We start from the raw sequence: 90,553 nt of genomic DNA on the forward strand, positions 1-90,553 counted from the left end.
GCATAGGGTTTCATGTCGGGGTGCCAAAGCACTTCCTTGTCTTCATGCCATACACTTTTCAGTGCATCGACAAAGCCAGACGCCTGGACGATCCTGGTGCCCACTGCAAAGCCGGCAATCACGCCCGCGTTGATGGCCAATGATTCCAGCTGCGCCAGTGCCTGCCGGGTATCACCTTCTTCCCAGGCCTCGAACCCGGTGAAAACAGAGCTCATCAGGTCGTATGCAAAAACGCCTAGCATGACCGTGTTCAACCCCGGCACGAAGAACGCGGCGACATTCAGCACGTTCATCCCCAGGTCGAACCAGTACTTCAGACGCTCATTGCGGGCGTTGGCGTCGACTTCGGCGGTAGGGACTGCAATGGTTTTTGCGTCGGCCTTCATGCGCGCAAGGTGTGCGTTGTATAGGTTCGTCCAAGGGTCGGTTCGGATTGGCGAGAGCGTGAAAGGGATCACTGGCATGATGCGGGGTTTGCGTATGCCCGCTTCATCCTCTTCGAACAGCGCAATTTCCAGCTTAACGGCAAGTTCTTTTTGCCTGTCCTTGTAGGCGAAATGCACCAAGGCGCGGCGAAACTCGCTTTGCAATAGCCGGCTGCGCAGGTGCTTGCCCGCTTCCTGACGAGAAGCGAACTCCCTTACCGGGTGCTCGCTGTCGCCAGGGACATACACAATGCAGGGGTTAGTGCGGTAAGGGTTGTCTGGCCCGATGAACAGTACTTCGTGGACGGGGACATCGAAGAGGTTGAAGTTCCAGCAATGCAACGCCTCGTTGTCATAGGTGGGGTGAGGGCTGCCGTCGCACAGCTGCGCAAGCGCATCGAGCCCGGCCTCGCTCAGCAGGCCTTTGAGCCTGGCGATCAATGCCTGGACCCTCAAGGCCTCACGGTTCGCTGCAATCGACAGGCGCTGGATTTCAGCGCGATTGGCGCCTTCATGGGTTGCAAGCAGATGGTCTTGATAACGTTTGCCAAGGTCCAGCGCCCGACAATGCCTGACGAAGTCCGCCATCGTCAGGCCTGCCAGGGGCGTGTCGCTGCCAGCGGCGTTGGTGAGCCTGCTGTAAGGACCGACTTCGTCCAGCCCCTCGAAGTTGTGCAGGGCAGCCTCCAGCAAACTGCGTGTTTGCGGCTGGCCTACGGGGCGGGTGGCCAGCACATCCGCTTCCACGTCCGGGACCAAAGGCGTTTCCACATCGGGAACGCCAACCCAGATGTTGGCCTCTGACTCAAAGGGCTGGAAGACATACTGCGCTCTGTCTACGGGTACATTCAGCTTCAACCGCTCGGTCAACAGTGGGCCGCAGAACGCGATGATGTCCTTGAACTCGCCTAGCGCCTGTTTGACTTGCGCCAGCCGTTTGTTACGGGTTTGCAATGCGTTGTGCAACTGCTCACGCGTTGGCTCATCGGCAGTGGCATACCACGCGTAAGGGCTGCCATCTTCATCGAGATATTCCTTGTACAGGCTCTGCACCACCTTGCGCGTATGCGTCGGATGGAGCGCCTTGCTCCATTTCGGTAATGAGCGTGTTATCTGGTTTTGATGCAACGGTGTCGGGGTTGTCATGGTCACCATCTCTTTTGTGGGGGGAGATAGTCCACGCTGATCAAGGCGCCGGGGTGCGGTAGATAGTTGTTGGCCGCGGTCGGTCCTGCGTATGCGCGGGTCGGTGGGGGGCTGGCAGCGAGGGAGCATCTGCGAGAGGGTGAGGCAGGTCATGGTGCAGGCTTCAGCCAAGGAGAATTGCAATGCGTTCGCTGTGCAGTCCGAAAGATCACCTGCTAGACCTCGATGGCGTTGAAATAGCGGTTCGCACCTGGGGGGCAGAAGACGGTATTCCCATATTGGCCTTGCATGGCTGGCTGGATAACGCTGCCTCGTTCGAGCGCCTGGCACCGATGCTGGACGGCTGCTTCGTGGTGGCCCCCGACCTGATCGGCCATGGCCGTTCTGGCCATCGTCGCCACGACAGCGGCTATTACCTGTGGGAGCATGCCGAAGACATGCTGGCGGTAACCGACAGCCTGGGCCTGGCGCAATTTCATGTGCTGGCCCATGGGATGGGCACCGGTATAGCATCGCTGCTGGCGGCCATGACCAGTGGCATTGCCAGCATGACCTTCCTCGACGGCATGGGGGCACCGTTCACGGTGGCCGAGGATGACCGGGTGCAGCACCTGGCGCGGGCCTACCGGCTCAAGCGCATGGTACAGCGCAGCCAGTTGCCGGGTTTTGCCGAGCCGGATGTTGGTCGCTTCGACGACCTGGACAACGCCCTGGCGCAACGCCGCGAGCGGCTGGACACCGAACTGTCGGAAGGTGCCGCTCGGCTGCTGGCGCTGCGCGACCTGCTACAGCTGGACGATGGCTATTGCTGGCGCCACGACCCGCGACTGGTATTGCCCGAACCCATGCCACTGACCGAGCGCGAAGCCTGCGACCTGCTCAGCCAGATCCGCTGCCCGTTGTACCTGCTGTTCGGCCGCCAGGGGGCCTTCACCGGCGAGGCCTTTACCCGGCGTCAGGCCGCCTTGCCCAGCCAGGCGAAAGTCTCCTGGCACCCAGGTGGGCACCACTTCCACCTGGATGCGCCGGACCGGGCGCTGGTCGACCAGTTGCTGCGTATCCTGACGCGCCATGAAGGGGGCGTACTGCAACGCTTGGTGAACGAGTAGCTGATTCTGGTCACGCCGGGTGAACCTGGGCTATGGTGGCGAACGTATTCACAAACACGCCACAGGGAGCCCGGCATGCGGCCTTTCACCATCAAGCACATCGACCACCTGGTGTTGCGGGTCAGCGACCTGCCGCGCAGTGTTGCCTTTTACACCGAACTGCTTGGCTGCACCGTCAGCCGCGTGCGCGAAGACCTGGGCATGGTGCACCTGGCCACGGGCACGGCGATGATCGACCTGGTAACCCTGGATGGCCCGCTGGGGCAGCCAGGCGGAGCTGCACCGGGCGTGGAAGGGCGCAACCTGCACCATTTCTGCCTGCGCATCGAGCCGTTCGACGAGGCCGCGTTGACGGCCTATCTGGAAGCCGCCGGGGTAAAGGTGGAGCCTGCCGAGAAGCGTTATGGTGCCGAAGGGGAGGGGCTTTCGCTGTACTGCTACGACCCGGATGGTAATCAGGTCGAGTTGAAGGGGCCGGTAGTGCCTGGCGGGTGAAACCGCCCCCGCCAAAATCGTCAGCCAACCCGCTATCGCCCGGCACCCCGGTGCTGCGTGTCGTACAGGCCGCCCTCTCGTGCAGGGCCCGGCGGGTGGATATCCAGCCAATCCCGATTATGCTTCATGAACCTTGCTGCGATCCGAGGCGGCCCGCCTCGTCGTGCTTCGCGCAACCAAAGCAAGCGCCAGGGCCTGGGTGCGACGGTGAAGTGAGTGTGAGGTGCTCCGGCCTGCATGACAACATGACGGAGGCAACCCATGGCGGTTCTCGACAGCACATCCACGGGCAGCGCGCCCCAACGCGGTATCACCAAGGAGGAGCGCAAGGTCATCTTCGCCTCGTCCCTGGGCACGGTATTCGAGTGGTACGACTTCTACCTGTACGGCTCACTCGCCGCGATTATCGCCAGGCACTTCTTCGCTGGCGTCAATGAAACCACCTCGTTCATCTTTGCCTTGCTGGCCTTTGCCGCCGGCTTTGCCGTCCGACCGTTCGGCGCCATCGTGTTCGGTCGCCTGGGCGACATGATCGGGCGCAAGTACACCTTCCTCATCACCATTGTCATCATGGGCCTGTCCACCGCAGTGGTGGGGCTGCTACCGGGCTACGCCACGATCGGTGTGGCCGCGCCGATCATCCTGATCACCCTGCGCTTGCTGCAGGGGCTGGCGCTGGGCGGTGAGTACGGCGGCGCGGCCACCTACGTGGCCGAGCATGCGCCCAAGGGCCGCCGCGGCTTTTTCACTGCCTGGATCCAGACGACTGCCACCCTGGGGCTGTTCCTGTCGCTGCTGGTGATCATGGCCTGTCGCACGGCCATGGGGACGGAAGCGTTCGAGGCCTGGGGCTGGCGGATACCGTTCCTGCTGTCGATTCTGCTGCTGGCGATTTCGGTGTACATCCGCCTGCAGCTGAACGAGTCGCCGGTGTTCATGAAGATGAAGGCCGAGGGCAAGGCATCCAAGGCGCCCCTGACCGAATCGTTCGCCCGCTGGGACAACCTCAAGGTGGTGATCATGTCGCTGCTCGGCGGCACCGCCGGCCAGGCCGTGGTGTGGTACACCGGGCAGTTCTACGCGTTGTTCTTCCTGTTGCAGACGCTCAAGATCGAGGCGCAGACCGCCAACCTGCTGATTGCCGGTTCACTGTTGATCGGCACACCATTCTTCATTTTCTTCGGCAGCCTGTCCGACCGGATTGGCCGCAAGAAAATCATCATGGCCGGCTGCATCATCGCCGCGCTGACCTACTTCCCGATCTTCAAGGCACTGACCGAGTACGGCAACCCGGATGTATTCGTTGCCCAGGAGCAGAACCCGGTTGTGGTGGTGGCCGACCCGGGCCAATGTGCATTCCAGTTCGACCCGGTGGGCAAGGCCAAATTCACCAGCTCCTGCGACATTGCCAAGAGCCTGCTGGCCAAGCGCGCCATCCCCTATACCAATGAAGCGGCGGAGCCCGGCAGCGTGGCACAGATCCGCATTGGCGAACGGGTATTGCCGAGCTTTGATGGCAGCAGCCTGGCGGCGGCCGACTTCAAGGTGCAAAGCGAAGCGTTTACCGCAACCCTGAGTGGTGCATTGAAAGAGGCGGGCTACCCGGAAAAGGCCGACCCGGCGAAGATCCACTACCCGATGGTGCTGTTGCTGCTGACCATTCTGGTGATCTACGTGACCATGGTCTACGGGCCGATTGCCGCTTGGCTGGTGGAGCTGTTCCCGGCGCGCATCCGCTACACCTCGATGTCGCTGCCTTACCACATCGGGAATGGCTGGTTCGGCGGCTTCCTGCCGACCGTGGCGTTTGCCATGGTGGCAGCGACCGGGGATATCTATTACGGCTTGTGGTACCCGATCGTGATTGCCGTGATGACAGCGGTGCTGGGGATCTTCTTCCTGCCGGAGACCAAGGATCGGGATATCACTCACACCTGAAGGTCGAGTTTGCCTGTGCCGGCCCCTTCGCGGGTGAACCCGCTCCTACAGGTACTGCTGTAGGAACGGGTTCACCCGCGAAAGGATCAACACAGGCCTCGAAAGCTTTGTAGGAGCGGGTTCACCCGCGAAGAGGCCGGCACAGGCGATCAATCAGTCGAAGTAGCCACGAAGCCCGAATGCATACCCGGTATCCACAGCTGTCGCCTCACCCCGGCTCCAGCGCTTCTTCAGCACGAACTCGAATGCCGGCTCGTACAACCCGTCGCGCACCAGTGCCCCCGCCAGCACCTCCACGTCGTACCAGCCATTGTCCAGTTCGATGATCGGCCGCCCTGGCACCTGGTAACGCGCCATCAGGTCACCCAGGGTCTTGGGCGTGAAGTGCTGCAGGATGCGCCAGGTGTACAGCATCAGCGCACCGTGCTCGACCCGCAGTACATAGCCATTGCGCCGGTGCTTCAGGCGGCTGCCGGCCTCGCGCAGGGCCGGGGTGTGGTTATCGAGGGTGAACAGGATGCGGTAGGGCAGGTTGTCGACACCGGCCAGCGGCAGCACGATGCCTTCGCGCACCGCCTGGTCGCCGCTGTCACCGTGGGTGAACGCACCGGCCAGGTCGTCGGGCAGTTGATGGTCTTGCTTGAAGCGCTCGAGCAACTGGATATCGCCGAGCAGAAAGTAGTCGACCAGGTCGTTGAGCACTTCGCTGAATTCGTGGCGCATCTTTTTTCCTTGTGGGTGCGCATTGGGGTAAGGGCAACCGGCTAGTGCTTCTGGGCAATCTGGATCAAGTTGCCGCACGTGTCATCGAACACCGCCACGGTAACCGGCCCCATAGGGGTGGGTGGCCGGATGAACTGCACACCGGCTGCACATAGCCGGGTGTATTCGGCCTGGATATCGCGCACGCCGAACGAGGTGGCGGGAATGCCATCCTGCTTGAGCGCGGCCTTGTACACCTTGGCCGCCGGGTGCGCGTCAGGTTCCAGCAGCAGTTCGACGCCATTGGGGTCGTTGGGCGAAGTCAGGGTCAACCAGCGGTGCCGGCCCATGGGGATGTCGTGCCTGGGCTCGAAACCGAGTACGTAGTGGTAGAAAGCCAGGGCCTTGGCCTGGTCGTCGACGAGGATGCTGGTGACCACGATCTTCATAAGCACACACCGTTTACCTGGGGCCGATGACTATCAGTAAAGACGTTCGGGCGTTTTTGACCAGTGGTTGCAGTGCCACGGGGGCCCGTTACAGGTGCAAGCGTGGTGCGGCGCCGGTTTGCGCAGGCCTGTGAGACGAGGTACTGGCAGACCCTACAAAAAACCTGTTCAATGCATAGGTAAATCCTTCAGCGCTCAGCCCCCGCAGAGCGGCAGCCAAGGGTAAAGTGTGGGCCGTGATCCCAGCCTGCCAAGACCCGCGTCAGAGAGGTACCCTGTGGCTGCCTATACCTTGCGACAACTGAAGTACTTCGTCACCACCGTGGAAGCGGGCAGTGTGGCCGAAGCGTCACGCCAGCTGTACATCGCCCAGCCGTCCATCTCCACGGCCATCAAGAGCCTGGAGGAAAGTTTCGGTGTGCAGCTGTTCATTCGCCACCACGCCCAGGGCGTGTCATTGACGCCCAGTGGCAAACGCTTCTACGCCAAGACCAAGTCGCTGCTGCAGATGGCCCATGAGTTCGAACAGAACGCCCTGGCCGACAACGATACCGTCGCCGGGCAAATCGACATTGGCTGTTTCGAAACCGTGGCGCCACTGTACCTGCCGCGCCTGATCGCCGGTTTTCGTCAGCGCTACCCGGGTGTGGACATTCGCCTGCGCGACGGTGAACAGCAGGACCTGATCCAGGGCCTGACCGCCGGAACATTCGACCTGGCATTTCTCTATGACCACGACCTGGATGGCACCATCGAGGCCGAGCCACTGATGCCGCCGCAGAAGCCCTATGTGTTGCTACCCGAGAACCACCGCTTTGCCGGCCAGGCCCAGGTCTCGCTGCGCGACCTGTGCCCGGAGCCGATGATCCTGCTGGACGTGGCCCCTAGCCGCACCTACTTCGTCAGCTTGTTCAACGAGATGGGCCTGGCACCGAACATTGTCTTCAGTTCGCCGTCGATCGAGATGGTGCGCGGCATGGTCGGTCAGGGTTTCGGTTTTTCGTTGCTGGTAACCCGTCCGCACTCGGAATTCACCTATGACGGCCAACGCCTGGCAATGCTCGACATTGCCGAGCCGGTGGCGCTGTCGGGGCTGGCGGCGGCGTGGTTGAAGCGAGTCCAGCTGACCAAGCCGGCGCAGTTGTTCGTGGAGTTTTGCCGGGAAGAGCTGGCGAAGTTCTGAACTGAGCACGCCATGCTGCCTCGGCAGGAGGCGCATGGCGTGGCATTGCTCAGGGGCTGACCTGATAGCCGCGCCCCTGCAGGCAACCGCTGTAGGCACTGGCATGGGCCTGGTTTTTTGCCTCGTCCTGGCCGCGCCGATCCTGGCGCCGGTCCTGACGCTGGCGCATGCCACCGACCGCGGCCCCGGCGGCGGCCACTTCGCCGGCACGGTTCTGCCGGTATTGCTGCTTGGCATCGTCACCCACCCGGTCGTACAACGCGTCATGCTGGTTGCCGCGCACCTGCGCGCCTACAGCACCGGCGGCGGCACCCGCAGCTGCACCGCGAACCCGGCCACCGACATGGGGGGCGCTGGACGTCGCCGTGCCGTTTGCGGCATTGGTGGCGACGGTATTGCAATCGTTGATATCCAGTTGCATCTGCTGGCTGCTCTGGCCCTTGAGCGGCACCACCGACTGCGCCTGGGCGGCCGATGCTGCGCACAGCAGCATCAACAGGTAACTCCACGTGAACGTACGCATGGCACACCTCCACCGGGCGGAAAGCCCGCCTCACAGGATAGTTCGCCTTTGAGGTCGTGATGGAAGTTTTGCCCAGATGGTCTACACCGGATATCAGACGCCGTTCCGATTGGCCTCTTGGCCTGATCCAAGGCTACCTGCGGGCAAACCATGAGCCAGACGCAAGATCTGATCATCTGTGAGTATTGCGACACGGTGTACCACCGCGCACCGCTGCTCAAACATCAACGAGCCCTTTGCCCGCGCTGTGGCGGCGTGCTGTACCGGCACAGGTCACTGACCATCGAGCAGCGGCTGGCATTGAGTGTGACTGGCGGCGTCCTGCTGGTGTTCGCCAACTATTACCCGGTGATGACCATCGGCATGCAGGGGCTGACCCACTCGGCCACATTGTGGGACGCCGTGCAGATCCTCAGTCACGGCAGTATCACCTTCATCGCTCTGGTCATGGCGCTGTCGATCATTTTTGCGCCGCTGCTGCAAATTGCCCTGTTGTGCTGGGTGTTGGGTTTTGCCCTTGCCGGCCAGCGTGCCCCCGGCTTTGCCCTGTGCATGCGTGGCCTGGAAAGCCTGCGGCCCTGGAGCATGCTGGAGGTGTGTCTGCTGGGGGCGATGGTGGCGGTGATCAAGCTGGCGGGGCTGCTCGATGTGATCCCCGGTATCGGCCTGCTGGCCCTGGCCGCATTGAGCATGTTGATCATCCACATTGCCGGCAAGGACATCCGCGACTTGTGGGAACAGGTATGACTGCCCCGGTCAAGGCGCACGACCTTGGCTTGTGTCTGTGCCATGGCTGTGGCCAGGCATGCGACACGCGCAGTGGCGCGCACACCTGCAACCGTTGCGGCGCCGTCATTCACCGGCGCAAGGCCAATGCCATCAGCCGTGGCTGGGCGTTTCTGCTGGCAGCCCTGGTTTTCTACATCCCCGCCAACCTGCTGCCGGTGATGCACACCGAAATGCTCGGCAGTGGTACAGAAAGCACCATTGGCGGTGGCGTGCTGGAGTTCTGGGAAGCCGGGGCCTGGGACATCGCGCTGATCATTTTCATTGCCAGCGTGGGTGTGCCCGCCATCAAGTTCTTTTCCCTTGGCCTGCTGCTGTTCACTGCCCAGCGTGGTTCTTCCTGGGCCTGCCGGCAGCGTTCGCAGTTGTACCGCTTCGTCGAGCTGATCGGCTACTGGTCCATGCTCGATGTGATGGTAGTGGCGCTGGTGGCTGCGCTGGTGCAACTGCGCGGGCTGGGCACCATCGAGCCGCGTGTGGGCATTCTGTTCTTTGGCATGGTGGTAGTGCTGACCATGTTCTCTGCGATGAGCTTTGATCCACGCCTGATCTGGGATAGCCATGCCAACGAGGGGAGGCCGCATTGATGGGGCAACAGACTGACAAGCGCGAGGGCCCTGGGCAGGTTGAAGTGCGCACCCGACGTTGGAGTGTGTCGCTGGTATGGATCGTGCCGATCCTGGCGATCCTCATCGGCGCTTCGCTGGTGGTGCGCAACTGGATGCAGCAAGGGCCGGTGATTACCATTTCTTTCCACAGCGGGGAGGGATTGGTGGCGCACAAGACCCAGGTAAAATACCGCAGCGTGGTGATTGGCGAAGTGACCACGGTGGACTTGGCCGACGACAAGAAGAGCGTGGTGGCCAAGGTTCAGCTCTCCAACGATGCCCGTTCATTCGCTACCCGGGGAGCGCGCTTCTGGGTGGTGCGACCGCGCATCGGCGTGGGCGGGGTTTCCGGGGTGGACACGCTGCTTTCGGGCAGTTTCATCGGGGCTGATTCCGGCGAGTCGAAGGTGCCGGAAAAGTCCTTTGTCGGGCTGGAGCTGCCACCGCCGATCACCTATGACGAAAAGGGCAAGCGCTTTGTTCTTGTCGCCAGCGACCTCGGCTCGCTGGATATCGGCTCTTCGATCTACTACCGCAAGATCCCGGTGGGTGAGGTGGTGTCCTTTGCCCTCCAGGACGATGGCAAGGGGGTAGAGATTGGCGTGTTCGTGCAGGCGCCCTACGACACGTTCGTCACTGCTGACACGCGCTTCTGGAATGCCAGTGGCATCGACATGCAGATCGGTGCCAATGGCCTGAAGGTCGATACCGAATCGCTGTCGTCGATTCTGGTGGGCGGGCTGGCCTTCGGCTCGCCCGATTTCGCCGCGCAAGCCGAGCCTGCTGCCGACCAGGCCCGCTTCCAGCTATTCGCCGACCGCGACATGGCGCTGTCGCCTCCGCATGGCCAGGCGCAGTACCTGCAGTTGCGCTTCGACCAGGCCATGCGCGGCCTGTCGGTGGGCGCGCCAGTGGAGTTCAAGGGTGTGGAGTTTGGCCGGGTCACCTCGATCCAGCTCGATTACGATGCTACGCGGCAGAGCTTCCCGGTAGTGGTCGATGCGGTGATATACCCGCAGCGGCTAGGGCCGGTGCACCGCAAGATGCTGGCGGTGTTCAAGCACACCGAGGGCGATATGCAAGGGGCGCGGAAACTGATTGGCACCTTTGTCGAACATGGGCTGCGGGCCCAGGCGCGTAGCGGCAACCTGATCACCGGGCAGATGTTCATTTCGCTGGACTTTTACCCCGATGCCCCCAAGGTGGCCTTCGACATGGCTGCCGACCCCATCATGATCCCGACGCTGCCCGGCAGCCTTGAGCAGTTGCAGGAACAGCTGCAGCGGGTGATGGAGCGCATTGCCAAGCTGCCGCTGGAAAGCATCGCCGGTAACCTGGACGGTAGCTTGCGTGAGCTGCGCGCCAGCCTCAGGCAGTTCAATGGCCAGACGCTGCCGGAGGTGAAAGTGGCGCTGGACGAGGTACACAAGACCCTGCGTACGGCCAACTCGGCCATTTCCGAAGATTCGCCGCAGCGCGAGCGAATGGGTGAAACGCTGGACGAGCTGGAGCGCATGTCGCGTTCGCTACGTGACCTTGCCGATTACCTGGGCCGCCACCCCGAGTCGCTGATTCGTGGCCGGCCGAAAGCGGCCGGGTCCGCAGACCTTGAACCCTGAGGAGACAGCCGATGCAACGACTGCGCAATGCATGTGTGGCCAGCCTGCTGGTGTGGCTCGGGGGCTGCAGCAGTACGCCGAACAACTACCACACGTTGGTACCGAGCGACCCGGTACGTGACAGCGGCCAACGCATCCAGGTGGTCAGGGTGGCTGTGCCGCCCCAGGTCGACCGCCCACAGTTGGTGGTGCGGCAAGGGCAGAGCGGCCTGGCCATTCTGGAGACGGAGTGGTGGGGCGCCAACCTGGTGGATGAATTCCGCAGCGCCCTGCAGGACCTGTTGGGCGGCCCGGCGGGCGGTGGCAAGGCGTCGCTGCGGGTGGATGTGCAGCGCTTCGACACGGTACCAGGGCGCTATGCCTCGCTGGAGGCGGTGTGGCGCCTGAAGCAGCAAGGGCAGACCGAGCTGACCTGCCGTACGTCTGTGCAGACTGCCGCGGACAACAGCATCACCAGCCTGGTGAATGCACACCAGGCCAACCTGCGCAAGTTGGCCGAGGCGGTGCAGGGGAGTGCCCTGCAGGGTAGCTGCCGGGCATGAACCGGCCTTATTACTGCCGGGTGCTGGCTGTTTCCTGTGCCCCGTCGGCCTTGTCCTGCGGCAGCTGATCGAACTCGCGCAAGCCATCCTTGCGGTACGGGTCGCCGATCCAGCGTGGTGCTGCCACGAACTGTGGGCTCACCAGGCTCTTGGCCGGTTCATAGCGGTCGTAGCTCAATCCGGCCAGGTCTGACAGGGTATGGATCAGATGCGAACTGCTGTAGGGGCGGTTGGCCATTGCCTGCAAGTCACGCGGGTGTTCGGCCTGCCAGCTAGGCGAGGTCCACAGCAGGAACGGGATGGTGTACATCGGCCGGGTCGGTGCGCCTTCATTGCGCCCCAGGCGGTCGTGGTCACCGGAGCTGTACACGTCTTCACCATGATCGGACAGGTACATCAGGAACCCGTTGGGGTTGCCTGCCGCATAACGCTTGATCAGGGTCGACACCACATAGTCGTTGTAGCGCACCGCGTTGTCATAGAAGTTGTAGGTTTCTACCTGGTCCGCCGTCAGCTTGGCTGGCACACCTTGCTTGTCGTTGAAGTGCGCATAGTCGTCCGGGTAGCGGTAGCGGTAGTCCATGTGCGTGCCCAGCAGGTGCACGATGATGAACTTGTTGGGCGCAGGGTCCTGCAGGGCTTTCTCGAACGGCGCCAGCACCACGTCATCGTACTGGCGGGCATTCTGGTTGCGCTGGTTGTTCAGGTACACCGGCGCGTCTGTTTGCTGCGAGAAGGTGGTGAGCATGGTGTTGCGCTTGGTCAAGGTCTGCTGGTTGGTGATCCAGAAGGTCTTGTAGCCTGCCTGTTTCAGCAGGTTGATCAGCGACGGGTCGCTGAGGAAACGGTCCGGGTTCTGCTCGTCGCCGAACGTGAGGATCTGCTGCATCACTTCGATGGTGTACGGGCGCGGCGATACCACGTCGCGGAACACGGTCAGGCCCTTGTCGCTGGCGGCCAGCGCGTCGAGGTTGGGCGTGGTGTCGCGGTCATAGCCATACAGGTGCATGTGCTCGCGGGTGGTCGACTCGCCGAGCACCAATACCAGGGTGCGCGGCGCTGTACCACTGCTGTCTCGCAGGTTTTGCAGCGGTGGCAGTGCGGCATTCTGGGCCAGCAGTTTCTGCATGTTGTCCAGTTGCTGGCGGTACTGTCGGTAGCCGACCAGCAACTGCCAAGGGACGGCCGGCTCCATTCGTTGCTGCACTTTTTCGAGCGCATCGGCGAAGTTGCGCTCCTGGGTGACCATCTGCTTGTAGAACGGCATGACCAGGTTGGCTACCAGCAATAGCACGACCACCGGCAGGCGGCTGCGCAGCGGCAGGCTGACCGGGCGCACGCGCCGCCACAGCATTACCGCGACCAGCGTGTACAGCACCAGTGCCAGGCCCAGCCCCACGCTGAAGTATTGGCTGAAGTACTCACCAGCCTCGGCGGTGTTGGACTCGAACATCACAAAGATGACGCTTTGTGAAAATTCCTGGCGATAGATGCCGAAGTAGCTCAGGCCCACCAGCGATGCAGCCCACAGCACCAGACCAATGATTGCCGCGGTGGCGCGGGTGAAGCGCGGCAGCAGCAGGACGGGCGCCAGCCATAGGCTGCTGAGGAATAACGCATCGCGAAAACCGGCGAAGCCGGTCGTCCCGCTGAACAGCAGCAGCGCCTGGGTTACACCGGAGAAATACCAGAAGAACAGCAAGAGCCAGCCGAGCCCGGCCCAGTCCACGCGCTTGTGCGCGGCGGGGGATGTAGTGTTTGACACGTAAGCCTCGTCGTACCTTGGCGGCCAGCGGTTGTGCGCGTGACCGGAAAGGGCGTGACGCTAATCTGCGGACTGTGAAAAATACGTCAACGCGTTGAATCCTGTGACCTGCGTGGCCGTAGCAGGCATAAGCTGGGCTGTTCACTGCGTTTTCCCAGGCTGCCGGGGTATGATGGCGGCAGCGAAACGTCCTGAAAGGCCCCGTAGACTATGAACCGTCGTAAGAAGATCAAGCAGCTATTGCAGGCGCATGCCAAAAAGGCCAGTGCCAAACTGGCGCCACGCAAGCCCAAGTACATCTGCAAGGCGGACCGCTTGAAGATGGAGGCAGAGGCGGCGGGCGACGCTCCGCAGCTGGCCGACTGACACTGCCCCTAAAACCGATTGCTTGGGCTTCAACGGCGGTAGTAATGATGCGCGTCATGATGACGCTGGCGCATGGCGCGCTCATGGCGGCGCTCCCAATCACGGCGCCGTTCCCAGTCGCGCCGCCGCTCCCAGTCCCGACGGGCTTGTTCACGCCGCCACTGTTCGCGGCGCCAATCGCTTCGATGGTCGTGCCAGCGATCGTCATCATGCGCCAGGAGGGTGGCCGGCTGGTCAACGGCCACGCTGGCCACGCTCGACCAAGGGTTGCCGGCTGGCTTTAACGGTGACTGGACAGCCGGGGAAACCGGTTCGGCGGCTTTCATTTGCGTTGCCGATGCCGTGCCCACCGCTGCGAGCGAGAACAGGCCGAGCAGCACCAACCTTGCGACATGTATTTTCATGAGCGTAGCCAACCTCTGATAACGAATGAGCCATCTGGCCAGCAGGTGTGGGGCGAACCTTGTCTCGCGTTCCGCTACCTTTCTGCGCCTCACACATAGACAGGGAATCAAGAAAAAGTTCGCTACAGCAACAACTTGAAGAAATTTGCCGGGGTGGTTGGCGCTGTGCAGTAGCCGCCGTGAGTGCCCCACTGGTCAGTCATAGGCCTGCAAACACCTCACGCAAATGCCGCCGGTAACTGTCGAACGCAGCAATCGCCCCTTTCACCACCTCTGCTTCTTCCTGATCCCCCAGCACCAGGCTGTCCAGCCTGGCAACAAATGCGCGCCAATGCAGCGCTCGGCCATCCGGGTGAGGGGCCAGGTGGCGGGCGCCCTTGTCACCCTCCAGCCCAAGACGTTGCGTGTGCTTGTAGAGAAACGCCGCCCCCAGGTTCGAACCTTCACTGCAATACAGCCATCCCAAGGCCTGGGCCGAGCTGACACGGACCGGTTGGGTGGGCGTTGGCAGCGGCAGGCCGAGGTCGCGCAGGTCGGCCTCGACTGCCGCGAACCGTGACAGCGCCGCCAGCCCCGGCAGTTGCTGGTTGAGCTGTTCATCCTGATACAACGCCAACAGGCTGCCATGAAAGCGGTGCTGCACCTGCAGGAAGCGCCCATAACGCTCGCGGCTCTCGAAAGGCCGCGCTGCCATCACCAGTTGATCGACGCTGTCATGATCCCTGCTGCTGGCCGCTTTCAGGCGTTTGCAGCGGCTGGGTTCGGTGAAGGGGAAAGTTACAGCGGTCATCGGCGTATCCGTGGCAATAGAGCAAGGTCCCCATGATGCTTGCCCTCCTTGGCAGGCAGCAAGCGTCACACGCTCGACTTGAGCGAGTTCGCAATGATGGAGTGCAAGGTCGATGCTCATTTATCATGGCGGCTGCCTTTACCATTGCCAAGGATACCTGCCATGAGCGCCCTTCAGTTCCGCACCCCCGTTCCCGCCGATGCCGAGCGTTGCTACGCCATCGAAATTGGCGCCTATGAAGGGGATGAGGCGGCCACGCTGGAGAAAATCCGCACGCGTATCACGCAGTACCCACAAGGCTTCCTGGTGCTGGAAAGCGACGGCGAGATCGTGGGTTTCATCAACAGTGGCTGCGCCCACGAGGTCGTGATGTCCGACGAGGCTTTCAAAGAGCTGGTCGGCCATGACCCGGCGGCCGCGAACGTGGTGATCATGTCGGTGGTTGTAGACCCGGCCCACCAGGGCAAAGGCTACGCCAAAGTGTTGATGAACGAATTCATCGGGCGCATGCACGCGGCGGGCAAGCAGACCATTCACCTGATGTGCAAGGAGCAGCATGTAGCCCTGTACCAGAAACTGGGCTACCGATACGTGAAACCGTCGCCGTCGGACCACGGCGGCATGGCCTGGCATGAGATGGTCATGGACCTTTGAGTGGACATGACATCGTAGTGTGCGCTACCCGCAGCTTGCCTAGGTGGCAGCGCAGCCCAAAGGGCTGCGCATGCCCTTCATTCACCCGGCGATGCCGAGCTGATGCCAGGCCTCAAGTGCCACTGACCAGCTGATGGGCCAGCTGGTTGTGGCGTTCCAGTACGCGCGGCAGGTCGACGGTGGCCAGCTGGCCGTCTTTCACCACGACGCTGCCGTTGATCACGCTGGTATGCACCTGGGTCGGGGTGCAGAACACCAGTGCCGCCAATGGGTCGTGGTGGCCGCCGGCATACGCCACATGGCCCAGGTCGAAGGCGACGAAATCGGCGACCATGCCCGGGGCCAGGGCGCCAATATCATTGCGGTTAAGCACTTTCGCGCCACCCAGGGTGGCAATCTCCAGTGCTTCGCGTGCGGTCATCGCGTCAGGGCCAAAGCCCACCCGTTGCAGCAGCAGGGCCTGACGCACTTCACCGATCATGCTGGCGCCGTCGTTGGAGGCAGAGCCATCGACCCCCAGGCCCACCGGTACGCCGTGGTCGCGCATCTTGCGTACCGGGGCGATGCCTGAGGCCAGCCGCATGTTCGAGCATGGGCAGTGGGCGACGCCGGTGCCGGTGCGGGCGAACAGCTCGATGCCGTGCTGGTCGAGCTGCACGCAGTGGGCATGCCATACATCATGGCCGACCCAGCCAAGGTCTTCGGCGTACTCGGCAGGGGTCATGCCGAACTTCTCGCGGCTGTAGGCGATGTCGTTGACGTTCTCGGCCAGGTGGGTGTGCAGCGACACCCCATACTGGCGCGCCAGCACGGCAGCTTCGCGCATCAGGTCGCGGCTGACCGAGAATGGCGAGCATGGCGCGACCACGATACGGCGCATCGAGCCGTGGCTGGCATCGTGGTAGTCCTCGATCAGGCGTTGCGATTCCTTGAGGATGTCGGCTTCCTTTTCCACCACCGAGTCAGGTGGCAGGCCGCCTTGGCTCTGGCCCACGCTCATGCTGCCGCGCGCGGCGTGGAAGCGCATGCCGATCTCGGCCGCCGCGTGGATGCTGTCGTCGAGCTTGCAGCCGTTGGGGTAGATATACAGGTGGTCGCTGGAGGTGGTGCAGCCGGACAGGATCAGCTCGGCCATGGCGGTCTGGGTCGACACCGCGATCATCTCGGGGGTCAGGCGCGCCCAGATCGGGTACAGGTTGGTCAACCAGTTGAACAGCTCGCCGTCCTGAGCGGCCGGTACCACGCGGGTGAGGCTCTGGTACATGTGGTGGTGGGTATTGACCAGGCCTGGGATGACCACCTTGCCGGCCATGTCCAGAACCACGTCGGCGTGCTGCGGGAGGGTTTCGCTGGGGCCAACTTGCTTGATCAGGTTGCCTTCGATGAACAGACCGCCGTTCTTGATTTCGCGGCGTTCGCCGTCCATGGTGACCAGCAGTGCGGCGTTTTTGACGAGGAGCGTTTTTGCAGGGTTTGTAGATGACATGGTGCAAGCCTGCGCAATACGCATCGGCGATTACCGATGTCATAGGCGCTCGGTATTGTAAGCAAGCTTTTTACTGATTGTATACAGCTCGAAGTGCCCGTGCCGGCCTCTTGGCGGCTAGAGCCGCGAAGAGGCCGGCACGGGTTGCAGCCATGAAAGATCACACCGCCTCGCGGCTGCTCACACCCTCCAGCAACCGGGCAATCCCCAGCGGGTTAGCGTTTTTCAACGCATCCGGCAGCAGTGCGTCAGGGTAGTTCTGGAAGCACACCGGGCGCAGGAAGCGGTCGATGGCCAAGGTGCCGACCGAAGTGCCGCGGGCGTCGGAGGTGGCCGGGTAGGGGCCGCCATGCACCATGGCATCGGAAACCTCCACGCCGGTCGGGTAGCCATTGAGCAGCAAGCGCCCGGCCTTGCGTTCCAGCAACGGCACCAGTGAGGCAAAGGTGCGCAGGTCGTCAGGTTCGGCAATCAGGGTGGCAGTCAGCTGACCTTGCAGGTGACGCAATGCTTCGGCCAATTGCTGGGCATCGGCCACTTCAACCACCACGGTGCAAGGGCCGAACACTTCTTCCTGCAACAGCGGGTCGCCATTGAGCAGCAGGCTCACGTCGGCCTTGAACAACTGCGGCTGAGCCTGGTTACCCGTTTGCGGTTGGCCGGCCAGATGCTGGATACCCGGGTGCGCCAGCAAGTGCTGCACAGCGTTCTGGTAGCTGCGCAGGGTGCCCGCGTTGAGCATGGTCTGCGGGCCTTGGTCGGCCATGCGTGCCACCAGCGTTTGCAGGAAATGCTCGAAGTGCGGCGAGCGGATACCCACCACCAGGCCCGGGTTGGTGCAGAACTGCCCGCAGCCCAGCACCACCGAGGCGGCCAGCTCGGTCGCCACCTGTTCACCGCGAGCCTGCAGAGCCTGCGGCAGCACGATCACCGGGTTGATACTGCTCATTTCGGCGAACACGGGGATCGGCTGCGGGCGCGCTGCGGCCATGTCGCACAGGGCGCGGCCACCGCGCAGCGAGCCGGTAAAGCCGACCGCCTGAATGGCCGGGTGCTTGACCAGTGCTTCGCCCACACCGGCACCGTAGATCATGTTGAAAACACCTGCCGGCATACCGCTGCCGGTCACTGCTCGGTCGATGGCCGCGGCCACATGGGCCGCAGTGAGCATGTGCCCGCTGTGTGCCTTGAACACCACCGGGCAGCCGGCGGCCAGCGCCGAAGCGGTGTCACCGCCAGCGGTGGAGAAGGCCAGTGGGAAGTTGCTGGCGCCGAACACGGCCACCGGGCCCACGCCGATGCGGTACTGGCGCAGGTCCGGGCGCGGCAGCGGGGTGCGCTGGGGCAGGGCGCGGTCGATGCGTGCAGCGTAGAAGTCGCCACGCCGTACCACCTCGGCAAACAGGCGCAGCTGGTTGCTGGTGCGGCTGCGTTCGCCGCGGATGCGTGCTTCAGGCAGTGCGGTTTCGCGCATCACGTCCTGGATGAAGTCATCACCCAACGCGTCCAGTTCGCTGGCGATAGCGTCGAGAAAAGCGGCGCGCTGGTCCGGGCGGGTGCTGCGGTAGCTCGGGTAGGCCACCTCGGCGGCCTGGGCGGCGGCCTCGACTTCATCGCCAGTCGCCTGGTGGAAGGCGTAGGGCAGTGTTTCACCGGTGTGGGCGTCGAGGCTGTGCAGCAGCACGTCACCGTGGCCACTGAGCTGGCCGGCGATGTGGTTCAGGCGGTGTTCGATGGACATTTCGTTTCCCGTTGGCAATGACAATCGTTGGTCAGGACTGTAGGGGGGCGAATGGGGGGCTGAATAATGATTAATACGGATCGGGTGATAACGAGCAGTTATCACCCGGGTTCTCGCGATGCCCTGCAGGAGCGGTCACGCAAGGCGTCGGGCTCACTCGGCCATCTGCAACTCTGGCAGCTTCACGCGCAACGCCCGGGTCAGCCCCAGTAGCACCAACAGGCCCAGGCCCATCCAGCACAGGCCGATGGTGAACGACAGGCTGGTCAGGCTGCTCCACAGCCACAGCGTGCTGAGAAAGCCCAGGCCGGGAATGGCGCCGTACAGCAGGCAGTTGCGGCAACTGCGCAGTTTCTGGTCAACCAGGTAGTGCTTGACCACTGCAAGGTTCACCGCCGAGAAGGCGAACAGTGCGCCAAAGCTGATCATGTTCGCCACGGTATCCAGGGTGATCACCAGGGCGATCAGCGACAGTAGGCTGACCACCAGGATGGCAGTGGCTGGCACGCGCTTTTTCGTCACCAGCTGGCCGAATGCCCGCGGCAATGCGCCGTCGCGGCCCATGGCGAACAGTACGCGCGACACGCTGGCCTGGGACACCATGGCCGAGGCGAAGCAGCCGGCCACGTAGGTAGCGGTGAAGGCGGTTACCAGCAGCTCGCCGCCCACCCGGCGCATCACGTCAACCGACGCCGAATCCGGATCGGCGAAGCTGCCCCAATCGGGGAACACCATCTGTGCGCAATAAGACACCACCAGAAATAGCAGGCCGCCGATCAACGACACCGCCAGAATCGCCACGGGAATGCGGTAGGTCGGGTTACTGGTTTCCTCAGCCATGGTCGACACCGCATCGAAGCCGAGGAACGACAGACACAGCACGGCGGCGCCGGTCATGATCAACGGCACGCTGAAGCCATCGTGGTGCAAGGGGGCCAGCAGCGACACCGGCTCCGCCTGTCCGCTGAGCTTGAGAATGGACAAAGCGACGAAGACGATGATGAACACCAGTTGCACCACCACCAGGATCCAGTTGACCCGGGTGATCGACTCGATGCCGATCAGGTTGAGGAAGGTGACCAGAGCAATGGAACCCGCTACCCACACCCAGGCATGGATGGTCGGGAAGTATTCCGACATGTAGATGCCGATCAGCAGATAGCTGAGCAGCGGCAGAAAGATGTAGTCGAGCAGCAGTGTCCAACCGGTGATGAAGCCGATATGGCTGCCGAAGGCCTTGCGCGTGTAGGTGTAGACCGAGCCGGAGTAGGGGTGGGCCTGGACCATGCGGCCGTAACTGTAGGCGGTCAGCAGCATGGCGGCGAGCGTGAGCAGGTAGGCGGTGGGCAGGTGCCCTTTGGTCATCTGGGTGACCAGCCCGTAGGTGGTGAATACGGCCAGGGGCACCATGTAGGCCAGGCCAAACAGCACCAGGGCGGTCATGCTCATGGACTTGCGGAAGCGGCCGGTGCTGGTGCCGGGTTGCGAGGGTGCATGCGGGGCGGGGCTATGGGCTGTACTTGTTGTTGTATGCATTGCTAACTCCTGAAAAGGGATGCAGGACACCGCGGCAGGCGAGCAGGCTCGCGACCGTCAGGTGTTGTGCAAGGAGGTCGAGCGGAAAGCTCGCAGCGCTGGGGCGGGTTGATGCTCCCACACCCTGCAGGCACCCGGAATCACCCTTTGGGGTGAGCGGACACAGCCCTTGCCCGGCTCACCCCAAAGGGTGATTCCGGTGCCTGCAGCGCCGTGGGAGTATCTGCTCAACGACGCACCGCACTGGCGGCGGTGCCACTGAGAAAACGGCAGGCTTACAGTGACCAATCAATTGCTTTCAGAACAATGGTTCGAGCACCAGGCCAAGGTCACCGAGGCGATCGGCCGGCCGGGCTTTGCCGCCAGCCTGTTTGCTGCACTGGGTGTGATCCGGCCGATCCAGGCGACCACGGTGTACCTGTACCCGCACGATGGCATGCCCTGTGCGCTGTTCGAGCAGGATGACAAGGCGCCCTGGCAGCCCGAGGGCAATGTCAGCCGCTACCTGTCGGGCTTCTACCTGCTCGACCCGTTCTACGGTGCTTGTGTGGAACAGGTCGAATCCGGTTGTTACGGCCTGTTCGAAGTGGCACCCGACCACTTCGAGGTCAGCGAGTACTACCAATCGTTCTACCGCCACTCGCACCTGGAGGATGAACTCAACTACATCCTGCAGGTGGCGCCCGGGCAAAGCCTGGCGGTGTCGCTGGCCTTCACCGACAAGCTGGATGGGCAAAGCCGCACGCGGTTCGGGCTCATCACGCCTTGGGTACTGGCGGTACTCGGCAAGCATTTTGCCGGGCTGGACAGCCGCGCAGGGCGCTTCGAGAACATCCTCGAGCAACGTATCCATGCCGCGCTGAACAATTTCGGCAGCTCGCTGCTGACCGAGCGTGAATGCCGTATCGCCCAGCTGATCCTGCGTGGCCACTCGACCAAGTCGCTGGCCGAGCGGTTGGGAGTGTCGGAGGACACCATCAAGTCGCACCGCAAGAACGTCTACGCCAAGCTCGACATCGGCACCCAGTCCGAACTGTTCTCCCTGTTCATCGATGCACTGGCCAATGCCCAGGGCGTGCTGGGCAAGGACCCGCTGGAAAGCTACATGGGCAAGCTGCGCTGAACGCCAGCTGCCCTGCAACCCCACCGCAAAGGAAAACCAACAATGAACGCGCCTTTCGCCCCGCAACGCCAGACCCGTGACTACCAGGCAGCCGATGCCGCCCACCACATTCATGCCTTCCTCGACCAGAAGGCGCTGAACGCCGAAGGGCCGCGGGTGATCGTCGGTGGCGAACGCCTGCACCTGTGGGACAGCGAGGGCAAGCGTTACCTGGATGGCATGTCCGGCCTGTGGTGCACCCAGCTCGGTTATGGCCGTCGTGACCTGACGGCCGCCGCGGCCACGCAGATGGATCAGCTGGCCTACTACAACATGTTTTTCCACACCACCCACCCGGCGGTGATCGAACTGTCCGAGTTGCTGTTCAGCCTGCTGCCGGGGCACTACAGCCACGCGATCTACACCAACTCCGGCTCCGAGGCCAACGAGGTACTGATCCGCACCGTGCGCCGCTACTGGCAGGTGGTTGGCCAGCCAGGCAAGAAAATCATGATCGGCCGCTGGAACGGCTACCACGGCTCGACCCTGGCGGCCACGGCGCTGGGTGGGATGAAGTTCATGCACGACATGGGCGGGTTGATTCCGGATGTGGCACACATCGACGAACCCTACTGGTACGCCGAGGGCGGTGAACTGACTCCGGCCGAGTTCGGCCGCCGCTGCGCCCTGCAGCTGGAGGAAAAAATCCTCGAACTGGGTGCCGAGAACGTTGCCGGCTTCATTGCCGAACCCTTCCAGGGGGCCGGCGGCATGATCTTCCCGCCGGAAAGCTACTGGCCGGAAATCCAGCGTATCTGCCGCCAGTACGACGTGCTGCTGTGCGCCGATGAGGTGATCGGTGGCTTTGGCCGCACCGGCGAATGGTTCGCCCATGAATACTTCGGCTTCGAGCCCGACACCTTGTCGATTGCCAAGGGCCTGACCAGCGGCTATGTGCCCATGGGCGGCCTGGTGCTGAGCAAGCGCATTGCCGAGGCGTTGGTGGAGCGCGGCGGGGTATTTGCCCACGGCCTGACCTATTCCGGCCACCCGGTGGCGGCGGCAGTGGCCATCGCCAACCTGAAGGCGCTGCGTGACGAAGGCATCGTGCGCCAGGTGAAGGACGACACGGGGCCGTACCTGCAGCGCATCCTGCGGGAAGTGTTTGCCGACCACCCATTGATCGGCCAGGTGCAAGGGGCCGGGCTGGTGGCGGCGCTGCAGTTCGCCGAGCACAAGCCGACGCGCAAGCGCTTTGCCAACGAGAACGACCTGGCCTGGCAGTGCCGCACCTTTGGTTTCGAGGAAGGGGTGATCATTCGCTCGACCCTGGGCCGGATGATCATGGCCCCGGCCTTGATCGCCAACCACAGCGAGCTGGATGAGCTGGTGGAGAAGACCCGGATAGCCGTAGACCGCACGGCGCGGCTGGTCGGCAAGCTGTAAGCCGCTGACAAGGGCAACGCGCTTCCCTGTGGGAGCGGGCACGCCCGCGAACACCGGCGAAGCCGGTGCCATCCACCGTGTCGCCTGATTCGCGGGCATGCCCGCTCCCACAGAGGGAGTGCGGCGTGCTTGCGGACTGTGTGGTACCTGTTACTTGCGCAAGAAGGACCGCCACGACGGTCGTTTGGAGTACAAATGTACACTCTCGAATTCTGGCAACAACGCGCCTCGGACCTCTACCTTCCGGCCCATGCACTGATCGACGGCAAACCCGTCAACGCACAGGATGGCGCCACCTTTGCAGCCATCAACCCCGCCACCAACAACGTATTGGCACAGGTTGCCGCCTGCGGCCATGCCGAGGTCGACCTGGCTGTCGCCAGCGCCCGTCGAGCCTTCGAGCAAGGCCCCTGGCCGCGCATGGCGCCGGGCGAGCGCAAGAAAGTGCTGCTGCGGCTGGCCGAGCTGATCATGGCCCATCGTGAAGAACTGGCATTGCTGGACTCGCTGAACATGGGCAAACCGGTGATGGATGCCTACAACATCGACGTGCCGGGTTCTGCCCATGTGTTCGCCTGGTACGGCGAGGCGCTGGACAAGCTGTATGACCAGGTGGCGCCCACTGCTGCCAATGCGCTGGCCACCATCACCCGCGAAGCCCTCGGCGTGGTCGCTGCCGTGGTGCCATGGAACTTCCCGCTCGACATGGCCGCCTGGAAGCTCGCCCCGGCGCTGGCTGCCGGTAACAGCGTGGTACTCAAGCCCGCCGAGCAATCACCGTTTTCGGCCCTGCGCCTGGCCCAGCTGGCGCTGGAAGCCGGTGTGCCGGAAGGCGTGCTGAACGTGGTGCCGGGCCTGGGCGAGCAGGCCGGGCAGGCGCTGGGCCTGCACCCGGATGTGGACTGCCTGGTATTCACCGGCTCCACCCAGGTGGGCAAGTACTTCATGCAGTACTCGGCGCAGTCCAACCTCAAGCAGGTGTGGCTGGAGTGCGGCGGCAAGAGCCCAAACCTGGTGTTCGACAACTGCCAGGACCTGGACCTGGCTGCGGAAAAGGCCGCCTTCGGCATTTTCTTCAACCAGGGCGAGGTGTGTTCGGCCAACTCGCGGCTGTACGTGCAGCGTGCCATCCACGATGAGTTCATCGAGCGCCTGCAGGCCAAGGCTCGCCAGTGGCTGCCCGGTAACCCGCTGGATCCGGCGAGCCGCGCCGGGGCCATTGTCGATGCCGGGCAGACCGGCCGCATCGAGGCCGCCATTGTGCGTGCCGGGCAAGAGGGCGCGCGATTGGTGTGTGGCGGCCGACGCCTGACCATAGAAGGTTCGGACAACTACATCGAGCCGACCATTTTTGCCGGTGTCGAGGGCCGCATGAGCCTGGCGCGCGAGGAGGTGTTCGGCCCGGTACTGGCGGTCAGCGCCTTCGACGCGGAAGAAGAAGCCGTGCGCCTGGCCAACGACAGCATCTATGGCCTGGCAGCCTCGGTGTGGAGCGACGACTTCAACCAGGTGCACCGGGTAGCGCGGGCGTTGAAAGCCGGTACCGTATCGGTGAACACAGTCGATGCGCTGGATGTGACGGTGCCGTTCGGTGGGGGCAAGCAGTCGGGGTTTGGCCGCGATCTGTCACTGCATTCGTTCGACAAGTATTCGCAACTCAAGACCACCTGGTACCAGTTGCGCGGCTGATGTATTGATCATTGACCGCGTCGTCTGCTTCGCGGGCATGCCCGCGAAGAGGCCGTATCTGGCGCCGCGGCGGGACCCGGTTAGAAGTCCACGCTAGCCGAAAGCTGATAGGTCCGCGGCGCCCCCAACCCCAGGGTCTGGGTCAGTGGCACACCCCAGTAGTCCTTGTCCCCCAGGTTGGCGATGTTCGCTCGCAAGGTGACCGGCTTGTTGGCGACCTGGGTCACAAAGCGGGCGCCAACGTCGAAGATCGTGTAACCCGGAATCGACAGGCTGTTCTCGGCATTGATGTATTGCTTGGACTGTGAGGTCACGTTGCCGGTCAGGGTCAGCCCATCCAGGCCGGGGATGTCCCACTCCATGCCCAGCTTGCCCTGCACCTTGGGGTAGGCCGTGGCGGTCTTGCCATCGTTGGCACCGCCTGCGGTCTTGGTCAGCTTGGGGTCGACATAAGCCACGCCCCCCATCAGGCGCACGTCGGGCAGAGGGGCACCGAAGAAGCTCCATTCCACGCCCCGATTACGCTGCTCGCCACCGAACGAAAAGATGTTGGTGACCGGGTCGGTATAGCTGCCCGGGCGCTTGATTTCATACAGCGCCAAGGTGTGGCTGAAGGTGCCCAGGTCGAGCTTGAGGCCGATTTCCTTCTGTTTTGATTTGTACGGCGCGAACACGTCGCCATAGTTGGCAGCGGTGATCGGTGCGGCCGCGCCTTTGCTCAGGCCTTCGATGTAGTTGGCGTACAGCGACAGCTCATCGGTCAGCTTGAACAGGATGGCCCCGGCAGGGGTGGTGGCGTGGGTGTCATAGCCTGGTTTGTTGCGGGCACCGGTATTGGTGTTGTAAGTGTCGGTGACCACTTCCTGGCGACGTACGCCGAGGGTCAGTTGCACCCGGCCATCCAGCACCGACAGGGTGTCGGCGATGCCATAACTTTTCAGGTCGTTTTCCGTGTGGGCAATCAGTGGCCAGGCCTCCGATACCTTCGGGCCCCAGACAGGGTTGTAGATATTGGTCGTCCAGTTCGAGCCGGCGGCGCGGCGGCCGAAGTCCTTTTGCGTGTCGCTGTACTGGGTGGCGTTGACCGACCATTGGTGGTTGATGCCGAAGGTGTCGAAATGGCCACGCAGCCCCACCTCGGCAGAAGTCTTGTGGATCTCCATCTGCAACTGGCCCATCGCGGTGGTGAAATCACCGGCGCTGTTGTTCACCGTTGCTGTGAGTGCGCCGCTGTAGCGATAGTCCGTCTTGCTGGTGCCGACCGCGCCATAGGCCAGCAACTGGTCGTTCAGCTCGTACTCACCACGCAGGATGACGCCCTTGTCCTTGGTTTCCACATAAGCCCAGTCGGGGTTGAGCAGTGTGTCGTTTTTTGGCGGTTTGGGGACTGGTACCCCAGCGGCCAGGCCCATGCCGCGGTTCTGGCCGCTGATGTGGTCGTCGGTATCGAACAGGTCGAGCGACAGCTTGCCACGTTCGCCACGCCAGTCCAGGGCCAGAGAAGACAGCACATTGCGCTGGCGTTGATCGTCGATGGCAGTGTCGCCGTCGCGGTACATGCCGTTGAAGCGCACGCCAAACTGGTTGCCCTCACCGAAGCGCCGGCCAACGTCGACATGGCCGCCAAGCTGGGCATCGGAAGCGTAGGTGGCGGTCAGCCGGGTCAGCGGCGTGTCGCCAGCGCGCTTGGGAATCAGGTTGACAATACCGCCCACCGAACCGCCGGGCGGCATGCCGTTAAGCAGCGCCGACGGGCCTTTGAGTACTTCGATGCGTTCGTACATTTCGGGTGAGGCGCGGTAGTAGGGGGCCATGCCGAACAGGCCATCGATAGTCATGTCACTGACGCTGGTCTGGAAGCCGCGGATCGAGTAGTTCTCGCTGTAGGTGCCGGTCAGGCCGTTGCTGAACACTGACGGGTCGGTGGCGGCGATAACGTCGGTGATGTCCCGGGCCTGCAGATCCTGAATGTAGGTGTCGGTGTAGCTGACGGTGCTGAACGGCGTTTCCATGAAGTCTTTGTTGCCCAGCAGGCCCACCCGCCCGCCGGTGGCCACCTGGCCGCCGGCATACACCGGTGGCAGTGGATCGGCAGCGCTGGCTTGGGCGTCGATCAGGGTGGCGGGCAATTCCGGGGGGGCGGGTTTTTCTTCAGCGGCCTCGTGGGGGTTGGCTGCGTCGGCGTGTGCGGCGATTGGCGCCAGTGTGCAGCTACCAAGGGCCAGGCCAATGAATACGGCATGTGCCAGCGGGGTGCGCGGCAGCGCAGGCAATGCCAGGGCAGGGGACGAGAGTGTGTGCAAGGTACGGATGGACACGCGATGGCTCCAGAGGGACAGATGGCGGGTTGTGTTTTTGCATTTAAAAAGCGAAGAAGTAAGGCAAATGAGAATCACGTGCTAACGCAGTGGCAGGCATTTGCAAAAAGGAAGTGCCTAGTCCTGATAGCCCCTGATCACGTCATCCGCGATCAAAGCCAGTGAGGTCGGGCTGGCGGCCGTGACGTACCAGGCCTGCGGGTCGACGAACACCACGCGGCCGTGCTTCCAGGCGTTGGTCTGGCGCAGCAGGGGGTTGTCCAAGGTGTCTGCTGTCATCATTGGGCGGTGCTCCATGACGGCGGTGCGATCCACCACATAGAGGATGTCGGGGTTGGCCTGCTGGATGAACTCACTGGAAATCGGCTGGCCATGCAGGCCGGTATCCAGGGTAGTGGTGGCCGGCTTGACGCCCAGGTCATTGAAGATGAAGCCGTAGCGCGACTGCACGCCGAAGGCGCTGAAGGCGCCGTTGTTGTGCAGCACCACCAGGGCCCGCTCCGGGCGGTCGCGGGTGACGCTGCGCGCCTGGGCCAGCTTGGCCTCCAGGGCGTCAGCCTTGCGCTGGGCCAAGCCTTGCTTGCCGAACACCTGCCCAAGGCTGAGCAGGTGCTGCCTGACCATGGCGACATGCCCGGTTTCGCTGTCGCGATAGTCCACATCGAAGTGCAGGGTCGGCGCCATTTCGCTCAGTTCGTCATAGTGGTTGGCCTGCAGCGAGGTGATCAGGATCAGGTCAGGCCGCGCCGCATGCACCCGCTCCAGGTTGGGCTGCACGATCGAGCCGACATCTGCCGTTTGCCCGGCATCCTTATAGCGTGCAAGAAAGTCCGGCACGAAGTCCTTGGGCATGCCCGCCACGGGTACGCCCAACTGGTCGAGGAAGTCCACTTCGTTCATGTCCAGAGCCACCGTGCGCTGTGGCAGTTGACTGATCACTGTGGTGCCCAGCTTGTGCTGTACGGTTAACGGCGTGTAGTCGCCATGGCGCGTGGTGTTCGCCGGTGCCGCTGTGGCTGCCGTGGGCTCGTTGCAGCCGTGCAGGGCGAGGGTGGCGGCTAGCAGTAGCGCCAATGGCCAGCCGTTGGCGGGGTGGTTGCGGTTCATTGCTGTTCTCCGGGTGGGTTGAAGTAGTTGCACAGGCGGCCGCGCGCGCTGTGGGTGATGTCGAAATCCAGCCCGTACAGCGCGTGCAGCTGTCGCTCGGTCACAACCTGCTCGACGCTGCCGCTGCAATGCACACGGCCACCCTGCATGGCGACGATGCAGTCGGAGTAGGCGGCTGCAAAGTTGATGTCGTGCACCACCAAAATCACCGTGCGGCCGAACTCGTCGCACAGCCGACGCAGGGCGCGCATGATCTGCACGGCGTGGCGCATGTCGAGGTTGTTCAACGGCTCGTCCAGCAGCAGATAGTCGGTCTGTTGGGCGATGGTCATGGCCAGAAAGGCCATTTGCCGCTGGCCGCCGCTGAGTTCATCTAGGTAGGCCTGGCGCAGCGGCTCCAGGGACAGAAAGGCAATGGCCTGGTCGATGGCCCGACGGTCTGCAGCGGTGAGCGCACCACGGCTGTAGGGGAAGCGGCCGAACGCGACCAGTTCGTCGACGGTCAGGCGCAGGTTGAAGTCGACCGACTGGCGCAGGGTGGCCACGCGCCGGGCATAGTCGCCGATGGCGATGCTGTCGATGCTTTGCCCGTCCAGGCGTATGTCACCGCTGGCAGGCGCCAGCAGCCGGGCCAGCATCATCAGCAAGGTGGACTTGCCGGCGCCATTGGGGCCGATCAGCGAGGTCAGCTGCCCGCGTGGGAAGCTGGCGCTTACCCCGCTCAACACCTCTTTGCTGCCATAGGTTTTGTGCAGGTCGTGGACAGTAATCATGCGGCTCCCCGGTTGCGCACCATCAGGGCGAGGAAGTAGGTGCCACACACCAGGTTCACGAGGATGCCGACGGTGGTCCTGTAGTTGAACACATGCTCGACCAGCAACTGGGCGGCAATGAACACGGCAATGGCCACGGCGCTGCCGAGGGCCAGGGTGACCCGGTGGCGGAAGGTACCGGCCATCGCATAGGTGATGTTGGCGACGAACACGCCCATGAATGCCGTGGGCCCCAACAGGCTGGTCGACACCGCGACCAACGCTGCGATCAGCGCCAGCAGCAGGCGCACGTTGCGCCGGTAGTCCACGCCCAGTGAAATGGCCTGGTCGCGTCCGAGTGCCAGCACGTCCAGCACCGGTACGGCCCGGGCCAGCAGCACACACACGCCCGCCACCAGCACGGCCGAATACAGCAGCAACTGCGGCGATGCCCGGTTGAACGAAGCCTGGGTGTAGCCCAGCAGCATCGAGAACTCGCCGGGGCTGACTTTCAGCTGGACGAACTGGGTGAACGTGGCCATGACCATGGTCAGCACCAGGCCGACCAGCAGCAGGAAGTACACGTTGTTTTTGCCGTCACGAAACAGCCAGCGGTGCAGGGCCCAGGAGTAGCCGAGCATCAGTAGCATCGAGAGCAGGAAATTGCCGTCACTGCCGAGCAGGATCAGCCCCTGCACGCCCATGCCCAGCACCAGCAGCGCCTGCAGCAGCAGGTACACGGCTTCGTAGCCCATGATCGCCGGGGTGAGGATGCGATTGCCGGAAAGGGTCTGGAAGGCGATGGCGGAGCAGGCCACGCACACGCCACCGATCACCATGGCCGCCAGGCGCACAAGGCGCTTGGGGATGAGGTAGGCGAAATCCGCCCCAGCGTTGACGAACACGAACAGCGTGGCCAGAGCGACCACGGCCAGCCACAAGCAGTGTCGGCCTTTCATCGCTGCCTCCAGATGATCAGCCCGAGGAAGATCAGCCCGCCCAGGCCGCCTGCAGTCAGGCCGATGGGCACTTCGAACGGGTAGATCAGCAACCGCCCGAGCAGGTCGCAGACCAGCAGCAAGGCCGCACCGCCCAGCGCCACCAGTGGCAGGGTGCGGCGCAGGTTGTCGCCATGGCGCAGGGCGACCAGGTTGGACACCACCAGGCCGACGAAGGGGATGGCGCCGACGATGATCACGCTGGCCGACACCGTCACTGCTACCAGCAGCAGGCCCACCGTCACGTTGGCGGTGTAGTTCAGGCCCAGGCTGGTGGCCATGCCTTCGCCCATGCCCAGCACGGTGAAGCGCTGTGCGTACAGGTAGGTGAGCAACACGATCGGTACAATCAGGTAGAGAATTTCGTAGCGGCCCTGCACCACCTTGGAAAAATCACCCAGTAACCAGCCCTGCATGCTTTGCAGCAGGTTGAAGCGGTAGGCGTAGAACTCGGCCAGCGCACTCAGCACGCCGCCGTACATCAGACCGATGACCGGCACCAGCACCGCGTTGCGGGCGCGTATGCGGCGGATGAGGGCGACAAACAGCAGGCTGGCGGCAAAGCACACGGCCAGTGCGAACAGCATGCGCAGCAGTGCCCCGGCCGCGGGCGCCAGGCCCAGCGACAGCAGGATGCCCAGGCGCGCGGCATCGAGCCCGCCGGTGGTGCCGGGTTCAACGAAACGGTTGCGCACGATCTGCTGCAGGATCACACCGCATACCGCCAGCCCGACACCCACCAGTATCAAGGCGGCCAGCCGTGGCAGGCGGCTTGCGGTCAGGGTCAGCCAGGCGTCGCCTTGCAGGGTAAGCAACTGAGACCAGGCCAGCTCACGAACGCCGACAGCCAGTGAGGCCGCGCACAACACCAGGAACAGGATGAGGCATGCAACACGCATCAGTCGTGTTCCACCCTCGGTGCCCCGATGCGCCAGCCGTTGGCGGCGTGGCGCTGTTCGAGCATGCGTGCATAGTGCCCGCCATTGGCGCGCAGTGTGGCCGGTGTGCCTTGTTCGACAACCTGCCCGGCGTCCAGCACCACGATATGGTCGGCCATGGCCACGGTGCTGAGCTGGTGTGCGATGACCACCAAGGTGCAACGCCCATGCAGGCTGTGCAGCGTCTGGGCAATCACGGCCTGGTTCTCGGCATCAAGGGCGGCGGTGGCTTCGTCCACCAGCAGTACTGGTGCTTGCCTGATCAGCGCACGGGCAATGGTCACACGCTGGCGTTCGCCACCGGAAAGCTGCGCACCACCTTCGCCCACGGACGTATCGAGGCCCCCGCGCAGCCGTTCGAGGGTGTGTCCCAAGCCGGCCATGTGCGCCGCTTGCAGTACCTCGGCGTCGCTGGCATCGGGTTTGCCGATACGGATGTTGTCGGCGATGCTGCCCTGGAACAGCCAGGTGTCCTGCAGTACTTGGCTGACTGTGTCGGTCAGGCTGGCGCGGGCCATTTGCCGCACGTCGACGCCGCCAATGCGCACACTGCCTTCGGTGGTATCGAAGAACCGTGCAATCAGGCGCATCAGTGATGTCTTGCCTGAGCCCGAGGCGCCGATGACGGCGGTCATGCTGCCTGCCGGGATGTGCAGGTTCACGTTTTGCAGCACGTCGGGCCCGGTGGGATTGTAGCGCAAGCTCACCCCTTGCAGGTTGATTGCGCCGCCCACCGGCCGGTGGGGCGAGGCGGGTTCTGGCAACGGCTTGGCTGCCAGGATCCGTTCGATTTCCTGCAGCTGGCCATGGGCCCCGCGCAGGATCTCGACATGGCTGGCCACGTCCTGCAGCGGGTCGATGAAGCGGCACACCAGCACCAGTGCCACGATCACCGCAACTGCGTCCTGCGCTTGGCCACCCGCCTGATCGCCGAACCACAGGCCGGCGGCCACCAACAGCGCGGCAAATGTTGCCTGCACGGCCCAACTGTTGAGCAGTGCTGACAGCGAAGCACGAATGATCAGGCCCATGCCGCTGCTGCGCTGGCGCTCCAGGCTTTGCGCCAGCAACCGTGTGCCCCCACCCTCCCCATTGAAGGCCCGCAGCACCGACTGTGCCTGGGCGAACTCCACCATACGCTGGCTGGCGGCGGCGAAGTGCTGGTGAAAGGCGTGATCGGCCCGGCGCCCCAGGCGTGCGCTGAACAGCAGCACTGCAGCCAGCGCCGGCAGCGCTAGCAGGGCGACAAGCCCCAGCGGCGGGTGCAGGATGAACAGCGCAACCAACAGCACCAGCGGCGTGACGCTGCTACTGATCAAGGGCGTGAGCACATGGGCCGGCAGTTGGGCCACAGCCATCGTGCCCTGGGTGATCACATGCCCGAGCCGCGCGGTGTTGTCAGGGGTGAACCAACCCAGTGGCAGCTGTGCTACCTGGGCGCCAATGTGCTGGCGGCCGCCTTGCAGCACCGCTACCGCCAAGCTTATGCCGGCCTTTTCCACCTGGCGTCGCCAGGCCCAGCACAGCGTCAAGCCGGCGGCCAGCACGACCAACCAGGCACTGGCAGCGTGTATTTCGCTGTTCAGTAGGTGCAGCATGAGCGGCGCCAGGGTACTGATGGTCAGGCCACTGAATACCCCGTACAGCACGGTCATCAGCAGGTAACGGCGCCAGGCCGGGGCGCATTCGCCCAGCAGTCGAACGAAGGTTTTCAGCATGCTGGCAGCGCCTTTTTCACGGTGTCCTGATAACCACCCTGCGCCCACAGCCGTGCATAAAGGCCTTGGCGGTTGAGCAATTCGCTGTGGCGCCCTTGTTCACACAGGGCGCCTTGGTCCAGCACCAGGATCTGGTCGGCATGCATCACCGTGTCCAGCCGGTGGGCGATGACCAGTAGGGTGCGACCCCGGGCGAAACGCGACAGGGCATCCTGGATCGCCGCCTCGCTCTCGGCGTCGGCGGCTGCGGTGGCCTCGTCCAGTACCAGCACGGGCGGGTCGAGCAGCACGGCGCGAGCAATGCTCAGGCGCTGCTGTTCGCCCCCGGACAATTGCGCGTCTTCGCCCACCACCGAGTCATAGCCACGCGGCAGTTGCAGGATGCGTGTGTGAATGTTGGCCAGGCGCGCAGCCGCTTCGACTTGTTCGCGGGTTGCAGCCGGTTTGCCCAGGGCGATGTTGTCGGCCACGCTTGCATGGATCAGCCGCACCTCCTGCAGCACGAAACCTATGCGTCGGTACAGTTCGCGGCTCTCGATCTGCCGCAGGTCGACGCCACCCAGGGTGATGCACCCGGCGTCTGGGTCGAAAAACCGTAGCAGCAGGCGCGCCAGGGTCGACTTGCCGGCGCCAGAGGGGCCGACGATGGCGGTCGTGGTGCCGGGGGCCAAGGTGAAGCTGACGTCATCGAGCACGTTGTTGCCGGGGGCGTAGGCATGGCTCAGTTGCTCCACGCGCAGTTCGCTGCCGTTGGGCAGGCTGCCAACCGCAGGGGCCGGCAGCACCGGGGTGTCCAGCAGGGCCTGCACCCGCTGGGCCGCCCCCACCGCGTTGTTGAGGTCGTGGGTAATGTAGTGCAACAACTGTAGCGGCGCGCACAACCCAGGTGTGACCAAGGCAAAGGGCAGTATCTGTAGCGGCTCTATCCAGCCCAGGGCCACGAACGCCATGCCTGCCAGCAGCACCACACCCACTACGGTCACCGGCGCGATCAAGGCATTGGCCCGTGCCATCGCCGCAACCAGTGGGCGGGTGAAACCGATGAAGGTGTTGGCAAAGGCATCGACCGCTGCACGGTAGCGGTCCTGCGCGTTGCCGCGCCCGCCGAATGCTTTGACCAGCGGCATGCCATTGACGAACTCGACCACCGCGTTGTCGATGCGCGCCATGCCCGCAACCACATCACCCATATGCGCTGCGCTGGCCTTGATGGCACGGTGCAGAAACAGGAAGAACGCCGGGAAGGGCAGCAGCACGACCACGGCAAGGCGCCAGTCCATGGCGAACAGGTAGGCCACGGAAATCAGCACGGCGCCCACGGTGCGGCCCAGTGTGGTGAAAAAGTGCGCGGTCAGGCTGTGCAGTGTGCCGATGTCGTCCTGCATGGCCCGTTTCACTTCGCTTGATGCCCGCTCGCTGAACCAGCCGAGCGGCACTTGCATCAGGCGCTGGCCGATCGCCACGCGCAGGTGATGGGTGATGTGGTTGTCGGCCTGGTGCGCCAGCATTTCGGCTGCGGTGATCAGGGTCATGCCAGTGAACAGGCTGGCGATGCTGGCTGCGATGGCCCGGCCAATGGCGCCCGATGTGGCGGTTTCGCTCAACGCCAGGTGTGCGATGTGCGCAATGCCTGCCAGAGGTACCAAAGCCAGCATCGAACCCGCCGCAGCCAGCACCGCCGCCAGCGCCAGCCGCCCGCGAATGGGGGAAAGCACACGGCTGAGCGGGCTGCGGGCTTTGTTTGTTGAAGGGGCGGCATCGTCAAGGGGCGTTGATGAATCGGACATGAAGCGGGCCTGGAAAGCTGCAAATTAATTAGTTGCATGACTATAAACTAATTTGCGAAAACCCGACAAGGCAGCTACAAGACTGTCTTCACAAAGCCTGGAGGAACCGATGCAACCACCACAACGCACCCCCGGACGCGGTCGCCCTCGCACCATCACCCGTGAACGGATTGCCGACGTGAGCATCGCCATCGGCTTGCCCAACCTCACGTTCGTTGGCGTGGCCGCTGCGTTGGGCGTAAGCCACATGGCGCTGTACAAGCATGTGCCGAACATCGAAGCACTCAAGTGCCTGGTGGCCGAGGAGATCTTTCAGCGCTGGCAGATCCCTAGGGCAGACGGAATTTGTGTAGAAGGGTTGCAGTCCTACCTGACGCGCTTTGCCACGTCGGTACAGGCATTCGTCAAGGCCCACCCGGGTCTGACGCCCTATGTGATCCGCAGGCTGGCAGCGACAGAAGCGATGATCGACAAGATCAATGACCACCAGGCGCACATCGCCCAGGCCTACGGCCTGAGCCTGGAACAGGCGCGCTGGTTGTTGTCGACGGTGGCGTTCCATGGCTTTGCCGTGGCCGATACGGTGTACACGGTGTCGGGGCGCGAGCCGCTGCTGGAGGCCGACCGGGCTGGCGAAGAATCGGAGATGGAAGTGGAATTGCTTGAGGGCATGCAGGCGCTGATTGTCGGGGCGTTGGTCATGCTGGAGCAGCGGGTTTGAGCCTCATGTAACGGCTGTGCGCCTTTTACTGCCCAGGTTAACTTTTTTGCCATCCCGGCAGAAAGCCCACGTACGCTCTACACTGCTGCCAAGATGGACCAGGGCAGCTTGCCACCATTTGGCCCGTCACGCTGCCTGCGAATGGCCCTGGCCTGCATGATCGTTCTGGCTGCTCCTTCAAACTGCCACACATGGAGTACCTGGAATGGGCTGCGTGTCGAATGGCCGTGTTGCCGGTAAAGCCGGGCGTGGCATCTCGCTGCAATGGCTGGTGGCGCTGGCCGTCGTGCTGGGCATGCTGCTGCTCGGCGCCGCCCTGGCCTGGCAGGGTTACCGCGGAATTCGCCAAACCCTCGTGGCCGCCGCTGGCGATGCCGCCCAGCAGGTTGCCAAGACGATCGACGAGCGGGCCAGGCGCCTGATCGAGCCGGCGCAAAGCAGCATTCGCCTGCTGGCTCACAACACGACGGTGCACACCCAGGCACAGCGCCTGGATCGGCTGCCACAGCTGGTGGAAATGCTGGACGCCAACCGCATGCTCAGCGCCGCCTATCTGGGTTACCCCAGCGGCGAGTTCCTGTTGGTGCGTCGCCTGCGTGACCCACAGCTGATGCAGCGTTTCGCCGCTCCACCGGGCACGGCTTTTCTGGTGCAGAGCGTCAGCCATGGCGACGGCGCCAAGGTGCAGGGCGAGTGGCGCTTTTATGATCGGGCGCTGAACTTGTTGCAGGCCCAGGCCAAACCTGACTATCGCTACGATCCACGCCTGCGCCCCTGGTTCGCTGAAGCCACGGTACAACCCTCTACTGTGCTGACGCGCCCCTATGTGTTCTTCACCACCCGCGAGGTCGGCTTGACCATGGCCCAACGTAGCGTCGACGGTGGCGCCGTGATCGGCCTGGATGTCTCGGTCAACGACCTGGCCAGCGAGACTCAGGACCTGCGCATGACCCCGGGTACCGAGATCGTGGTGGTCGATGACCAGGGCAACGTTGTCGCCTATCCGGACCCGCAGCGGGCAATCGTGCACGAAGGGCAAGGCGTGCGCCTGTCGCGTGTCGCCGAGCTGGGCGCTCCCAGCCTGGCGCGGCTATACGCTGACCTGCCGAAGGGCAACCAGCCTCAGCCTTATCAGGTGGACGGCCAGACCTGGTATGGCATTCGTGTGCAGCTGACCACCCTGGCCGGGCACGACTTGCACGTGCTGATTGCCGTACCAGGCCACGAGCTGATGGTGGGGGCACGCAAAGTCTTGTTCGAGCAGTTGCTCTGGACCGTGGCACTGATGGCCGTGTTGCTGGTGCTCGGCGGTGTGCTCGGCCGGCGCATTGGCCGCCCGCTGCGGCTGTTGCGCGAGCAGGTTCAAGGTTTGGCCAGTTTTGATTTCAGCCGTGAAGTGGGCGTGCACTCGCGGGTTTCCGAGGTGCGCGAGTTGAGCCGCGTGCTGAGCCGCATGTCCGGTACTATTCGCCACTTTCAGGCGATTACCCTTGCGCTCAGCCGCGAGCGAGACCTGGAGCGCATGCTCGATGGCGTGCTGAGCCATCTGGTAGAAGCTGCCGGGGGCGACGCCGGCGGGGTTTACCTGTACGACGCTGAACAGGCTTTGCTGCGCCTGGCCGCCTCGTGCCGCGGTGAACACTACCCAAGCGAGCTGGCAGTGGATGAAAGCGCCCGGCAGCACTTGGCTGCAACAGTGACCCAGGCCCTCGGCCTGCACGAACGCAGTCTGGCCGTGGTGCTGAATGACCGTAGCCAGGCACTGTTGGGCATCCTGGTCCTGCAAATGGGCGAAGAGCAGGCGCAGGAGCGGGTGGGCGAGGCATTTCGGCGCTTTGTCGAGGAGCTGTCCGGTGTGGCTGCAGTGGCCATCGAAACCCGCCAGTTGGTCGAAGCCCAGCAACGCCTGCTGGACGCCATGATCAAGCTGCTGGCAGACGCCATCGATGCCAAGAGCCCCTATACCGGTGGCCACTGCGAGCGGGTGCCTCAGCTGGCGCAGATGCTGCTGGATCAGGCAGTGGCAGCCGACAGCGGTCCGTTCGCCAGCTTCAGCATGACCGAGGCAGAGCGGTACGAGTTCCGTGTGGCAGCGTGGCTGCACGATTGTGGCAAGGTCACCAGCCCCGAGTACGTGGTGGACAAGGCGACCAAGCTGGAGACCCTGTACAACCGCATCCACGAAGTACGCATGCGTTTCGAAGTGCTGTGGCGCGATGCGGAGCTGGCTTATTGGCAAGGCCTGGCCAGCGGCGTCGACCAGCAGGTACTGAAAGCCGCACTGCAGCGAAGCCAGGCCGAGCTGCAGGACGACTTCGCTTTCGTCGCCCAGGCCAACATCGGCGGCGAGTTCATGCAGGACACCGATATCCAGCGCTTGCAGGTGATCGGCAAGCGACGCTGGCTGCGCCATTTCGATAACCGCCTGGGCATCTCCCGTGACGAGGCGGAACGCTTTGTCGGCGTGCCGCAGCCTGAACTACCGACAGAGGAGCCATTGCTGGCCGACCGCCCCGAGCACTGCGTGCCCTGGGGCACCCGCACGCCGCCGGTGGTGAAGGACGACCCGCGTAACATCTGGGGGTTCGACATGCATCTGCCAGGCCACGCCAGCAACTACGGCGAGCTGTACAACCTGTCGATCCGCCGTGGCACGCTGACTGACGAAGAACGCTTCAAGATCAACGAACACATCGTGCAGACCATCATCATGCTCAGTGCACTGCCGCTCCCGCGTCAGCTCAAGCGGGTACCCGACATCGCCGGCAACCACCACGAAAAGATGAACGGCAGCGGCTATCCGCGCCGTCTGGACGGGCAGGACCTGGGCATTGCCGAGCGAGTGATGGCGATTGCCGACATCTTCGAAGCACTGACGGCAGCAGACCGGCCATACAAACCCCCGAAGACGCTGTCCGAATCGGTGAAGATCCTGGTGGCCATGGCCCGCGAGGGGCACGTCGACGGGCAACTGCTACAGCTGTTCCTCAGCAGCGGGGTATACCGCCAATATGCCGAGCGCTTCCTGCGCACCGAGCAGATCGACGAGGTGGATGTGACCTACTGGCTGGCGCAAATTCAGGAGCGCAGCGCAGCGAGACCTGTGAACTGAGGGGTGACAGCACTGAAAAATCAGACCGCGTGGCGCTCGATTCAAGCGCCACGGCCTTTCCCGGCGTCCTCCTGCAGAGCGCCGACCACCCGGGTATTGGGGGTCAGCTCACTCATACCCCTGCACCCCGGCAATGTGCCGCCCGGCGACATAGCCAAAGGTCAGCGCCGGCCCCAGGTTGATGCCGCCCGACGGGTACCAGCCACCAAACACGCTGGCCATGTCGGTACCTACTGCATACAGGCCTGCAATCGGTTGCCCCGCCTCATCCAGTACACGGGCATTGCCGTCGGTGCGCAACCCGGCAAAGGTGCCAAAACAGCCGGGCTTTACTTTCACCGCATAGAACGGCCCGTGCTCGATGGGCGCCACGCAAGGGTTAGGGCCCTTGTGCTGTGGGTCACCCTGCTTGCGGTTGAACGGCGTGGAACCGCGGCCAAACGCCGGGTCCTGGCCGTTACGGGCATGGGTATTGAAGTCAGTGACCGTGGCGCGCAGCCCGGACGGGTCAATGCCGCAGGCCTGGGCGAGCTGCTCGAGCGTAGCGCCGCGTTTCAGGTAGCCGTTGCGCACATGCGGCCCTACCGGCAGCGGTGCCGGGCGGGCATGCCCCAGGCCATAGCAGCGCAAGAAGCGATGATCGCAAACCAGCCACGAGCACACCTCCTGGCCCTGCGGCACTGCAGCGACCATGGCCGACACATAGTCGTAATAGCCATGCGCTTCGTTGACGAAACGCTTGCCGTTGGCCAGCACGCCGATAACGCCCGGTTTGCCGCGCTCGATAATGTGCGGGAAGTGGCCGACGCTGCCGTCGCGATACGGCACCTGTGAAACCGGTGCCCAGGCCACTGGCGACTTCAGGTCGGTGGCAACCACGCCGCCGGCGGACTCGCCCAGCCGCAGGCCATCGCCAGAACACCCCTTGGGCGGCAGCGCCAGGTTGTCGTGGCCGCTGGCATCGCGCGGGAACAGTTGCTGGCGCCGGGCGTTGTCATTGGGGAAACCGCCTGCCGCCAGCACCACGGCCTTGGCGCGGATCAGCTGCTCGCCCTGTGGCGTCGCGACCCACGCCCCGCGCACCTGGCCACCCTCGATCAGCAGGCGTTTGGCCGGCGCCGACGCTTGCAGGTGCACACCCAGGTCCTGTGCCGATTTGGCCAGGCGCGCCACCAGTGCCACACCGTTGACCAGGTGCATGGCCCGACCATGGCGGGCCAGGTGGTACAGGTGGCGGCCAAAGCGCTTGCACACGTGCAGCAGGGCTTTGGGCGAGCGGGTCATGTTGAGGAAGGCGGCAAGGTCGGCACCGGCCATGATCGGCATGCCCATGAACGAGGTTTCGCGCATGGTCTTGCGCAAGCGTGGCAGCAGGGCGCCAACCTCGCGGGCATCGTAGGGCGCGGCGATCACCTGGTGGCCGCCAAGGGCTGCGCCTGGCGTATCGCCATGCATGTCCGGGATGCCGTTGCCGTCGGCAAACTGCAACGCCGTGTACTTCTCGAAAAACGCCACCATATGCGGGCACGCCTCAAGGAAGGCATCGACGCGCTCGGCATTGTAGTTTGTCCCCAGCTCATGGCGCAGATAAGTCCGCGGCTGTTCGATGTCTTCCTCGATGCCGGCCCTGCGCGCCAGCGGGTTGCGTGGCACCCAGGCCCAGCCGCCGGACCAGGCGGTGGCACCGCCAAACACCGGTTCTTTCTCCGCCACGATCACCTTCTGCCCATGCCAGGCAGCCGTGACGGCCGCCGCCAGCCCGGCGGCGCCAGAACCTATGACCAGTACATCGCATTCGGTTTCGAGAGGAGCGGAAGGCATTGCGGGTTTCCTGTGCTTTTATTAGAACAATGTTCCACATTCTTATCAGCAGCGGGTGGTCCTGCAAGGTCAGGTTGGTCATGTCAGGCAAGAACTGGGCGATCATCGGACATTCGGGGTGGCCCGAGCTGCGCTGGCTAGCGACGATGTGGAATCATCTTCTAGAATTCGCAAAAAAATCAGGGACCTGTGACATGGCTGGTAGTCAGATCGAACGCGCCTTCAGTCTTGTAGAAAGCCTTACCGGTGAACCCCAAGGGCTGCCGTTACAAACCCTGGCCGAGCGCCTGGACATTCCCAAAAGCGCTGCCCACCGCATGCTCACGGAGCTGGTGCGGCTGGGCTACGTGCGCCAGAACCGGGAAAACAGCCGCTATCAGCTGTCGGCCAAGTTGGTAGCGCTGAGCTTTCGTTACCTGGCCAGCAGCGGTGCCGACATCATCCAGCCGATTCTTGACCGCCTGGCCCAGGACAGCGGTGAACTGGTGCGCCTTGGGGTAATCGACGGTGCCCGGCAAACCTGGATCGCCAAGTCTCAGGGGGCCCGCTCCGGGCTGCGCTACGACCCGGATATGGGGCGCGACGCGCCGCTGTTCTATACCGCCTCCGGGCACGCCTGGCTGGCCAGCCTGGACGATGAGCAGGCGCTGCAGATGGTGTTGCGCCAAGGTATTGCCGACCCCGACCAGTTCGGCCCGAACGCGCCACGTTCCACCGACGAGCTGCTCGCCTACCTGCACCGCGCCCGCGAGCGTGGTTATGCCTGGGTCGAGGAAACCTCCGCCATCGGCACCTCAGCCCTGGCCGCAGTGGTGCGCCGCCCGCAAAGTGTCGAGGTGATTGGCGTGCTGAGCATCGCCGGGCCCAGCGCGCGGCTGGCACAGAGCCGCCTCGCAGCGCTGGCACCGCTATTGTTGTCGGCGGCAGAAGAGCTGTCGGCGGCCAGTCCCGCCAGCGAGCTGTTTGCCTGAGGGAATATTCCGGTCGATTACCGCACAGTCTGTTGCGCCCGTTCTTCTGAAAAGCTGAACTTGGTTCTAAATTGTCGAGTATGAATTTTGGAACCCGGTTTCAGAATTTCATAACAACAATGACAAGAGGACAGGCTGTTGAACGCACCCCTTCGTATTGCCTTGATTGGCGCCGGCATCATGGGCCGGCAGCATTACCAGCACTTGCGCAATGTGCCGCAAGCCCAACTGTGTGCGGTAGCCGACCCCGGCCCGCAGGCCGAGGCCTTCGCTGCCGAGTGCGGTGTGCCATGCTTTGCCGACCACCGGCAAATGCTGGAGCAGGTGCGCCCCGAGGCAGTGATCGTCGCCAACCCCAACACCCTGCATGTCGCCACCGCCCTGGATTGTGTCGAGGCCGGGGTGCCAGTGCTGGTGGAAAAACCGGTGGGCGTGAACCTGGATGAAGTGCGTGCACTGGTGGAAGCCTCACGCCGCCGAGGTGTACCGGTGCTTGTAGGGCACCATCGCCGACACAATCCGCTGATCGCCAAGGCGCACCAGGTGATCAACGAAGGCAAACTGGGCCGTCTGATCAATGTCACCGCGCTGTGGCAACTGCAAAAGCCCGACAGCTATTTCGAAACGCCCTGGCGCCGCGAGCCAGGGGCCGGTTTCTTGCTGACCAACCTGATCCACGACCTTGACCTGTTGCGTTACCTGTGCGGCGAGGTGGTGCAGGTGCAGGCCTTCACCCGCAACGATGTACGCGGTTTTGCCAACGAAGACAGCGCCGCGGTGCTGCTGCAGTTTGCCAACGGTGCCCTGGGCAGCCTGACCGGGTCTGACGCGGTGGCTGCACCGTGGAGCTGGGAGCTGGACGCTGGCGAAAGCCCCGTGTACCCGCGCCAGGATGGCCAGCCGTGCTATCTGCTGGCCGGTACCCAAGGTGCACTGAGCATTCCCCAGCTCAAGCGCTGGCATTACGCCGAGGCAGGCTCGGGCTGGCATACGCCCCTGTTGCAAAGTTCGGAAAGCATCCCTGCCGGCGAGGCATTGACCCTGCAATTGCAGCATTTTGTGCGTGTTGCCCGGGGTGAACAGGCGCCGCTGATCGACGCTGCCGACGGGGGGCGCACACTGGCGCTGATCGAAGCGATACGACAGGCAGCCCAAAGCGGTCGGGCTTGCGCGCCCGCGCACATTGGCTGATACAACCTTACTATTGCTGGTGATGATAAATGACTGATCGAATTTTTTCCCTCGCGGCCCTGACGGTGCTCGAGCTGTCTCCACCGGACATGGTCGAGGTCGCCGCCCGAGCGGGTTACAGCCATGTCGGCCTACGGCTGGTGCCAGCCACCGAACAGGAGCGGCATTTCCCGTTGGTTGCCGATGCCGAACTGCGTCGGCAAACCCAGGCGCGCCTGCGCGACACGGGCATCAAGGTGCTCGACCTGGAGATCCTGCGTCTTGAACCGGCAACCTGTGTGGCCGATTTCGAAGCGATCCTGGCGGTGGGCGCCGAGCTGGGTGGCACTGAATTGCTGGTAGCGGGCAACGACCCCGACGAAGCGCGCCTGACCGAACGCTTTGCCGCATTGTGCGAGCTGGCGGCGCGCTACAGCATTCACCCTCACCTGGAGTTCATGCCCTGGACCGACGTACGTGACCTGCGCCAGGCCATGCGGGTGGTGGCCAACGCCGACCGCGCCAATGGCTGCGTACTGGTGGATGCCTTCCACTTCAACCGCTCCGGCTCTTCGCTGGACGACCTGGCGCAACTGAAGCCGAAGCGCATGCGCTATGCCCAACTGTGTGACGTTGCTGGCCCGGTACCGGCCGACATGGACGAGATCCTGCGCCAGGCGCGTAACGAGCGACGCTTCCCGGGTGATGGCGATGCCGATCTGGTTGGCCTGTTACGCGCCTTGCCGCCGAGCGTGCCGCTGAGCCTGGAAATCCCCACGCGGCAATTGCTGGAGCAAGGCGTCAGTGGCGAACAGCGCGCGCGCATGGCGCTGGAGAAAGCCCAGGCGGTATTGGCCGCGGTCTGATCGAGCGAACGTGGCGCATGGCACCGGTTACGCCACGTTCGCGAGTGAACCCACACCGAACGCTGCATTGTCGTTGTCCGCTTCTCAAGAAACTCCAAGCCAAAAAAAGGGCCCGCAAGGGCCCCGTAGAGGTAAGTGGCTAGCGCTCTCAGGCGCTCTCGACCTTGCGCGGTGCCATGAAATACATCCACACCAGCGCCAGGAAGTACATGGCCGGGATCATGGTAAACAGCACGGCATAGTTGTTGTTGGTAGCGGTCAGCACGCTGCCGACAATCTGCGTCATGAACATCCCGCCAATTGCCGCACACATGCTGCCGAAGCCGAATACGGTGCTCACCAGATGCTTGGGTGTGTAGTCCATCACCAGGCTCCAGATATTCGCCGTCCACGCCTGGTGCGCGCCTACCGCGATCGAGATGGCCGCCACCGCGACCCACAGTCCACTGGCGTTGGCAGCAAAGATGACGCTGAGCATGGTGCAGGCAAAGATCAGCATGGACACCAAGCGCGCTGTCGTGGCACGCACGCCACGGCCGATCAGCCACGACGACAGAATGCCTCCCCCGATACTGCCGAAGTCTGCCGTCAGCCAGATGATGATCAACGGGATGCCCATCTGGGTCACGTTGATGCCCAGGCTGTATTGCTGGTTCAGGAACGGCGGCAGCCAGTACAGGTAGAACCAGAACACCGGCGCGGTAATCGCATAGGCCACTGCAAAAGCCCAGGTGCCACGCAGGCGCAGGATGCGGCTGAACGGCACGCGGGTCGGCTCGGGCTCGTCATCCTGCTGGATGTACTGCACCTCGCTCTGACGCACGCGGGGGTGGTCTTCCGGGTTGTAGTATTTCAGCACCCAAAACACGACCCACACCAGGCCCAGGCTGCCCATGGCGATGAACGCAGCCTGCCAGCCCCATACAGCCAGGATCAGCGGCAACAGCGCGGGGGTGACCATGGCGCCAACATTGGTACCGGCGTTGAACAACCCCGTTGCAATCGCCCGCTCACCCGCCGGGAACCACAGGCGCACGGTCTTGACGCAGGCCGGGTAGTTGGCGGCCTCGGTCAGGCCGAGGATGAAGCGGCAGACCATGAAACCTGCAGCCGAGGTGGCCAGGCCGTGGGCACCCGTGGCCAGGCTCCACAGCAGTACAGCGAAGAAGAAGGCCCGTTTGACTCCGACCTTGTCGATCAGCCGGCCTTGCAGCAGAAAGCCGATGGCATAGCCGACCTGGAACCAGAAATTGATGTTGGCGTAGTCCATCGCCGTCCAGCTCATTTCCTTGGCCAGCACGGGCTGCATGATGCCAAGGGCGGCGCGGTCGATGTAGTTCAGGGTGGTGGCGAAGAACACCAGGGCGAGCATGCCCCAACGGGTCTTGCCGACGCCGAAGGCGCCGCGGAGCTTGTCGCCGATCGAGCCCTGGGACATCCGGGGCGCGGCGGGGGGGATCTTGGAGTGGTTCATAGACTGCTCGTTTCTTGAAATTGTATTCAGCTGCGGTGCTACGGGTGCGTGACCGTTTCCCAGGCAGGGGGGCACGCAAGGCCGGTGCATGGTGAGCAGTGAAGACGGCAGCGTCAATTCAAGAGACGGGCTACTGTTCGGTTATCGAACGGTTGCGTTGGCCGGCGGGCGCGGCAGGTATTCACGTCACTGAAGGGTAGAAGGCTTTGGCCTTGGTTGCCTGATGGGCGCAACACCGACGTCAATGATCTGCACAGCCCGCGCTCAACGCTCTACCGGCCAGATACCCGAAGGTCATCCCTGGCCCGAGGGTAATGCCGCCGCTCGGGTAGTACCCACCCATCACGCTGTGCATGTCGTTACCCACTGCAAACAACCCGGGTATCGGCTGCCCTGCGTGGTCCAGTACGCGGGCCGAGGCGTCTGTGTCCAGGCCGGCGAAGGTGCCAAGGCTGCCTGGCAGCAGTTTCACCGCATGGAACGGCCCCTTCAGCAACGGCCGAAGCGACGGGTTAGGTGCCTGCTGCGGGTCGCCTTGGGCCCGGTTGTAGGCCGACGCGCCACGCAGAAAGGTAGGGTCTTCACCTTGTGCCGCGTGATGGTTGAAGCCCTCCACCGTGCGCTGCAACTGCTCGGCGTCGATCCCGCAGCGCTGTGCCAGTTGCGCCAGGGTAGCGCCGCTGTGCAAATAGCCACTGCGCTGATAGAAGCGGGTAGGGAAGGGAAAGGGCTTGGCCCAACCGATGCCATAGCGCCGTTGCGCAGCATGGTCGCAGATCAGCCAGGCCTCCGGCTGCTCAGCCTGCGGCGTGGCGGCGAACAGCGCGTTCATGAAGTCGTGGTAGCAATCGGCTTCGTTGACGAAGCGCCGACCATCGCGGCGCACGGCGATGAAACCGGGCTTGGCACGGTCGATCAGGTGTGGGAAATGGCCGAAATGGCCATTGCGGCGCGGTACCTGCGATACCGGCGCCCAGGCGCCCCCGTGGGCGCCTGCCGCAGACACCCGCCCACCCGCCTGTTCGCCCAGGCGCAAACCATCACCGCTATTCTCCCTGGGCGCAGCGGAGTAATGCTGGTCACCGTCCGGCGCGTGCGGCATCAGTTGCGAGATACGCTGGCGATCATGTGGGAAGCCACCGCAGGCCAGCACCACACCACGCCGTGCGTAGATCGCTTGGCCATCGGCAAACAGCGCGCCGTTGACCCGTTCTTCGCACAACAACAGACGGCTGGCCGCTTTCTCGGTCAGCAATGTCACGCCACGATCAAGGGCGCTGCGCAGCAGGCGCGCCACCAGCGCGTTGCCATTGACCAGATGCAAGCCGCGACGGTGCAGCAGCAAGTCTCGGCCATGGCGCAACAGGCGCTTGCCAACATGCAGCGCTGCCTTGGGCGAGCGTGTGGCGTTGAAGAAGGCAGCCATGTCGGCGCCCCCGGCAATGCCCATGCCGGCCAGGCTGACGATGTCCAGCGGTGGGCGTAACTTGTGCAACCAAGGCCCTAGCCGTCGCCCGTCGTAAGGTAATGCACACAGCGAGCGACCGCCGCGTGCACTGCCATCGCCTTCACGCATGTCGGGCATACGGCTACCGCACTGGAACTGCACGGCTGTGTGCTGCTCGAAGAACGCCACCATTTCCGGACCATGGCGCAGGAAGGCGCGTTGACGCGGGTCCAGCTCGCGGGTGTGGGTTTGCGCACGCAGATAGCGCTCCGGGGCATCGTCGGCTTCGACGATGCCTTCGGCGATGGCCAGCGGGTTGCGCGGTATCCACAACCACCCCCCCGACCAGGCGCTGGTGCCGCCCAGCTGGCTGGCTTTTTCCGCGACGACCACTGTCAGGCCATGATGCGCGGCGGTTACGGCGGCAGCCAGGCCAGAGGCGCCGGAGCCGATGACGAGTACGTCACATTCAAGGGGGGGCATGGAAGGGGTCCGCTCGGATGTTGGAAGAAGTGGCGTGTGGCTTACTGCAGCGGCGAGAAACCGGTCGGGCGCAGCAGCCGCGATTGCAGGCGCAGTACCGCGCCCAGCTCGCGGTTGCGTCGCGAGAATTCCGCCCAGCGCGAGTCTGCCGCCATGGCTGCGCGGCGTGCCATGCGGTCGTCGAGGCTGGCATAGCCCCAGATGTGCACCACTTGGTTGACGTCGCCGAACTCGCTGGTGAAAAAGCCCACCAGGTTGCCCAGGTGTTCGCTCTGCACCTCGAGTGCGTGGCTTTGGTACAGGGCCAGCCAGTCGGCCATTTTCAATGGGTCGAGGGTGTAGGTTCTCAGTTCGTAGTACATGCCGGGTTCTCCGTAGGGGTAGCCGGCGCCTGCAGGCGCGCGGTGACGTGGTTGGCAGCAAGCCAGCCGAAGGTGAGGGCAGGGCCCAGGGTGATGCCGGGGCCGGGGTAGGTGCCCTTCATCAGTGAGTTCATGTCGTTGCCGACCGCATACAGCCCGGGAATCGGCAAGCCGTTGCGGTTCAGCACGTTGGCATCGGCGTTGGTCACCAGGCCACGGGCTGAACCGAGGTCGCCGGTGTGAATGCGGATGGCGTAGAACGGCCCCTTGGTAAGGGGTGCCAAGCATGGGTTGGGCGTATGTTGTGGGTCGCCCATGTAGCAGTTGTAACTGTTGCCGCCTTTGCCAAAGGCGTGGTCGATGCCATTGCCGGCATCGCTGTTGAACTGTGAAAGTGTTTGCGCAAACACCTGTGGATCGACGCCGATGGCCAGGGCCAGTGCCTGCGATGTGGTGGCCCGGTACAGGTAGCCTGCGTCGATCAACGCCTGGTTGTTGACGGGCTTGGGCCGCGCCAGGCCAAGCCCGTAGCGGTTCATTGCCTCGGCATCGCAGACCAGCCAGCAGCTGGCAATGCCTTTGGCGAACATGGTGTGCACGAAGTGGTGGTAGGAGTCGGACTCGTTGACGAAGCGCCGCCCGGTTTGGTCTACCGCAATCACGCCCGGCTTGGCGCGGTCTGTGACCAGGTGCGGGAAGCGCTCACGTTCACCATCGGCATGACGTAGTTCGGAAACCGGTGCCCAGAAGAAGTTGGCCGCCAGGCCCTCGCCCTCGGCTGCTGCCACGGCCTGGGCAAGGCGCAGGGCGGCTCCGTCGTTGGCCGGTGGTGACAGGGTCAGGTGCGGCGCCTTTTGAGCCGGGCGGTAGTCGGCGGCCATTGCGCCTGCTGCGAATCCGCCCATGGCGCACACCACGCCACCACGGGCCATTACCCGCTCACGTCGGCCCTCGCGCTGTACGACCACGCCCGTGATCACGCCGCGCTCGGCGATCAGCTCCACGGCTTCGCTGCGCAACCACAACTGCGTGCCGTGGGCGAAGGCGCTGGTGGCCAGGCGGGCGATCAATGCGTTGCCGGTGGTAAGCCGGGTGCCGCGTGGGTGCTGCAGGCGGTCGCGCGCGTAACGCGCCATCAACTTCAGGCAATGCCACAGCGACCTGGGTGAGCGGCGAATGCTGAGGAAATGCTGGATATCCACCCGGTTGACCATCATGCCGCCGAACAGCAGCATGCCGGGCGGTGGCATCTGCAGGTCCTTGAAGCGTGTGCCCAGGCGCTTGCCGTCGTACTCGACCATTTCTAGCGCCCGGCCGAACTGAGTGGCACCGGGTGCATCCGGGTAATAGTCGGGCGAGAGTGGGCGCAGGGCATAACGCAGTTCGGTGTTCTGCTCCAGCCAGCGCAGCGCCTGGTGGCCATGCTCGATGAAGGCGTCGCCCAAGGCGGGGTCGTAGCCGTCGCCGATGACCTGCTTGAGGTAGGTGCGCATTGCCTCGGGGGAATCCTTGGCGCCGGCGTCACGGGCTTGGTCGGTGCCGTACAGCCACACCGCGCCGCCAGAAATCGCCGAGGTGCCGCCAAAGCGTTCGGCTTTTTCCACCACCAGCACCTTCAGCCCACGGCGGGCCGCGGTGGCGGCAGCGGCAAAACCACCGGCACCGCTGCCCAGCACAACCAGGTCGAAGCTGTTGTGTGTGTGCTCCAGAGTCGTCATGGCTTCAGATCTCCAACGGTGTGACGCCCATGAAGGCGCCAAGGTGGCCCAGTTGGGCGAAGGCCATTTCCGGGCCAGTCTGGATCCTGCAACCTACTTGCCGCGCGCGGTTCAGCAGCGGGGTGATCTCGGGTGAGGTGACCACGTCGGCGACCAGGGTGTCTGGCTGCAGGGTAGCCAGCAGGGCGGCGGACAACGGCAGCTCTGCGCGGGTGCCCATGCCGACTGGGGACGCGTTGGCCACCAGGTCGAAGTCTTCCAGCCCACTGAACTGTGTGCTGACCGTAAGCCCGGGGAAGCCGTTGCCGAGCAGTTCGCATACCGCACCCATGCGTGCGGTGCTGGGGTCGCAGAGGGTTATGCTGGCGATCCCTGCCTCAGCCAGTGCATAGGCAATGGCACTGCCAACACCGCCGCAACCGATCACCAGTGCCCGTTTGCCCGCCGGCTCGAAGCCATGCTTGTGCGCAGCGCCGAGGAAGCCGGCGCCGTCCACATTGTCGCCCAGCAGGCGTCCGTCGCGCTCGCGACGTATCACATTGATCGAGCCCAGGGCAGCCGCGCGCTCGCTCAGGCCGTCCACGCGGTTGGCCAGCGCCTGCTTGTAAGGCACGGTGACCACGCAACCGCGCAGGTTCTGCCAGCCACGCAGGGTATCCGCAAAGCTGTCCAGCGCCGCCTCGTGCAGGTCGATGGGCAGCATGGCGAGGTTGCAGTTGTTGTGGTTGAACCAGGTGTTGAAGTTTTGCGGGGACTTCACCTGGGCGATGGGCGAACCGACGATGGCGACCAGTTCAGTGGAACCTCGAATCATGCTGACCTCCTTATTGGCGTTGTTATGGCGCCAAGGGTGAGGCAGAGGGGCGTGGGCAACAATGCGCCAAGCGGCCACTTAATGCGATAATCGCAGTCATGATCCGGTTATCGCAGTAATCGGCTGTTTTTGTTCCTCTGGTAGCGAGTCGAATGCATGAACACACCCGCCATCCATCCCCGTGACCTGATCGCGGGCTTGCAGAAAGGCCTGGCGCTGATGCAACTGTTCAGCGCCGAGCAGCCGCGCCTGAGTGTGCCGCAGGCGGCCAGGTTGTCTGGCCTTACGTCCAGTGCGGTGCGGCGGTTTCTGCTGACCTTGGTGCATGAGGGCTTTGCCGAAACTGACAGCCGTGAGTACTGGCTGACCCCCAAGGCCTTGCGTATCGGCCAGGCTTATGTGGACTCAGCGCAACTGCCGCGCATGCTGCGGCCGATTGTTGAACAGGTGGCGCGGCAGACCCAGGAGCACGTATCGGTGGGTACCCGCGATGGCGATGAGATCATCCATCTGGTGCGTAGCCGGTATAGCCATGTGGCGTCTTTGTCGATCAGGCCGGGCTCGCGGGTACCGATGTATTGCACGGCCAGCGGGCGAATCTGGCTGGCCTGGCTGGATGAGGGGGAGCGGGACGAATACTTTGCCCGTCACCCGCTGCGGGCGTTGACGCCTTACACACTGACAGACCGGGCGCAGCTGGACGCTGAGCTACAGCGCGTGAAGGGGCAGGGGTTCTGTATCGTTGATCAGGAATATGAAATCGGTATGCGGGTGCTGGGGGTGCCATTGCTGGGGCGGGCCGGCCAGTTGAAAGCCACGCTGACCATCACTACTCATGCATCGCGGTTGAGTATTGATGAGATACGGTTGCGGTATTTACCGACCCTGTATGAGGCGCAGGCGTTGCTTCGGCCAGTGCTGGATTGACGCAGACATGGCGCAGTTTGCGGGCTGGCGCCCTGGATGCGAGAACGGGTCACCCGGAAAGGTGGCTTTGCTCGCCTTTTGGGCCGCTGGACGGCCCAAACCTGTTGACTGACAGGCTTCAGCATCCGGCTCGGTGGCCGGTAGTGGATTTCAATCAATGAGCCAACCCTGGTCCCCCTCGATCAAGGTCCCTCCATGACTGGTAGTGTCACCCTCCCTTGCTGCGGGGTGGCCCTCGATGATCGTGCAGGCAGCGCCGGTTTCGATAACGGCGCCACAACTGATGCGATCGCCCACACGAGCGACGGCCTTGCCATCCACGAATGTTGCATTTGCGCCGGTTTCCACGGTGCCTTCGCCATGGAGCGGGCAGCTATGACGATGGCCTACCAGTACGATGGGTTTCATTTGCGCTTCCTTTTGCCGGGTTGAATGGGGGCTTCCTCAAATGCTTCGGGAGGCGGTGGCGCTGCTCGGACGTTGAACAGGCGGCAGATGCCGTACCAGCAGAGGGCGACGGAGAGGTTGTAGGGAAACAGCACGGCCCAGAACGGCAATTGCCAGTTCTTTTTACCCTGCATTTCACCGGGCTCGCCGGTTCGCCAAGGTGCATAGTGGCGCCAGGCTTCTGCCGGGGTCAGGCAGATGGCGTGCAGTGGCTTGTGCCACCAGTTGGGTTCACCGGGCGGAGGGAGTTTGTCCGGGCCGTGATCCATGAAGTGGCGGAGGTATTCCCATACCTCGGCGACATGCTTGACGCCGGGTTCGGTGGGTTCGTTACTGTCGACCCAGAGGCAGTCTTTTTGGTGCAGGCTGCCGTCTTCGCGGCGGGGGGCGAAGGCGAGGGCATAGCTGGTGCTGAACGATGAGCCGCCGTATTCGGTGCGTTTGAAGATGCCACCTCCGGTGTTACTCCATTCAAACACAAATACCTTGCTCAAACGTCGGTAGTAGATCTTTTGGGTTGATCGGTTGAGGCAAATGGTTGATAGGCCCTTTATAAAGAGAATTCGATAAACTAGGAAGGGAGTGAACACGAAGGGGGTTATTAGAAATAAAAACATCAATAAAATGTCTTCGTTGTAGAGTCTCGAGATGCTGGGGGATAGATAAGGGTAAGTGCTTATCAATAGTGTGATCGTCATTGCGCAGTACAGTTTTCCCATAAATACGGAATCTGTTACCCATGGGTTTCTCAGGCACAAGGTATTCTCGGATAGTTTTGCTAATTGTCCTCCAATTGCAGGTGCGTGCCCTGAGTATGACGTTGAATTGAATATCCAGATGGTTGCCATAATTAGTGATCCAGACGGAAAAGTGACAGCGTCTCAGTGTCTTCGTCCAACCCTTGATTGGCGCGGTAAGTTAGATGCAGTAAGACAGGATTTTGGTTGGCTAGCGTGTTCTCGAAATGCAGAACCAGGCCAGCACCTACGATGTGGCCGGTCGGGGCAATTGGGAATACGTTTATTCCTTTGTCGTCACGGAGGGTGCTCAAGCTTCCTGACCATTCGCTTACCCCAAGCACAAAGCCAGGCAGCAGTACTGTGAATTCAGCGGTTGGTTGGGAAGTGATTACTTTGTTATGTGTGATCGCTGTCCAATCTGGCGGCGACCAGTGGTTATTCTGATGCCATCGGGTGTCGACGTTAGTTATGCCGAGTGATAAGGCCTGCTCGGCGAATAGTAGCTTGGGTCCATAATGTTCATTGTGCCAAGCCTTAATTTCTGTTTGCAGCGAGGTGAAAGCAGGCAGTTTTTTGTGAAAGTCCAAGTTGATGTCGGCGTGCGACTCTCCATCATTGATGCGATTGCCGAATATGCTACGTGCTGCCCACAGTTCTATTGGGCTGTGAAGGCGTTCATGTGCCTTGGCGTGTAGGTAGAGGCCTCCTGCTATGATGGCTACGCCTACGAGGACAAGGGCAGCGGCGGCCCATCCGGCAAAGGGTACCAGCGTTGTAGCGCCCGCAATGGCAAGTCCTGCTTCAAGAGTGACAGCAGAGCCAATGGCCATGGTTAATCCACCAGCAATTGTGTATCTGCCAGCCGTAGAATTGCCGTTATCGAATTGGCGCAATCCCTTAGATAGGTCAGAAAATAGGCTAAATGCAATTGCCGGGTATCCGGCTAAACGCGCAAACAGATTGCTACCCAAGAACTTGATGATCCCATTGCCAAAGGCCATGCCTGTCCGCCAAGGTATGGTTGGCATGGGGCGGCATGGCCAAGACCTCATGTGCCAATGAGAGGACAAAGTGCTCGTGCATGCCTGCTTGCAGCCGATCAAGTTCAAGCTGCTGGAGGGTCAAAGGCAGTTCTGATTTTGAGCGGGCAGCAATCGGCTTGTTTTCGTGTGTTTTCCATTCATGAGCCGGCCCCCAGTTGACTCGCCATGCCAACCGAGACACCGGGCCAAGCCAGGCCTTGCGATGGTCGTCGTCCAGCGCATTCAGCCAGGCTGCAAGATGGTCCGGTGTGACATGGTGAGTGGCAACGCTGTGGTCAGGGAGCACGACCTGCACCAGGCTGGTGAAGTGGTCTGCCAGCGCTGCCAGGCCAACCTCGGCATCCAGCGCGATGGCTCCACCGATAGGCATCCAGGTCGTGATTGCATGGGCAAGCAGCTCGTGAGCGTCTGCAACGTCCACCAGCAAAGGCCCAAACTCATGACGGTCATCCAGGGCGCTGTTCTTCCATAACCATGCCTTTTGAGTATTTCGGCTGACAGCGTTTATAAGGTCGAGTACCGATGGGGCATAAGCAGGAACCAGTTCACCTTCCTGCGGGATGGGCCGATAGGCCCAGTTCTCGATTGCACTGGTCATGAGCAGCAGAAAGCGGCAGTTGTGAGCGAAGTCTTCGCTGCGCGGAGGAGGTGATGACAAGGTGGTCATTGGACTTGCCCTCGGATACAGCGGCAATCGGGTAGGGGACAGGAGCCATCAGGGCGGCGCCCACACAGGCGCTCCAGCGGCTTGCCAGTGTTCGGTGCACTGCTGAGGGAAAAGGGGCTTGTCGTTCCATTTGCCGACTTGAGCATCTGGCCGGTGATGCGAATCGTCGGGCTGTCCAGTGTGATGCCTGTTTCGTCGATTCGAATGGAGCCACCAGGGCCTTGGATGACCACGGCTTCCGATGCTCGAAGTTCATAACGGCGAGTACGTCTGCGGATATCCCCACGGGCTTCCAGCTCGGCATGCCCTTCGACCCGTTGCTCGAAGTTGCCACCGATACGGGTGTGGTGATTGGCGGCGATCTGATCGTGACGGTGATTGCCGATGTTTTCGACACGGTCCTTGGCGATCCTGATCGTGTGGTTTCTACCGATGTCGAGCGCGGCATCCTGCCCAATGGTGATGCGCTCGTCATTGCCAACCGTTTCCGTACGGTCGTGGCCGATCAGGATCGATTCGTCGTTATCGACCTGCTCTTTGCGGTCATTGCCGACCTGCGTAGTCTCATCATGCTTGACCACATTGTTCTGGTCCCTCTGGGCATGAATGAACACTTCCTCCTGGCCCAGTTCGTCCTCGAAGCGCAGCTCGTTGAAGCCATCGCCCTTGTGGGTCTGGCTCTTGATGGTCATGCGGGTCTTGTGACGGGGAAGGTCGTACGGTGGCAGCTGGTTGCCGCAGTAAGTACGGCCGGTGATCATCGGCTGATCGGGGTCGCCGTTGACGTAATGGATGATCACGTCCTGGCCGATCCGGGGGATGGCCATCGAGCCCCAGCTTCCACCCGCCCAGCCTTGAGACACCCGCAGCCAGCACGAACTGAACTCGTTGTTCTGGCTTTCGCGGTCCCAGGGGAAACTGACTTTTACCCGGCCCCATTCATCGCAGTAGATTTCCTCGCCAGGCGGGCCGACGACGGTGGCCATGTGCGGCCCGTCAACGCGTGGTTTGGGCAACGGAGCTGGGCGCCACTCGGTTCTGCTTGGCACCAGTACCGCCTTTTGCTCGTAACGTGTGCCCTGGTCGGCCCCGGCAGCTTCTTCCTGCAGGCTGGTGGGCTGGCTGCCTTCGTGGTGGACCGTGCTGACCCGCCAATGCACATTCAGGTCTTCGCGCGGGTGGTCGGTCAGGGTGAAACTGAGCCCCGGTTGCAGGCGCACGTCATCGCCCTGGACCTCGGCAAGGCGGTTGACCCCGCCTTGCTGCAGCGTATTGAAAAGAGCCTGACGGCTTGCCCCTTCTGGATTCGTGGCAGCTTTCTGGCTGCGACCGTCGCCACACAGCTGGCGATGTGCGAGGTGGCCGAAGCCATCCGTTGTGCCACCGCCCGGTTTGTACAGCGCATGCCCTCGCTGCAGCAGCTGTGCTTCAGCGACGGCATGGTATTTGTCGACGACCAGTGCCTGGCCTGGCTCAAGGGCACCCAAGGGCCGTCTGGCCAAGGTGCAACCCCCCAGGAGTTCAGCGGCCTGCGCGAGGAGCTTGTCAGCCAGCTGGAAACCGGTGGCATAGAGCCGCTGCTCCTTCGGCTGCAAGGGCTGCAAGCCGGCGTTCGTGCTCCCCGTGAGCGCTGCCACACCACCGTGATTGCAGCTGATCTGCTGGCCGCGCGGGGTGTGTCCTGGCTGGCCCAGGACCTGTGCGCCAACGTTGCCCGAACCATGCAGCAAACCACCGCCAGTGCGTGGGAGCCCGAGGTGTTTGAGCGGCTTCAGCAGTACGCGGCATCCCCAGTGTTGGCAGTTCAAGACAAGGATCAGGAGCCTCGATGAATCAAATATGGACGCAACTCAAACGTTGGGGCTGGCCGTGGGTAACGCGCATTGGCCTGGCGCTGCCGCTGCTGCTCGGGCTTGGCGCCTTGCTGATGCTGGTCGCCATCTGGTGGCTTGGCCCGCAATGGACGTGGCGTGAGCAGCAGCCGCTGGCAAGTGTGGCTCATCGCAGCGTGGCAAGCCTGGTGCTGGTGCTGGTGCCGCTTCTGTGCTGGCTTGGGGTGCTGCGCACGCGCTTTCGCCGCCTGCAAGCGGAGCGCCGCCAGGCACTGGCCGCCGAACAGGATGTCGCGCTACCATTCGTGCAGGCGCAAGAGCGGGCCTTGAGCCAGGGGCTTGAGCGGTACCTCGACAATGCCGGTGGGCGACGCGCGTTGTACCGGCTGCCCTGGTACCTGGTGTTGGGCGACGAACAGTCCGGTAAAAGCAGCTTCATCGACCGCACCGATCAGCGCTTTACCCTGACGCGTATCGACCAGGCCCAGGCACGGGGCCGACAGACTCAAGCAATGGCCTACCCGGTAGGCTGGTGGGTCAGCGACGATGCCGTGATCATCGACCCGCCCGGTGTTTTCATCAGTCAAAAACCACCGGTGGGCTCGGCGGCCAACGCCCCCTCCGAAGCCTCCGCGCCGCCCGGCATCCAGGCCCGGTTATGGGAGCACCTGTTGGGCTGGCTGCAGCGTAAGCGAAGCCAGCGGGCGCTCAATGGAGTGTTGCTGGTGGTCGACCTGCCGGCGTTGCTGCATGGCAGGCCCGAGCAGCGCGTCGCGCTGGCCCATGGGTTGCGCACACGCCTGTACGAAGTGAGCAGTCAGTTGGGGGCGCGCCTGCCGCTGTACGTGGTACTGACCAAATTCGATCTGCTGGACGGCTTCGACCAGTTCTACAGCCAGCTTCCGGCCGCCAAGCGTAAAAGCCTGTTGGGGTTCACCTTCAAGCTGGATGCGGTTGACGCGTTCGACGCCTGGCTGGATGAGTATGACGAGCACTACGGGCGGCTTCTCACCCAATTGCAGGAGCAGGTCATCGACCGGCTGGATGTACTGGGCAAGACAGCGCCGTGCGGGCGCCTGTTCTCACTGCATGCACAGTTGATCGGGTTGCGCCCCATACTGCAGGCATTCCTGCGCGAAACCTTGGCGAGTGACCGGTTCACCACGCCACCCTTGGTACGTGGTGTGTACTGGTCGTCAGTGGTACAGCAAGGCGACATGCGCAATGCCTTTGTCCGAGAAGCGGCTCAGCCCTACACGACGAAGCTGCCCCTGCGTGAAGGTAAGGCACAGGGGAAGGCGTTGGTCTATTTCATCCAGCAAGCATTCAGGCGGGTTATCTATCAGGAAGCCGGGCTGGCGGGTGACAATGTTCGGGTTGCGCGCAGCAAGCGCCACTTGCTGTGGGTGGGCTCTGGTGTAGGCATCCTGGCGTTCAGTATCGCCGTTGCCAGCTGGCAGCGTTACGCCGACATCAATGGCGCCAAGGCTGCCAGTGTGCTCGCCAAAAGCCAGGAGTACAGCGGTCACGAAGTCGATATGCGTCTTGATCCGACCGGGCGCAACCTGCTGGCGCCACTGGACCAGATTCGCGATGCGGTCGCGGTGTTTGGCGACTATAGTGCGGCCTGGCCGGTGGTTGCCGATTTTGGCTTGTATCAAGGGCGCAACATTGGTCCCTTGGTTGATGAGGCGTACCTCAGCTTGTTGTCTAAACGTTTCTTGCCGGCCTTGGCCAGTGGTGTGATCGATGCCATGAACGCAGCACCACCTGGCAGCGAGCAACAAATGGCCGCGCTCAGGGTTTACCGGATGATCGAGGACCGCAACAGCCGCCGGCCCGAATGGGTCGAGGACTGGATGGCCCGTCAGTGGCAACGGGCCTTTCCTGGCCAGGGGCAGTTGCAGCGTGACCTCATGCAGCACCTGAAATACGCCTTGGCCTATGCCGATACCGATTTGCCGCAGTACCGCCAGCGGGTCAGCGAAGTGCAGCAGGCGCTGCGCAAATTGCCGTTGCCACAGCGGGTCTATGCAGGGCTGAAACAACAATCGTACCAGCAGTTGCACGCCGGGCTGGACCTGCGCCACCAGGTAGGGCCTGCGTTCGATGTGGTGTACCAGCCGTCTTCCGGGGCCAGGCAAGGGGATGAGGATGTACGGCTGGCCGCCATGCTCACCGCCAAAGGCTTCAGGGAATACTTCGAGCCGCACAGCCAACGCTTCGCTGAAATGGCGATGGTTGATCAATGGGCATTGGGGGAGCGCAGTCAACTCGACTATTCGGACGTCGACCGCGATGCGCTGACCGAGCGGCTGTATAACCTCTACAGCGCCGATTACATTGACAGCTGGCGGCGCGCCCTGACCGCTTTTACGGTGGCTGACTTCCGTGATCTGGACCATGGTGTCGCGATCCTGGAGCAGTTGACCGGCCCCGCAGCACCATTGCAACGGCTGCTGGATACGGTCAGGGATAACACCTCGCTTGCGCCTCCAGCAGCTGTTGAAGCATCGGGTGAGCTGAGTACGCTGCGCGTAGCAACCGGAAAACCCGAGCAACAGCAAGCGTTGGCCATCCAGCGGGCGTTTGCAGGCCTTGGCGCCATGCTGCAGGCGACAGGAGAAAAGCCGAGCTACTACGATGAAACCCTTGGCGCTGTTGCGGCCGTGCTGGACTACGCCAAGGCCGTACAGGACAGCCCGGACCGCGGCAAGGCTGCTTTGCAGGCCGTGCATCAGCGCTTTGCGATGACAGGGCAGGACCCGATAGGCACCCTCCAACGTATTGCCACAGGTTTACCGGAGCCTATCAGCCACCAGGTCAGAAAGCTCGCCGACCAGACTGCCCAGGTGCTGAACGTTGAAGCACTGCGCGAACTGGAGCGACGTTGGGATGCTGACGTGTACAGTTTTTTCCAGCAACGCCTGGCAGGCCGCTACCCCTTTGTGGTGAAGGCACCCGATGCTTCTTTGGATGACTTCGAGGCGTTCTTCGGGCCGAAAGGGCGCCTGCAGCAGTTTAATGATCGGTATCTCAAGGTTTTCCTGAAGGACAACCTTGAGGCCTTGCAGTCCGCTCAGCACGGGCAATCCCTGATTCGTGCCGACGTGATCGAGCAGCTCGAGCTGGCGGAGCGCATCCGCGAAACCTTCTTCGATCAGCGTGGCAAGCTAAGTGTGCAGTTCAGCATCGAGCCCTTGGGGCTCAGTGCAAACCAGCGTACCAGCCTGCTGGACCTGGATGGCCAGTTGATTGCCTACACCCATGGGCCAAGCCATATCACGGGTATTGTCTGGCCCAATACCTTGGGGCAGCAGGTCCGCAGCAATCTCACCTTGCTAAGGCAAAATGGCAACAGCAGCAGCCTGGAGTACCGTGGCCCGTGGTCGATGTTCCGCTTGCTCAGCCGCGGTGCGCTCAATGGCCGGACGGCGACCAGCGTGGACCTGAGCTTCAGGACCGGAGATGGCGTGATGCGCTATCGGCTTAACGCTGAAAAAGCCTTCAATCCCATTACCCAGCAACCTTTCAAAGGCTTCCGCTTGCCCCGAGGCTTGTTGCAACAGCCAGCCAGTGTGGTGCAGGCGGTGCTACCGGATGGGCAGCGACTATGAACCTCGTCAGGGGCGCAGTGCATTGACTGTGCAGGCTTTCGAAGCCTGGGTATGCGCTGGCTGCCCCCGGCCTCTGCTTACTCCACAGCCTCGGCCACGCCCTGATCCTCACCCAGGAACCCGCCACTCTGATGCTGCCACAACCGTGCATAGGTACCCTTTTTCGCCAACAGTTCGGCATGGGTGCCTTGCTCGATGATGCGCCCTTCATCCATCACGATCAGCCGGTCCATGGCGGCGATCGTCGACAACCGGTGGGCGATGGCAATAACGGTCTTGCCTTGCATCATTTCATCCAGGCTCTCCTGAATGGCCACCTCCACCTCCGAGTCCAGCGCGCTGGTGGCTTCGTCAAGCAGCAGGATCGGTGCGTTCTTCAGCATCACCCGGGCAATTGCAATGCGCTGGCGTTGGCCGCCAGACAGCTTGATGCCGCGTTCACCCACCAGGGTGTCGTAACCGCTGTTGCCCTGGCGGTCGCTGAGCTGGCTGATGAAACCATCGGCCTGGGCACTGGCCGCAGCGGCACGGATCTGTGCTTCGGTAGCATCGGGGCGGCCATAGGCAATATTGTCGCGAATCGAACGGTGCAACAGCGAGGTGTCCTGAGTGACCATGCCGATGGCGCTGCGCAGGCTATCCTGCGTGACCTTGGCGACGTTCTGCCCGTCGATGCGTATTTCCCCCTTGTCCACGTCGTAGAAGCGCAGCAGCAGGTTGATCAAGGTGGACTTGCCGGCGCCGGAGCGGCCGACCAGGCCGACTTTTTCGCCCGGACGAATGTGCAGCGTCAGCTCATTGAGCACCTGGCGCTCGCCGTTGTAGTTGAAGCTGACCTTGTCGAAACTCACCGCGCCACCCGTGGTTACCAGCTCTGCAGCACCCGGCACATCCTGCACCTTGGGGCCGCGGGTGAGGGTGGCCATACCGTCCTGCACGGTGCCGATGTTTTCGAACAGCGAGGTAATTTCCCACATGATCCAGTGCGACATACCGTTGACGCGCAAGGCCATGGCGGTGATTGCCGCCACGGCCCCGGTGCCGACCTGGCCCTGGTGCCACAGCCACAGTGCGTAGCCACCGGCACCAAAGATCAAGCCCACCACCAACGCCTGGTTGACGATTTCGAACTGGCTCACCAGGCGCATCTGGCGAAAACCGGTCTGCTTGAAATCTTCCATGGCTGCGCGCGCAAAGTGCGCTTCGCGGTTGGAGTGCGAAAACAGTTTTACCGTGGTGATGTTGGTGTAAGCGTCAGAAACCCGCCCGGTCATCGACGACCGGGCATTGGCCTGCTCCTGCCCGACCTTGCCCAGCCGGGGGACGAAATACAGCATGGCCAAGCCGAACAGCACGACCCAGGCAATGAAGGGCAGCATCAGTTTCAGGGCAAAGCCGCCGGCCAGCGCAATGATCGCGATGAAATACACGCCAATCCCAGGCAGGATTTCAATGAGTGTAAACAGCACATCTCGTACTGCCAGCGCCGTCTGCATCACCTTGGTAGTGACCCGGCCAGAAAACTCGTCAGAAAAGAACGACAAGCTCTGGCGCAACATCAGGCGGTGAAAATCCCAACGCAGCCGCAGCGGCAGGTTGATCGCCAGCACCTGGTGCTGAACCATGGTGCGCAGCGCCACCAGCCCGATGCTGACCACCAGGACGATGCCGATCCCCCACAGCACACGGCTTTCCTCGGGGCCAACAATACCGCCTGCCTGCCAGGACGCGAGCAGGTCGACCACCTGGCCGAGGAACGCGAACAGCCAGGCTTCGTATATCGACACCCCGGCACTGAGCAGTGCCAGCGCCAGAATGTAGCCACGGGCGCCGCGGGTACAAGCCCACATGAAGCGCAACAGGCCAACGGGCGGCGGTGGTACCTCGTCGGGTGGGAAGGGGTCGAGCCGACGTTCAAAAATACGCAGCATGCTTGTCTCCGAAAAAACGGTTTTTTGCTTAACCGGTAACCATACAGCACATCACAGCATTCGCCTGTAGGTAGAAGCCGCCGAAGCAGGTCCGTGTGGCTGGCGCCTGAAACCCACTGCATTGCTATAGCGGTGAAGCAAGGCCTGATTTGAAGCGTGCGACTGCGGGCTTGCCTGTGGCGACTTTTCCCGCCATTATCCAGCCATACCTACGCAACGGGCTTGCCAGCATGTCCACATCCAACCACGCCATTTCCGCTTCGGGCTTCATCGCTCAGGCAGACGCGTGCGTTGCCGTTGCCAAGAAATCCAAGAAACAGCCGCTCATCTGACCGAGGCGCGCTGTCTCGTCAGGTGGGCTGACGAGACAGAAGGCGCCAGGTATCCCTGCCACCACTTCCACTCTTCGCCCTGCTGACGCTGACTTTCGGTCAACATCAGGAGTTTTTGCATGTCGAATTTCCGTGGTATCTGGATCGCCCTCGTCACGCCAATGCGTGCCAATGAAATCGACTTCCCAGGCCTGGAAAAGCTGGTGAAGAAGCTGCTCGAAGACGGTGTGGCCGGTTTTGTGGTGTGCGGTACCACGGGTGAGGCAGCGGCGTTGTCCAAGGCCGAGCAACTGGCAGTGCTGGATGCCGTGCTGGCCTGGGTGGAGCCTGGCAGGGTGGTGATGGGCCTGTCAGGTTACAACCTGCGTGAGTTGCTGGCCTTCCAGGCTGAAATCCAGCAACGTGACATTGGCGGACTGCTGGTTCCCGCACCTTGCTACATCCGCCCTTCGCAGGCTGGCATCGAAGCCTTCTTCGCCACCGTGGCCGATGCCGCCAGCGTGCCAGTGATCGTCTACGACATTCCCTACCGCACAGGCGTACGCATCGAACGTGAAACCCTGCGCCGTATCGTGCGCCATCCACGCATTGCAGCGGTGAAAGACTGTGGCGGTGACAGCGAGACGACCATGGCCCTGATCGAGGACGGCCACGCCCAGGTGCTGGCCGGTGAAGACCTGCAGATCTTCAACAACCTGTGCCTGGGTGGGGCAGGGGCCATTTCAGCCTCCGCACATGTGCGCGCCGACCTGTACGTACGCATGGTGCGGCAGGTTGACAGCGGTGATTGGGCTGCCGCGCGTGGTACGTTCTACCAGTTGCTGCCCTGGATCAAAGTGGCCTTTGCCGAGCCCAACCCGGCCGTGGTCAAGGCGGCATTGCAGCTGCAAAGCCTGATTGCAGACGAGCTGCGCGAGCCCATGCAGACGTGCACGAATACCACCCGAGACAAACTGCAAAGCGTGCTGTGTTCACTCGGCGCCTGAAGCGGCAACGGTTGATGGCGGGTTGACAAGCCGCCACACCCGGCATATACCGTTGGTTGTCAGGAGCCGCGCATCAATGGCGATGTCGCGGCCTCCACACCGAACCCCAAAGAGCAAATGAGCTCTCTCCGCATGCGGAGAGGGCTTTTTTTCGTCCCTGAAAAATAACAACAAGAGGTGGTCAACATGCGTCATGGTGATATATCCAGCAGCAATGACACCGTCGGCGTCGCCGTGGTCAACTATAAGATGCCGCGCCTGCATACCCGCGATGAAGTGCTCGAAAACGCCAGAAAAATCGCCGACATCATTGTCGGCATGAAGCAGGGGCTGCCGGGCATGGATCTGGTGATTTTTCCGGAGTACAGCCTGCAGGGCATCATGTATGACCCGGCCGAAATGATGGAAACCGCCGTGGCCATACCCGGGGTGGAAACCGAAGTGTTCGCCCAGGCCTGCCGCAAGGCCAATGTCTGGGGCGTGTTTTCGCTGACCGGCGAGCGCCATGAAGAGCACCCGCGCAAATCCCCCTATAACACCCTGGTGCTGATCGACAACAACGGCGAGATCGTGCAGAAGTACCGCAAGATCATCCCCTGGTGTCCGATCGAGGGCTGGTACCCGGGCGACCAGACCTACGTTGCCGATGGCCCCAAGGGCCTGAAGATCAGCATGATCATCTGCGATGACGGCAACTACCCGGAAATCTGGCGCGATTGCGCCATGAAAGGCGCCGAGCTGATCGTGCGCTGCCAGGGTTACATGTACCCGGCCAAGGACCAGCAGGTGCTCATGGCCAAGGCCATGGCGTGGGCTAACAACTGCTATGTTGCAGTGGCCAACGCCGCGGGCTTCGATGGTGTGTATTCCTACTTCGGTCACTCGGCGATCATCGGTTTCGATGGCCGTACACTCGGCGAGTGCGGTGAAGAGGAGATGGGTATCCAGTACGCTCAGCTGTCGATCTCGCAAATTCGCGATGCGCGGCAGAACGACCAGTCGCAAAACCACCTGTACAAGATCCTGCACCGTGGCTACAGCGGTATGCATTTGTCTGGCGACGGCGACCGCGGCATTGCCGAATGCCCATTCGAGTTCTATCGCACCTGGGTGCTGGATGCCGAGAAGGCCCGCGAGAACGTCGAGGCCCTGACCCGGCGCACCTCGGGGGTGGCGCAGTGCCCGGTCGGCAGTCTTCCCTACGATGCCAAGGAAAAGGAAGCCCGCTGACGGGGTTGCCCAGCGTGCCTGCGGGCACGCTGTTTCACAAAGTGAGGGGAAGACCATGCCGTTCTTGAACGACCTGCTGGAGCAGACGCGTCGCGATGCGTCCTCCAGTGCTGCACTGAGTGCCGAAAACTGCCACACCCGGGCAATCGTCGAGACCCACCTGCGCAGCGAAGACACCCTGCAGTCGCGTTTCCGCTTCGATGTCGCTGCCGTCATGCAGGTAGTACGCAACGAAGTGCTGGGCCAGGACGAAGCCTTGCAGGCCATCGAAGATGTGCTCACGGTGGTACGTGCGGATATTCTCGACCCGCGCCGCCCGCTGTTCACGGCATTGTTCCTCGGCCCGACCGGGGTCGGCAAGACCGAGGTCGTGCGTGCCCTGGCCCGCGCCCTGCACGGTGATGCCGATGCCTTCTGCCGGGTCGACATGAACACGCTGGCCCAGGAGCACTACGCCGCTGCTCTGACCGGCGCGCCACCGGGCTATGCTGGCGCCAAGGAGGGCCGCACGCTGTTTGACCAGGTGCTGCTGGACGGGAGCCAGGGGCGTCCTGGGATCGTTCTGTTCGATGAGCTGGAAAAGGCCAGCAAGGAGGTGTCCCAGGCGCTGCTCAATGTGTTCGACAATGGCCTGCTGCGCTTGGCCTCCGGAGAAAAGAGCTTCAATTTCCGTAACACGCTGGTGTTCATGACCAGCAACCTGGCGGCAGACGAAATACGCCAACACCGGCTGGGCCCGCTGGCGCCGCTGCGGCGTCTGCTTGGTCTGCAGGCAGGGCGCCGCGAGCGTTTGCTGGGGCTGGTGCGGCGGCGCCTGGTGAAGCGTTTTTCTGCCGAATTTGTCAACCGCATCGACAGCACTGTGGTGTTCAATGCCATCGAACAGGAGGTGAGCGAGCGCATCATTGAACTGGAGGTGTCGCGCCTGAACCGGCGTCTTGCCAAGCATCACTGCTGCCTGCAGCTGGATGCGGCGGTGGTTGGCAAGCTGGCCAGCGAAGGCCATGACCTGGAGTTTGGCGCGCGTGCGCTCAAACGCTTTATCCGCCATGAGCTGGAAGTGCCACTGGCCGAGTACCTGCTCGGTAACCGCATCCCATGCCGGGCAGAAGTGACGTGCATGACGGTGGCCGGCCACCTCGAGCACGGGCGCATCCGTTTTTCGTTGCCGACATGACGGTTGTCACAGGACGGTGTGATGAGTAGACAAGACAGGCAATTGAAGGTGGGCTTGCTGTTCGCCGAAACCGGCGTTACCGCAGCCATTGAACGCTCGCAGCGCTGTGGCGCGCTGCTGGCGGTAGAACAGGTTAACCGCGAGGGGGGAGTGCTCGGCCAGCCGGTTCTGACCTTGGTCGGCGACCCCGGAGGCGACCCGGACCGTTATCGCAACCTGTGTGACGACTATGTGCGCAACCACGGCGTACGCCTGATGCTCGGCTGCTACATGTCCCACACCCGCAAAGCCGTGATGCCCGTCATCGAGCGCGCCGATGGCTTGCTGTTCTATCCCACGCCCTACGAGGGCTTCGAGTACTCGCCCAATATCATCTACGGCGGGCCGGCACCCAACCAGAACAGCGCGCCGCTGGCGGCATACCTGACACGTCATTACGGCGCCAGGGTCGCCTTCGTCGGTTCCGACTATATCTACCCGCGCGAAAGCAACCATGTCATGCGCCACCTGTACAAGCAGCATGGCGGCGAAGTGGTGGAAGAAGCCTACATGCCCCTGTACCCCTCGGCCGATGACCTGGCCCTGGTGGTCGAGCGGGTGGTGCGTTCTGCCCCCGACGTGGTGTTTTCGACCGTGGTCGGTACGGGGACGGCAAGCTTCTACCAAGCAATGGCGCAGCGCTATGGCAATGGCCCTCGGCCGCCGATCGCCAGCTTGACTACCAGCGAGGCAGAAATTGCCGAAATGGGGGCCGAGGTGGCTCACGGCAACATTGTCGTGGCACCGTACTTCACCAGCGTCGAGTCACCGCAAAGCAACGCATTCGTGAGTCAGTGCCGTGCGTTCTTTCCGGCCGATGTGCGCATCACTGCCTGGGCCGAGGCGGCGTATTGCCAGATGCGCATGCTGTGCCAGGCGGTGAATGCCACCGGCAGCCTGGAGGTGGAGGTAATCCGCAATCACCTGTACCACACGAGCATGGATAGCCCCCAGGGCAGGGTGCAGGTGGAGCAGCAGAACAACCACTCGCACCTGTTTTCACGTATCGGCGAGATCGATGCAAGCGGGCAGATCTGCATCAAATGGCAGTCGCCTACCACCATCCGCCCTGACCCCTATGTGGTGGTTCACAACCTGGACGACTGGACTGCGAGCATGATGGGAGGCGGCCCCTCATGAGTACGTCGAATATCCTGAACACGCTGCGTGAACTGCACGTGGGCATTGTTTGTCCGCCCAGTGAAATCACTGATGCCCTGGTGTTGCAACTGATGCGCATCGGTTGCTCGGTGAAGCAGTGCTGGCCACCGCCCAAGGCGTTCGACACCCACACTGACCTGGTGTTTTGCGGTGTGTTCGAAGGCCGCCACCATGCCGAGCTGGGCAGGCTGCTGGCGCAGGGCGGCGTACGCCTGACCGCCATCGCCTTGGTGGAGTACGAGAGCCCGACCATTCTTTCGCAAATCCTGGAGCTGGGGTGTCACGGCGTGATGGTGCTGCCTCTGGACAACCACAAGGTACTTCCGGCGTTGGTGTGCGCCAGAAGCAACAGCGAAGCCCAGGCCCGCTTGATGCAGAAGAATGCCCAGTTGCAGGAGCGTCTGGAGCACCAGGCCGACATCAACAAGGCCAAGGTCCTGCTGATGGCGGCCCAGGGCTGGCAGGAGCCTGAAGCTCATGCCTACTTGTCGAAAGAGGCGATGAAACAGCGGCTGTCGATGCTGGAAATGGCAAGAAAAACCCTAAAACAATTCGAATGAGAAGAGGTTGCCATGTTGTACGGACTGGTTCTGCTGTATGTGGGTGCAGTGTTGTTCATCAACAGCATCTGGCTGATGGGGCGCATCACCGACCGCGAAGTGGCGGTGATCAACCTGTTTGTCGGTTTGCTCAGCCTGTTGGTGGCGGTCTACCTGATCTTCGTGGTGGGCTCGGCCGAAGGCATCAAGGCCGGTGCCTTGACCCTCCTGTTCGCCTTTACCTACCTGTGGGTGGCCGCCAACCAGGTGCTGCAGGTAGATGGACGCGGGCTAGGCTGGTTCTGCCTGTTCGTCAGCGTGACGGCGCTGGTGGTGACAGTCAGTTCCATCCCTGGTGCCGAAGGGCTGTTGAAGGTGTGGGATGTACTGAACTGGGCGGCGTGGACGGTGTTGTGGTTCAGCTTTTTCCTGTTGCTGGCGCTGGCCAGGAAGATCCAGCGTCTGGTGGCGGCAATGACCTTGCTGTGCGCGATCTTCACAGCCTGGGTGCCCGGGTTGTTGATCCTGTGGCAGCAGATGGGCTGACGGCCATGCGCCCGCTGTGGAGCAGCCTTGCGCTGCTTACGGCAGGCGCTTTTCCATCGGCTGATACACCAGCCCGGCAAACTCACCCACGTCGCCTGCCAGGGTGAAGCCGTAGCGTTGGTAGGCGGGTACAGAAGACAATGATGCCTTTACCGTCACCACCTCGGCGCTGGCATGCTCCAGTGCGGCGTTCATCAAACGCTTGCCTATGCCCTGGCGTTGCAGGCCTGGTGCAATGAACAGCATCGCAATGTGACGGCCTTCCTTGAGCTCGATCAGCCCCGCGATAGCGCCTTCGACAAAACAGGCCAGCATGAGGTTGTCACCCTGCATGCGCTCGGCAAACGCCTGGGGTGCTGACACCTGGGTAAAGGTCTCGATACCTTGCGCCGACAGTGTGGGCGCGACTGCCTGCATGAAGGCATCCATGCACAAGGCGCAGGCTTGGGGGAGGTCGTCAGGGGTGAGCGTGCGTACTTGCATGGTAATCGTCCTTGTCGGGTGTCCTTCTGTTGCCCACTTTAACCTGTTACGGGTTCAAGGGCCGATGCGGTATCAAGCTGCCCTGGCAGCCCCCGGCTTGCGTTCGCAATCAGGATGTCTTCGAAGAATGCCCCGACAGGTTCGGTAGGGTGGCACAGCTGTATCTCCAGCACCCACACCACCTCGCTCGGGACAATCTCCACCTCGGCCAGCTTGTCCTGGCCATACAACACATGCGGGAAGTCGGCGATGCGATGCCCGGCCAGGTTGCGCTCCAGCTGCCAACCTTTGGCCTGGGCACTGCGCTCGGCAAAGTTATACAGTTCACGCCCGGTCAACCCGCGGCCCCAGGCCTGGCGGGTCTCGTCGAACACTTCATGCAGTGCCTTCACGCAGGCGTGGTGCAGGGCGTGCTGGCCAAACACGAAGGTATCGCCATAGTCACCTTCATAGCCATCCCAAACCGGGCCAACGTCGACAACGACGATGTCCGTGGCGCGTAGCACACGTTGAAGGTCAATGCCTTGCCGTGGCGTACGCACGGTATCGTCACCAAAACGGATGTAGGTGGGGTGCCAGGTGTGTGAGGCGCCCATCGCCTGCAGGGTATGCGCGGCCATCTCCAGTGCCTGGGCGGTGGTCATGCCGACCTGCAGTTGGCTGGCAATGGCAGCCACGGCCCGCACCGACTGTTCGCGGGCCGCGAGCATGCCGTCCAGCGAATAACGTGGGCCGACCTTTTCCAGCTCAGGGTGCAGCGGGTTGGTTGAGGAAGCCTGCGTTGTCAGTGCACCGCTGGCGACAAAGGCCTCGGCGACGAAGCGATGGGGCGGTACCCCTGCTGCAAGGCATTGCTCGCGGGCCTGGCTGATCATCGTGGCATTGCCACAGGCATAGACCTGGGTTTCGCCCCAGCGATGCGTCTGGCTGAGCGCCACCTGCTGTATACGTGCCTGGGCCGAGAGCACCGGTTGCCAGCGAAAGTGCGGGTGCACACGGCTGGACACGTCGAGAAATTCGCGGTCATAGAAATCCGCCGGCGAAGAGCCGCCCCAATACAGCGTGACGTCGGCATCGCCGGCCAAGGCCGTCAGCAACAGCGGCTTTATGCCGGCGTAACCTGTGCCAGTGGCGAAAAGGATCAGCGGGCGTTGGTCATCGTGCTGCCAGGTACAGGCGCCCAGCGGGCCCTCGAGCTTTACCGTTGCACCTGCTTGCAGGGTGGGCAGCAAACCTTCAGTGAACAGGCCGCCGCTGACCTTGCGGATGTGAAACACCAGTTGCCCTTGTTCCCGGGCAGGCAGGTTGGCAATGGAGAAACAGCGGCTGTCGCCGTTGTCCAGCTGGAACCGCATGTACTGGCCCGCCCGCACCTCCAGCGGCTGAGCAGGCTGCAACACCAGCTCGACGATATCTGCGCTCAGCGCGCGCTTGCCAACCACCTGTGCCTGGGTTTCCAGTGCCGGGGCGTCCAGTGACCAGCCGGGTATTTCCAGGCGCATGTCGCTGCAGGCGTGGCTCTGGCACAGCAACATCTCGTCGGCGGCCAAGGGATAGGACGGCGGCGGTGTGTCCGCATCCCGCTGCTTGTCCTGATGCTGCCCTGAGACCACCTTGACCTTGCACGAGCCGCAGGCGCCGCGGCGGCAGGAAAAGGGTACCGGCAGGCCGCTGGCGAGCATGGCATCGAGCAGCAGCTCCTGGCTGGCTTCGAAGGTTTTGCCCGAGGGCGACAATTCAATGACGTGGCGGCTTTGCATGAGCACCTCGGGGCAAATGGAGGTTCGATTGTTGCTATAGTCCAGGACCAGCAGAACCTCCAGTTTTGGATATTTCATATGGTCCAGCTTCGTAAATGGCAGCCACTGCTCAGGCTCGATGGGGCACAGGCTTCGTACCGGCAGATCGTCGAAGGGCTGGTGGCCGCAATCAGCGAGGGTCGCCTGCGCCCTGGCACGCCGTTGCCGGGCACGCGGGAGATGGCGCAATTGCTGAACGTCAATCGCAAGACCGTGATCCTTGCTTATGAGGAAGCCGAAACCAAGGGCTGGCTGCAAAGCGTGCAACGCCGGGGCACCTTCGTCAGCCAGCAGCTGGCGCCTGGCACAGCGGCCGTTTCCGGTGCCGTGCGGCCTTTTGCCCTGGCGCTGCCAGAGGAACCTGCCGTTGCCTACTTCAAGGCGAACGAACAGGCTGTAGCGCAGCAAGGGCGGCCGGGGGCCTTGTTCTTCGACAACGGCGCCTGTGACCATCGCCTGCTGCCACAGGCTGTACTGCATCGCTATTACCGCAATGCCTTGCGCAGTAGCTTCACCAGCAACAGCGTTCGCCACGGCAGCGAGTGCAGCAGCCGCAATCTGCGCAGCGCCCTGGCCGACATGCTGCGGCACAACCGCAGCCTGAACGTTGGCGCCGAGCATATCTGCCTGACCCAGGGGGTGCAGATGTCACTGTCCCTGGTGGCCAGTGTGTTGCTCAAGCCGGGTGACGTTGTGCTGGTCGAGCGCCTGAGTTACCCCCCTGCGTGGGAAATCTTCCGTCAGTTGGGTGCCCGCCTGGTGACCGTGGAGCTGGACCATGAGGGTTGCCGGGTCGACCAGCTCGATGCCCTGTGCCGGCAGCACAAGGTGCGGATGATGTACATAACGCCCCATCACCAGTTCCCGACCACGGTCAGCCTGCCAGCCGGGCGCAGGCAACAGCTGCTGGAGCTGGCGCGCCAGCATGCCTTTTGCGTGGTCGAAGAGGATTACGACTACGAATACCACTTTGCCGGGCGGCCCTATCTGCCTTTGGCCAGCGACCGCCAGCAGCGGCACGTGATTTACATTGGCTCACTGTCCAAGCCTTTGGGCAGCACGTTTCGTTGCAGCTATATCGTGGCACCGGTGGAAGTGACAACCGTGCTGGAACGCAGGGCGATGCTGACCCTGGGGCAGGGCGATGCAGTCATGCAGCAGATGTTGGCCGACCTGATCAATGATGGGGAGCTGAAGAAGCACTTGCGCCGGGTCAACCGCGAGTACCGGCGCCGGCGCGAGACTTTGTTGGGGTGCTTGCGCGATGCGTTCGGCGAACAGATCAGCGTGCAGGCGCCAGAAGGTGGCCTGGCGCTGTGGGTGAGGTTTGCCGATGAGATCAACGTGGATCAGTTGGTCGACAAAGCGCTGGAACGGGACCTGGTGGTGCGCAGTGGGCGACAGTTTTCACCGTTTGGCCATGCCGAGAACGCCTTGCGCCTAGGGTTTGCTTCGCTGGATGCCGATGAGATCCGGCAGGCGACCCAACGCCTGGCAGACGCAGCGAAAGCGATTGGCAAGGCGCGGTAGCGGATGGCACGGGCTTCGCCCGTGTTCGCGGGCAAGCCCGCTCCCACAGTGATCGCGCTGGCCTCAGGATTTATGCAAAAGGGTTATGCCCTAAAGGGTTTCGAGGCCTCTGGGTCTCAACGCATTCCGTTCGGTTACCGCACATAACCGCATCGCGGCGCCTCAAGCCTGCGCCAGTACCTCCGATAGCAGCACACCCACCCTCGAATCATCGATCAGAAGTGGTGCCAACAAGGAGTACTGCCCGCATGCTTGCAAACCTGAAAATTCGCACCGGAATGTTCTGGGTGTTGTCGCTGTTCAGCCTGACCCTGCTGTTTTCGACCGCCAGTGCCTGGTGGGCTGCCTTGGGTAGCGACCAGCAGATCACTGAACTGGATCAGACTGCGCACCAGTCGGACCGGTTGAACAATGCGTTGCTGATGGCGATTCGCTCCAGCGCCAACGTGTCTTCGGGCTTTATCGAGCAGTTGGGTGGCCATGACGAGAGTGCAGGCAAACGCATGGCGCTGTCGGTGGAGCTGAACAACAAGAGCCAGGCGCTGGTCGACGAATTTGTCGAAAACGCCCGCGAACCCGCCCTTCGCGGGTTGGCAACCGAGCTGCAGGCTACCTTTGCCGAATACGCCAAGGCGGTGGCTGGGCAGCGTGAAGCGACCCGCCAGCGTTCGCTGGAGCAGTATTTCAAGGTCAACAGCGATGCCGGTAATGCCATGGGGCGGTTGCAAACCCTGCGCCAGCAACTGGTGACCACACTGAGCGAACGTGGCCAGCAAATCATGCTCGAGTCCGACCGGCGTCTGGCCCGGGCACAATTGCTGAGCCTGTGCTTGCTGGGCGTGACCGTGGTGCTGGCGGTGCTGTGCTGGGCCTTCATTGCCCAGCGTGTGTTGCACCCCCTGCGTGAAGCCGGTGGGCATTTCCAGCGCATTGCCAGTGGCGACCTGAGTGTGCCGGTGCAAGGGCAGGGCAACAACGAGATCGGCCAACTGTTCCATGAGCTGCAGCGCATGCAGCAGAGCCAGCGCGACACCCTTGGGCAGATCAACAACTGTGCCCGGCAGCTGGACGCCGCCGCCACGGCGTTGAACGCCGTCACCGAGGAAAGCGCCAACAACCTGCGTCAGCAGGGGCAGGAGCTGGAGCAGGCCGCCACTGCCGTGACCGAAATGACCACGGCAGTGGAGGAAGTTGCGCGCAACGCGATCACCACCTCGCAAACCACCAGTGAATCCAACCAGCTGGCCGCGCAAAGCCGCCGGCAAGTCAGCGAAAACATCGACGGCACCGAAGCCATGACCCGCGAAATCCAGACCAGCAGTGCGCACCTGCAGCAGTTGGTGGGGCAGGTGCGGGACATCGGCAAGGTGCTGGAAGTGATCCGCTCGGTGTCCGAGCAAACCAACCTGCTGGCGCTCAATGCTGCCATCGAGGCGGCCCGTGCCGGTGAGGCCGGGCGCGGCTTTGCGGTGGTGGCGGATGAGGTGCGCACACTGGCCTACCGCACGCAACAGTCGACCCAGGAAATCGAGCAGATGATCGGCAGCGTGCAGGCGGGGACCGAAGCTGCGGTGGCTTCCATGCAGGCCAGCACCAACCGCGCCCAGTCGACACTGGACGTGACCCTGGCCTCGGGGCAAGTGCTGGAGGGCATCTACAGTGCGATCGGCGAAATCAACGAGCGCAATCTGGTCATTGCCAGTGCGGCCGAAGAGCAGGCTCAGGTGGCGCGGGAAGTAGACCGCAACTTGCTGAACATCCGCGAACTGTCCAACCATTCCGCTGCGGGTGCGCAGCAGACCAGCGAGGCGAGCAAGGCGTTGTCGGGGCTGGTGGGGGAGATGACGGCGTTGGTGGGGCGGTTCAAGGTTTGAGGCGCTGCGCCTGCGTGGAACATTAAGATAAGGTTAAACTTATTTAAAGTTCCCCTTGCGGGTTGACTTCGATACTACGCTTGAATAAAGTTCGACCGCCCCGAGCGCGGGGCCTTTTTTCCCTTCACTGAAGAATTCAATGGACACAGTATCTCGTCGCTGCCTGACCTCTGCCGAATGGCCTGGTCAGGCACTTGAACCGGAACACCGGTCCCGACACCCTGGTCGGGCAAGCCGCGCCAGAGCCTGATGCTCCGCCGTGACTTGCCGCCGCCGGTGTTGGCCGGTTGGAGGCAAGCTCATGAACCTCACTTCATTCGTTTCACATCGCCAGCCTGCGTGCCTTGCGCCGCGGCAGGCCCGCGCCTGGCCGCGGCGTCTGCACGGCTACCTTGACCACCACCAGCACCCCCCAAGTAGTTGCGGGGTGCTGGCGCGTCTTCATGCACGCTTGAGCCCCCGCACTTCTCACTGAATAAAAGATATTGAACGGTATCTTTGTACTCGAACTTTTCATGTTAAAAGTTCGCGGGATAACTATTTCCCTGTGTTTATGAAAAGGAATCAAACCATGGATTGCGCGAGTAGAAAGTTCGCTGCCGACACAACTTCCGACTCTCGGCAGCGGACAGACAACTGTCGGAAAGAACCAGCATTATTCAGCGACCCGACATGCCTTCGTTCACCGCCTGAGTGAAACGTCTGTGTGTCGTGCCGCCGCAGCGGCAGGAGCACAGCAACATGACTGTCAAATACCGTAACACCTCATCGGCCAAGGCCGAACGCGAGACCCGCCTGTCCACCCGCGCCGCCCGTGAAGCGCGCAATGGCCTGGCGGTCACCCTCGCCAACCTCGATGCCAGCGAACAGGGCTTGACCGAGCACGAAGCCGCCAAGCGCCTGGTGCGCGATGGGGCCAACCAGGTTGCCCACGACCCGCAACCCCACGCCCTGGTGCAACTGCTCAAGGCCCTGAACAACCCGTTCATCTATGTACTGCTGACCCTGGCCGGGATCAGCTTCGTCACCGACTACTGGCTGCCGGTCAGCGCAGGCGAAGCAGACGACGCCGACCTGACCAAGGTCATCATCATCATGACCATGGTCAGCCTCAGCAGCCTGCTGCGATTCTGGCAGGAGTACCGCTCGAACAAGGCTGCCGACGCGCTCAAGGCAATGGTGCGCACTACGGCCACGGTGTTGCGCCGCGAGCAGATCGGGCAAGCCCCGCGCCTGCGCGAAGTGCCCATGGACGAACTGGTGGCCGGCGACATCGTGCAGCTTTCTGCAGGTGACATGATTCCCGCCGATATCCGTCTGCTCGAAGCGCGCGACCTGTTTATCAGCCAGGCCGTGCTCACCGGCGAAGCGTTGCCGGTCGAAAAGTACGACACCTTGGGTAATGTCGCGCAGAAGTCCGCCGCCGAGCATGGCGCACATCAGGACAACCTGCTCGAGTTGCCGAACATCTGCTTCATGGGGACCAATGTGGTCAGTGGCCGCGCCCGCGCCGTGGTGGTCGCCACCGGCCGACGCACCTATTTTGGCTCGCTGGCCAAGGCCATTGCCGGTTCGCGCAGCCAGACCGCTTTTGACCGCGGCGTGAACAGCGTCAGCAGCCTGCTGATCCGCTTCATGCTGGTGATGGTGCCGGTGGTGTTCATGATCAACGGTGTGGTGAAAGGCGACTGGGCTGATGCCTTCCTCTTCGCGCTTGCCGTGGCAGTGGGCCTGACCCCGGAAATGCTGCCGATGATCGTCAGCGCCAACCTGGCCAAGGGCGCCGTGGCCATGGCTCGGCGCAAGGTGGTGGTCAAACGCCTGAATGCCATCCAGAACCTGGGCTCCATGGACGTGCTGTGCACCGACAAGACCGGTACGCTCACCCAGGATCGGATCATCCTCGAGCACCATGTGGGCTTCGACGGTCAAACCGACAAGCACATCCTCGAGCTGGCCTGGCTCAACAGCCATCACCAAAGCGGCATCCGCAACCTGATGGACCAGGCCGTGCTGCATTTCGCCGGCCAGGACCACCAGTTCCAGGCGCCTTACGCCTACGCAAAGGTCGACGAACTGCCGTTCGACTTCATCCGCCGCCGCCTGTCAGTGGTGGTGAAGAATGCCTTGGGCGATCACCTGCTGGTAAGCAAAGGGGCGGTCGAGGAGATGCTCGCCATCGCCACCCATGTGCAGGAAGGCGACAAGGTCGTTGCCCTTGATCCGTGCCGTCGCCAGCAGCTGATGGCCAGGGTCGATGCCTTCAACCAGGACGGCTTCCGCGTGCTGGTGGTTGCCACCCGGCAGATCCCGGCGGACGAAGGCAAGGCCCAGTATCACACCGAAGATGAGCGCGATCTGGTCATCCAGGGCTTGCTGACCTTCCTCGACCCGCCCAAGGAAACGGCCGGCCCGGCCATTGCCGCCTTGCGCGACATGGGCGTGCAGGTCAAGGTACTGACCGGCGACAACCCGGTGGTCACGTCCAAGGTCTGCCGTGAAGTGGGCCTGGCGCCGGGCCAGCCCTTGCTCGGCCAGGACATCGAGGGCATGGACGACACCACCCTGAAGCTTCAGGTGGAGGAGCGCACCGTCTTCGCCAAGCTCACCCCGTTGCAGAAATCACGGGTGCTCAAGGCCCTGCAGGCCAATGGTCACACTGTGGGCTTCCTTGGCGACGGCATCAACGACGCCGCAGCCCTGCGCGATGCTGACGTCGGTATCTCGGTGGACAGCGGCACCGACATCGCCAAGGAATCGGCCGATATCATTTTGCTGGAAAAAAGCCTGATGGTGCTTGAGGAGGGCGTGCTCAAAGGCCGCGAAACTTTCGGCAACATCATGAAGTACCTGTGCATGACTGCCAGTTCCAACTTCGGCAACGTGTTCTCGGTCCTGGTGGCCAGTGCGTTCATTCCGTTCCTGCCGATGCTGGCGATCCACTTGTTGCTGCAGAACCTGATGTATGACTTTTCCCAGCTGTCGCTGCCGTGGGACCGCATGGACAAGGAGTTCCTCAGCAAACCACGCAAATGGGATGCCCGTAACATCGGTCGCTTCATGCTGTGGATAGGCCCTACGTCGTCGATCTTCGACATCACCACCTTCGCCCTGATGTGGTACGTGTTCGCCGCCAACAGCGTAGAAATGCAGGCGCTGTTCCAGTCTGGCTGGTTCATCGAGGGCTTGCTGTCACAGACGCTGGTAGTGCACATGCTGCGCACTCGCAAGGTACCGTTCTTCCAGAGCACCGCTGCATTGCCGGTGGTATTGGCAACGGGGCTGGTCATGGCATTGGGTATCTACATCCCGTTCTCCCCGGTGGGCGCGATGGTTGGCCTGGTGCCGCTGCCGTGGGAGTACTTCCCTTGGCTGGTCGCCACCCTGCTGGGCTACTGCGTGGTCGCCCAGGCCATGAAGACCCTCTATATCCGCCGTTTCGGCCAGTGGTTCTGAGCGATGCAAGGAGAGCAGACCATGCGAGTACTGATATGTGCAGGGCGCAACTACGCCGACACCCGGCGCTGCCGCCAGGCCCTGGACGACGTCCAGCGCCAGCGGCCGATCCGGGTGTTGATCCACGGTGGCAGCCAGTTTCTTGGTGGGGAAATCGAAAGCTGGGCGCGCGAGCATGGCGCCGATCTGGTGCGTTACCCGCCAAACTGGCAGCTGCACGGCAAGCAGGCCGAACGCTTGCGCAACCTGTTCATGCTCAATGACAGCCGCCCTGACCTGTTGCTTGCCTTGCCCGGTGGCGATGACACCGAGGAGCTGCTGGCCAGGGCCCGTGGCGCCGAACTTCAGGTGGTGTACGCCAGGCAACCACGCCAGCCCGAGCGGGACGATTGCAGCTAATGCAAGCGCCTGGAGCCGTACGGTACCTGTAGGAGCGGGCTTGCCCGCGAAGCAGGCGCCTCGGCTTCACGGCTTCAAGCTTTGTGCAGCCGTCCTGGGCGGCTGCTCAGCCTGGCTGCGCCGCCAGATCGTTGCTGACGTTGCGCCCCAGCACCAGCACGGTGACAAAGCCACAGCCCACCAGCGCCGTGGCCAGGCTCAGCAGTACCGCCGTGCCCATATGGTCCACGACTTGCCCGCCGAAGAACGAGCCCACGGCAATGATCACCTGGAACATGGCCACGAACAGCGGCATGCCACGTTCGACATCTTTGGGCGCCACGACAAACATCCAGATATTGGCGCAAGCCGGGAACGCACCGAAGGCAAAGCCCCATAGTGCGATCAGCATGGCGGCACCCGTCATGCCGGTGGCGAAGTGCGGGAACAGGGCGGTGCTGACTGCGATCATGAGCGCGACCAGCATCAGGGTATGCCGCACGCTGCGGTTGGCAGCAAAGCCGGCGAAGATGTTGCCCATGAAGCCGGCCACGCCATACAGCAGCAACAATGAACCGATCGTAGGCCCGTCAAAGCCGGCATTCTGTTTGAAGAACGGTGCGACATAGGTGTACGCAGCAAAGTGCGCCAGGCCGATCAGCAACACGGCGATCAAACCGACCCGTGCTTGCGGGTTGATGAACAACGCTGGCAGGTCGCGGATGCGGATGGCCTTTTCCGGCATCAGCCGCGGCAGCAGGAACACCTGTGCCAGCAGCACCGGTACGCCTACCAGTGCAGTGACCAGGAACGTCATGCGCCAGCCCATCAGGCCACTCAGCCAGGTGCCGACAGGCACGCCCACTACCGTCGCCAGGGTTACGCCCGCCATGATGATGGAGTTGGCTTTGGCTACGCCCATTCCGTCAGGTGCCAGGCGACCGCTGAGGGCGATGGCTGTCGCCCAGAAGCCGCCAATACTGATACCCAGTAGCACACGGCCGACCAACAGCAGGTTGAAGTCACCGGCATAGGCCACGATGGCGTTGGCGATGATCATGATCAGCGTCAGGCCGATCAGCAGGTAGCGCCGGTCCAGCGCGCCGACGCCTACGGAAATCAACGGGGCGGCTAACGCAGCCATGATGCCGGGAAGGGTCACCATCAGGCCGGCAAGGCCTGCACTGATGCCCAGGTCGCTGGCCACATCGTTGAGTACCCCCACCGGGAGGAATTCACTGGTGACCAGGGCGAAAGCGCCCACGGCCACCGAGAGGATTGCCAGCCATTGCTGGGTCACGCTCTGTTGGCTGTGTTCGGGAAGGCCGCGAGGGGCCTGGCTGTTGCTTGGCATGGGTTAGGTTCCATGAGGGATTTCGCCTGTAGCAGGCGCAGGAGCGGGGGGATTTGCAGGGGATTGTAGAGGCGGCCGTGCCCAACCGACAGGCAGGCCGCTCGATAGTAATCATCAGCGCAATCGATGAAACGCCTTGTGTAGAGCCGCTGCTCTCAGCAATGACGCCCCACTCGCGAATGCAGTGGGCTGGAGGGGCTCTTCCCAAGCCCGCACGTCAGCAGGCAAGGCCAGCCACGGTGGCATGACCCGGATAGGCGCAGCAGGCGGCAGTGCAGAACGTTCATGCAGCCTAAGGTGTTACCAGCACATCACACTGCGATTCGTTCAGTACATGCTTGGTGACGCTGCCCACCAGCAGTTCCTCCAGCGCGCTTGCCCCCTGCTTGCCGACAACGATCAGGTCGCACTCCAGCTCCTGTTCCTGCTCGGCAATGCGCCAGCCAGGGTCACCGTGCACCAGGATCTGCCGTGCATCGGCCAGGCCGGCAGCCTCACTCAGCGCCGCGAGCTGTACCTGTGCATCCTTGCGGATGACATTGCGGTAGTGGGTGAGGGTATCGTGGTCGAGATGGGCGAAGCGCACGCTGGCTTCGAACGGGGCTTCGTACGCATGCAGCAGAATGATCTCTGCTTGCGGGGCAATGGCCTTGGCCAATTCGATCGTGCGCAGTGAAACGGACGAAAAATCGACTGGCACCAGCACGGTGCGGTAGGCATCACGAGGGGCCGGCTTGACCACCAGCAAAGGGCAGGGCATGCGGTTGAGCAGTTTCTGCACGGTCGAACCCAGCAGCAGGCGCCGCGCTACGCTCTGGCCCCTGGCCCCACACACCAGCAGGTCGCTGTGCTTGTCCTGCACCACCCGGTTGATCTCCGTGATCACCGAGCCGCTGGCGACCTGCACGCCAGCGGAGATACCGTAACGCTGGAACAGCAGCGCTGCCAGTGCGTGGGTTTTCTCGCCTGCGCTATCCAGTACGCGTTTCAACAGATCGTCATCAGGCGTCACCAACTGTTTGAGGCGCTCGAAGGGTGCCGGGTTGGCAACGTAGAGCAGGTCCAGCGAGGCCTGTTGCGCATCGCTCAGGTAGGCCGCGCGCTCAGCGGCGTTGCGAGCATGTGGGGAAAGGTCGGTGGCAACCAGTATGTGTTTCAGCGGGTTCATGTGGGGCTCCTTGGTCAAGGCGCGCACAGCGATCAAGCGGTAAACCTTGCGCACTGTGCACCTGGCGGTACTTGAGTCATTCCTTGCGTGCAGCCATCGTCGCGCGAACCCGGCGCGAGGGCTTGATTTGGGTCAATGGCGTGCAGGTGTAGCGGCAGGTCATGCCTGCCAACAGCACTGCCGGTGTAGCTGCAAGGCTGATTACCCAGGGCTGGCGGGCTGCCTCATTACCGTCTTGACGCCTTTCAGCCCGGATTTCCCAGTGGCCTGCCATGAAACCGCATTAACTGTCGCAGCGCTGTCGGCCCTGCAACAGCAGCAGTTCGGTGAGCGTGTCCATGGCCGGTGTTGCCTGGCTGCCTTTACGGGTCACCAACTCGTAGGGGTCGCTGACCGAGCCCATGCTCAAGGGCAGTATGCTGACCTGTTGATTCATCGCACATTGCCGGGCCACGTCGATCGACACCAGCGCAACGAAGTCAGGACGGTTTTGCAACAGCGACAAGGTCGCCAGGATCGAAGTGGTTTCAACCAGGTGCAGCGGGAAGCGCAGCCCGGCATCGTGAAATTCGCGCTCCAGTTGCACGCGCATGGGCATGTTGGCCCGGTAGACGATCCAGCGGCTCTCGGCCAGGTCGGCAAGGCTCAGGCTTGGCGCATGCTTGAGCGGGTGGTCGATGTTGGCGATGACCGCCAGTGTCTCATCCTGGACAAAGGTGCTGGCGAACAGCTGCGGCGTATTGCTGACACTGGTGCGGCACAGGGCGATGTCCAGGCGGCCGCTCTCGATCTGGGTCAGCAGCGACTGGCTGGTGTCTTCGATGATTTCGAACGACATCTGTGGCTGGATGCTGGCCAGCTGTGACACTGCCTTCATCAGCAACGGCACCGCCCCCATGATCGCCCCCACTGCCAGCCGGCCGCCGACCCCACGCAGGATTGCATCCAGATCGTGCCGCAGGTTGGCGATATCGGTCTGCAACAGGCGTGCGTAGCGGATGGCGCAGTGCCCGGCGGCCGTGGGCTCCAGGCCTCGGTTGGTGCGGTTGAACAGCACGGTGCCGAAGGTGGTTTCGATTTCCTGCAAGGCCTTGCTGGCACCAGGCTGGGTAAGCCCGACGCTGCTTGCTGCACCGAGCAGCGAGCGGTGCTCGTCCAACTCGATCAACAAGCGCAGGTGGCGGGCGTGCAGGCGGGACATGATCGAATTGAGCGATGGGGTCATCTGGTATTCGTCCTGGTTATACCGATATGGATTGTTCTCAATACCATGGCCAGCCGCGCATTCCTATACTGGCGCTGCACAGTGTCGCATCCAGTGCGGCTGAAACGCCCAGAACAATAAAGCCAGGAGCCTGCCAAGCCTTATGTCCCTGATCAACTACATCACCCAGATCCAATTCGATATCGGTACCATCGCATGCCTGCCTGCCGAATGTGAGCGCATTGGTATAACCAGGCCTTTGATCGTGACCGACCGTGGCGTGCGTGCCGCCGGTATCGTCGATACGGCGTTGAACACCTTCGGCAGCGACACCACACAACTGCCGATCTACGACGGTACGCCACCCAACCCCAACGAGCATGCCGTGCGTGAGGCCGTGGCCATGTTCAAGGCAAATGGCTGTGATGGCATCATCGCCATTGGCGGTGGCTCGGCGATCGACCTGGCCAAGGGGGTGGCCGTGTGTGCCCGGCACGACGGCCCGTTGAAGAGCTTTGCGGTGATCGAGGGCGGCCTGGCCCGGATCACCCCGGCAACCGCGCCGGTGATTGCGGTGCCGACCACGGCCGGCACGGGGAGCGAGGTCGGGCGCGGTGCCATCCTGATACTCGATGACGGGCGCAAGGTGGGGGTGATCTCGCCCCATGTGGTGCCCAAGGCCGCCATCTGTGACCCGTCATTGACCCTCGGGCTGCCGGCACAACTCACGGCTGCCACCGGCATGGACGCGATTGCCCACTGCCTGGAAACCTTCATGGCACCTGCGTTCAACCCGCCTGCCGACGGCATTGCCCTGGACGGCCTGTGGAGGGCCTGGCGCTTCATCGAACGAGCCACCCGCGCGCCGGGCAACCTGGACGGGCGCATCAACATGATGAGCGCATCGCTGCAAGGTGCGCTGGCCTTCCAGAAAGGCCTGGGCTGCGTGCACAGCCTTAGCCACGCGCTGGGCGGGATCAACCCGCGCCTGCACCACGGCACCCTCAATGCGATCTTCCTGCCTGCCGTCATCCGCTTCAACCGCACGGCCGAAACGGTGGTGAATGAACACAAGATGCAACGCATCGCCCAGGCGATGGGGCTGGCCGATGACAGCCAGATCGAAGATGCCATTCGCCACATGACCCGTACGCTGGGCCTGCCGACCGGCCTTGGCGAACTGGATGTCAACCCGGACCTGTTCCCGCGCATCGTCCAGGGTGCGTTGGCCGATCACAGCCACCGCACCAACCCGCGTGAGGCATCTGCCGAGGACTACCAGTGGCTGCTTGAAGCGTCGATGTAAGCCGTTACCTGCTGTTCAACCAATAACAACAAAAGTGAACGCCCATGAATACCAAATATGCGCAACCCGGGCTTGCCCGCGAACCTGAAGCGGTCGCCAGTTCGAACCCGTTCAGAAAGTACCAGGTCATCACCGTCAGCCTGTTGCTGGTGATCGGCATCATCAACTACGTCGACCGCAGTGCGCTGTCGATTGCCAATACCTCCATCCAGCGCGACATGGGCATCACGCCGTCACAGATGGGCATTCTGCTGTCGGCGTTTTCCCTGGCGTATGCCTTTTCGCAACTGCCCTTGGGCATGATCATCGACCGCCTGGGCAGCAAGATTTCGCTGGGGGCGGCCCTGCTGGGCTGGTCGGTGGCACAGACGGCTTCGGGCCTGATCAACAGTTTTTCTGCATTCATCGGGCTCAGGGTGGTGCTGGGAATTGGCGAGGCGCCGATGTTCCCGTCGGCGGCCAAGGCGCTGGCGGAGTGGTTCGAGGCCGAGAAGCGGGGGACGCCGACCGGCATCGTGCTGTCATCGACCTGCATCGGGCCGTGTCTGGCGCCGCCGTTGCTGACGCTGCTGATGGTCACCTGGGGCTGGCGCGGCATGTTCATCGTCACCGGAGTGTTCGGCATTCTGGTTGCCGCCTGCTGGTTCGCTTTCTACAAAAGCAAGGCGCGGTACCTGGCCGAACTGCCTGCCGAGGCGCGTGAGCAGCTGCTGGCGGCCCAAGCGCATAAACAGGCGGTACCAAGCGCCAGGCCCAGTGTGCAGGCACAACTGGCGGCGTGGGCCGAACTGTTCCGCCACAAGAGCACCTGGGGCGCAGTACTGGGCTTCATGGGGGTGATCTACATGCTGTGGCTGCACCTGACCTGGCTGCCGGGCTACTTCGAACGCGAGCATGGCTTGAGCCTGTACCAGACCGCCTGGGTGGTTTCGCTGGCCTATGTGTTCGGCGCGTTGGGCACCATTGTCGCGGGCCGCATCTGCGACCGCCTGGTGAAGCAAGGTGCCAGTGTGCTGGGTAGCCGCAAGCGGGTTGTCGTGACTGCGTTGCTCGCGGCGGCTGCATTCACCGTTCCCCTGTCGTTCGGTAGCGGCTTCCTGCTCAGTGTGGCGCTGCTGTGTTGCGCGCTGTTCAGCGTGAACATGGCCAGCTCTACCGCATGGATGATCGCCAACACCGTGGTCGATAGCCAGCGCGTGGCCTCGTTTGGCTCGATCCAGAACTTCGGCGGCTACCTGGCAGGCTCTGTGGCGCCCATCGTGACCGGGTTCAGCATTCAGCAGACCGGGTCCTTCGCTTCGGCATTCCTGATCAGTGCCGCCGTGGCCGCGGTTGCTGCGATGGCTTATGTGTTGCTGTTGAAGCAGCCGGTTTCCACTGATCGCTGAGCATGCACCTGCAGGCGGATTTCATCAGGCAGTTAAATAACAATTTGTGATGATTTGCATCATGACAATATATTTATCCTTATCAATGTCAGGCCCTAGCATCTGTTGTCCGCCATCGCCTATTTCAATGAGGTCTTGATGAACCGTTCGCTCTTCGTACACCAACGCACTGCAGCCTTGCTACTGCAACACTGGCGCAGCGGTGACCTGCTGACAGAACTGCCCGCCAGCCTCAAGCCCGAGACGTTGAAACAAGGCTATGACAGCCAGGACCAGTTGTTTGCCGCTGCCGCAGGCCAGCGCGCCGGGTGGAAGCTGGGCGTCGGCAGCCCGGCAGGCATGCGTGCCGGCAAGTTGTCGCGGCCCTTGATTGGCCAACTGGAAGCGGGGCGTTGCCATGCCGATGGCGCACATATCCAGCTGCCAGCGGTTACGCCGGTGACCATCGAATGCGAAATTGCCTTCGTGCTGGACCGGGATATTCCTCCGCAAGCCGGGCGCGTACCGGTGAGTGAGGATATTCGTGCCACGTGCGTCACCTTTGAAGTGGTGCGTTCGCGCTTTGTCGACCGCAAGGCTGTCGGCTGGCCAAGTTTTGTGGCTGACAACGTCGGGTTTGAAGCATTGGTGGTCGGCAATAGCCTGGGCGCTGGTATAAATGTGCCGTTGCTCGCCGACCTGGCCGAAACCACCGAGGTGCATGTGGATGGCCAACGGCGCGCCGGTGGCTTGTCTGGCGATGCGGCCACCGACCCGCTGGTGTCGCTGGCTCACCTGTACGCGCACGCTGCCGAGCGTGGCCAGACCCTGAAGGCCGGGGATGTCGTGACCACCGGGGCCATGTGCCAGCCGTTCGACTTGCATGAAACAGGCCACCAGGTCAGCGCCAGGTTCCTTGGCCAGACCCTGACGTTTACGCTGTAACGGCCGACCATTGCTCGAACGCTGCCTGCATTCTTTGCCGAGTCTGTGGGTCGGCGGGGATCAGGTGTTCGATGCGCAGTGACTGCACGGTGACATCCTGCGGCATGCCAAAGGTGGTGAACGTGGACAGGAACCGCAGCTCACCATACGGGGTGTTCACGCGGGTCAGCAGCAGAGGGGTGGCTGTCGTCATCTGCCGCGGGCTTGCCGGGGCCGGCAAGTCGCGCAAGCGCGCTGCCAGTGCCGGATTGCCTGCGGCCTCCCTGGAGGCACGTTGCCAGGCTGCAGCGCGGATTTCCGGCGCGTTGGCCAGGTGATCACCCAGGCCACCGGGGCACAGCAGTGTCTGCAGCAGGTTGAGGCCGGTTGCCGGCTGTGCGCTGACACCGGCCATCGCCAGCAGCAGCCCGGTACTGGCGTTGGCGGCGATGACGTCCCAGTGGCTGTCGATGACGATCGCCGGAGCGGGGTTGTTCACCTGCAGAATATGCTCGATGGCAGTATTCACCAAGGCCAGTTCAGGCGCATCGAGCGGCGTGGCGGCGTAGCGGGGTGCGTATCCTGCAGCAACGAACACTTCGTTGCACCGCTCCAGCGGCGTATCCAGGGCCGAGAGGAGGGCATGCAACGTGCCTGGGCTGGCTTTGGCGCGTCCTGTTTCCACACAGCTCAGATGACGCTGCGACAGCCCCGTCAGCAGCGCCAGTTCCAGCTGGCTGAGGTTGGCCTGACGGCGCAGTTCGCGAAGATGCTGGCCCGCTGAGATGTGCGGGGCAGGGGTGCTGCGATGGAACAGATGCTGATTCATGCGTTGCCCTGATCGTCCTTGAGTGCAATGTCCATGACCTCACGGGTCATTGAGTGCAAGCAACCCTATCACTACTGTGCCGGCAAACCCTATCAAGGAGAGCTATATGGGCTTGCGTATCTGCGCGCTGGCAATACTGGTGCTGTTTTCGCTGTATACCGGCTGGACCATGCTGATTGCCGAGCAATCGCTGCTGGCATTCGGGCTGGCACTGCTGGCGCAGGCGGACACGGCCCAGGTGGTCATCGACCTGTACCTGATGGCCGGGCTGGCCGGTTGCTGGATGGTGCGAGACAACCGCATGCGCGGCAGAGCCGGGATCGCGGTGCTGCCTTACCTGCTGCTGACCGTCGTGTTCGTTTCGCTGGGGCCGTTGCTGTACCTGGTGACCAGAGGCGTTGCCGAGGGGCGCCAGCCATGAGCAGTGCCTTGCAGGCCTATGCGCTGTGTGTGGTGGTGCTGTTCCTCAAGACGTTCCTGGTTTCCTGCTATCAGGGCTATCACCGTTTGCGCTTCGTCGCGTTCACCAACCCGGAGGACGCTGCCGTGTTCAGGCGCATCGCCCAGGCCGTAGAACGCCCGCAGGTGATACGTGCTGCCAAGGTATGGGCCAACGACCTGGAGAACATTCCCATGTTCTTTGCCCTCGGCGGGCTGGCTGTTGCGCTGGAAGCCGCCACGCTACCGGTGCTATGGCTGAGTGTGGTGTTCACGGTTGCCAGGGTCCTGCACACGCTGGCCTACCTGCGGGGTTTGCAGCCTTGGAGAACGTTGTTCTATGGCATCGGGGTCATTTGCCTGCTGGGATTCTGCTTACTCATCACCGCGAGAATAGGCGGCTGAACCAAAATATTGCATGAGTCATCTTGATGCTTTCACATAGCAGTACTAATACTTAAGCACTGCCGAAGGGGATGATCATGCAGACACGCTTCGTTGTGGTTCCCGCAGTGCCACTCAAGAAAGAGGCTTATCCTCGGCGGCTTGGCTTTCCTGCCGCACTGGGGGAGGGTTACGACCTCTACGACACCCAGGACAAGATGCGTCTGAGCCTGAACTTTTCCACCCGTGCCCAGGCTGAGTTCGAATGTGCATGCCGCAACCGCTGTGGGGATGCCGGTGATACAGGTCTCGCCGGCATCGGTTGATCGCCTGCAGTGGCCGGGTTCCTGTTTTCGGTGCCGAGTTGCATGGTCTATCGACACCTTCAAGCGTTTGCGTCGAGGCTGGAGCCGTTCCAGGGTTCCGGCTCGGCGCCTGATGGCACAGTCAATAAGCTCTACCGCGCGGCCTGCCATTCAATAGTCACAAAGTTGTAACACAGCTGATGCAAAGTGTGCCGGCCATCACATGGAGCACATTTTGATGAAACGCCTGATGAAGTCTGCTGCACTCGCCGTTGCCGTTTCCCTTTGCGCCACCTCGGCAGCCTTTGCTGCAGAAAACGTTCGGTTGACCGGTTCGGGCGCCAGCTTCCCTGCACCGATCTACCTGACCTGGTTCAAGGACTTCAGCAAGAACACGGCTGGCGTCACCGTCGATTACCAGTCCAAGGGCAGCGGCGCGGGCGTTCAGGACTTCCTGAACAAGACCGTCGACTTCGCCGCCAGCGACTCGGCCATGAGCGAAGCAGACATTGCCAAGGTTGGCGAAGGCGTGCAATTGCTGCCAATGACCGCCGGTGAAATCGTCCTGGCTTACAACCTGCCGGGCAACCCTAAAGGGCTGAAGCTGCCGCGCGACGTCTACTCCAATATCTTCCTCGGCAAGATCACCCAGTGGAACGACCCGCAAATCGCTGCGGCCAACCCTGACCTGAAGCTGCCTGCCACCCCGATCACCGTGGTCGTGCGTGCCGACTCCAGCGGCACCACTGCCGTCTTCACCAAGCACCTGTCGGCCATCAACGCTGACTTCAAGCAAGGGCTGGGCGAAGGCAACACCGTCAACTGGCCGGCCACCGACAAGTTCATCAAGTCGCCGAAGAACGACGGCGTAACCGCCACCGTCCGCCAGACCCCGGGCGCCATCGGCTACATCGAATACGGCTTCGCCAAGCTGGCCAAGGTCGACTTCGCCATGTTGCAGAACAAGGCTGGCCAATACGTAGTGCCGAATGCCGAGAGCGGTGCCGAAGCACTGGCTGCGGTGAAAATGCCGGAAAATCTGGTGGCCTGGCTGCCTGACCCGGACGGTGCCAAGTCCTACCCGATCACTTCCTATACCTGGATGATTTTCCGCAAGGACAACGGCAACCCGGAAAAAGCCAAGGCCATGCGTGAAATGGTCGAGTACAGCCTGACCAAAGGCCAGACCATCGCCGACTCGATGGGTTACATCCCGCTGCCGCCGTCGGTAGTCGACCAGGTGCGTAAAGCGTCCGCCAACATCCAGTAATACCCAGGCGCTCCCGGTATTGGCATGAAGCCATGCCGGGGGTGTTTGTCCCTTGTCCCGGAACTCGCCAATGAACACTCCTTTTGCCATACCGGATAACCCCGACTCCGCGTGCCAGCCACCGTCTGCGAAAGACTTTCTGGTCGATCGCACCTTCCGTGCGCTTGCGCGCATTGGCGTGGTGCTGGTGCTGGCGCTGGTCTTCGCGCTGGTCTACGAAGTCGGCCGCAAGGCACTGCCTGGGATTGAAAAGCACGGTTTTGACGTGTTGTTCGGCAGCGTCTGGGACGTTAACCAAGGCAAGTACGGTATTCTGCCAGCGATCTGGGGTACGCTTTACAGCGCCTTGATCGCCCTGTTGATCGCCGGTTTCTTCGGCGTCAGCATGGCCATTTTCCTGACCCAGGATTTCCTTCCGGCCAAGCTTGCCGCGGTGTTTCGCACCATCGTCGAGTTGCTCGCCGCCATCCCCAGCGTGGTGTACGGCCTGTGGGGCATCTATGTGGTCATCCCGGCGATTCGTCCGCTGACCGCCTGGCTGAACAGCGAGCTGGGCTGGATCCCGTTTTTCGGCACCTCCCTGAGTGGCCCAGGCCTGCTGCCTGCGGCGCTGGTGCTGGCGATCATGATCCTGCCGACCATCGCGGCGGTTTCCCAGGATGCGCTGACCAGCGTACCTATGAAAACCAAGCAGGCTGCCTACGGCATGGGTACTACCCACTGGGAAGCCATCCTCAAGGTGATGGTGCCCTCGGCGGCTACCGGCATCTTCGGTTCGCTGGTGCTGGGCCTGGGCCGTGCACTCGGTGAAACCATGGCGCTGGCCATGCTGGTCGGCAACGCCAACACCATTTCCCTGTCCTTGTTCGCACCGGCCAACACCCTGGCGGCGCTGCTGGCGCTGAACTTCCCGGAAGCCGGCCCGAACGAGGTCGAAGTGCTGATGTACGCGGCACTGGTACTGATGTTCATCACCCTGCTGGTGAACGTCCTCGGCTCCATGATCATGCTCTACGCCCAGCGTGGTAACAAACAATGACTGACCTGACGACCCCTGTAGCCGCGCTGCCCAGCCTGCAGCGCAAGCTGGAAGGCCGCGCCCTGCGCAGCCTGGTATTGACCACCCTGGCCTGGTTCGCGGCACTGGTGGCCAGCGTGCCGCTGATTTCCGTGCTGTACATGCTGATCACTCGCGGCGGGGCACGCCTTAACCTGGAAGTGTTCACCGAGCTGCCGCCGACTGGCTTCGAGATGGGCGGTGGTTTCGGTAACGCTATGGCCGGTACCTTCGTCATGGTCGGCATTGCCGCCGCCATCGCTGTGCCGGTCGGTATCCTGGCAGCGGTGTTCCTGGCCGAACTCGGCCCCGACAGCAAGCTGGCCAACGCTGCGCGCTTTGCCGCCAAGATGCTCACTGGCCTGCCATCGATCCTGGCCGGGGTGTTTGCCTACGCCTTGGTGGTGATGACCACCGGTACCTACTCGGCACCGGCAGGCGGCGTGGCGCTGGCGGTGCTGATGCTGCCGATCGTGGTGCTGACCGCCGAAGAGTCGATGAAGATGGTGCCCAAGATCATGAAGGACGCCGCCTACGGCATGGGTTGCACCCGTGCCCAGGTGATCTGGAAGATCGTCCTGCCTACCGGCCTGCCGGCCATCCTCACCGGGGTGATGCTGGCTGTGGCCCGCGCGGCTGGCGAAACCGCGCCACTGCTGTTCACCGCATTGTTCAGCAACTACTGGATCTACCACGACGGCGACATGGCGGTGATGAACCCCACAGCCTCGCTTGCGGTACTGATCTACAACTTCTCCGGCATGCCGTTCGACAACCAGCTGGAGCTCGCCTGGGCGGCCTCGCTGGTGCTGGTAATGATCGTGCTGGTCATCAACATTTTGAGCCGAGTCTTCGGCAAGCCCAAGTATTGAGAAAGGGAGCATCCAACTTGAACGTATCCACTGCGCAAAGAGCCGCTCCCATGGTCAGCGAAGCCCCCATCGTCATGGACTGCAAGCTCGACAAGATTTTCTACGGTAACTTCATGGCCGTGCGTGACAGCCATGTGCCGATCAGGAAAAACGAGATCACCGGTTTCATCGGCCCTTCGGGCTGCGGCAAGAGTACCGTGCTGCGTAGCTTGAACCGTATGAATGACCTGGTGAAGGGCTTCCGCTTCGAAGGCCATGTGCACTTTCTTGGGCAGGATGTCTACGGCAAGGGTGTCGACCCTGTTGTAGTGCGCCGCTATATCGGCATGGTGTTCCAGCAGCCCAACCCGTTCTCGATGAGCATCTTCGACAATGTGGCCTTCGGCCTGCGCCTGAACCGCTACAAAGGCGACTTGGGCGATCGCGTGAAGCACGCCTTGCAAGGCGCCGCGTTGTGGGACGAAGTGAAGGACAAACTCAAGGTCAGTGGGCTGTCACTGTCCGGTGGCCAGCAGCAGCGCCTGTGCATCGCCCGTGCCATCGCCACCGAGCCGGAAGTGCTGTTGCTGGACGAGCCCTGCTCGGCACTCGACCCGATTGCCACCCGCCGCGTGGAAGAGCTGATGGTCGAGCTGAAAAAGGACTACACCATCGCCCTGGTGACCCATAACATGCAGCAGGCGATTCGTGTGGCCGACACCACCGCGTTCTTCTCGGTGGATATTTCCCAGGGCACCCGCACCGGCTACCTGGTCGAGATGGGCCCGACCGCGCAGATTTTCCAGAACCCGCGCGAGCAGCTGACCAGCGACTACATCAGCGGCAAGTTCAGCTAAACCATGCAAGCTCAAGGTGGGCGGGTGTTGCAGCCAGGAAGGTTGCAACACCCGGCCGCGTTACCTTCCGTTAAAGTGTTACCCAGGATTACCAATGCGAGCGACGCGTCGTCTTGATCTGTCAGCGGTAGAGCGCGCACTGCGCGAGGTGCAGGGCCGTTTTGCCGAACTCAGCCAGCATTTCACCGAACCGCGGGACCCGTTTACCGACGAGGTGCTGCTGAATGTGGTTGAAGGCTATGCGCTGATTGACGACTATGTCGCTCGCGGTATCGACCTGTTCGACCTGCAACAGCTGAACCTGATGCTGGAAATCAATGCCACCGTGCTATGCGGCAGCGATCCGGCCCGTCGCCTGGAATTCGCCCCGCACCTTGCGGCAACCGAAGCGCACTTTTTCAACAACGTGGAAGGTGGGATCAAGGATTTGTACAACTGGTACTGCGCGTACCGCAGCGATTCCATCTGGAAGCGGGCAGCGGGTGTGTATGTACGGATCCTCAGCAAACCGCAGCTGTTCATCGAAGGCAACAACCGCACGGGTTCGCTTATTGTCAGCTATTTGCTGATGCGTGCCGGGCTGCCGCCATTCGTGCTGTCGCTGGACAACGCCGAGGGTTACTTCAACCCGTCCTCGGTCATACGCAACTCCGCCAAACACGGTGTCAAGGCTTTGTACGAACTCCCCAAGATCAAGAAAAAGTACGCCGCTTTCCTGGAAGCGAAAGCACCTGAGCCCGGCAAGTTCTTCCTGAACGGCACGCCCGTGCCTGCCTGCGAGGGGAGCCGCTGATGCAAGGTTCATCCCTGTTCGCACGAGGGCGGCAAGCCATCGAACGCAAGCTCAAGCGTGGCCAGGTACGCATTTCGTTCGATATCGACGACACGCTGGCCTGCCTGCCCGAACACGCCGCCGTCGAGGACAGCAAGCTGCCAGGTTTCGTCCATCGCTGGCTGGGTGAGCCCCTGCGCAGCGGCACCCGCGAACTGATCCGCGACCTGCGCCGCCAGGGCTGCAGCATCTGGATCTACACCTCCTCGGGGCGTACCCCGGCTTACATCCGCCGGTGGCTGATGCTTTACGGCATTCATGTCGATGGCGTGGTCAACAGCGGTCGGCACCAGCACATCCTGGCCCAGCGCGGGCTGGAAAACTCACCCTCCAAGCTGCCTTCGGCTTTTGATATTGACCTGCACGTGGATGATTCCGAAGGTGTGCGCCTGGAAGGTGTCGACCACGGTTTCCGCGTGGTGGTGGTGTGCCCGAAGGATGAGCACTGGGCGCAGAAGGTAAAGGACGCGGTGGTGGATGTGCAGGCACGGCTGGCCTGGCAGCAACCGCACCGCTATGAGATGCCCGCTTGCCAGCGTTCGCAGGCACTGGCTTCCTGAAGCCAGGAGATTCCGCTCAGACAATGTAACTG

Annotated in this window: 73 protein-coding genes and 5 pseudogenes (1 of these 78 cut by a window edge); 43 read left to right on the forward strand and 35 right to left on the reverse strand. The window is 62.6% G+C overall.

The window, feature by feature from the left end:
- A protein-coding gene (locus ACF8FB_RS21620; RefSeq protein ID WP_392509914.1) for an NEL-type E3 ubiquitin ligase domain-containing protein crosses the window boundary here: on the reverse strand, positions 1–1,571 show its 5' end (the start). Its footprint begins 3,319 nt before the window's first position; only the first 1,571 of its 4,890 coding nucleotides appear in the window; its start codon is at positions 1,569–1,571; its stop codon lies off the left edge, out of view.
- Between the two features lie 182 nt (positions 1,572–1,753).
- On the opposite strand from ACF8FB_RS21620, the gene ACF8FB_RS21625 reads away from it, so the two are divergent.
- The 3 genes from ACF8FB_RS21625 to ACF8FB_RS21635 all read left to right on the forward strand — a co-directional run bounded on the left by ACF8FB_RS21625 (position 1,754) and on the right by ACF8FB_RS21635 (position 5,113).
- Positions 1,754–2,680, forward strand: coding sequence for an alpha/beta fold hydrolase (locus tag ACF8FB_RS21625; RefSeq protein WP_010953494.1), 927 nt, complete (start codon positions 1,754–1,756; stop codon positions 2,678–2,680).
- A 75-nt stretch (positions 2,681–2,755) separates the two neighbouring features.
- A complete protein-coding gene (locus tag ACF8FB_RS21630; protein ID WP_003250810.1) occupies positions 2,756–3,175 on the forward strand; it encodes a VOC family protein in 420 nt (139 codons plus the stop codon).
- 261 nt (positions 3,176–3,436) lie between these two features.
- Positions 3,437–5,113, forward strand: coding sequence for an MFS transporter (locus ACF8FB_RS21635; protein WP_064490777.1), 1,677 nt, complete (start codon positions 3,437–3,439; stop codon positions 5,111–5,113).
- Between the two features lie 153 nt (positions 5,114–5,266).
- On the opposite strand, the gene ACF8FB_RS21640 is transcribed toward ACF8FB_RS21635, so the two are convergent.
- Entirely contained in the window at positions 5,267–5,836 is a 570-nt protein-coding gene (locus ACF8FB_RS21640) for a hypothetical protein (protein WP_003250813.1), read from the reverse strand.
- A 41-nt stretch (positions 5,837–5,877) separates the two neighbouring features.
- Positions 5,878–6,264, reverse strand: coding sequence for a VOC family protein (locus tag ACF8FB_RS21645; protein ID WP_003250815.1), 387 nt, complete (start codon positions 6,262–6,264; stop codon positions 5,878–5,880).
- A gap of 277 nt (positions 6,265–6,541) precedes the next feature.
- On the opposite strand from ACF8FB_RS21645, the gene ACF8FB_RS21650 reads away from it, so the two are divergent.
- Positions 6,542–7,447, forward strand: a complete 906-nt coding sequence (locus tag ACF8FB_RS21650) for a LysR family transcriptional regulator (protein WP_392509332.1) — start codon at positions 6,542–6,544, stop codon at positions 7,445–7,447.
- Positions 7,448–7,496: 49 nt separating this feature from the next.
- Here ACF8FB_RS21650 and ACF8FB_RS21655 read toward each other — a convergent pair whose 3' ends face one another.
- The gene (locus ACF8FB_RS21655) at positions 7,497–7,970 is read right to left on the reverse strand and encodes a hypothetical protein (RefSeq protein WP_392511931.1); all 474 of its coding nucleotides are present in this window, start codon (positions 7,968–7,970) and stop codon (positions 7,497–7,499) included.
- A 150-nt stretch (positions 7,971–8,120) separates the two neighbouring features.
- Here ACF8FB_RS21655 and ACF8FB_RS21660 point away from each other — a divergent pair, with 150 nt between their 5' ends.
- Genes ACF8FB_RS21660 through ACF8FB_RS21675 form a run of 4 tightly spaced genes read left to right on the forward strand, consistent with a single transcriptional unit; the run spans position 8,121 to position 11,525 of the window.
- Entirely contained in the window at positions 8,121–8,717 is a 597-nt protein-coding gene (locus ACF8FB_RS21660; protein ID WP_049588147.1) for a paraquat-inducible protein A, read from the forward strand.
- On the forward strand, positions 8,714–9,343 hold the full coding sequence (locus ACF8FB_RS21665) for a paraquat-inducible protein A (RefSeq protein ID WP_020190923.1): 630 nt from the start codon (positions 8,714–8,716) through the stop codon (positions 9,341–9,343). Before ACF8FB_RS21660 ends, ACF8FB_RS21665 begins: the two co-directional genes overlap by 4 nt.
- Positions 9,343–10,983 carry an intermembrane transport protein PqiB gene (locus tag ACF8FB_RS21670; RefSeq protein ID WP_010953501.1) on the forward strand — a complete coding sequence of 547 codons (1,641 nt, stop codon included), beginning with the start codon at positions 9,343–9,345 and terminating at the stop codon, positions 10,981–10,983. The genes ACF8FB_RS21665 and ACF8FB_RS21670 overlap by 1 nt, the downstream gene beginning before the upstream one ends.
- An 11-nt stretch (positions 10,984–10,994) precedes the next feature.
- Positions 10,995–11,525: a membrane integrity-associated transporter subunit PqiC gene (locus ACF8FB_RS21675; protein WP_392509336.1), complete on the forward strand. Its 531-nt coding sequence runs from the start codon at positions 10,995–10,997 to the stop codon at positions 11,523–11,525.
- 10 nt (positions 11,526–11,535) lie between these two features.
- Here the strand turns inward: ACF8FB_RS21675 and ACF8FB_RS21680 are convergent, their stop codons facing one another.
- Positions 11,536–13,290 (reverse strand): phosphoethanolamine transferase CptA, encoded by a 1,755-nt coding sequence (locus ACF8FB_RS21680; protein WP_392509337.1) that lies wholly within the window; start codon positions 13,288–13,290, stop codon positions 11,536–11,538.
- Between the two features lie 210 nt (positions 13,291–13,500).
- Here ACF8FB_RS21680 and ACF8FB_RS21685 point away from each other — a divergent pair, with 210 nt between their 5' ends.
- Positions 13,501–13,656 carry a DUF2986 domain-containing protein gene (locus ACF8FB_RS21685; RefSeq protein WP_392509338.1) on the forward strand — a complete coding sequence of 52 codons (156 nt, stop codon included), beginning with the start codon at positions 13,501–13,503 and terminating at the stop codon, positions 13,654–13,656.
- 29 nt (positions 13,657–13,685) lie between these two features.
- Here ACF8FB_RS21685 and ACF8FB_RS21690 read toward each other — a convergent pair whose 3' ends face one another.
- Positions 13,686–14,060 carry a hypothetical protein gene (locus tag ACF8FB_RS21690; protein WP_392494358.1) on the reverse strand — a complete coding sequence of 125 codons (375 nt, stop codon included), beginning with the start codon at positions 14,058–14,060 and terminating at the stop codon, positions 13,686–13,688.
- A 199-nt stretch (positions 14,061–14,259) separates the two neighbouring features.
- Entirely contained in the window at positions 14,260–14,850 is a 591-nt protein-coding gene (locus ACF8FB_RS21695; protein WP_392511935.1) for a biliverdin-producing heme oxygenase, read from the reverse strand.
- Between the two features lie 162 nt (positions 14,851–15,012).
- On the opposite strand from ACF8FB_RS21695, the gene ACF8FB_RS21700 reads away from it, so the two are divergent.
- Positions 15,013–15,504 carry a GNAT family N-acetyltransferase gene (locus tag ACF8FB_RS21700; RefSeq protein ID WP_049588141.1) on the forward strand — a complete coding sequence of 164 codons (492 nt, stop codon included), beginning with the start codon at positions 15,013–15,015 and terminating at the stop codon, positions 15,502–15,504.
- A gap of 112 nt (positions 15,505–15,616) precedes the next feature.
- Here ACF8FB_RS21700 and ACF8FB_RS21705 read toward each other — a convergent pair whose 3' ends face one another.
- The 3 genes from ACF8FB_RS21705 to ACF8FB_RS21715 form a co-directional block, all read right to left on the reverse strand.
- Positions 15,617–16,990, reverse strand: coding sequence for an 8-oxoguanine deaminase (locus ACF8FB_RS21705; RefSeq protein ID WP_392511938.1), 1,374 nt, complete (start codon positions 16,988–16,990; stop codon positions 15,617–15,619).
- Between the two features lie 160 nt (positions 16,991–17,150).
- Entirely contained in the window at positions 17,151–18,731 is a 1,581-nt protein-coding gene (locus ACF8FB_RS21710) for an aldehyde dehydrogenase (NADP(+)) (protein ID WP_392511940.1), read from the reverse strand.
- Between the two features lie 153 nt (positions 18,732–18,884).
- Positions 18,885–20,267, reverse strand: coding sequence for an APC family permease (locus ACF8FB_RS21715; protein WP_392511941.1), 1,383 nt, complete (start codon positions 20,265–20,267; stop codon positions 18,885–18,887).
- A gap of 280 nt (positions 20,268–20,547) precedes the next feature.
- Between ACF8FB_RS21715 and ACF8FB_RS21720 the strand changes: the two genes are divergently transcribed.
- The 3 genes from ACF8FB_RS21720 (at position 20,548) to ACF8FB_RS21730 (ending at position 24,504) form a co-directional block, all read left to right on the forward strand.
- Complete coding sequence (locus ACF8FB_RS21720) at positions 20,548–21,390, forward strand: helix-turn-helix transcriptional regulator (RefSeq protein ID WP_010953510.1); 843 nt, start codon at positions 20,548–20,550, stop codon at positions 21,388–21,390.
- A 42-nt stretch (positions 21,391–21,432) separates the two neighbouring features.
- Positions 21,433–22,815 (forward strand): aspartate aminotransferase family protein, encoded by a 1,383-nt coding sequence (locus ACF8FB_RS21725; RefSeq protein ID WP_003250846.1) that lies wholly within the window; start codon positions 21,433–21,435, stop codon positions 22,813–22,815.
- A gap of 195 nt (positions 22,816–23,010) precedes the next feature.
- Positions 23,011–24,504, forward strand: coding sequence for an aldehyde dehydrogenase (locus ACF8FB_RS21730; protein WP_350297682.1), 1,494 nt, complete (start codon positions 23,011–23,013; stop codon positions 24,502–24,504).
- Between the two features lie 80 nt (positions 24,505–24,584).
- On the opposite strand, the gene ACF8FB_RS21735 is transcribed toward ACF8FB_RS21730, so the two are convergent.
- From ACF8FB_RS21735 to ACF8FB_RS21765, 7 genes are all read right to left on the reverse strand, one after another.
- Positions 24,585–26,822 carry a TonB-dependent receptor gene (locus ACF8FB_RS21735; RefSeq protein ID WP_392511943.1) on the reverse strand — a complete coding sequence of 746 codons (2,238 nt, stop codon included), beginning with the start codon at positions 26,820–26,822 and terminating at the stop codon, positions 24,585–24,587.
- Positions 26,823–26,939: 117 nt separating this feature from the next.
- Positions 26,940–27,929, reverse strand: a complete 990-nt coding sequence (locus ACF8FB_RS21740) for a siderophore ABC transporter substrate-binding protein (RefSeq protein WP_014591457.1) — start codon at positions 27,927–27,929, stop codon at positions 26,940–26,942.
- The gene (locus ACF8FB_RS21745) at positions 27,926–28,702 is read right to left on the reverse strand and encodes an ABC transporter ATP-binding protein (protein ID WP_064491494.1); all 777 of its coding nucleotides are present in this window, start codon (positions 28,700–28,702) and stop codon (positions 27,926–27,928) included. Before ACF8FB_RS21745 ends, ACF8FB_RS21740 begins: the two co-directional genes overlap by 4 nt.
- The gene (locus ACF8FB_RS21750) at positions 28,699–29,640 is read right to left on the reverse strand and encodes an iron chelate uptake ABC transporter family permease subunit (RefSeq protein WP_010953515.1); all 942 of its coding nucleotides are present in this window, start codon (positions 29,638–29,640) and stop codon (positions 28,699–28,701) included. The genes ACF8FB_RS21745 and ACF8FB_RS21750 overlap by 4 nt, the downstream gene beginning before the upstream one ends.
- The gene (locus tag ACF8FB_RS21755) at positions 29,637–30,578 is read right to left on the reverse strand and encodes an ABC transporter permease (RefSeq protein WP_010953516.1); all 942 of its coding nucleotides are present in this window, start codon (positions 30,576–30,578) and stop codon (positions 29,637–29,639) included. Before ACF8FB_RS21755 ends, ACF8FB_RS21750 begins: the two co-directional genes overlap by 4 nt.
- A complete protein-coding gene (locus tag ACF8FB_RS21760; protein WP_049588131.1) occupies positions 30,578–32,335 on the reverse strand; it encodes an ABC transporter ATP-binding protein in 1,758 nt (585 codons plus the stop codon). The genes ACF8FB_RS21755 and ACF8FB_RS21760 overlap by 1 nt, the downstream gene beginning before the upstream one ends.
- Positions 32,329–34,122, reverse strand: coding sequence for an ABC transporter ATP-binding protein (locus ACF8FB_RS21765; protein ID WP_392511947.1), 1,794 nt, complete (start codon positions 34,120–34,122; stop codon positions 32,329–32,331). The genes ACF8FB_RS21760 and ACF8FB_RS21765 overlap by 7 nt, the downstream gene beginning before the upstream one ends.
- A 109-nt stretch (positions 34,123–34,231) precedes the next feature.
- Between ACF8FB_RS21765 and ACF8FB_RS21770 the strand changes: the two genes are divergently transcribed.
- Entirely contained in the window at positions 34,232–34,843 is a 612-nt protein-coding gene (locus ACF8FB_RS21770) for a TetR/AcrR family transcriptional regulator (RefSeq protein ID WP_392490186.1), read from the forward strand.
- Between the two features lie 205 nt (positions 34,844–35,048).
- The gene (locus tag ACF8FB_RS21775; RefSeq protein ID WP_392511949.1) at positions 35,049–37,955 is read left to right on the forward strand and encodes an HD domain-containing phosphohydrolase; all 2,907 of its coding nucleotides are present in this window, start codon (positions 35,049–35,051) and stop codon (positions 37,953–37,955) included.
- Positions 37,956–38,063: 108 nt separating this feature from the next.
- Here ACF8FB_RS21775 and ACF8FB_RS21780 read toward each other — a convergent pair whose 3' ends face one another.
- Positions 38,064–39,776 (reverse strand): FAD-dependent oxidoreductase, encoded by a 1,713-nt coding sequence (locus ACF8FB_RS21780; RefSeq protein WP_392511951.1) that lies wholly within the window; start codon positions 39,774–39,776, stop codon positions 38,064–38,066.
- A 194-nt stretch (positions 39,777–39,970) separates the two neighbouring features.
- On the opposite strand from ACF8FB_RS21780, the gene ACF8FB_RS21785 reads away from it, so the two are divergent.
- From ACF8FB_RS21785 to ACF8FB_RS21795, 3 genes are all read left to right on the forward strand, one after another.
- A complete protein-coding gene (locus ACF8FB_RS21785; protein WP_392509346.1) occupies positions 39,971–40,747 on the forward strand; it encodes an IclR family transcriptional regulator in 777 nt (258 codons plus the stop codon).
- Positions 40,748–40,885: 138 nt separating this feature from the next.
- Positions 40,886–41,938, forward strand: a complete 1,053-nt coding sequence (locus tag ACF8FB_RS21790; protein ID WP_010953524.1) for a Gfo/Idh/MocA family protein — start codon at positions 40,886–40,888, stop codon at positions 41,936–41,938.
- A gap of 29 nt (positions 41,939–41,967) precedes the next feature.
- Positions 41,968–42,783 (forward strand): sugar phosphate isomerase/epimerase family protein, encoded by an 816-nt coding sequence (locus ACF8FB_RS21795; protein ID WP_392509347.1) that lies wholly within the window; start codon positions 41,968–41,970, stop codon positions 42,781–42,783.
- 148 nt (positions 42,784–42,931) lie between these two features.
- On the opposite strand, the gene ACF8FB_RS21800 is transcribed toward ACF8FB_RS21795, so the two are convergent.
- The 5 genes from ACF8FB_RS21800 to ACF8FB_RS21820 all read right to left on the reverse strand — a co-directional run bounded on the left by ACF8FB_RS21800 (position 42,932) and on the right by ACF8FB_RS21820 (position 49,081).
- On the reverse strand, positions 42,932–44,257 hold the full coding sequence (locus tag ACF8FB_RS21800) for an MFS transporter (RefSeq protein ID WP_012052802.1): 1,326 nt from the start codon (positions 44,255–44,257) through the stop codon (positions 42,932–42,934).
- 241 nt (positions 44,258–44,498) lie between these two features.
- Positions 44,499–46,187 carry an FAD-dependent oxidoreductase gene (locus ACF8FB_RS21805; protein WP_350297686.1) on the reverse strand — a complete coding sequence of 563 codons (1,689 nt, stop codon included), beginning with the start codon at positions 46,185–46,187 and terminating at the stop codon, positions 44,499–44,501.
- 41 nt (positions 46,188–46,228) lie between these two features.
- Positions 46,229–46,549, reverse strand: coding sequence for an NIPSNAP family protein (locus ACF8FB_RS21810; protein ID WP_003250862.1), 321 nt, complete (start codon positions 46,547–46,549; stop codon positions 46,229–46,231).
- Positions 46,534–48,267, reverse strand: a complete 1,734-nt coding sequence (locus ACF8FB_RS21815; RefSeq protein WP_392509348.1) for an FAD-dependent oxidoreductase — start codon at positions 48,265–48,267, stop codon at positions 46,534–46,536. The genes ACF8FB_RS21810 and ACF8FB_RS21815 overlap by 16 nt, the downstream gene beginning before the upstream one ends.
- A gap of 4 nt (positions 48,268–48,271) precedes the next feature.
- Positions 48,272–49,081, reverse strand: a complete 810-nt coding sequence (locus ACF8FB_RS21820) for a shikimate dehydrogenase (RefSeq protein WP_010953529.1) — start codon at positions 49,079–49,081, stop codon at positions 48,272–48,274.
- Between the two features lie 156 nt (positions 49,082–49,237).
- Here ACF8FB_RS21820 and ACF8FB_RS21825 point away from each other — a divergent pair, with 156 nt between their 5' ends.
- Entirely contained in the window at positions 49,238–50,008 is a 771-nt protein-coding gene (locus ACF8FB_RS21825) for an IclR family transcriptional regulator (RefSeq protein WP_064491504.1), read from the forward strand.
- Positions 50,009–50,158: 150 nt separating this feature from the next.
- Here the strand turns inward: ACF8FB_RS21825 and ACF8FB_RS21830 are convergent, their stop codons facing one another.
- From ACF8FB_RS21830 to ACF8FB_RS21850, 5 genes and pseudogenes are all read right to left on the reverse strand, one after another.
- Positions 50,159–50,416, reverse strand: coding sequence for a PAAR domain-containing protein (locus ACF8FB_RS21830; RefSeq protein ID WP_003250871.1), 258 nt, complete (start codon positions 50,414–50,416; stop codon positions 50,159–50,161).
- On the reverse strand, positions 50,413–51,303 hold the full coding sequence (locus ACF8FB_RS21835) for a DUF6708 domain-containing protein (RefSeq protein WP_392509349.1): 891 nt from the start codon (positions 51,301–51,303) through the stop codon (positions 50,413–50,415). The genes ACF8FB_RS21830 and ACF8FB_RS21835 overlap by 4 nt, the downstream gene beginning before the upstream one ends.
- 2 nt (positions 51,304–51,305) lie before the next feature.
- A pseudogene (locus ACF8FB_RS21840) lies at positions 51,306–52,199 on the reverse strand (hypothetical protein); the annotation flags it as partial.
- Between the two features lies 1 nt (position 52,200).
- Positions 52,201–52,905 (reverse strand): annotated as a pseudogene (locus ACF8FB_RS21845) (DUF4123 domain-containing protein); the annotation flags it as partial.
- Positions 52,902–54,152: pseudogene (locus ACF8FB_RS21850) on the reverse strand (type VI secretion system Vgr family protein); the annotation flags it as partial. The pseudogenes ACF8FB_RS21850 and ACF8FB_RS21845, both read right to left, overlap by 4 nt.
- On the opposite strand from ACF8FB_RS21850, the pseudogene ACF8FB_RS21855 reads away from it, so the two are divergent.
- Positions 54,063–54,737, forward strand: a pseudogene (locus ACF8FB_RS21855) (type VI secretion system domain-containing protein); the annotation flags it as partial. The pseudogenes ACF8FB_RS21850 and ACF8FB_RS21855 sit on opposite strands and share 90 nt — an antisense overlap.
- Positions 54,734–58,354 (forward strand): type VI secretion system membrane subunit TssM, encoded by a 3,621-nt coding sequence (tssM, locus tag ACF8FB_RS21860; protein ID WP_392511956.1) that lies wholly within the window; start codon positions 54,734–54,736, stop codon positions 58,352–58,354. The pseudogene ACF8FB_RS21855 and the gene tssM, both read left to right, overlap by 4 nt.
- Positions 58,355–58,431: 77 nt before the next feature.
- Here the strand turns inward: tssM and ACF8FB_RS21865 are convergent, their stop codons facing one another.
- The gene (locus ACF8FB_RS21865) at positions 58,432–60,285 is read right to left on the reverse strand and encodes an ABC transporter ATP-binding protein (RefSeq protein ID WP_392511958.1); all 1,854 of its coding nucleotides are present in this window, start codon (positions 60,283–60,285) and stop codon (positions 58,432–58,434) included.
- 451 nt (positions 60,286–60,736) lie between these two features.
- Between ACF8FB_RS21865 and dapA the strand changes: the two genes are divergently transcribed.
- From dapA to ACF8FB_RS21895, 6 genes are all read left to right on the forward strand, one after another.
- Entirely contained in the window at positions 60,737–61,603 is an 867-nt protein-coding gene (gene dapA, locus ACF8FB_RS21870; RefSeq protein ID WP_392511960.1) for a 4-hydroxy-tetrahydrodipicolinate synthase, read from the forward strand.
- A gap of 186 nt (positions 61,604–61,789) precedes the next feature.
- Positions 61,790–62,833, forward strand: a complete 1,044-nt coding sequence (locus tag ACF8FB_RS21875) for an aliphatic amidase (RefSeq protein ID WP_012052052.1) — start codon at positions 61,790–61,792, stop codon at positions 62,831–62,833.
- Between the two features lie 55 nt (positions 62,834–62,888).
- Positions 62,889–64,010 (forward strand): AAA family ATPase, encoded by a 1,122-nt coding sequence (locus ACF8FB_RS21880; RefSeq protein WP_392511962.1) that lies wholly within the window; start codon positions 62,889–62,891, stop codon positions 64,008–64,010.
- 21 nt (positions 64,011–64,031) lie between these two features.
- Positions 64,032–65,189 (forward strand): transporter substrate-binding domain-containing protein, encoded by a 1,158-nt coding sequence (locus tag ACF8FB_RS21885; RefSeq protein WP_064491576.1) that lies wholly within the window; start codon positions 64,032–64,034, stop codon positions 65,187–65,189.
- Positions 65,186–65,770, forward strand: a complete 585-nt coding sequence (locus ACF8FB_RS21890) for an ANTAR domain-containing response regulator (RefSeq protein WP_064491577.1) — start codon at positions 65,186–65,188, stop codon at positions 65,768–65,770. The genes ACF8FB_RS21885 and ACF8FB_RS21890 overlap by 4 nt, the downstream gene beginning before the upstream one ends.
- A 12-nt stretch (positions 65,771–65,782) precedes the next feature.
- Positions 65,783–66,295: an AmiS/UreI family transporter gene (locus ACF8FB_RS21895; RefSeq protein ID WP_012052056.1), complete on the forward strand. Its 513-nt coding sequence runs from the start codon at positions 65,783–65,785 to the stop codon at positions 66,293–66,295.
- 36 nt (positions 66,296–66,331) lie between these two features.
- Here the strand turns inward: ACF8FB_RS21895 and ACF8FB_RS21900 are convergent, their stop codons facing one another.
- Together ACF8FB_RS21900 and ACF8FB_RS21905 are read right to left on the reverse strand one after the other, a co-directional pair.
- On the reverse strand, positions 66,332–66,778 hold the full coding sequence (locus tag ACF8FB_RS21900) for a GNAT family N-acetyltransferase (protein ID WP_019751131.1): 447 nt from the start codon (positions 66,776–66,778) through the stop codon (positions 66,332–66,334).
- A gap of 72 nt (positions 66,779–66,850) precedes the next feature.
- A pseudogene (locus tag ACF8FB_RS21905) lies at positions 66,851–68,616 on the reverse strand (M24 family metallopeptidase).
- On the opposite strand from ACF8FB_RS21905, the gene ACF8FB_RS21910 reads away from it, so the two are divergent.
- The 4 genes from ACF8FB_RS21910 to ACF8FB_RS21925 all read left to right on the forward strand — a co-directional run bounded on the left by ACF8FB_RS21910 (position 68,617) and on the right by ACF8FB_RS21925 (position 75,836).
- A complete protein-coding gene (locus ACF8FB_RS21910; protein ID WP_350297697.1) occupies positions 68,617–70,107 on the forward strand; it encodes a PLP-dependent aminotransferase family protein in 1,491 nt (496 codons plus the stop codon).
- Positions 70,108–70,355: 248 nt separating this feature from the next.
- Entirely contained in the window at positions 70,356–71,981 is a 1,626-nt protein-coding gene (locus ACF8FB_RS21915; protein WP_104961981.1) for a methyl-accepting chemotaxis protein, read from the forward strand.
- Between the two features lie 741 nt (positions 71,982–72,722).
- On the forward strand, positions 72,723–75,437 hold the full coding sequence (gene mgtA / locus ACF8FB_RS21920) for a magnesium-translocating P-type ATPase (RefSeq protein WP_049586286.1): 2,715 nt from the start codon (positions 72,723–72,725) through the stop codon (positions 75,435–75,437).
- Positions 75,438–75,458: 21 nt separating this feature from the next.
- Positions 75,459–75,836, forward strand: coding sequence for a DUF2493 domain-containing protein (locus ACF8FB_RS21925; RefSeq protein ID WP_020192194.1), 378 nt, complete (start codon positions 75,459–75,461; stop codon positions 75,834–75,836).
- 106 nt (positions 75,837–75,942) lie between these two features.
- Here ACF8FB_RS21925 and ACF8FB_RS21930 read toward each other — a convergent pair whose 3' ends face one another.
- The 3 genes from ACF8FB_RS21930 to ACF8FB_RS21940 all read right to left on the reverse strand — a co-directional run bounded on the left by ACF8FB_RS21930 (position 75,943) and on the right by ACF8FB_RS21940 (position 79,562).
- Positions 75,943–77,169: an MFS transporter gene (locus tag ACF8FB_RS21930; protein WP_010953567.1), complete on the reverse strand. Its 1,227-nt coding sequence runs from the start codon at positions 77,167–77,169 to the stop codon at positions 75,943–75,945.
- Between the two features lie 292 nt (positions 77,170–77,461).
- Entirely contained in the window at positions 77,462–78,337 is an 876-nt protein-coding gene (locus ACF8FB_RS21935; protein WP_049586330.1) for a universal stress protein, read from the reverse strand.
- Between the two features lie 283 nt (positions 78,338–78,620).
- Positions 78,621–79,562 (reverse strand): LysR family transcriptional regulator, encoded by a 942-nt coding sequence (locus tag ACF8FB_RS21940; protein WP_010953569.1) that lies wholly within the window; start codon positions 79,560–79,562, stop codon positions 78,621–78,623.
- Positions 79,563–79,704: 142 nt separating this feature from the next.
- On the opposite strand from ACF8FB_RS21940, the gene ACF8FB_RS21945 reads away from it, so the two are divergent.
- The 3 genes from ACF8FB_RS21945 to ACF8FB_RS21955 all read left to right on the forward strand — a co-directional run bounded on the left by ACF8FB_RS21945 (position 79,705) and on the right by ACF8FB_RS21955 (position 83,159).
- Positions 79,705–80,847 carry an iron-containing alcohol dehydrogenase gene (locus ACF8FB_RS21945; RefSeq protein ID WP_392511967.1) on the forward strand — a complete coding sequence of 381 codons (1,143 nt, stop codon included), beginning with the start codon at positions 79,705–79,707 and terminating at the stop codon, positions 80,845–80,847.
- Positions 80,848–80,891: 44 nt separating this feature from the next.
- Positions 80,892–82,235 (forward strand): MFS transporter, encoded by a 1,344-nt coding sequence (locus tag ACF8FB_RS21950; protein ID WP_010953571.1) that lies wholly within the window; start codon positions 80,892–80,894, stop codon positions 82,233–82,235.
- Between the two features lie 138 nt (positions 82,236–82,373).
- On the forward strand, positions 82,374–83,159 hold the full coding sequence (locus ACF8FB_RS21955) for a 2-keto-4-pentenoate hydratase (RefSeq protein ID WP_010953572.1): 786 nt from the start codon (positions 82,374–82,376) through the stop codon (positions 83,157–83,159).
- On the opposite strand, the gene ACF8FB_RS21960 is transcribed toward ACF8FB_RS21955, so the two are convergent.
- Entirely contained in the window at positions 83,149–83,967 is an 819-nt protein-coding gene (locus ACF8FB_RS21960; RefSeq protein ID WP_392511970.1) for a helix-turn-helix domain-containing protein, read from the reverse strand. The two genes, ACF8FB_RS21955 and ACF8FB_RS21960, sit on opposite strands and share 11 nt — an antisense overlap.
- Before the next feature lie 106 nt (positions 83,968–84,073).
- On the opposite strand from ACF8FB_RS21960, the gene ACF8FB_RS21965 reads away from it, so the two are divergent.
- The 9 genes from ACF8FB_RS21965 to ACF8FB_RS22005 all read left to right on the forward strand — a co-directional run bounded on the left by ACF8FB_RS21965 (position 84,074) and on the right by ACF8FB_RS22005 (position 90,521).
- The gene (locus ACF8FB_RS21965; protein ID WP_014591401.1) at positions 84,074–84,388 is read left to right on the forward strand and encodes a hypothetical protein; all 315 of its coding nucleotides are present in this window, start codon (positions 84,074–84,076) and stop codon (positions 84,386–84,388) included.
- On the forward strand, positions 84,385–84,810 hold the full coding sequence (locus ACF8FB_RS21970) for an MAPEG family protein (protein WP_010953574.1): 426 nt from the start codon (positions 84,385–84,387) through the stop codon (positions 84,808–84,810). The genes ACF8FB_RS21965 and ACF8FB_RS21970 overlap by 4 nt, the downstream gene beginning before the upstream one ends.
- Before the next feature lie 71 nt (positions 84,811–84,881).
- On the forward strand, positions 84,882–85,115 hold the full coding sequence (locus tag ACF8FB_RS21975; RefSeq protein ID WP_010953575.1) for a hypothetical protein: 234 nt from the start codon (positions 84,882–84,884) through the stop codon (positions 85,113–85,115).
- A gap of 217 nt (positions 85,116–85,332) precedes the next feature.
- Positions 85,333–86,364 (forward strand): phosphate ABC transporter substrate-binding protein PstS, encoded by a 1,032-nt coding sequence (gene pstS / locus ACF8FB_RS21980; protein WP_014591398.1) that lies wholly within the window; start codon positions 85,333–85,335, stop codon positions 86,362–86,364.
- A gap of 70 nt (positions 86,365–86,434) precedes the next feature.
- Positions 86,435–87,403 carry a phosphate ABC transporter permease subunit PstC gene (pstC, locus tag ACF8FB_RS21985; RefSeq protein ID WP_004574212.1) on the forward strand — a complete coding sequence of 323 codons (969 nt, stop codon included), beginning with the start codon at positions 86,435–86,437 and terminating at the stop codon, positions 87,401–87,403.
- Positions 87,400–88,293, forward strand: coding sequence for a phosphate ABC transporter permease PstA (gene pstA, locus ACF8FB_RS21990; RefSeq protein ID WP_010953577.1), 894 nt, complete (start codon positions 87,400–87,402; stop codon positions 88,291–88,293). The genes pstC and pstA overlap by 4 nt, the downstream gene beginning before the upstream one ends.
- A 50-nt stretch (positions 88,294–88,343) precedes the next feature.
- A complete protein-coding gene (gene pstB / locus ACF8FB_RS21995) occupies positions 88,344–89,129 on the forward strand; it encodes a phosphate ABC transporter ATP-binding protein PstB (RefSeq protein ID WP_003254117.1) in 786 nt (261 codons plus the stop codon).
- Positions 89,130–89,223: 94 nt separating this feature from the next.
- Positions 89,224–89,922 (forward strand): hypothetical protein, encoded by a 699-nt coding sequence (locus ACF8FB_RS22000; protein WP_004574211.1) that lies wholly within the window; start codon positions 89,224–89,226, stop codon positions 89,920–89,922.
- Complete coding sequence (locus ACF8FB_RS22005) at positions 89,922–90,521, forward strand: hypothetical protein (protein ID WP_392511974.1); 600 nt, start codon at positions 89,922–89,924, stop codon at positions 90,519–90,521. Before ACF8FB_RS22000 ends, ACF8FB_RS22005 begins: the two co-directional genes overlap by 1 nt.
- The last annotated feature ends 32 nt before the right edge of the window (positions 90,522–90,553 follow it).

The organism is Pseudomonas sp. yb_2, assembly GCF_043103905.1.
Taxonomy (GTDB): Bacteria; Pseudomonadota; Gammaproteobacteria; order Pseudomonadales; family Pseudomonadaceae; genus Aquipseudomonas; species Aquipseudomonas alloputida.

What these genes read in the sequence shown, in the direction of transcription:
- ACF8FB_RS22005 (WP_392511974.1), top strand. Translation starts at nt 89,922, where the DNA reads ATGCAAGGTTCATCCCTGTTCGCACGAGGGCGGCAAGCCATCGAACGC.
- ACF8FB_RS21730 (WP_350297682.1), top strand. Translation starts at nt 23,011, where the DNA reads ATGTACACTCTCGAATTCTGGCAACAACGCGCCTCGGACCTCTACCTT.
- ACF8FB_RS21935 (WP_049586330.1), bottom strand. Translation starts at nt 78,337, where the DNA reads ATGAACCCGCTGAAACACATACTGGTTGCCACCGACCTTTCCCCACAT.
- dapA (WP_392511960.1), top strand. Translation starts at nt 60,737, where the DNA reads ATGTCGAATTTCCGTGGTATCTGGATCGCCCTCGTCACGCCAATGCGT.
- ACF8FB_RS21885 (WP_064491576.1), top strand. Translation starts at nt 64,032, where the DNA reads ATGAGTAGACAAGACAGGCAATTGAAGGTGGGCTTGCTGTTCGCCGAA.
- ACF8FB_RS21785 (WP_392509346.1), top strand. Translation starts at nt 39,971, where the DNA reads ATGGCTGGTAGTCAGATCGAACGCGCCTTCAGTCTTGTAGAAAGCCTT.
- ACF8FB_RS21835 (WP_392509349.1), bottom strand. Translation starts at nt 51,303, where the DNA reads ATGGCAACCATCTGGATATTCAATTCAACGTCATACTCAGGGCACGCA.
- ACF8FB_RS21630 (WP_003250810.1), top strand. Translation starts at nt 2,756, where the DNA reads ATGCGGCCTTTCACCATCAAGCACATCGACCACCTGGTGTTGCGGGTC.
- ACF8FB_RS21950 (WP_010953571.1), top strand. Translation starts at nt 80,892, where the DNA reads ATGAATACCAAATATGCGCAACCCGGGCTTGCCCGCGAACCTGAAGCG.
- ACF8FB_RS21670 (WP_010953501.1), top strand. Translation starts at nt 9,343, where the DNA reads ATGGGGCAACAGACTGACAAGCGCGAGGGCCCTGGGCAGGTTGAAGTG.
- ACF8FB_RS21660 (WP_049588147.1), top strand. Translation starts at nt 8,121, where the DNA reads ATGAGCCAGACGCAAGATCTGATCATCTGTGAGTATTGCGACACGGTG.
- ACF8FB_RS21830 (WP_003250871.1), bottom strand. Translation starts at nt 50,416, where the DNA reads ATGAAACCCATCGTACTGGTAGGCCATCGTCATAGCTGCCCGCTCCAT.
- ACF8FB_RS21925 (WP_020192194.1), top strand. Translation starts at nt 75,459, where the DNA reads ATGCGAGTACTGATATGTGCAGGGCGCAACTACGCCGACACCCGGCGC.
- ACF8FB_RS21975 (WP_010953575.1), top strand. Translation starts at nt 84,882, where the DNA reads ATGATCATGCAGACACGCTTCGTTGTGGTTCCCGCAGTGCCACTCAAG.
- ACF8FB_RS21875 (WP_012052052.1), top strand. Translation starts at nt 61,790, where the DNA reads ATGCGTCATGGTGATATATCCAGCAGCAATGACACCGTCGGCGTCGCC.
- ACF8FB_RS21805 (WP_350297686.1), bottom strand. Translation starts at nt 46,187, where the DNA reads ATGCCCCCCCTTGAATGTGACGTACTCGTCATCGGCTCCGGCGCCTCT.
- ACF8FB_RS21740 (WP_014591457.1), bottom strand. Translation starts at nt 27,929, where the DNA reads ATGAACCGCAACCACCCCGCCAACGGCTGGCCATTGGCGCTACTGCTA.
- ACF8FB_RS21820 (WP_010953529.1), bottom strand. Translation starts at nt 49,081, where the DNA reads ATGATTCGAGGTTCCACTGAACTGGTCGCCATCGTCGGTTCGCCCATC.
- ACF8FB_RS21645 (WP_003250815.1), bottom strand. Translation starts at nt 6,264, where the DNA reads ATGAAGATCGTGGTCACCAGCATCCTCGTCGACGACCAGGCCAAGGCC.
- pstB (WP_003254117.1), top strand. Translation starts at nt 88,344, where the DNA reads ATGGTCAGCGAAGCCCCCATCGTCATGGACTGCAAGCTCGACAAGATT.
- ACF8FB_RS21700 (WP_049588141.1), top strand. Translation starts at nt 15,013, where the DNA reads ATGAGCGCCCTTCAGTTCCGCACCCCCGTTCCCGCCGATGCCGAGCGT.
- ACF8FB_RS21970 (WP_010953574.1), top strand. Translation starts at nt 84,385, where the DNA reads ATGAGCAGTGCCTTGCAGGCCTATGCGCTGTGTGTGGTGGTGCTGTTC.
- pstA (WP_010953577.1), top strand. Translation starts at nt 87,400, where the DNA reads ATGACTGACCTGACGACCCCTGTAGCCGCGCTGCCCAGCCTGCAGCGC.
- pstC (WP_004574212.1), top strand. Translation starts at nt 86,435, where the DNA reads ATGAACACTCCTTTTGCCATACCGGATAACCCCGACTCCGCGTGCCAG.
- ACF8FB_RS21900 (WP_019751131.1), bottom strand. Translation starts at nt 66,778, where the DNA reads ATGCAAGTACGCACGCTCACCCCTGACGACCTCCCCCAAGCCTGCGCC.
- ACF8FB_RS21910 (WP_350297697.1), top strand. Translation starts at nt 68,617, where the DNA reads ATGGTCCAGCTTCGTAAATGGCAGCCACTGCTCAGGCTCGATGGGGCA.
- ACF8FB_RS21715 (WP_392511941.1), bottom strand. Translation starts at nt 20,267, where the DNA reads ATGCATACAACAACAAGTACAGCCCATAGCCCCGCCCCGCATGCACCC.
- ACF8FB_RS21755 (WP_010953516.1), bottom strand. Translation starts at nt 30,578, where the DNA reads ATGCGTGTTGCATGCCTCATCCTGTTCCTGGTGTTGTGCGCGGCCTCA.
- ACF8FB_RS21710 (WP_392511940.1), bottom strand. Translation starts at nt 18,731, where the DNA reads ATGTCCATCGAACACCGCCTGAACCACATCGCCGGCCAGCTCAGTGGC.
- ACF8FB_RS21775 (WP_392511949.1), top strand. Translation starts at nt 35,049, where the DNA reads ATGGGCTGCGTGTCGAATGGCCGTGTTGCCGGTAAAGCCGGGCGTGGC.
- ACF8FB_RS21965 (WP_014591401.1), top strand. Translation starts at nt 84,074, where the DNA reads ATGGGCTTGCGTATCTGCGCGCTGGCAATACTGGTGCTGTTTTCGCTG.
- ACF8FB_RS21960 (WP_392511970.1), bottom strand. Translation starts at nt 83,967, where the DNA reads ATGAATCAGCATCTGTTCCATCGCAGCACCCCTGCCCCGCACATCTCA.
- ACF8FB_RS21780 (WP_392511951.1), bottom strand. Translation starts at nt 39,776, where the DNA reads ATGCCTTCCGCTCCTCTCGAAACCGAATGCGATGTACTGGTCATAGGT.
- ACF8FB_RS21930 (WP_010953567.1), bottom strand. Translation starts at nt 77,169, where the DNA reads ATGCCAAGCAACAGCCAGGCCCCTCGCGGCCTTCCCGAACACAGCCAA.
- ACF8FB_RS21745 (WP_064491494.1), bottom strand. Translation starts at nt 28,702, where the DNA reads ATGATTACTGTCCACGACCTGCACAAAACCTATGGCAGCAAAGAGGTG.
- tssM (WP_392511956.1), top strand. Translation starts at nt 54,734, where the DNA reads ATGAATCAAATATGGACGCAACTCAAACGTTGGGGCTGGCCGTGGGTA.
- ACF8FB_RS21825 (WP_064491504.1), top strand. Translation starts at nt 49,238, where the DNA reads ATGAACACACCCGCCATCCATCCCCGTGACCTGATCGCGGGCTTGCAG.
- ACF8FB_RS22000 (WP_004574211.1), top strand. Translation starts at nt 89,224, where the DNA reads ATGCGAGCGACGCGTCGTCTTGATCTGTCAGCGGTAGAGCGCGCACTG.
- pstS (WP_014591398.1), top strand. Translation starts at nt 85,333, where the DNA reads ATGAAACGCCTGATGAAGTCTGCTGCACTCGCCGTTGCCGTTTCCCTT.
- mgtA (WP_049586286.1), top strand. Translation starts at nt 72,723, where the DNA reads ATGACTGTCAAATACCGTAACACCTCATCGGCCAAGGCCGAACGCGAG.
- ACF8FB_RS21770 (WP_392490186.1), top strand. Translation starts at nt 34,232, where the DNA reads ATGCAACCACCACAACGCACCCCCGGACGCGGTCGCCCTCGCACCATC.
- ACF8FB_RS21665 (WP_020190923.1), top strand. Translation starts at nt 8,714, where the DNA reads ATGACTGCCCCGGTCAAGGCGCACGACCTTGGCTTGTGTCTGTGCCAT.
- ACF8FB_RS21945 (WP_392511967.1), top strand. Translation starts at nt 79,705, where the DNA reads ATGTCCCTGATCAACTACATCACCCAGATCCAATTCGATATCGGTACC.
- ACF8FB_RS21725 (WP_003250846.1), top strand. Translation starts at nt 21,433, where the DNA reads ATGAACGCGCCTTTCGCCCCGCAACGCCAGACCCGTGACTACCAGGCA.
- ACF8FB_RS21890 (WP_064491577.1), top strand. Translation starts at nt 65,186, where the DNA reads ATGAGTACGTCGAATATCCTGAACACGCTGCGTGAACTGCACGTGGGC.
- ACF8FB_RS21895 (WP_012052056.1), top strand. Translation starts at nt 65,783, where the DNA reads ATGTTGTACGGACTGGTTCTGCTGTATGTGGGTGCAGTGTTGTTCATC.
- ACF8FB_RS21940 (WP_010953569.1), bottom strand. Translation starts at nt 79,562, where the DNA reads ATGACCCCATCGCTCAATTCGATCATGTCCCGCCTGCACGCCCGCCAC.
- ACF8FB_RS21955 (WP_010953572.1), top strand. Translation starts at nt 82,374, where the DNA reads ATGAACCGTTCGCTCTTCGTACACCAACGCACTGCAGCCTTGCTACTG.
- ACF8FB_RS21750 (WP_010953515.1), bottom strand. Translation starts at nt 29,640, where the DNA reads ATGAAAGGCCGACACTGCTTGTGGCTGGCCGTGGTCGCTCTGGCCACG.
- ACF8FB_RS21880 (WP_392511962.1), top strand. Translation starts at nt 62,889, where the DNA reads ATGCCGTTCTTGAACGACCTGCTGGAGCAGACGCGTCGCGATGCGTCC.
- ACF8FB_RS21765 (WP_392511947.1), bottom strand. Translation starts at nt 34,122, where the DNA reads ATGTCCGATTCATCAACGCCCCTTGACGATGCCGCCCCTTCAACAAAC.
- ACF8FB_RS21865 (WP_392511958.1), bottom strand. Translation starts at nt 60,285, where the DNA reads ATGCTGCGTATTTTTGAACGTCGGCTCGACCCCTTCCCACCCGACGAG.
- ACF8FB_RS21690 (WP_392494358.1), bottom strand. Translation starts at nt 14,060, where the DNA reads ATGAAAATACATGTCGCAAGGTTGGTGCTGCTCGGCCTGTTCTCGCTC.
- ACF8FB_RS21810 (WP_003250862.1), bottom strand. Translation starts at nt 46,549, where the DNA reads ATGTACTACGAACTGAGAACCTACACCCTCGACCCATTGAAAATGGCC.
- ACF8FB_RS21675 (WP_392509336.1), top strand. Translation starts at nt 10,995, where the DNA reads ATGCAACGACTGCGCAATGCATGTGTGGCCAGCCTGCTGGTGTGGCTC.
- ACF8FB_RS21635 (WP_064490777.1), top strand. Translation starts at nt 3,437, where the DNA reads ATGGCGGTTCTCGACAGCACATCCACGGGCAGCGCGCCCCAACGCGGT.
- ACF8FB_RS21655 (WP_392511931.1), bottom strand. Translation starts at nt 7,970, where the DNA reads ATGCGTACGTTCACGTGGAGTTACCTGTTGATGCTGCTGTGCGCAGCA.
- ACF8FB_RS21640 (WP_003250813.1), bottom strand. Translation starts at nt 5,836, where the DNA reads ATGCGCCACGAATTCAGCGAAGTGCTCAACGACCTGGTCGACTACTTT.
- ACF8FB_RS21760 (WP_049588131.1), bottom strand. Translation starts at nt 32,335, where the DNA reads ATGCTGAAAACCTTCGTTCGACTGCTGGGCGAATGCGCCCCGGCCTGG.
- ACF8FB_RS21625 (WP_010953494.1), top strand. Translation starts at nt 1,754, where the DNA reads ATGCGTTCGCTGTGCAGTCCGAAAGATCACCTGCTAGACCTCGATGGC.
- ACF8FB_RS21815 (WP_392509348.1), bottom strand. Translation starts at nt 48,267, where the DNA reads ATGACGACTCTGGAGCACACACACAACAGCTTCGACCTGGTTGTGCTG.
- ACF8FB_RS21795 (WP_392509347.1), top strand. Translation starts at nt 41,968, where the DNA reads ATGACTGATCGAATTTTTTCCCTCGCGGCCCTGACGGTGCTCGAGCTG.
- ACF8FB_RS21915 (WP_104961981.1), top strand. Translation starts at nt 70,356, where the DNA reads ATGCTTGCAAACCTGAAAATTCGCACCGGAATGTTCTGGGTGTTGTCG.
- ACF8FB_RS21800 (WP_012052802.1), bottom strand. Translation starts at nt 44,257, where the DNA reads ATGAACCACTCCAAGATCCCCCCCGCCGCGCCCCGGATGTCCCAGGGC.
- ACF8FB_RS21695 (WP_392511935.1), bottom strand. Translation starts at nt 14,850, where the DNA reads ATGACCGCTGTAACTTTCCCCTTCACCGAACCCAGCCGCTGCAAACGC.
- ACF8FB_RS21705 (WP_392511938.1), bottom strand. Translation starts at nt 16,990, where the DNA reads ATGTCATCTACAAACCCTGCAAAAACGCTCCTCGTCAAAAACGCCGCA.
- ACF8FB_RS21685 (WP_392509338.1), top strand. Translation starts at nt 13,501, where the DNA reads ATGAACCGTCGTAAGAAGATCAAGCAGCTATTGCAGGCGCATGCCAAA.